The sequence below is a fragment of the Gammaproteobacteria bacterium genome, assembly GCA_030949385.1.
Taxonomy (GTDB): domain Bacteria; phylum Pseudomonadota; class Gammaproteobacteria; order JAUZRS01; family JAUZRS01; genus JAUZRS01.
Genome location: JAUZSP010000005.1, coordinates 1 through 103,145 on the forward strand (window position 1 = coordinate 1; position 103,145 = coordinate 103,145).

Here is a 103,145-nt window from a genome sequence, read left to right on the forward strand (position 1 = left end):
TCTCGAAAAACTAATTCAACCTATATGTAGCGAGCACGATATAATTCTCGATTTTTTTGCCGGTTCTGCTACAACAGCCCATGCAGTTATGCAACTCAACGCAGGCGATGGTAGAAATCGGAAATGTATTTCTGTGCAGCTTCCCGAAGAAACTGATAAGAAGTCCGAAGCGGACAAAGCTGGTTATAAAAATATCGCTGAAATATCAAAAGAGCGTATCCGTCGTGCTGGTAAAAAAATCAAAGAAGACAATGCAGATAAAGACGGCATAGAAAATCTTGATATAGGCTTCCGTGTTTTCAAAATTGATAGTTCCAACATGGTGGATGTCACGCTATCCCCTGATGAAGCACATCCAGACATGTTTGAGGAACAGGTTGGGAATATTAAAAAAGACAGGTCATCCGAAGACTTATTGTTCCAAGTATTGCTGGATTGGGGCGTGGATTTATCTCTCCCCATTCTTCAAGAAGATATTGAAGGGAAGAAAGTCTTCTTTGTTGATGGCAATGCTTTGGCGGCGTGTTTTGATGAAAATATCAATGAAAACTTTGTTAAAAAACTCGCTGAGAAACAACCCTTGCGCGTTGTTTTCCGTGATGATGGTTTTGCCAGCGATGCCGTTAAAATCAATGTTGAACAAATATTCAAACTTAAATCACCAACAACCGATATCAAGGTTATTTAAGAGGGACTCTAAAAATGAAGAACTTACAATTTAAACAACTTCCCTATCAAACCGAGGCCGTAGAGGCTGTGGTCGATTGCTTTGCTGGGCAACCTAAACTTTCTGCTTTGTCATACCGTATTGATCCGGGTAAAGAAGTTGATGAGTCTAGTCAAAGACGTGCTGATATTTTACAGGATGGGTTTAAAAATACTGATCTTATGCTCACTGCGGCACAGGTATTTACCAATATTCAAAATGTTCAACAGAAAAAAAACCTGCCTATTTCTGATGCGTTAGTGGAAACAAAATCCTGCAAAATAAATCTCGATACAGAGATGGAAACAGGGACAGGTAAAACCTATTGCTATATCAAAACCATGTTTGAGATGAACAAACGATATGGCTGGAATAAGTTTGTTGTAGTTGTGCCTAGTATTGCCATTCGTGAAGGGGTCTATCAATCCTTTGATGGCATGACGGATCATTTTTTAGAAGAGTACGGTAAACGCGCCAAGGCTTTTATCTATAATTCAAAATCGCTTCACGAGATTGAAAATTATTCATCCGATGCAGGTATTAATGTCATGGTTATCAATGTGCAAGCCTTTGCTGCACGAGGCAAAGATGCCCGCCGTATTTATATGGAGCTTGATGACTTCCAATCACGCCGTCCTATAGACGTGATTAAGAAGAATCGTCCTATATTAATTCTGGATGAGCCGCAAAAGATGGAAGGCAAGAAGACAATGGAGTCTCTGGCAGAGTTCGAACCATTGTTCACGTTGCGCTATTCTGCAACACATAAAAATGAACACAATAAAGTACACCGTTTAGATGCTTTGGATGCTTACAACCAGAAGCTTGTGAAGAAGATATCTGTACGTGGAATATCGATTAAAGGACTGAGCGGCACAAATGCTTATCTCTACCTGCAATCCATTGAGGTTACTTCAACGAAGCCACCCGTGGCACGTATTGAATTTGAGGTTAAACAAAACAATGGTATCAAGCGTGTAGTCAGAAAAATCGGTAAAGGCATTAACTTATTCGATGAATCCAATGGGTTAGCAGAGTATAAAGATTTTGTAGTTTCAGATATTGATGCTGTTAAGGATACACTGACATTTACTAACGGTGTTGAGCTTACGGTTGGGGATGCTATTGGTGATGTAAATGAAGAAGCTTTACGCCGCATTCAGATAAGAGAAACAATCAAAGCCCATTTTGATAAAGAACAGGTTCTTTATCATCAAGGATTAAAAGTCCTGTCCCTTTTCTTTATTGATGAAGTGGCTAAGTATCGAAATTACGAAACGCCCGAAGATATGCGTGGTGAGTACGCCAAAATATTTGAAGAAGAATACAATCAATATTTGAACGAAGTTCTGACACTAGAAGATACCGCTTACAATAAATATCTCACAAACATTGCTACAGAAAAAACACATGAGGGGTATTTTTCAAAAGACAAAAAGAAAAAGTTTGTAAATTCTACAGTCAAACGCGGAGCAGAAGCTTCTGATGATGTGGATGCATATGACCTGATATTAAAAGATAAGAAAAGACTACTTTCACTTGAAGAACCAGTACGCTTTATTTTCTCACACTCCGCATTGCGTGAGGGATGGGATAATCCAAATGTTTTCAATATTTGCCAGCTTAAAAATCTAAACTACGATAATACGATTACAAGGCGTCAGGAACTTGGTCGTGGACTACGGCTGGCTGTAAACCAAAACGGTGATCGTATGGATAATCCATTAAACGTTCACCAGATTAACGTGTTAACCGTTATTGCGAACGAAAGCTATAAGGATTTTGTAAAAGCACTTCTTAAAGAAACAGCAGATTCACTTTCCGCAAGACCTAAATCTGCCGATGAAGATTATTTCAAAGGAAAATCCATTAAAACAAAAGATGGTAGCGTAAAAATTGATGATCAAATGGCAAAACAAATTTATCGTTATCTTCTGAAAAGCGATTATACAGATGATGACGACATGATTGTGGAGGCATATCATGAGGCAAAGCGAGAGGGGACACTCTCGGAACTACCTGAAGACTTGAAACCCTATACAGAAGAAATACATCACCTGATAAGTGGTGTCTTTAGTGCCTCTTTATTGCCAGATATTGAGGATGGTCGTAAAGCAAAAGAAAACCCTCTCAATGATAATTTTTATAAAAAAGAGTTCCAGCTGCTTTGGGAAAAAATCAATCGTAAAGCCGTATACACAGTGGACTTTGATTCAAACGAACTGATCGAAAAATGCGTAAATACACTTAATGAAAAAGATGGTTTGAAAATATCCCCACTACAATATGTTATTGAATCAGGTGCGCAAACAGATACGTCCACCTATGACAATATCAAAGACGGAACAGCTTTTAAAGTATCTCAAACGTCTACGGAAACATATAAAGACTCTATCAAGTCATCCATAAAATACGATCTTATCGGGCAGATTGCAGAAAACACTCAACTGACCAGGCGGACTATTGGCAGTATATTAAAAGGCATAAATACAGCAGTGTTTGGATTATATAAAACCAATCCTGAGGATTTTATTTTCAAAGTTTCAGTACTTATTAACGAACAGAAAGCCACAACAATAATTGAACACTTATCCTACGACCCATTAGATGAAGTTTATGGTACTGAAATATTTACAGCCGATAAGCCAAAGGAAGATTTCAGTAAAGCAATTCCTGTAAATCAGCATATTTATGATTATGTATTCACCGATTCGAAAATTGAAACACAGTTTGTTAAAGAGCTAGATAAAAGTGCTGAGGTGGTTGTCTACGCAAAATTACCAAGAGGCTTTTCGATTCCAACGCCTGTTGGTAGCTATAACCCTGACTGGGCTATTTCCTTCAAAGAAGGCTCTGTAAAACACGTCTATTTTATTGCTGAGACCAAAGGCACAATGAACTCTTTACAGCTTAAAAAAATAGAAAATATGAAAATAAAATGTGCTAAGAAATTCTTCAAAAAAATTACATCAGATCAAGTCAAATACGATGTGGTAAATAGTTATGAAAATCTTATGAAGATTGTAGTCTAGAAGACCGCTGTGAAACACAGCTCACAGCGTCAACACGCGCAAAGCAACATCCACCGTCAAAGAGAGCTGTGTCAAATCAGCCACCGCCTGTTTGCCTTGCTTCGAAGCGCGATAAAGGTGCGGTGTCATGCTCAAAAGCTGCTGTAAAGGCTCCGCTGGCAAGGACTCCAACTCAAACTGCACCCGCTGATTTTGCTGCACCTGAAACCCCAATGAAATGGCCTGAGCAACGCTGGCCAGAGGGCTTTGGCGCACCTCTTCATAAATGATTCGCCGCAACTCAAGCAGATGATCCTCCCCCGCATCCATTAAGATAATTTTGCCATTGGGTTTTAACACCCGTTTAAACTGAGAGTAATCGGCAAAACCAAAACAAGAAAGAATCAGGTCCACCGAGTTATCTTGCAACGGCAGATGGCGGTTGCTGCCCACCAGCCACGTTGCCTGCTGGTTTTTTTTCGCAGCGGCCAACACCGCCCATTTGGAAATATCCAAACCAATCGCAGCCACCTTAGGCTCATGATCATCAAGGGGCAGACTGTGCAACCAACCGCGTAAATAATAACCCTCACCACAGCCCGCATCCAAAACCGTGATTAAACCCTGCTCAGCAAGATGGGGTTTAATAAACTCATTCAGCGCCAGCGAAAGCGGCTGATAAAAGCCCCGCTGCAAAAACGCACCCCGCGCCGCGATCATGCTTTTGCTGTCGCCAGGATCTTTGGATTTTTTAAACTGCACTGGCAAGAGATTAAGCTGACCTTGGCGCGCAAGGTCAAAACTGTGACCCTGAGGGCAACAATATTGCCTGCCCTGTTTCAACAACGGTGCGGCATCCAAAGGACAAGCGAGGTTATGTGCGGCTACTGTTTTCATAGGTTGTTCTTATGCTGAGTCATCGGATGGATCCATAGCGGAGTTGAAACAATTATAAATCATCACAACATCTGGATGATAAAAAGCCATTGACACACATCCAATCTGAAACTAAAGTCTTACTTTATTCTTACCTCTTAGGCGGATCACAATGAACATCACACGATTATCCAGCAAAGGCCAAGTGATCATACCAAAGCCATTGCGAATGGCTCATCACTGGGAAACCGGTCAAGAGCTTGTCGCCGTTGATGTCGGTGATGGAATTCTACTCAAACCCAAATCCCCTTTTGCAGAAACCCACATTAATGAGGTGGCTTCTTGCCTGAAAACCACCGAATCAGCAAAAACATTAGATGCAATGGAAGCAGCCATTGCCAAGGGAATTCGGGATACATTCAAATGATTGCAGTCGATACCAATCTCATCGTTCGATTCTTGACCCAAGATGATGAACAACAGTACAAAAAAGCATACTCACTTTTCAGCTCTGAAGAGATCTTTATCCCAGACACCGTGATTCTCGAAACCGAGTGGGTGCTGCGCTACGCCTACACGTTCTCTCCTGAAGAGATCTGCACCGCCTTTATTGCTCTGTTTGGCTTGAAGAACATTCAGCTTTCCAATCCCTTCTTTATTGCCCAAGCCATTGAATGGCACAAACAGGGCGTGGATTTCTCCGATGCGTTGCATCTGGCTCAATGCCAACAACACGAAAAACTGTACACGTTTGATAAAAATTTATCGCCAAGGCAAAAAATGTAACTCAGTGTGACGTTGCCTTGCCTTAAAAATTAGGCCGCAATCTCAACGTTATTCCAAAGTCCAAACCCTTGCCATTCCCTCACCGTTAGCATCTAATAACAGTACGGTTGCAATTCACAAAAAAAACCAAGGTAAGCGCATGAATCTACACGAATATCAGGCCAAACAGCTCTTCCAAGAGTACGGCATCGCCGTGCCAGAAAACCACACCGTCACCGATGCGGCTCAGGTTGCAGCGGTGCTGCAAAAACTCGGCGGCCAACGCTGGGTGGTCAAAGCCCAAGTTCATGCCGGTGGCCGTGGCAAAGCCGGTGGGGTTAAGTTATTGGATTCTGCGGCTGAAGTGCAGCACTTTGTCACTCAACTGCTCGGCAGCCAACTGGTCACGTTTCAGACCGATGCCCACGGCCAACCCGTCAATCGAGTGCTGATCGAAGCACCCTGCACCATCGAGCGGGAACTCTATCTCGGAGCAGTGATTGATCGTTCACGGCAACGCTTGGTGATGATGGCCTCCACCGAAGGCGGCATGGAGATCGAAAAGGTCGCCGCCGACACCCCTGAGAAAATTTTACAGGTGGTGATTGATCCCATGCTCGGCCTGCTGCCCTACCAGTGCCGTGAGCTGGCCTTTGCTCTGGGTCTGAAAGGCGCGGCCTTTAAACAGTTCGGCACACTGGCCAGCGGTTTGGCCAAACTGTTTGTGGAAAAAGACCTCAGTCTGCTGGAAGTCAACCCCTTGGTGGTCAGCAGCGACAACCAATTGATCTGTCTCGATGGCAAAATCAACCTCGACGACAACGCCCTCTATCGGCACCCCGATCTGCTGGCGATGCGCGACGAAAGCCAAGAAGACCGCCGCGAGATCGAAGCGCAAAAGTGGGATCTCAACTACATCGCCCTCGACGGCGAAATCGGCTGTCTGGTCAACGGTGCCGGTTTGGCCATGGCCACGATGGATCTGATCCAACTCTACGGCGGCACTCCGGCCAACTTCCTCGATGTGGGCGGCGGAGCCACAGCAGAACGGGTCGCCGAAGCCTTCAAAATTATTTTATCGGATCACAACGTCAAGGGCATTTTGGTGAATATTTTTGGCGGTATCGTGCGCTGTGACCTGATTGCCGAGGGCATTATTCAAGCGGTCAAAGAGGTCGGCATTACGGTGCCGGTGGTGGTGCGACTGGAGGGCAACAGCGCCGAACAGGGCAGCGCCCTTTTGGAACAGAGTGGCCTCAACATCATCGCCCCCCACAGCCTCACCGATGCCGCTGAAAAAATCGTCAGCGCCATCCAAGCCTAATTTAAGAGAGAAAGCATGAGCGTTCTAATCAACACCCACAGTAAAGTGATTTGCCAAGGTTTCACCGGCAAACAAGGCACCTTCCACTCCGAACAGGCCATCGCCTACGGCACGCAGATGGTGGGCGGGGTCACTCCCGGCAAGGGCGGCCAAAGGCACCTTGATCTGCCGGTTTTTAATACGGTGCGTGAAGCGGTGGATCAGACCCAAGCCGATGCCAGCGTCATCTACGTGCCTGCGCCCTTTTGCAAAGATTCCATTATCGAAGCCGCCAATGCGGGGATCAAACTGATCGTCTGCATCACCGAAGGCATCCCCACCCTCGACATGCTACAGGCAAAAAAATACGTCGATGAGATGGGTGCGCGCCTCATCGGCCCCAACTGCCCGGGCATCATCACCCCTGGTGAGTGCAAAATCGGCATTATGCCCGGCGCCATTCATCACGCAGGCAAGGTGGGCGTGGTGTCGCGTTCCGGCACCCTCACCTACGAGGCGGTCTACCAAACCACCGCCAAAGGCTACGGCCAAAGCACCTGCATCGGCATCGGCGGTGATCCCATTCCCGGCACCAACTTTATCGACTGTCTGGAACTGTTTGAAAACGACCCACAGACGGAAGCAATTTTAATGGTGGGTGAAATCGGCGGCACAGCAGAAGAGGAAGCGGCGGAATACATCCAAAGCAACGTCAGCAAACCGGTCACCGCCTACATTGCCGGGGTCACCGCACCGGCAGGCAAACGCATGGGACACGCCGGAGCCATTATTGCCGGTGGCAAAGGCACCGCTGAAGATAAATTCAGAGCCTTGGAAGCCGCAGGCGTGCATACGGTACGTTCACCTGCGATGTTGGGAGACGGGGTGGCTGAGGTTACGGGCCAACATCCACCGTCAAAGAGAGCTGTGTCAAATCAGCCACCGCCTGTTTGCCTTGCTTCGAAGCGCGATAAAGGTGCGGTGTCATGCTCAAAAGCTGCTGTAAAGGCTCCGCTGGCAAGGACTCCAACTCAAACTGCACCCGCTGATTTTGCTGCACCTGAAACCCCAATGAAATGGCCTGAGCAACGCTGGCCAGAGGGCTTTGGCGCACCTCTTCATAAATAATCCGCCGCAGTTCAAGCAGATGATCCTCACCCGCATCCATTAGGATAATTTTACCTTTGGGTTTTAACACCCGTTTAAACTGAGCGTAATCAGCAAAACCAAAACAAGAGAGAATCAGATCCACCGAGTTATCTTGCAACGGCAGATGGCGGTTGCTGCCCACCAACCAGGTGGCCTGTTGGCTTTTTTTCGCAGCGGCCAACACCGCCCATTTGGAAATATCCAAACCAATCGCAGCCACCTTAGGCTCATGATCATCAAGGGGCAGACTGTGCAACCAACCGCGTAAATAATAACCCTCACCACAGCCCGCATCCAAAACCGTGATTAAACCCTGCTCAGCAAGATGGGGTTTAATAAACTCATTCAGCGCCAGCGAAAGCGGCTGATAAAAGCCCCGCTGCAAAAACGCACCCCGCGCCGCGATCATGCTTTTGCTGTCGCCAGGATCTTTGGATTTTTTAAACTGCACTGGCAAGAGATTAAGCTGACCTTGGCGCGCAAGGTCAAAACTGTGACTCTGAGGGCAACAATATTGCCTGCCCTGTTTCAACAACGGTGCGGCATCCAAAGGACAAGCGAGGTTATGTGCGGCTACTGTTTTCATAGGTTGTTCTTATGCTGAGTCATCGGATGGATCCATAGCGGAGTTGAAACAATTATAAATCATCACAACATCTGGATGATAAAAAGCCATTGACACACATCCAATCTGAAACTAAAGTCTTACTTTATTCTTACCTCTTAGGCGGATCACAATGAACATCACACGATTATCCAGCAAAGGCCAAGTGATCATACCAAAGCCATTGCGAATGGCTCATCACTGGGAAACCGGTCAAGAGCTTGTCGCCGTTGATGTCGGTGATGGAATTCTACTCAAACCCAAATCCCCTTTTGCAGAAACCCACATTAATGAGGTGGCTTCTTGCCTGAAAACCACCGAATCAGCAAAAACATTAGATGCAATGGAAGCAGCCATTGCCAAGGGAATTCGGGATACATTCAAATGATTGCAGTCGATACCAATCTCATCGTTCGATTCTTGACCCAAGATGATGAACAACAGTACAAAAAAGCATACTCACTTTTCAGCTCTGAAGAGATCTTTATCCCAGACACCGTGATTCTCGAAACCGAGTGGGTGCTGCGCTACGCCTACACGTTCTCTCCTGAAGAGATCTGCACCGCCTTTATTGCTCTGTTTGGCTTGAAGAACATTCAGCTTTCCAATCCCTTCTTTATTGCCCAAGCCATTGAATGGCACAAACAGGGCGTGGATTTCTCCGATGCGTTGCATCTGGCTCAATGCCAACAACACGAAAAACTGTACACGTTTGATAAAAAATTTATCGCCAAGGCAAAAAATGTAACTCAGTGTGACGTTGCCTTGCCTTAAAGCAATAGGCCGCAATCTCAACGTTATTCCAAAGTCCAAACCCTTGCCATTCCCTCACCGTTAGCATCTAATAACCACACGGTTGCAATTCACAGAAAAAACCAAGGTAAACGCATGAATCTACACGAATATCAGGCCAAACAGCTCTTCCAAGAGTACGGCATCGCCGTGCCAGAAAACCACACCGTCACCGATGCGGCTCAGGTTGCAGCGGTGCTGCAAAAACTCGGCGGCCAACGCTGGGTGGTCAAAGCCCAAGTTCATGCCGGTGGCCGTGGCAAAGCCGGTGGGGTTAAGTTATTGGATTCTGCGGCTGAAGTGCAGCACTTTGTCACTCAACTGCTCGGCAGCCAACTGGTCACGTTTCAGACCGATGCCCACGGCCAACCCGTCAATCGAGTGCTGATCGAAGCACCCTGCACCATCGAGCGGGAACTCTATCTCGGAGCAGTGATTGATCGTTCACGGCAACGCTTGGTGATGATGGCCTCCACCGAAGGCGGCATGGAGATCGAAAAGGTCGCCGCCGACACCCCTGAGAAAATTTTACAGGTGGTGATTGATCCCATGCTCGGCCTGCTGCCCTACCAGTGCCGTGAGCTGGCCTTTGCTCTGGGTCTGAAAGGCGCGGCCTTTAAACAGTTCGGCACACTGGCCAGCGGTTTGGCCAAACTGTTTGTGGAAAAAGACCTCAGTCTGCTGGAAGTCAACCCCTTGGTGGTCAGCAGCGACAACCAATTGATCTGTCTCGATGGCAAAATCAACCTCGACGACAACGCCCTCTATCGGCACCCCGATCTGCTGGCGATGCGCGACGAAAGCCAAGAAGACCGCCGCGAGATCGAAGCGCAAAAGTGGGATCTCAACTACATCGCCCTCGACGGCGAAATCGGCTGTCTGGTCAACGGTGCCGGTTTGGCCATGGCCACGATGGATCTGATCCAACTCTACGGCGGCACTCCGGCCAACTTCCTCGATGTGGGCGGCGGAGCCACAGCAGAACGGGTCGCCGAAGCCTTCAAAATTATTTTATCGGATCACAACGTCAAGGGCATTTTGGTGAATATTTTTGGCGGTATCGTGCGCTGTGACCTGATTGCCGAGGGCATTATTCAAGCGGTCAAAGAGGTCGGCATTACGGTGCCGGTGGTGGTGCGACTGGAGGGCAACAGCGCCGAACAGGGCAGCGCCCTTTTGGAGCAGAGTGGCCTCAACATCATCGCCCCCCACAGCCTCACCGATGCCGCTGAAAAAATCGTCAGCGCCATCCAAGCCTAATTTAAGAGAGAGAGCATGAGCGTTCTAATCAACACCCACAGTAAAGTGATTTGCCAAGGTTTCACCGGCAAACAAGGCACCTTCCACTCCGAACAGGCCATCGCCTACGGCACGCAGATGGTGGGCGGGGTCACTCCCGGCAAGGGCGGCCAAAGGCACCTTGATCTGCCGGTTTTTAATACGGTGCGTGAAGCGGTGGATCAGACCCAAGCCGATGCCAGCGTCATCTACGTGCCTGCGCCCTTTTGCAAAGATTCCATTATCGAAGCCGCCAATGCGGGGATCAAACTGATCGTCTGCATCACCGAAGGCATTCCCACCCTCGACATGCTACAGGCAAAAAAATACGTCGATGAGATGGGTGCGCGCCTCATCGGCCCCAACTGCCCGGGCATCATCACCCCTGGTGAGTGCAAAATCGGCATTATGCCCGGCGCCATTCATCACGCAGGCAAGGTGGGCGTGGTGTCGCGTTCCGGCACCCTCACCTACGAGGCGGTCTACCAAACCACCGCCAAAGGCTACGGCCAAAGCACCTGCATCGGCATCGGCGGTGATCCCATTCCCGGCACCAACTTTATCGACTGTCTGGAGCTGTTTGAAAACGACCCACAGACGGAAGCGATTTTAATGGTGGGTGAAATCGGCGGCACAGCAGAAGAGGAAGCGGCGGAATTCATCCAGAGCAACGTCAGCAAACCGGTCACCGCCTACATTGCTGGGGTCACCGCACCGGCAGGCAAGCGCATGGGACACGCCGGAGCCATTATTGCCGGTGGCAAAGGCACCGCCGAAGATAAATTCAGAGCCTTGGAAGCGGCAGGCGTGCATACGGTGCGTTCACCTGCGATGTTGGGAGACGGGGTGGCTGAGATTACGGGCTGGGGTTAAACGGGTGTTTCACGGTGAACCGGGGCGGAACACAAACTCCGGTCTCACCACTGATTTGGGCGATGGACTGGGCGTTCGGTGGCATCATTTTCTGTACAATCTGCTCTTTGAAGTCTTCGGTGTATCTGGGCATTGCGGGGTCACTTTCCGCCCCCTGAGAGTTAAGTTTACTGATTCAACTCACCGGACAACTACCCTGACACAGAGGATAGGAAGCTAATGCTCACAAGATCATACACACTCAAATTCCTTCTGAATATTTTCACCACTTAAGCGCCACGCATGAAAGTCTTCACGCTGCTGCTTTCGTTCTTCAAGATCCACACCCAGACTATCCACTTCATTTTCAAGCTCAACGTACTTAGGGAAAAACTGCTCATTAAAACTGCCACTATTAATGAGACCTAAAATCTCTTCTCGCTGCTGATTAAAATCACTTACCATGTCCGTGACTGTTTTTCGAAAGGCTTCCTCTCGCTCATGTTGTTTGTAACTATCCCAGGCTTCCAGTGCGATTCCCACTACAACAAGCGCACCATTAACGCCTTTAGCAAGATTAACAGCGCCCCAAGGTTTAAAACTTAACATTTTACCTAGATCAACACCCACAAATTTAGCAACAGTTTTAACGCCATCTCGAGCGGCTAAGATAGAGGCATTATTAATCATATTGCTTTTAACAATATATTTCATTCCTTGCTTACCAAGACCTAACAAAGCATCATTAAAATGGTTTACTTCCTGCTCAAACCCTATTTTCATACTCTGAACTTGAAGGTTTGCAGATTTTAAATGCCGATCAAATTCATTTTGTAATTTAGACGTCATGACAGCGCCTTTATCACCGATTTCACGTTGAAAAAACTGATTAAATGTTTGTAGATCTGTTCCTTCAACTTGCATAATTAAATCTGTAAAGTAGCGAGTCACAAACTCACGCAAGGCGGTGCGTGCACTTGAAATTGAACCTTGCGTACTTTCAAGTTTATTTTTTGTAACATTAACAACATCTGCAAGCTTGGTGACTTCTTTACCTATTTTTTCATCCCTTTCAATTGAAGCTGGCAATTCTTTATTTAATACATCACGAATTATGCTGTTTTTTGCTTCTACTGCGATTTCCGCGATACCGCCATTGCTGTTAATTTTCTTATGAGTTGCTTTCTGCAGTAATGCAATATGCGATAGCTTTTTAAAATGCTCTATATTTTCTAGCCAATAATCGGATCCCATATCAAAAGGATTTGCAGCAACTGCAACAATCGATAGTTCCGCGACCTCTTCACTCGTCAAACCCACCATCTCTTGTAAGCGCTGAGTAATATTACCACTCTTTACTTTATAGTTTTCATTATATTCCCACTCATCTTCTACATCCGCCACCTCATCAAATCGGCTTAAAACAAAAACAGTACGCGGCAATATATTAAGGTCTCGCATCAACCAATTTAAATCATCTTTATGGCTTTCTTTTACTGGATTGGTTGAATTCATTACGTATAAAACCAAATGGGCTTCACTAACATACTTTTTAGTGATGTCTTTATATTTTTCTAGTTCGGCAGTGTCGGCACTGACCTTTTCTTTAAAACCAAATAGCCCCGGAGTATCAATGAGCTGAAGATCGTCTGAGACATTATAAATAGCCACCTCGCTGGACGATTCCTGCTGACTGATGCTCATTGATTGATCCAGACGCTCCATCCAGGCTGCCGCAATGGAAGTCTTTCCTTCCGAAAACCCGCCAATTAATGCCACCTTTAATTTACCATCTTGAGCATCACCAATGGCTGATTTAAGTTTATTAATTAATGAAACATCAATTTTAACACCCACCGCCTCTCCTTGTTGCAAGAAGTCTTGTAAGGCACTTAAAAGTTTAACAGTTTTGTTTTGTTGCTGTTTGAATGTATCGAGCGTATGTTCCATATTAAACTACCTTTTCAATTTCGTTTGATATTTTATGCAAGTTACCAATGGATTCACCCAGTACATCATTAATGGCTTTTGTATTGTCAACTGGTGTCTTAAGTACTTCTTTTAACACTTCTAATTGGCTTTCTATATTTGGAACGGCATCCTCGATATTTCTATCGACTGTACACTCAATCTCTTCAGCGACAACGCATATATTATCATCCGTTGACTTTCGTTGCTGCGACATTTTGTAATTGCTGCTAAAAAAGCTTCTAACTGACTTATAAAATGAAAAAACCAAACCAACAACGCCTATAGCTATTGCAGCCCAACCTACTGGTGTAAATACCAAACCAACCACACCAATAACTGTGCCAACAAGAGCCATTACATTTACGCCATTATCGATATTAACATCTAGACTGAACCCTTTTGAGAAGCCTGACGGATCAAAGGATGAGTACAGCTTCAATATTTCATCAGCATGTTGTTGAAAACGTTTAACAATGTTTTGTATATTCTCACCGAATGATTCGATTTTTGATTTTATAGCTATAGGAAATTTCTCATCAAACTCTTGCTGCGCATGCGAAATGGCGATTTCTAATTCATATTTAAAATCATCGTTATCGATATCTTTAGATATTTTTTTATACATAGTATTACGAACATTTGACCTAAATCCATCAACATAGCTCCCAGAAAGCGCTCTCAAATCGCTTTTAAGCGTATTTAATTCCTCATCTAATTGATAATTAGCTGCATCGGCTTCTTGCAGCAATTTTTCATATAATGGAATAAATCTATCTTGCCGCAAATGTTCTATTGAGCTGGATGCTACTTTTAATACCTCGTTCGCTTTATTGACGTTTGCACGTTTAATTTTTATTTTAAAGTTTCTAACAAACTTTTCAGACAGCATACGTTTGAAATCAGTCATACCACTGTATGACAATAAATATTGTTCATCATGCTTAGCCATAAATTTTTCTTTGCGTTTGCTGTTTTCTCGACCAGGCACCAAACAATCTGCTACCGCTAAGAAACCAACCAAGCCACACACTGAAAAACTACCTTGATAGTTTTCACCCAACTGCTCGCGCATTTTTTCATCTAAGGAACGCAGGCTTTCTTTTTCGCCACTGCTGATTAGCTGTGGTTTCTGTAACTGAAGTTGATTAGTAATTCGTTTATTAAAAATAGCCCAAACTTCTGTTTGATCTCCCAGATGTTCTTTGATTTTTTCTAACGTACCTTTAGTGTTCTCATCACCTGTTTGTGGTGCCGCAGCTTTACCCGTAACATAAAATACTGCATGCGCTTTCTGTACAGCTTGCCAAATACTTTCGCCTACTTTTTCTTCCTTACCCTCAATACCTGGCACATCCAGTAATGCAAATTTTTTTCCTTTCTGCTCCACTAAATAACTCTGGCTATTGAGCGTGTAATCTGATCGACCATCACCAATAATGCCACCATCCGCCAATGGTTCTAACTGATTCAGCTGTGCAAGCATTTCATCGTGTTTAGTGCACTGCACATTGTACTTGTCTTTATATTCACACAGCTCATGTTCAATACTTACCAAAGCTTCAGAAAAGCCAAGCTCTTTACTAATTATTTTTTCTCATGCGCAATCACTTCCATATTTTCTAGCTGCAGTATATTTTTTCGAACCTCATCAAACGATGATTGGTCTATATTTAGCTTCTGTTGTAATGCACGAAACTTTTCTTTCGTTTTTCTTTTTCCAGGCTCATCAAACATGATGCGCAAAGTTTCAATAATTGTAGACTTACCCGCATTGGTCTCACCATAGAAAGCCATGGTAAAAGTATTCCAATCTGCATTTTTTTCTAGCATTTCTAAATTTCTTACAACATCATTGCGTATCTCTAACAACAACTCATGCGCATTCTTTTTTGAAGAATTTAACTCTTCAACCGCACCTGAGGAGTTCTTACTTACATCACCCCTAACTTTTTCGAGTAAATTATCTATAGCTTGGATTATTTGGCAATAAATTGCGGAGGTTGCTTGTACAGTATTCATTGATTTTTTTATTTTAGTGTTCATACCCGCCCCAGTGCAGTGTCCTAAAGATACCGATAATTTATCTAATGCTGCTCTATCACGACCCACTTTTTCCAGAATATGCTCAGCACTTTTAGTCCGGACAAAAGATTTTGGTTTATTAAAATCTTCCCAAACTGTTTGATCATAATAAAATTATGTCGAGCAGGAGGCTACGTGGGAAAGAAGAAGAACTCTATAACTAAATTCACAACAATACCGGAACACTCTATTTTATAAGAAATTTATAGGATTTTAAAAAACTGAGGCCTCAGTTTTTGTCAACAAATTTGTCCGGTTTTCCTAACGCCTCTTTAGGCAATTTCTGCTCCTCAGCTCGCATCTCTTTCGGTGGGTTGAGCCACACCTCAGAGATCGGACTCCAATCTCTGATGTTGCCTGACCACCGTGTCGGATTTCGCTCTTTAGCAGCCTCATAAATCGCTTTTCGCTGCTCTAAAATATCGCTGTCCTTGACGTTATGACATTGACTTGGGGCGGTGTTTGTCAACAAGTCTGTGACATTGCGAGTAATCTTAAAGAGCAAGGCATCCGCTACCTTACCGCAGACGCTTACTACAGCAAGGTAAAGTTTGTGAATGCAGTCTGTTCAGTGTTGCTGCGATGGGAGCAAGGAATAAAAAGCGCTTCAATGCCTCGTTCATCGCGCTGAATTTATTGAAGCTGGAAGACCGTAAGGACAAGAACAACCCTGAGCCTTCGGTGATTTCGATTGCCTCGTGGCGACGCAAGAAATTCAATCAATATTTGATGAAAATACTTTTTGACAAGTTAGGTTTGGACAATACTTCGGACAGTTTTAGAGAGAAAAAGATAGGAACCACAGGCGGATTCTGAGAAAATAGAGTTCTCAAAAAACGACAATCAAAGAAGGCCGCCCGTGGAATCCATAGTAGAATCGGTTTTACTCTCCATGTCCAGTGTTAAAAAACCACAACGTCTTTTTCTCTCAGCTCTGTTTTCCGCATTGATGGTTTTTCAAGGGAAAGCCACTTTTCGTAATTTGAGTCGTTACAGTTCGTTGCATGAAAAACGTCTGTCGCGTTGGTTTCGACGTTCATTTGATTTTGCACAATTCAACAGACGCCTACTTCAAAAAGAGCTGCCACAAAAGCACGATCAAATTGCCGCCATTGATGCCAGCTTTATGAAAAAAGTGGTCAGAAAACAGCAGGGTTGGGTTGGTTTTACAACGGCGCTTTGGGGCAAGCCATGGTGGGATTGGAGTTGTCGTTGGTTTGCCGAATTGATCTTCAAAGTCGAACTGCTTACGCGCTGGAGGCTCGCCAAACGTTGGACTCGGAACAGAAAGAGGGTGAGAGCCGAGTGGACTGCTACGCGAAACAGGTTTGTGACCTTGCCTGTGATCTTCAAGCGCAAGGCATTCGCTACCTTACCGCAGACGCCTACTACAGCAAGGTGAAGTTTGTCGATGCGGTCTGTTCAGATGACTTACACCTGATTGGAAAGCTGCGTTCAGATGCCAACCTAAGCTGGTATTTTGAGGGCGAATACGGTGGCAAAGGACGTCCTAAAACGTACGATGGTAAAGTCAATTTCCAAACGGAGCTGTCCCGTTTTGATGCGTGTGGCGTAATGGATAAGGGGGTATCGATTTACAGCGCCGTGGTTCACTCGTGTTGCTTCAAACGGAAAATCCGTGTGGTGCTGCTGCGATGGGAGCAGAAGACAAAAGTCCGTTCGGCTCTGCTGTTTTCTACGGATTCGGAGTTGGCTCCAGAAAAGATTGTCGAATATTACACCGCTCGTTTTCAGATTGAATTTTTGTTTCGTGAAGCCAAGCAACATACGGGTTTAATGGATTGCCAAGCGCGTTGCCCAGAGGCCATTCAAACTCATATTAATGCCTCATTCACTGCACTGAATTTATTGAAGCTGGAAGACCGTAAGGACAAAAACAACCCTGAGCCTTCGGTGATTTCGATTGCCTCGTGGCGACGCAAGAAATTCAATCAATATTTGATGAAAATACTTTTTGACAAGTTAGGTTTGGAGAGATCTTGTCAAAAAGTCGAGGCGGTTTACCATGAGCTGAGTGAGTATGAGGCTATTCAGGTTTAAAACTGTCCGAAGTATTGGTTTGGAGAGATCTTGTCAAAAGTCGAAACGGTTTACCATGAGCTGAGTGAGTATGGGGCTATTCAGGTTTAAAACTGTCCGAAGTATTCAACCAACACAGCCATCAAGAACGATCTCTAATTTCATTAAGATCAATATCCAAATCAATTTTTCCACGATACTGCTTAAGGTCTGCGATCTTTGACTTTCGAACAAAATCTTCTAATGCTTTGATAATCAAAGCTGTTTTAGTACTCGTAGGAGCAAACTTCATTGCTTCATTCAGTAGATTTTCGGGTAAATCCAGTGTGGTTCTCATTATCATCTCCAAAGGGTATGCATAAAACCTTATAACTTTATGCATACAAAAACAAGTCACTCCTGAAGCTGCTTGAAAACACCCCACCCTTTAATCAGCAAGATTTTTCCGCATCACCAAAGCATCTTCCTTACCCTCAGCACTGGGGTAATAATTTTTCCGCACCGCCAATTCCAAAAAACCTTCGCTCTCGTACAATTTCACCGCCGCCAAATTGCTTGGCCGCACCTCCAAAAAACTGCACTCCGCGCCCAGTTTCTGCGCCATTTCCAGCAAACGAAGCAACAACTGCCTGCCGATGCCATTCCGCTGGCCATCCGCATCAACGCAGATGTTTAAAATATGCGACTCACCCGCCGCCACCGACATCACCCCATAGCCCATCACCTTATCTTGCCGTTGATAAACCAAACAGCAGTAACCTACATTGAGACAATCTCTGAAAATACCGCCGCTCCACGGGTAGTCGTAGGTTTTGTTCTCGATCTCCAACACCCGTTGCAGATCTGTAATCTGCATAAAACGCAGCGCATCCGCACCCATCAGATCACTCACCTTGCAGCCGCGACCGCAGCAGTTTTAGATCTTGCCAAGCGAGACGTTTAGCCGAAGGTTTACGCAACAGATAGGCAGGGTGGTAACTGACCAACAGAGGCGTGGCAGCAAACTCAAACCACTCACCGCGCAGCTGGGTGAGTGGTGTGTTCACTTGCAAGCAAGCGTGAGCCGCAATGCGCCCCAACAATAAAATAGCTTTGGGCTGCACTAACTCAATCTGCTGCAAGAGAAAACCCTGACAAGCAGACAGCTCTTCAGGGGTTGGATCACGGTGTTCTTCAAGATGACATTTAACAATATGGGTCAAATAAACCGCCTGCCGAGAGAGGCCGATGGCCTTTAACATCCCCTCCAACAACTGACCGGAAGCCGAAACAAAGGGCGTGGCCAAACGATCCTCATCGGCATTGGGCATCTCGCCCACAATCAACAGATCCGCCTGCTCACTGCCCGCCCCTAAAATGGGCTGCATCCGACCCTGACGTGCCGCACAGGTCGTGCAGTTGCTGACCCGCTGCTGTAAGTCAGGCCAATTTAAGACCGTAGGTGGTTCAACCACGGCTTCAGCGAGAGGCGATTCCACATCAGACTCACGCTCAGATTCGACCACAACCGCATCCGCTACGGGAAGATTTTGCAGCAAATGCGGTTGACGGACTTCCCACACAGGGATGCCCATCGCCTGCAGATAGAGACGCTGTTCTTCGGCGCTCTGAGTCACACCTCACCCAGTTGCGGGTGTCCCTTATCGCTCCCTTGATCGAGTTTATTCAGCGCGTTGACGTAGGCTTTCACCGAGGCCACCACAATGTCGGTGTCCGCTCCCTGACCGTTAATAATACGGCCTTCGTAAGTCAGACGTGTGGTCACCTCTCCCTGAGAATCCGTACCACTGGTGACATTATTGACCGAGTAGAGGGTCAATTCGGTGCCGCTGTTCACAATGGACTCAATCGCTTTAAAGGCCGCATCCACTGGTCCACCACCCGTGGCACTGGCGGAATGCTCCACCCCAGCCACCGACAAGGTCACGCTGGCGGTGGGGGTTTCACCGGTCTCGGAACAGGCTTTAACCGAAATCAACTGTACCGTTTCATTCTCAGCCACCAAATTGGCATCGGTCACCAAGGCTTGCAGATCGTCATCGTAGATCTCATGTTTTTTATCGGCCAGATCTTTAAAACGAGCAAAAGCCGCGTTCAACTCTTCCTCAGAGTCAAAGACAATATCCAGCTCTTCCAAGCGGGTGCGGAAGGCGTTACGCCCCGAATGTTTGCCCAGCACAATGCGGTTGTTGCTCCAGCCCACATCTTGAGCGCGCATGATTTCGTAGGTTTCGCGACTCTTCAAAATACCGTCTTGATGAATGCCCGACTCATGAGCAAAGGCATTCGCACCCACAATGGCTTTATTCGGCTGCACCGGAAAACCGGTGATGTTAGAGACCAAACGTGAACAGGGTACAATTTGCGTTGTGTCCAAAGTGGTGTTGCAGCTAAATACATCCTGGCGCGTTTGCAGTGCCATCACCACCTCTTCCAGAGCCGCGTTGCCCGCCCGTTCGCCTAAGCCATTGATGGTACATTCAACCTGCCGTGCGCCGTGCAACACCGCCGACAGAGAGTTCGCCACCGCCAAACCCAAATCATTATGGCAATGCACGGAAAAAATCGCTTTGTCGGCGTTGGGAACACGCTCCATCAAATTATGGATCAATTGACCAAATTGATGCGGCACGTTGTAACCCACCGTATCGGGAATATTGATGGTGGTCGCACCGGCATCAATCACCCGCTCAATTACACGACAGAGAAAATCCAACTCAGAACGCCCCGCATCTTCAGGCGAAAACTCGACGTTATCGGTGTAACGACGCGCCCGTTTAACCGCCTTAACCGCCTGTTCCACCACCGCATCGGGCTGCATGCGCAATTTATGTTGCATGTGAATCGGTGAGGTGGCGATAAAGGTATGAATCCGTGCCGAAGCGGCCGGAGCCAAGGCTTCACCGGCACCGTCAATATCACGGTCGATGGCACGCGCCAAAGCACAGATGGTGCTCTCTTTAATGGTTTTAGCGATGACGTTCACCGCCTCAAAATCACCCTTACTCGCCACCGGAAAACCGGCTTCGATCACATCCACCTGCATCTTTTCCAACGCTTTGGCAATGCGCAGCTTTTCATCTTTGGTCATCGAAGCGCCCGGGCTCTGTTCGCCGTCACGCAAGGTGGTATCAAAAATAATTAATTTTTCTTTGCTCATGAGACTCTTTCCATCAGACCGTTCGCAGAACGATCATAAAATATCAGGGGTAATGGGTAAGGTGACGTATTGACCCTCGTCAGGGTAACTTTAGACTGCCCAAGGCAGCAAAAAGCGTAGCTCAAGCAGAGCTGAAGGGAGAAGCTGAAAGGGGTGTTTCGTGCAGATGTTCATAGAAAAAAGACACTGTAAAAATCCGAATAAGTAAAGGCCACTATAGCCTTACCTTATTCGTTTTGCCAAGCCCTATTTGTCGCTTGATTCCGTGACGTCACGCCCGCGTTTTCGATACCAACGATAACCACTCCAAAGAGGGCCGGAAAGCGCGTAGGCCAGCATCACCAAAAAAATCACTTTGGGCGGATCAATGGAGGTCAAAACAAAGATCAAAACCACCGCCAACAAGGTCATAAACGGGATCTTCTGTTTGGCATTAAAATCTTTGAAACTGTAATAGGGAAAACGGCTCACCATTAACAGACCGCTAAACAGCGTCACCACCAGCGCCAAAGTTGACAACTCTTCGCCACTGTAACCCATGTCGTTTCCGACCCAAACCATACAGACCATAATCGCTGCCGCTGCTGGACTGGCCAAACCTTGGAAAAAGCGTTTGTCCGCCGTCCCCACCTGAGTATTAAAACGCGCCAAACGCAGCGCACCGCAGGCGGTGTAGAGAAAAGCCACCAACCAACCGATATTGGCCCAACTCCAACCTGGAATGTGTACCAAAGCCCACTCATAAACCACCAAAGCCGGAGCCAGACCAAAAGACACCATATCGGAGAGGCTGTCGTACTCCGCCCCAAAATCGCTCTGTGTATTGGTCATGCGTGCCACACGGCCATCCAGACCATCCAATATCATGGCAATTAAAATGGCCAGCGCAGCATTATTAAATTGGCCACTCATGGCGGCAATAATGGCGTAAAAACCGGCAAACAGAGCCGCAGTGGTAAAGAGATTGGGCAACAGATAGATGCCGCGATGGGGTTTTATTGGATCGCTCATGAGTTCAGCCTCTGTCAAAACAGCAGGTGGAGTCAACGGCAAATCAGCTTCACCACAGAAGGCAAAGCTGAATGTAGATCGGGACTAGTTTTTGCTTTTGTCCACAATCTGATTGGCCGTAATCCACGGCATCATGCTGCGCAGACGATCACCCACTTCTTCAATGGGATGATCACGACCGATGCGACGTTTCGCTTTCAGAGTCAACTGACCGGTTTGGTTCTCATTGATGAACTCACGGGCAAATTCGCCGTTTTGAATCTCGGTCAAGATTTTACGCATCTCGATTTTGGTTTGATCGGTGATGATGCGAGGGCCACGGGTCAAATCGCCGTACTCAGCGGTGTTAGAGATCGAGTAACGCATATTGGCAATACCGCCTTCAAACATCAGATCAACGATCAGTTTCAGCTCATGCAGACACTCAAAATAGGCCATCTCAGGCGCGTAACCCGCTTCGACTAAGGTCTCAAAACCCGCTTGCACCAGCGCCGTAGCACCGCCACACAACACCGCTTGCTCACCAAACAGATCGGTTTCGGTTTCGTCTTTAAAGGTGGTTTCAATCACACCGGTACGACCGCCACCAATGGCAGAAGCGTAAGAGAGGGAGATGGCTTTAGCGGTGCCAGAAGCGTCTTGCTCAATCGCGATCAGATCAGGAATACCACCGCCTTTAACAAATTCGCTGCGCACGGTGTGGCCAGGCGCTTTCGGTGCGATCATGATCACATCCAGATCAGCACGAGGTGTGATTGCACCGTAGTGAATGTTAAACCCGTGAGCAAAGGCCAGTGCAGCGCCCTGTTTCAGGTTCGGCTCCAATTGAGTTTCATACAACGCTTTTTGATGTTCATCAGGTGCCAACACCATCACCACATCCGCAGCCGCAGTGGCCTCTTCAATGGACTTCACCGTCAGACCGGCTTTTTCCGCTTTGGCCGTCGAGGCAGAACCGGCTCGCAGACCCACCAGCACCTTAACACCGGAATCTTGCAGATTATTGGCGTGCGCATGGCCTTGTGAACCGTAACCGATGATGGCCACCGTTTTGCCTTGGATAATGGAAAGGTCCGCGTCTTTGTCGTAATAAACTTTCATGTTTGCTCCGTAAGTCTCAAAATTTGTTTGGGTTATTAAATGTGTTTCGCGATTAAGCCCGCAGACCTTTTTCACCGCGTGAAATCCCGGTCACACCGGAACGCACCACTTCCAGCACCACCTCATCGCCGACCGCTTTGATAAAGGCATCTAATTTTTCACTGTTACCGATCATCTCAATAACATAACTGTTGTCAGTCACGTCAATGACGCTGCCTTGAAAGATGTCCGCCAAGCGTTTGAACTCTTCCCGCGCCGCACCCAGCGCGCGCAATTTGATCATCATAAACTCACGCTCGATGTAACTGGAGCTGCTGAGATCAATCAAACGCACCACGTCCACCAGCTTGTTGAGCTGCTTGGTGATCTGCTCAATGATCTCATCGCTGCCACGGGTGACCAAGGTCATCCGTGACAAAGAAGGGTCATCGGTGGCGGCCACGGTCAAAGATTCAATGTTGTAACCACGGGCAGAAAACAGTCCTGCTACCCGTGACAACGCACCGGCTTCGTTTTCCATCAACAGAGAGATAATGTGGCGCATTATGACAACTCCCGTGGGGGTGGCATGTGCATTTCGTGATGGCCTTTGCCGTTGGCGATCATGGGGTAGACGTTTTCGGTCTGATCGGTAATAAAGTCCAAGAAGACGGTACGGTCTTTCAGCGCAATCGCTTCACGAATCGCCCCTTCCACATCAGCAGGGTCTTCAATGCGAAAACCCACATGGCCGTAACTTTCGACCAATTTGACAAAGTCTGGCAACGCATCCATGTAAGAGTGCGAATAACGACGATCATAAAAGAACTCCTGCCACTGGCGCACCATGCCCATGTAGCGGTTGTTCAAACAGAGAATATTGATCGGCAAATCGTACTGCTTGCAGGTAGAAAGCTCCTGAATGCACATCTGAATGCTCGCCTCACCGGTCACACAGGCCACCGTCGCATCGGGATGTGCCAACTGCACGCCCATAGCAGAAGGCAGACCAAACCCCATCGTGCCCAAACCACCGGAGTTGATCCAGCGACGAGGCTTAGTGAAGGGGTAATATTGCGCCGCCCACATCTGATGCTGCCCCACATCGGAGGTCACAAAAGCATCACCCTCGGTGACTTTGTGCAAAGATTGAATCACCGATTGCGGCTTGATCACGCTGCTGCTGGTCGCATAGGCCATGCAATCTTTGTCTTGCCAAAGGGCAATCTGCTGCCACCACGCCGCCAACGCCTTAGCATCGGGTTTAATGTCGGTCTCTTCCAACAAAGTCAGCATGTCGTTCATGACCTCTTTCACATCACCCACAATCGGCACATCCACAGGCACCGTTTTGGAGATCGAAGAGGGATCGACGTCAATATGAATGATCTTAGCGTGTGGACAGAAATGCTCCAGATCACCGGTAACACGATCATCAAAACGCGCCCCAATGGCCAACAGCACATCGCACTCGTGCATGGCCAAATTGGCTTCATAGGTACCGTGCATCCCCAGCATGCCGACAAACTGCTTATCGGTGCCAGGATACGCACCCAAACCCATCAAGGTATTGGTGATCGGATAACCCAAGGTTTGAGTCAACTGAGTCAATTCATCGGCCGCATCACCCAACACCACGCCACCACCGCTGTACAGCATCGGTCTTTTCGCCGCCAGCAGCAGATCCACCGCCCGGCGAATCTGCCCAGGGTGACCTTTACTGGTGGGGTTGTAGGAACGCATACTCACCGTTTTAGGGTAATCAAACGGCACTTTGACATCTGGGGCGGTAATGTCTTTGGGAACATCAATAACCACCGGCCCTGGACGACCCGTTGTGGCAACGTAAAAGGCTTTCTTAATGGTCTCCGCCAAGTCTTTAACGTCCTTGACCAAAAAGTTGTGTTTTACACAAGGGCGAGTGATGCCAATGGAATCCACTTCTTGGAACGCATCACTGCCAATGACCTTTTTGGGCACTTGGCCGGTGATCACCACCATCGGAATGGAATCCAGATGCGCGGTAGCAATGCCCGTGACCGCATTGGTTGCACCAGGACCAGAGGTAACCAAAACCACCCCAGGTTTGCCTGTTGAACGTGCGTAACCGTCCGCTGCGTGGGTTGCCCCCTGCTCGTGACGCACCAGAATGTGCTTTATCCCTTCGCTACGATACAGCGCATCGTAAATGTGCAACACCGCACCACCTGGATAACCAAAAATGAACTCGACCCCTTCCTCTTTCAGGGCCTGGACGAGGATATCGCCACCTGATAATTCCACCCGCTACTCCCAAAACACTGTTTTCTTTGGGGGTTTATTCCCCACCGCAAAAAACTCAACCCCCCGCAAGCGGAGGGTTGAGTCGGATAAGAGCGCTATTCTAATACGATAAAATCAGGATTTCACTAATAATCGCTCTCAGCCGCCTTGACACCTGCAACGGCTTGCAACGCGCGCTCAATCGCAGGCGGACTCTCCATAATTTTCATGAAGCTGTTATCCCCCATCATGTTCAGATCAGGAAAGCTGATCGCAATACGAAAACGGGCGTGCAGAGCTTCTGCTTGTTTGCCGTTCACCAAAATTTCATAAGGCAGATGCGCAGCACTGCTGAGCTTTTCAAAGTCAACCACACTCATAATAAAAGCATCATCACTGTATTTATCTCCCTTTGCGCCCTTCTGCATTGCCACCCCAAACAGCACTTGATCACGACCAGGAATCTCAACTCGATACAGCATCGAAACACCCGCAGTCTTGGCTTTTAGCCCCTTATCAATCTGCGCCACAGCGGCCTCAAACGAAACAAACTCAGCCAGCTCATAAGGCTCGTCAAAATATTCCATACCAAAGGTGTAGTGATAGCCGCGCAGATCATCGGCAGTCAAACCCTTAGCACCAAAAGGCTCCCCCGCCCCCAGAGCATCAGCCAAAGCTTTTGAGACCCCCGCCAAATCGCTCTCCAATTGATAGGCGTTCGCCCAATAAACAGGATTGGTATACGCCACTTCAATCTTATCAGCACGCTTGACCAATGAGACCCGCTGCACCGCTGCATACGCACCTCGTTTCGTGGCAGCAGCCGCTTTTTTCAGTTCATCACTGCTGACCAAAACCAACTGCACACCATCATAAGATGCGTACGTTCCCACCACTTCAAAACCGGCACCCTGCAACGCTTTCTCAGTCGCAGCAGTAGCCTCTTGCAGAGAACCACCGGCGGCATTGGCCAAAATAAACGGTTTTAATTTTTCTGCCGCCAACACGGACTGTGCACCAACCAACATGAACAGGGCAAAAATAACCCGATAAAACGGCTGTATTCTCTTCATTTTAATTTTCTCTAAATTTGATTTTACCCATTTGAAAAGGGCTGACACAAAGGTCAGCCTCTACAAATAGACACTTGAACCCTTCTACAAACTGTGGCTGTACATAATCTGAAAATTGGCCTGCGCATGTTTGGAGGTCACACCACTGTCGCCCACTGCGGTCACATCCGGTGCAATGGCCATAGAAGCGCTCAAATCACTTGCCGGAGTCAAAGCCAGAGTAAAACCGGCGGTGTAATGATTCTCAACAATGGCTGGAAAAAGCGGATTCAAAGTTGAATTGGGCACAGGATTACTGGCAATATTCATCCCCGCACGAATGGTCAAGGCCGGCCCCATTTTAAACGCACCGCCCAATTGAATCACGGTCTGATCTTCCCATTTTTGGAACAGCTCTAGATCCATAACCTGACCGGCAAAACCCGCCGCCAATGGATTCGCTTGGTTTGCATCAGAGGTAAACTGCATACGGAAACTGTCCATCACACCAGACCAATAAATCTGTTTGATGTCTGCGGCCAACATCACCGCAGGACTTACTTTCAGGGCTGCACCCACACCCAAGGTAGCAGGCCACTGAAAATCAACAACACTGATTTTACCACTGACAGGCACGTTCACTGTTGAGTAGGTGCCAGCCAAAGTACCTATTCCCGTTTGCGGGTTAAAATTCCCATTCACAATAGCATCATTGAAATTAGCATCCATAGTCAAAGATGCGTTACTGGTTTCTAAATCACCCATATTGGTTTTAGTATGGAAGGTCGCGCCAAAGGTTAGGCCACTGCTGGCTTTAAAGGTCAGTCCCAGCTTGGCACCGAAACCGGTACCCATTGCTTCACCGCTAAAATCACTGTCATTGGAAAAATCAAAACGCACTTTTTGCACTGGGTTAGCAGGGTTTAAAACACTTGCACCAATGGAACCCACAAAGGAATTAACCAAACTACCTGAGGCAGTACCCGCATTATTGGCCTTACCTGGCATAAAGTCATCAAACTGCCGTCCATTCATGGCCATTTTCAGATCCATGCCCGCCCAGACAAAATCCAAGGAGCCACCCACGCTGAGCTGATGATTGACCTGAAAAGAGAGTGGGGCCATCAAACGACCCACACCCACTTCAGAACGCACCCCATCATCTAAAAGAGTAGTGTTTGCTGTAGCTAAGAAAGAATCTTTTGCATACTCAGTCCCCATTCCCCCTTGGCTGTACAGAGCCACACCGTAACTAAGCTGACCTTGCTTGGTGACCCAACCTGCCCCTGGCATTAGATAGGAGGTACCTGTTGAATCGGCCTGTGGTGCGCCAGCCGAAACCGTTGGGTTTAAAAAACCAAGCGTAACGTCCAGACGACTTTCACCATCACTCATCAAAGACAAAGTAGCAGGGTTATTCATTGAAGCAGCTGAACCGTTATCGTAGGCCATCGAAGCCCCACCCATTCCGGTCGCCTCAGGGCCATATCCTTCCAAGTTCATGCCATTGGTAGCTAACGCAGCCGTAGGGGCAACTAAAATGGCCAAAACAGCTGAAGAAAGTAACGAACGTCTGTATATCAAACTCATAATATCTACCCTGCGGTCTTTATAAAAATTGATTAGAACCCTTCCTTGTCTGTGTCTAATTGTTGCATTAAAACAACAAAAATGGCACTCCCATGCGGATAAGTTGACAAAAAAAAGCGACAGTGTCAAAACAATTGTCGTTTTTAACTGCAAATACACAATCAAGTCTTTGATACTGGGGTTTTCCATACCCTTCCTCCACATAAACAGAACAATTCCATACACAATGATTAGCCATAAAAAAACGCCAAGCTGCAGATGCAGGTTGGCGTTTTAAAGTGCAGAAAAATCCGCAGGGAAATTTTAGATATACAAACAGATGTCCGACTCACCGGCAAATTCAAAGAAGGTCGCTGCGCCACCGAACTCCAAGCCATCAACAAAATCAGCAGGGTTCATGTCAAACAGATCAACGGTCATCTGGCAAGCCACCATTCTCACTTCGGCTTCCTGACAGAGATCACGCAGCTCACCGACACTGGCGATGCCTTTGGCTTTCATTTTCTGCTTCATCAGGCCGGTCATAATGCTCTGCATACCAGGAATTGCGGTACCAATTACAGGGAACCATTTATCCATGCCCAAAGGCATTGGCATACCAGGATTACCCAAAGGGCTGACCTGCAATTTCAAATCTTTTTTCACCAACTGCAAACCGTAGAAGGTAAAGAAAATTTCAGTTTCATAACCCAAAGCCGCCGCGGTGGAAGCCAAGATGAAGGGAGGGTAAGCCCAATCGAGGGTGCCTTTTGTTGCAATAATCGCAAGCTTTTTTGCATCAGCCATAGTCGTTCCACCTTCTAAAAAAATAATTCAATACGGAAAAACAGCCGGTTAAATAACCGACTGCCTACAAAATGATTAAGACTTCTTAATCATAAAGATAAATTTGCCAGCCTCTTCACCAGAAGAGAGCAACTCATTACCTGTTTGTTTTGAAAATGCTTCAAAATCCTTAACCGAACCAGGATCGGTAGCAACAATGCGCAGCACTTGACCTGTAGACAGAGTACCCAACGCTTTCTTAGCACGCAAAATTGGCAGGGGACAGTTCAGTCCAGAGGCATCCAATTCTTGATCAAAATCAGCCATAATATTCATTCCCATTTATTTGTTATTAGCAAGCCGTGCTTGCATTTCATACCCAAAAAAAGCCCGACATTTATATGCGAATCGCTACCGAAACGCAAGTAGACCCCGTTTCGCCTAGGGATAACCCCTAGGAAGCAACGGGCAGACCACTTCGCACCCAAGCGATAATGCCGCCACGTAAATTATGTACATTATGATTACCATGATTCATCGTAAACGCACACGCTTGGGCAGAACGAGCACCGGTACGACAGTAAAACACTGTGGCAACCTCTTCATCTTTAAACTGATCAATCTGCAACGGCAGTAGATGCAGTGGCAGCTGTTCCGCATCAGGAAGCATGCCCTGAGCCATTTCAGCTGGGCTGCGCACATCTACTAAGCGCACCTGCTTGCCGCTTTGCAGCCACTCATTCAGTCCATTTGCATCAATTTCACTGATATTCAACCAAACCTCCATCTGCGCCATTGGCAATCAAAAAGTTAATCAGCATATTATTATATTCTATGCCGTTAAGGTCAACCCTTTTTATTACACCCCACCAATGGGGAACTTCGGGTAAACTGATAACGTCGGATAGCCACTTATAATCAGCTACGGAAAAACACCCCCTACCGTGATCAAACTGCACACCCTATTATTAAGCCTGCTCTGCTCTATCAGCCCGCCTCTTAACGCCGACAATCTACAACTGCCCCAGATGGGCGATCCCGTTGATCAAACCCTCTCACCACGGCAAGAACAGCTGCTTGGTGACGCTTTTATGAGTCAAATTCGCGCCAATAACGCCTTGATTGATGACCCCGAACTCAATTACTACTTACAAAACCTCGGCAACCGGCTTCTCAGCGCCAGTGCAAACGAAAACCGACCCTTCACCTTCTTTATAGTCAAAGCCTCTGCCATCAACGCCTTTGCCGCACCTGGGGGGTACATCGGTATTCACAGCGGATTAATGACCGAAACCCACAACGAAGCCCAATTGGCCGCCGTGCTGGCACATGAGATTGTCCATGTTCAGCAACGCCACATCGCACGCGCCCAAGCCGAGGCTTACAAATCCAGCCTCACCACCGCCGCCGCCTTTCTAGCCGCCCTCGTGCTTGGCAGCCAAGGCAAGACACAAGAGAGTCAAGCGGTGCTTTATGGCGGCTTGGCTGCCAGCCAACAACTGGCGATTAACTTCACCCGAGCCAATGAATACGAGGCAGATCGACTCGGCATTCACATATTGGTAAAAAGTAATTTTAACCCTAAAGCAATGGCGCAATTTTTTACAATCTTGCGACAAAAAAATGACCTCAGCAGCGACGAATTGCCCGAGTATCTGCGTACTCATCCGCTCAATAACGCCCGCATTGCCGAGGCCAAAAATCGCGCCGCAAACTACAGCAAATCACAACAGAAAACCGACAGTCTCAAGTTTCAACTGATGCGCATGCGATTACGGATCAAAACCAGCGAGGAACTGCCAACCTTAGTGGCCACCACTCGTCAAATGGCACTCTCCACAGCCGCCTCTCTAAATCAAGATGTCTGGAACTACGGCAGCGCCCTCGCCTTAGCACAACTGGACAAAGCAGAAGAGGGCTTGCTCTACCTGCAACCGCTACTGAAAAAAACACCAGAAAACATTCACTACCTGCTCGCCAGCGCGCAACTCGCCTCTGCCAGCAAGCAGATAAAACAGGCAGAGCAGCTCTTCTCGCAGCTGTTTGCCTTTTACCCTAATCACCATCCTGCGGTGATCGCTTACGCCCACCACTTGGAAAATAACGATCAGCCCAAAGCCGTGGTCGAGTTGTTACGCCGTCACCTCAGGGAGAGCTATCAATACACCTCCCAAGCTTACTCAATGTTGGCTCAAAACGAAAAAAAACTCGGCAACGACGTCGCCAGTAGAGCAGCACTGGCAGAATATTACGTCTACCAAGGCGAGCTAAAACAAGCCATAAAACAACTAAAGTGGGCCATTAAAGAATTGCCAAAAAACAGCCCTGATACACTTAGGATCAAGGTCAAAATCGAAACATTAGAGACAAAAAAAGCGGAGTTGGAACAAGAATAAGAAATAAAGAAATAAAGAAATAAAAAGCAGAGGGGAATGACATTTATCACTTGCACTTAACAATGCATTAAGTATGCTAGGGCGTCGTTAAGCATCAACTCAAAAAGTCGGCTTGATGTACCGTAAAGTTTATTAACAACCTCTAAAAACGCATTTCAACCCTTTTGGAGAGACAGAGACACCATGAACATAAAACGCAGAATCATGCTTAAAAAGACCCTTGCGGGCAGCGCCATCGCTGTTGCAGCCAGTGCCGGTTTATTGGCTCCACGTGCCGTATTGGCCTCCTTCCCAGTCGATGCTTTCAAAGCTAAGAGCGTTGAAGACGCCATGAAAGCCGCCTTTGGCAGCGACGACAGCAGCGAGTCCAGCGACATCACGCTTAAAGCGCCCGATATTGCAGAAAACGGTGCCGTGGTGCCCATCACCATCACCACCTCGCTGGAAAACATTGAGTCCATCAGCATCATCGCCGCCAAAAACAGCACCCCCCTGATCGCTTCACACCAAATGGGTGCCGGTACGAAAGGCTATGTTTCAACTCGAATCAAAATGGGCAAATCCTCAGATGTTATCGCAGTCGTAAAAGCAGGCGGTAAACTCTACACCAGCAAAAAAGAAGTCAAAGTCACCATCGGTGGTTGCGGCGGTTAATTGATCTAACATCTCAGGAGAAAACAGATGGCTTCTATTAAAATTCGCGCAAAAAACAAAGGCGGTGTCACCACAGTCAAGGCTCTCATGAGTCACCCTATGGAAACTGGCCTGCGCAAAAACAAAAAAACCGGTGAGATGATCCCCGCTCACCACATCACCGAAGTCGTTGCGGTCATCGAAGGCAAAACCGTCTTCACCGCCAACTGGAGTGGTGCTGTTTCCAAAAACCCTTACCTCTCTTTCAAAGTAGACGGCGCTAAGGGCGACAAAGTGAAACTGAGCTGGATAGACAACAAAGGTGGAAGCGATTCCATCGAAAAAACCGTGAAGTAAATACACCACTTCCGTGTTTAAAAAATAGCCAGCCTACGCTGGCTATTTTTTTGTCCGTCAACCGCCGCAAAAAATCGTACACTCAACAGACGTTAATCTTGAAAGATCACTAATGTCAAAAAAATTCCAACTTGCCGACACCTTTGCCCCTGCGGGAGATCAACCACAGGCCATTCGTAAACTGACCGAAGGGCTGGACGACGGTCTGCTCTGTCAAACTCTGCTCGGCGTGACCGGTTCGGGTAAAACCTTCACCATCGCCAATTTAATTCGAGATCGCCAGCGCCCCACCTTGATTCTCGCTCCTAATAAAACCTTGGCCGCACAACTCTACGGTGAAATGAAAGCCTTTTTCCCTCACAACGCCGTTGAATATTTTGTCTCCTATTACGATTATTACCAACCGGAAGCCTATCTGGCGGCCTCCGACACCTTTATTGAAAAAGACGCTTCCATCAACGAACACATCGAACAGATGCGCCTCAGCGCCACCAAAGCCCTAATGGAACGACGCGACACCATTATTATTGCCAGCGTCTCTGCCATTTACGGTTTGGGTGATCCTGAATCCTATCTAAAAATGCTGCTGCATCTGGTCAGAGGTGACCGCATTGATCAACGTGCCGTTTTGCGCCGCTTGGCTGAATTGCAGTACACCCGCAACGACATGGCCTTCAGTCGTGGCACCTATCGCGTGCGCGGTGAAGTGATCGACATCCATCCCGCCGACTCAGAAAAAGAGGCCGTGCGCATCGAGCTGTTTGATGACGAAGTGGAGCAGATTAGCCTGTTTGATCCGCTTACCGGCGAGATTTTACAACGTCTGCCCCGCATCACGGTCTACCCCAAAAGCCACTACGTAACCCCACGCGCGGTGTTGCTGGAAGCCATTAAACACATTCGCGTTGAGCTAAAAGAGCATTTAGAGCTGTTACGAGAGCAAGATAAATTGGTCGAAGCGCAGCGACTGCAACAGCGCACCGAATACGATCTGGAAATGATCCAAGAGCTGGGTTACTGCTCGGGGATCGAAAATTACTCCCGTTATCTCTCCGGTCGAACTCCTGGTGAACCACCGCCCTGTTTTTTTGATTATCTGCCTGAAGATGCCCTGTTGGTAATCGACGAGAGTCACGTCACCATTCCGCAACTGGGCGCGATGTACAAAGGCGACCGCTCACGCAAAGAAAACTTGGTCAATTACGGTTTTCGTCTGCCCTCAGCGCTAGACAATCGGCCGCTAAAATTCGAAGAATTTCAGCGCCAAATGCCACAAGCGATTTTTGTCTCCGCCACCCCAGGCAATTACGAAGCCGAACACAGCGACCAAGTGGTGCAACAAGTGGTGCGTCCCACAGGGTTGTTAGATCCGGTGGTCGAGGTACGTCCCGTCGAGACTCAAGTGGATGATGTTCTGTCAGAGATCAACAAACGCGCCGCGATCAACGAACGGGTCTTGATCACCACCCTAACCAAACGCATGTCGGAAGACCTGACGGATTATCTCAGCGAACACGGTGTGCGCGTACGTTACCTGCACTCGGACATCGAAACCGTCGAACGGGTGGAGATCATCCGCGACCTGCGGCTAGGCAAATTTGATGTCTTGGTCGGGATTAACTTGCTACGGGAAGGCCTGGATATGCCCGAGGTCTCACTGGTGGCGATTTTGGATGCGGACAAAGAAGGTTTTCTGCGTTCCGAACGCTCTCTGATTCAGACCATTGGCCGTGCCGCTCGCAACCTCAATGGCCGCGCCATTCTCTACGGCGACCGTATCACCAACTCAATGCAGAAAGCCATTTCCGAGACTGAACGACGACGCATCACCCAACAAGAGTTCAATACAAAACACAACATCACCCCACGAGGAATCAAAAAAGCCATCATTGATGTAATGGAAGGCGCACGCCCAGGCGGGCCTGATACACCGGAGCACTTCGCTAAAATAGCCGAGGATGTGGCCAAATACGCTAAGCTAACGCCCAAACAGTTGGCGGCACAGCTGAAAAAGCTGGAAAAACAGATGTTCAAACACGCTCAGGAGTTGGAATTTGAAGAGGCAGCCAAGGTGCGTGATGAGTTGGAATTGTTGCGCGAAAAAGCCTTGGTCTCCGTAGGTTGATGGCTCTCGAACATTTAGTCGCCTGCCACGAATGCGATCTGTTGCACCATCGGCGCACCTTGGCCAACGGCAGCACCGCACGTTGCCGCCGTTGTCGCGCCGTGCTTTATCGGCAAGTGGATGGCGTAAAAAATCTAGAGCAGCTTTTGGCCTTGACGGTGGCAGCATTGATACTTTATGTTGCCGCCAATGTGTTGCCTTTTTTGGCGCTTGACCTCAACGGTCAGCAGCAACACATTTCTCTGGTGTCAGGCGTACTGGCGCTCTTTTCTGGCGGCATGTGGATTTTGGCCTGTTTTGCTTTTGTGTTGATTTTGCTGGTGCCGCTGCTGCGTCTGCTCTCTCTTTTATCTCTGCTCTGGATGGTACGCCGTGGCCACCGCTTGAAAGGCCACCTGAAACTGTTTCATCTGCTGGAATGGCTGCGCCCATGGAGCATGATGGAAATCTATCTGCTCGGGGCGCTGGTGACGATGGTGAAACTCGCCTCTGTCGCCACCTTGCTGCTGGGGGCGGCTTTTTGGGCCTTTGCTGCTCTGATTGTCATCAGCAGTTGGATCTCGTCTCGTTACGATGGGGAGCACTTATGCCAAGCATTGAATCGAATTCGTTAACCGCTCGACAAGCGGGTCTGTTGCGCTGCCACTCCTGTGGTCAATTGCATCCAGTGGAGACCCAAAACCGCTGTAGCCGCTGTGAAGCACAACTGCATCAGCGCAAACCCAACAGTGTGCAACGTTCTTGGGCCTGGTTACTCGCAGCCATAATTCTTTATATTCCGGCTAATTTAATGCCGATGATGCAGAGCGAACTTCTGGGGCAAGTGCAACAGAGCACCATTATGAGCGGCGTTTTGGAGCTGGTGGCACACGGCTCGTTACTGGTTGCGACGGTGGTGTTTGTCGCCAGTATTTTGGTACCGGTGCTGAAATTTATGGCGCTGCTCTATCTGCTGCTCTCCATTCAGCGCCGTTCGCCTCGGCGCTTGCGCGAGAAGATGCGCCTCTATCGTTTGGTGGAGCTGGTGGGGCGCTGGTCAATGGTGGATGTGTTTGTGGTGGCGCTGTTGGCCGCCTTGGTACAGATGGGCGCAGTGGCGCAGATTGCCCCTGGCCCCGCCGCTTCTGCCTTTGCCGCCACGGTGGTGATGAGCATGTTATCGGCGTTGGCCTTAGACCCACGCCTTATTTGGGATCGAGTGGAAAAATATGAACCCTGAAGACATTGCAGAACCGATGATTGATTCAACCGCACACCATCAACGCCTCTCTCTGGTCTGGCTGGTTCCGATTGTGGCCGCGCTGCTGGGATTGTGGTTGGCGTATCAACACTTCACCCAGCTCGGCCCCAGAATCACCCTCACCTTTGAGAGTGCGCAAGGTTTGAAAGCGGGCAAAACCGAGATCAAATACCGTGATGTTTCCGTTGGTAAGGTAGAAAAGGTCTTTCTCGATAAAGGTCTGGAGCGAGTACGGGTGATCGCTCGAATGGTGGTCGGTTTTGATGAATACCTCACCGAAAACAGCCGCTTTTGGGTCAAACGCCCCAGAGTGGGCGCAGGCGGCATCTCAGGTTTAAGTACCCTTGTTTCGGGTGCCTATATTCAGGTTGATCCGGTACGTGAAGGCGACTATCGAGAATTTTTTCATGGCCTTGAAGAGCCGCCACTGCGACGCAACAACGCCGCCGGTCTGCGGCTGGCCGTCAGCGCTGAGCAGGCGGGATCGGTGCAGGTCGGCTCGCCGGTTTATTACCGTCAAGTTCAGGTGGGGCAAGTTGAAGCGCGCCGCTTTAGCGATGATTACCAACAAGTGGAGTTTGATCTTTTTATTGAAGCACCACACCACCGCTTAATTACCTCTAATAGCCGTTTTTGGAACGTCAGTGGCCTAGAGGTGACACTCGACAGCAGCGGTGTCAGCGTACAGATGGAGTCCCTTGAGTCGCTGGTTTATGGCGGCATCGCTTTCGCAGAGTTAGGCCAACAGGTAACGGATAAAAAAATCATTAACGGTGAGCGTTTCAGCCTTTTTTCCAATCGTGCTGCCGCCTCCGCAGCGGAACCAAGCGATAAAAAAGAAGAACCCAGCATGATCGACGGGCTGCAACAGCAGTTGGATAAATTGTTAAAAAAGTTTAATGATCTGCCTCTGGAACCGCTACTGAAAACCAGCACCGAGACCTTACGCACCTTGGGGGTCACGCTGAAAGAGATGCAGTTACCAAAATTAAGCAGCAGCGCAAATCACACCTTTAAAAATATGAATGTTTTGCTGCAAAGCTCGGAGGTACGGCGTCTACCTACCGATCTAAGAGCAATGATTAGACAACTCAATAAAACCTTGTTGAGCACAGAACACAGCATGAAAGAACTCTCTCCAGACTCCAATCTTTATCTGGAAATGAGCAATACGTTGGTGGAGCTGCAAGAAGCGTCACGCGCGGTACAGGATTTTGTTGATGGTTTAGAGCAAAAACCCAACTCGCTTATTTTTGGTCGTTAAGGATTTTTTATGTCTTTTTTTAGAAAAAAAATCCGCGTGATTTTTTTATTAAGTTCTGTTTTTTTCAACGGCTGCGCCATTGATCTTCATCAACACTATTTACTTTCGGCAATCACACCGACAAACACTCTTAAAAATAGAGCGACCCCATTATTACTGATATTAAAACCGTTGGAATTACCAAATTACGTTAAACAAGCGCAAATTTTAACCCGTGAACAAGGCAGCAGCGTGTCGCTATCCAAAAGCAACCTCTGGGCAGAGCCGATGATCAATGGCGTTGAGCGGGTTCTAATACAAGACTTAGCACAACGCATTGAAGGTGAGGTGTTGCCTTATGCACAACGTCTGCAAGCAAAAAAGATCGACTATTTTATCTTAGTCAGCATCAGCGATTTTATCGGCACACTCGGGCAAGAAGCGCTGCTGTCGGTGCAGTGGCAAATTTTGGATGGCAAACGCCAAAAGACATTGCGTTTTAAACGCCAAACCTATCGAGAAACCTTGTCTGATTACACCTATGAAACCTTGGTGATGGCACAGAGCCGTCTGTTGGCGAGTTTGAGCGACGATCTGGCGCAGGCGGTTGTTCGGCTTGCGGATGAATAGAGCAAAGATAAAAATATCGTAACACCCAGCACAAAAGAAATGTATTGACTCATGCTATATTAATCCGATGATGATTATCCTATGGATGCTGACGCTGATTGTACTGGGAATTTGGTTTGGAATCGGCTGCCTACTGGCCGGTATTTCAGGCGTGATTTCAGGCGCAGCGATTGGAGTTGTTCTGTGGTGGTTAACGCCATCACTGAAAAGCTTTGATGATTACAAAATCGACAACTCGTTAAATGCATTTCAACAGCCGTTATCAACGCGGTACAAAAAATAGTGCTGTCTCAAAAACACTCGTATTTAAAACTGCTACCAAAAATCACACCCAAAAAAGCCGGAGAAACTCCGGCTTTTTTACTTCATTTAAACAAACAAGCTCAGATCAATCAAAGCCATTATCTGTCACCCGATGCTCCCCAAAACGCTGCTTGAGAATCGTGCCGTTGGCGTTGTACTCATGACACGCACCACTGCAATCTCGTAACTCACTCACCGAGTACTTGGTGTTTGGCGTTTTTTGATGCTCGCTGGCATCGTAATCATTCGCATGACAGGCCGCACAATCAGGTTGATACGCTGGAAAACGCCACGGAATCTGCTCGCTGTTACTGATGTGACAATCTCGACACGCCAACCCGCCACGATGATCCCCAGGATAACTGGAAGTGGTGTGGCGGAAGGTCAAGCGAGATGACCAGCGTGTGGTGGTATGGCAACTGTCGCACTGCGCCGTGGTGACAAAATGACGACTGCCCTGCCCCGTGGCTGTCACGCCGTTGTGACAGGTTGAACAACGCCCCGCTGCGTTTTCATGGTTAAAGCCGCTGGTCTGCCAACTGCCTGGGCTGTGGCAGGTGTCGCACTGGGCGTTGGTGGGCAGATGATTGTTCGGTTTGCCGGTGGCATTTGTGCCGTTGTGACAGGTTGAACACGTACCGCTGACGTTGCTGTGATCAAAACGACCACTGCCCCAACCGCCACTGGGCGAATGACAGGTTTCACAACCGGCATTGGTAATAATATGATCTGCCGGTTTACCCTCAGCCACGGTACCGTTATGGCAATTAGCACAACTGCCCGTCACCTCATTATGATCCACTCGCGTCACCGGACTCCAGTTGCCTGGGGTATGGCACGCCTCACAACGATTGCTGCTGCTGATGTGTGAACGGCTTTTACCCGAAGTGGAAACGCCGTTATGACAACTGGAACAATTGTTGGTCACAGTGCTGTGATCGAAAGTACCCGTATCCCAACCGCCCGGTTTATGACAGGTTTCACAATCGTTACCGGCGGTAATGTGATTGGCCGACTTGCCCATCGCAATCACCCCATTATGGCAACTGAAACAGTTGCCCAACACGTCGTTATGATTGACCCGCGTCACGGGTGTCCAACGACCAGGGGTGTGGCATGACTCACAATTGTTACTGGTACTGGCATGAGCCTGATGTTTGCCTTGCGCATTAACCCCGTTGTGACAACTGAAACAATTGCCTGTGATGTTGGAGTGATCGACGCTGCCCGACGACCAACTGTCGGTCGTGTGGCAATCGCCGCAGTTGTTGCTACTGGCAATGTGGTTGGCTTTTTTGCCTTTCGCAATCACACCGTTATGGCACGTGGAGCAAGAACCGTTAATTTGGCTGTGATCCACTTTCGATACATTATCCCAACTGCCTGGCACATGGCAGGCTTCACAGACGTTGCTGCTGGCAATATGGCGGCTGTTTTTGCCCTCTGCCTGCGTACCGTTGTGGCAACTGCTGCAATTGCTGCTGACCGTGCTGTGATCAAACTGCCCCGCCGACCAATCGACGGTGTTATGGCAGGTCTGGCAGTCATTACCTGAGGTGATGTGGTTGGCTTTTTTGCCCATCGCAATGGTGCCGTTGTGGCAGGTAAAACAGCTGCCCATCACCGCAGCGTGATCCACTCGACTCACCTGCCCCCAACCGCTGGGGGTATGACAGCTCTCGCAACTGTTGCGACTGCTGATGTGATCCACCGATTTTCCGGTGGCGGTCACTCCGTTGTGGCAACTGGCGCAGTTGTCCACCACACCGCTGTGATTGAAGTTGGCCGTCGCCCAACTGCTGGGCGTATGGCAACTGTCACAGGCCTGATTGGTGACCAAATGGCTCCGTGTCTTGCCGCGCGCCGTGGTGCCGTTATGGCAACTGGCACAACTGCCCTGCACCTCGTTGTGATCGACGGTTTTGGCCGGTGACCAGATGCCTGCGGTATGGCAACTCTCACAGCGGTTGCTGCTGCTGATGTGACTGCGAGATTTTCCAGTGGCCTTATTGCCGTCGTGACAACTGACACAACTGCCGCTGACGTTGGCGTGATTGAAGCTGGTGGAAGACCAATTCACCGGCGTATGACAGCTTTCACAATCGTTGCCGGTGGTGATGTGCGAGGCCGATTTACCCGTCGCCGTGCTGCCGTTATGGCAACTGGCACAGCTGCCAATTACCTCGTTGTGATCCACGCCACTGACCGGCGCCCATTGCGCTCCCGCTCGATGGCAACTCTCACAACGGCTGCTTGTATTAATGTGTTTTGTCGATTTACCACTGGCGTTGCTGCCGTTGTGACAACTGGTGCAGTTGCTGGTGACGTTGTTGTGATTAAAGCTGCCCGAAGACCAACCGCTGGTGCTGTGGCAACTCTCACAATCGTTGCCACTGGTGATGTGTTGGGCGCTTTTTCCCGTTGCCTGAACGCCGTTATGACAGCTGGCACACGAGCCTCTTAAACCACGGTGATCAAAGGTGGTGCTCCAACTGCCGGTGTTGTGGCAACTCTCACAATCACTGCCACTGACAATATGTCGCGCCGATTTGCCATTGGCAATGCTGCCGTTATGACAACTGACACAAGAACCGGCAATCTGGGCGTGATCCATGGTGCGAATCGGCACCCAACCCACAGGCGTGTGGCACGATTCACAGCTGTTGCTGCTGCGCACATGACTGCTCGATTTACCGCTGGCGCGAGCACCGTTGTGGCAACTGGCACAGCTACCACTGATGCCAACGTGGTTAAAATTCGACAGCTTCCAGCTACTGGTACTATGACAAGTTTCACAATTATCACTGCTGACAATGTGATTGGAGCGCTTTCCTACGGCGGTGAAAGAGTTGTGGCACTGCACACAATCACCCACAACATCCGCATGGGTAAAGTTGGCCGCCCAACCGCTGGTGCTGTGGCAGCTCTCACAATTATTGCTGCTGGGAATGTGTAAGGAGCGTTTTCCGGTGGCCACAGTGCCGTTATGGCAGCTGGCACAGCTGCCTTTAACGTTGTCGTGATCAACCTTGCCGCGCACCCGCCAAGAGAGGGAGTTATGGCAGGATTCACAGTTTTCACTGCTGTTGATGTGTTGTTTTGACTTACCCGTCGCCTTCACATTGTTATGGCAACTGGAACAGGCCTCAGTAACGTTTTTATGGTTAAAGCGCACATCGGACATACGGGTGGTGGTGTGGCACTCTTCACAACTCGCATCCGTATCAATGTGGCGTGAATGTTTGCCCACGGCCAAAATACCGTTGTGACAACCCGCACATTGGGTTGGCGTACCTTTAAAGACCCCGCGCACATGACAGGTTTCGCAATCCACTGTCAGATGGGTTCCGCTAAGAGGAAAACTGGTGTTCCAGTGATCAAATTTCTCTTTGACTGCACCCTGCACCACCGCAGGAGAGAGCCATAAAAACAGCAGCAATAAGCTGCTAAACAGACCCGCACTTGCACGCACTCGATGATCTTGTTTCCACATAAAACCACGCTCCCAGCGACGGATCATCCTTATCCTGAGTTGTTCCCAATTCAATTTATTTTCCACTTTACATCCCTATCCATTTTAATTAAGTGATCGATTGTGCATTTTAATGGCACAACAATGGATCAACCGAAACAAACTGCCACTATTTTACAACTGCAATCAAAACACAACCCTTTTTAGACCGTTTTAGACAACCACAAGACCGATGGACGGCTTAATATGAAGGGGTAGTTCTATAGCAGCTAAAAATGAGTTTTTCAAACGCTGTCAGTGAACTGGCTCACAAAAACAGAATAAACCCGTTTTTATCCAGTCTGAAGATAAACAACGATGCGCTGCCGTAAAATAGGCCGTTGCTGCAAAAATTGTTGATTCAACTTCAGCAAAACAGTGCGCTGTTTTTCGGTTAACTGCGCCAATAAACGCACTCGTTTTTCACGCTCCTCTGCTGGTGAACCGTTATAAACAATCGTCACTGATTCTAGCAGTAATTCTTTGATTTTCAGCGCTCCAATCGTTTGCAGATCCTGAAAAATCTGCTCGATCAGATCTGGATCAGAGATCAATAGGTAGTGCTGGAACCCTCCCTTTAGCACCATTTTTTCAAACCACCAAACACTCTGCACAACTGCCTCTTGCGCTTGCATCTGCTCTAATGTTAACTCTGAATCTGTGCTTTCAGGTTGCAAAAAATCCAGTGACGATACGGGTTCACCTGCCATCGAAGGCATCACTCCGACCAACAGTATCACCCAGACCAGAAGTCGCAGTGTCAGTGTCGTTATAATGGCCACAATTGAAGCCCTAAGACAATCGACACAACACCCACCACGGCAGACAAACCGAGCACAATCGCCAATAAAAGATCCATACCACTGGATTTCATCCGCTTGATGCCGATAAAAACCGAAATCGCGCTGATAATAAAAGCAAACTCGTTCATCAACAACAACATCAGCAAAGGCAGCCGTGACTCACCGGTAACATCCAATTCACGACCGCCCATCACCATCAACAACAACGACACCCCCAACAACAACCCGATATACGGAAAATTCGACTGTTTCATCACACCACCCAAGTCATTAAGCACAATCAAAAACCCAGCAACACACCTTGCCAGACAATAAAAATACACATTTTTCTCATAAAACAGAGTTTAAAAACAAGCCGATCTGATCTGGCTCACAGACAACAGAATTATAAACCCGTATCGTACTAAGACTTATCTACGGAGAGATTCAGAATGAAGCGCCGACACTCACGATTACTGCTGATTTTACTGCCCCTGCTGCTGCTTATTAACACCAGTCAGGCCGAACAGAAAGTCACGAATAGAATCGTCGGCGGCACCCCCTCCGTAGCAGGAGCCTACCCTTGGATGGTGAGCTTACAGGATAATTTTGGCCACTTCTGCGGCGGTTCACTGATCGCAGATCGTTGGGTACTCACCGCTGCACACTGCACATTCGATAACAATAACACCCCCCTTCCAGCAAGCCAATTGCACGTCGCCATTGGCATTAACACGCTCGACTCTGTCACCCCAAACCAACTTATCACCGTAAAAACCATCCACATACACCCCGATTACACCCACAATAGCGGCAGCGACAGTGACATCGCTTTATTAGAACTGTCACAAACAAGCAATCAAACACCAACGCTCACCGCCACACCGTCTTTAATGAACCAAATCGCCGTTGCCAGCCCCTTAAGAGTCATGGGCTGGGGAGTACTGCAAGAAAATGGGCGAGCCTCAAATACATTGCAAGAAGTCGATCTGCCCTTGGTCAGCCAAAACAGTTGCAATCAATCTTACGGCGGTGGCATCACCGACAACATGCTCTGCGCCGGTTTTGCTGCGGGTGGCAAAGACAGTTGCCAAGGTGACAGCGGCGGCCCGCTGTTGTATCAAAACAACGGTGTCTGGCATCAAGTAGGGGTGGTCAGTTTTGGCAATGGCTGTGCTCAAGCTGGATTCCCTGGTGTTTACACCCGCGTCGCCAATTACGAATCTTGGATAAAAGAGTTTGTCCAAGGCGTGCAACTGGAAGGCAGCACCGCCTTTGGCGTTATTCCACAACAAAGTTCCCCCGCCAGCAGCAGCCTTACCCTCAGAAACAACAGCAACGACAGCCAACAGATACAGAGCATCGGCCTCGATAATACCAGCGTGTTCAGCATCAGTCAGGATCTCTGTAGCGGTATCACCCTAGCCTCCGCTCAGAGCTGCACCCTCGCCTTAAATATGGACACCACAGCAGCAGGGAGACACACCGCCCAGCTCAGCATCAGCCTAAGCAACCTACTGCCTCCCATCAGCCGCCAGCTAAGCGGCACCATTGCTACCCCGATCAACTTCAATCCAGCCATTGATAATCTGGGATTAAATTGGTACCAAGCAGACGATACTCCATGGAAAAACGACAGCAGCGGCTTAAATGGCAACGCAGCTCTACGCAGCGGTACCATCAGCGATCAGCAAAGCAGCACCGTTGTCACCCAAATCAGCGGCCAAACTTCTTTCTCTTTTAACTGGAAAGTTTCATCAGAAAGAAGCTACGACCAACTGAGCTTGTATATTGATAATATTTTGATGGAAAGCATCAGCGGCACTCAGAGCTGGGCCAGTAAAAGTTATCCTCTTGATCTAAGTGAGCATATTATTGTATGGCGCTATACAAAAGATGCATCCATCTCGACCGGCGAAGATGCTGGCTGGATCAATCAGGTGAGCAACCAAGTTATCAGCCAATCCCCGCCCGTACTTAGTTTAATCGGTGCCAACCCGATGAACTTAAACCTCGGTGATCGTTATTTTGAACACGGTGCCAGCGCCATTGACAATGAAGACGGCGATCTCAGTAACAAAATTATAATCAGTGGCAGTGTCAACACCCAACAAACTGGAACCTACCTACTCACCTACCGTGTTAACGATTCTGCCGGCAATCAAGTCAGCCTACAACGTCGTGTGATTGTCACCAATAACAGTACAGCCATTGATGGCAGCGGTCTGCTCACTTGGCCCATATTGCTGTTCGGCTTTATTGGCCTATTTCTTTTAAAACGGCATTAAGAAACAACCTCAGGGGAGAGTCACCAAAGCGTACTCCCCTGATGCATTCACACCCATCCCCATCTCGCAGCTGCCCATCTGTTTAAGCACAACCAATTGCTGCAAAAATTGCAACCGAATGGCGCAATTTTTCTTGGTATTTTTATACTGCCCCTGTTCACCATCAAGGGTAAAGTTAGCCTCCAAATCCCCAGTGCGCCCCCTTTCTGAAACCGTCAACAATGAAAATGACCAGATACCCTCAGAAAATCGAATCTCCAAGTCACTGCTTTCATTACCATATATTCCCGTTTTATCACAATGATCCGCATACGCGATGGCAATAAACCCCATCGAAAACAACACCAAAGCCCATTTTTTAATCACACTTACCTCCCACCCAAACCATAAAAATTCAGCTCTCGTTGAAACAGTTCACGCTCCAAGGGCAACAGTTCTTGATCTAAAACGCGGCCAAAATTCACCTCAGAGAGTTCACTCGGTTTGGCTGCTTTCCACGGTAAAAGATAGGTTACGGTGGGCAGTTCTTTATTGCCAATAATGGTGCTTTGCAGCTCGATGCGCTGTTCTGCCCAACTCAGCGGCGCAAACAAACACAATAGAATTAAGCCGATTTTCTGCATTATTTCCTCCGCTCCAAATCCAGAATCCAACCTGCTACCTGTTTGTCTTTAGCGCCACTTTGCTGTTGAAATTGTTTATACGCTTGCAAAGCGCAAACGGGACGATTCAGATAAAGATCGCATAAAACACCCAAATTCAATCGCGCCAAAGCGTATTTTGGTGCTATCTCAAGGGCTTTTTCATAGGCCAATTTTGCGGCCTCAAAATCCCCCCTGCGGCGCAGTAACAGCCCCTGTTGATTCAACCCCGCCACATGCTTGCCGTCCAGCGCCAATAACGTCTCCACGGCCACCATCGCCGCTGAGTCTTTACCTAAATGAGTCTGGACAATGGCCAAATTTAGATACGCCCCTGGCAATGTTTTATCCACTGAAACAACGCGTTTAAACAGACGCTCTGCGGCGCGATACTCTTTGGCTCGCATCCTCGCCAAACCCTGCTGAAACGGTATTTCCACCGCACTGGGAACCGACTTTTTTTGCTCTGAAGAGAAGTTAGGCATAGCAGCACACGCCGTAATAAAAAGTGGCAGCAACAGATTAATAAGCACTTTCATACGCCGCCTCCATACGCTCTTGTTTGTTGTAACGCACTGGCAACAACAACGCTAATTTTTTTATGCTCTGCTGCACCCAATGATCATAAATGCCCTTGGCAATTCGCCCCTGATTCAATTCGTGCAATTCAATCGCCTGCTCTTCAAAGGGAATCGCTCGCTCTTCCAATAAAATACCGTACTGCTCCAATGCCTCAGTATCCAAACCTCGTGGCCGTTGGGAGTTCATTAATGCTTGGCTAAAGTCAGTGTAGAGATCACCCAGTTGATAAGTCGCTTGCGTCGTCACCTGCGCCACGCCCAAGCTGGCAATGGAATCCAGTGCCTTAACCGCCTTTTGCATGGCTGATTTTTTCTTTTTCAAGTTTGTTTGCAACGGCTCACGCAACCGCACACGGCGATAATCTGCCAACAAAGGCTGTGCTAATTTAATCTGCGCCTGCGCCAACAAAAACAACATTCGCTCACTGCGCGCACGGCGAGGTGCGCTGCGATAACTCTCTTCAATCTGCCGCAACCAATAGCGCCTTTTTTTACTGTTACGCACGTTTTTATACAGGCTCGAAAGACGAAATTGCGCTTCCATTTTCAACTCAATGGGCGCAGGAAAACGATAGACATAAAATTTATTGATCTCGATCGCTGCTGCTGTTTTACCGCTGCGTAAATACAATTTAGCCGCTTGCATCGCCGCTTCTCTGGCCACAACCTCACTGCTGCTTTTTGAACGCGCCAAGGTTTCATACGTAGCGGCGGCTTTATCAAATTGTGACGATTTCAGATAGACAAAAGCCAGTTTTTGGCTCACCTCATCGGCCAATGTATGTCGAGGATAATTTCTCTGAAACGCCTGCAAACGCGCCGCCGCCTTGCGCCACTGCTGCAATGCCAACAACTCCGTAGCCGCATCGTAAACCGAAATCGCCTGTAATGTTTTATTCGGCGCGTGCAGTGCCGCACGACTAAACAACTCATAAGCCGTTTGATGCTGTTTTTCCGCTCGATACTCCAGCGCCAAATTATGCTCAGCCACGGTTAATCTTTTTTGCACCTCCAGACGCTGCCGCCGCTGTTTTCTGTTTTTAGCGTGTAAGTGTTGCAGCGCCTGTTCATACGCCAAAGCGGCATCAGAAAAATAACCTTGTTTAAAATTCACATCGGCCAACAGCGTCCAGATCACTTGCCGCTGCTGTTGATTCAGATTTTTCTGCCATAAAAGCCACTGCGCCAGTTGCCATGCCTGACCCCACTCCCCACGCTGAAAACGCTGCTCGGCGGCCTGCAACAGCACCGCCACTCCCTGCGGATGCTGTGGATAACAGTACACCAAACGCTCTGAGTTTATTAATACCTGAGTTTGCCAAAACGCTCGCTGCGATTTTTTTGCGCGCCGCTGCAGACGCTGATAGGTGGTGATGGTTTTATAGGCCGCCTCCAACGCCTCGGGATGCAGACCATATTCATAGGCACTCTGCTCATACGCCCGTGCTGCTTCACGATCACGACCCAAGACCACCAACACCTCCGCTTTACCAAACGAGGCGGTGGCACTGCTGGAAGAGTGCGGGAAAAAATTTAACGTGGTTTGATACCAACCCAACGCGTGCCGATAATCTCGTTTCTGTCTTGTTTTACGCCGCTGTTTTTGTCCCCGCGCATGATAATAACGCGCCAGATCATTCAAGTGTTCTTGCAACGCCTGTTGAATTTCAGGCCACGCCTCAAGCTGATGTTGTTGCCAAAAAGGCGCATCCAAACCGTAACGACGAATGTAATCGGTTTTGGCTTGAATCACCTGTCGATTGAAACCCGAACGCTGATAAATTTCGATCAGACGACTGTGAAACAACGGCGCTTGAACACTCAAAGGGCGACGATCAATAAAGGCTTGATAACTGGCCGCCGCATCGGAAAAACGCTCTTTTTTACGATAAAACAGCGCCAAACGAGTGTAAAACAGCGCCTCATAACGCGCCCCTTTTGGCATCTTTTTTAAAACAGCGTCAGCAAACTGAGTTAACACCAACACCCCACCTTGAGCAGAAAACCCCAAACTCATGACGCGCAGCAGATCATCAATCTGCTCTTGATCGGCACGGGAGAGCTGTTTAATCTGTTTCTGAGGAAATTCAGCAGCGCCCAATTGCTGTTGCAACAAAGTCATAAAATGATTACGACTGGCACTGTATTTTTGCTGTTTAAATTGACTCCAACCCAACATAAACAGAGCTTGACGATAAAAAACACCGCCGTCTCCTTGAGCCAAAACCGCTTGATAGGCTTTTTCTGCCAATGCATATTGACCCGCACTGAACCACAGTTGAGCCAAACGAAACTGACTTTCAACAAACAACTCAGACTGTGGATAATCAGCCAGCAAACGCTGCAAAGTAATGATAACTTGATCCGGCTGAGCTAAATAATCATAAGCCCGAGCCAGTTGATACAACACCTGATCAGTGCGGATAAAGTTAGAATGCTGGTTTAAAATACGTTGATAAAGCTGCGCCGCCTCACGCAACGCACGTTTGTCACCATCAGCATCGCTACCCTCATCCAGCCGCAGATCAGCCAAGCGCCGCAAAATTTCCGGGCGAGCGCTGGGGTTTTTTGATTCCGCTAACAGCTGGCGATAACTCGCAACGGCCAACTGCCGTGGCGCAGCAGACACGCTTACTGTTTTTTCTGGCTTGGGCAACGCCTGAGTGCTTGGCAAACTGGCCAAGGTTGCCGGACGCTGAGATGCACAGGAGAGCAAAAAAAACAGCGTCAGGCCAAGCAAAAAAGACCTCATGGCAAACTCTCACCCTTAACCCGCTCAAGACTCTCCGCTCGCGCCAATTTGGACTGCTGGATCAAACGCTGCAATCGCACCGCCTGTTTTTGCAGTTGCCGAGCCACCAACTGTTTTAAATGACTGCGCCACTTTGGTAAAAGACGCTGCAAACGATTTGAGATGCCAGACAAACGCCGTTGTAACCGTCGCAAAGACCGATCATCAGCAGGTTTTACCGTGAACTTTTTAATGCGATGATTTTTTGCCGCCACTGTTGAAGGTTATCTTCCAACTGACTTAATTCACGATAATCCCACAACGACTCTTGCAGGTCGTGACTGGCCAGCAATTGCGGCAATCCGTAATGACCTTGAGTCTCAGCCAATACGCTTAAATCCAACAACCATTCATCGTCACGCAATAACAGACGTGTCTGCTCTAACTGCTCAGAACTCTGGTGCAGATGAGCCACAGCCTGCTGATAATACTCTGCCGCTCGCGCCGGTTTTTGCCACTGCATCAACAACTCTGGAATCGCCAACCAGACCTCTTGCACCGCCAGATCATCAGCGGAACGCTCAGACAACTGCAACCACGGGCTAAGCGCCGCCGCATAACGATTTTGATGCAACCGGCTCCAACCCAACGCCAACAATGCACGGCTGCTGTGCAGACCCTTCAAGGAGACCTTAAGCAGTGCCGTCTCCGCCGCTGCGGGGCGTTTTTCTCGCAACGCAAACAAGCCCAACGTTAAATTGGTTCGATCTTGCAGTGCCACCTGTTCGCTGTTCTGCACCGACAAATCAGCCAAACTCTGCAACTGCTGCAACGCCTGTTGTTTATCCAGAGAAACAGCGATCATGGCGCGATTATAAACCGCGTACCTTGCGTACAACTCTGGCCAATGGGCATTCAAGGTCTGCAAGGCTTTTTCACGCTGGCCAGTTTGGCTCTGAATCTGCGCCAATAAAAGACGGCCTTTGGCTTGCCATTCGCTGCTTATTTTTTCTGAATCAGAGAAAAATTTTATCTGTTGTAAAGCCGCCTCTGCCGCCACGCGATAACCGCGTCGATAACTCATTTCAGCCAACAGATACCAAGCACGATTACGCACTGCGCGTGGCTCTCCTTGTAACAGACGCTGAAAAATAGGCTGGGCTTTTTTATGCAAACCGTAAGCGAGATACAACCCCGCCAATAACAGCTCCGCTTCGGTTTCATGATGAGAGAGTTGGCGCTGACGTTTAGCTGCCAGCAGTTTTACAATGGCGCTAAAATAATCCTGCTGATAGAAGTGGTAAAGCACTTCGCCGTAATGTGGGTCAAGCAGAGGCTTTAAATCTGTTTCCATCTCCGCCCGTGCAGAGAGAGAAAATAGAAAAGAAAGGAAAAAAATCGCAACCCTCACCATTGGCTGATGACAAATTCCGGTTGCTGTTTTAGCTCTTTATCGCGGATTAAGACCTTAACAAACTGTGATTTTTCTAATTTATGCAGTTTAAATGCTGCCGCCCGTTGATAGACTCGGTTATTAGGCCCAAGACCATAAAATATCACCCTTAATTCATACTCACCCGCCGCCAAATTAGCCGTGTAAAGCCGATGTACACCGCCCTTTTTAAGCGCCTCACGCTCCGACAAGCTGTAATCTGACGTTGTTACTGCCACTCCGTCTATTTTCAGCTGCAAGGAGTGCAGTTGAAAAAAAAAGCCAATATCCAGCGCCACAAACACCGTCACCCTCTGCTGCTGAGGGTAACGCAGCGCCTCGTCCAACTGCAGCAGCTCTTGGTTAAGCTGCAACACCTGCCATTTTAACGCCCGTGTTCGACTCTCCAGCTCTTTAAAACTCGGTTCTGCCAGTAAAGGAGCGGTGAGTAAAAAACTCAGTAGCAAAGCAAAACCTATTTGCCTCTTCATACCTCGTTAACTCAACCGCTCAATACCAAACGGAGAGATAAAGCTGCAAACTGTTAGCACCAAAACGGTAGGCATTGCCATCAAGATCGCTGTAATCGTCATAATCAAACTCCATCAACTCATAAGCCAGATTAAATGAGCCTTTATCCAACCCCCATTGACGCGGTGATGCCAAATCAAAACTGACTTTAGCCCCGAGGGTGTTGCTCTGATAACGGCTCAGCACTTTATCGCTGGCCATAAAATTAAAATTCTGCTCAAAACTGTCCTGATAAAAATTGGCTTGATCTTGAGCGTAATAACGATAGTAGAGATCCAATAACCAGTCACGCCGAAATTTTCTGCTAAAACCCAGCTCGACACTCTGTGCCGCCACCTGCCACGTATCCGCACGATAACGGTAATCAATCCGCCCGCTGCGACCTTCAGACCACGCTTTTTTAGCCCCAAAGGCAAAGATATTACTGCTGCGCGTCTCAGGATACAGCTCTACACCGCTGTTAATGCCTTGCAAACGACGATAAGGGTTGTTCAAATAACCGCTGTCATTGAGCGACTCGTAATCAAAACTCAAACGCAGATCATTGGTTAGCAACTGCGCCACCCCAACCTTATAATTAAAGTGCTCCGCTGACGCTTCAAAAGCCGAATCACTTAAATCCAAGACCTGATCCACCCCACGAGAAAAAGCCAAACTGACGGTGCGATCACCCGCCAAAGCATGTGAAACCCGCAGAGAGAAACGATTACTCTGGTAATCAGACTCTTCACTACGGCTGTAGGTCAAACTCATCAATGAGTTGGCAAACTGATAGTCAACCGCAAAATCCGTTGCATCGCGCTGCTCTTGGCTCGGGCTGGCCGTCGCAAGCAGATCCTCGGGTAGACCACGAATCGACTCGCGTTGATAGGCAAAAGAGAGCGCATAACGCTCCGCAAAATGCTTACGCAGCAGCAGACTGGGCGCATTCACCTCCACCCCATCACCTTGATAATAACGGTAGCTTAGATCCGAACGCTCTTCTGGTAACTCAGCCAATACCGCACAGCTTGCCAACAACAACACGCCTGTCCAGCGGCTCATCCTTGAAACCCTATTGTCTGTTTTGCAGCCTCTCATGACACGTCTCACATTAATCAATTAATTAAAAATAGAAGCTGGCTCCAACGCTCACTTCCAAATTATGGGTTAAGGTTTTAACCCCAAGTAAATCACTCTCAAACAGTTGGTCTCTGACATCCACACGCAGATTGAGGCGCTCCAGCGGCACGACTCGATAACCAAAACCCAAGCCGTAGCTGAAATGATCCTGCTCAATAAAGCGCACATTGCCCACCCCAGCGAGCAGGTAAAACGCGCTGTTCCAAGCACGGTTTTTACCTAAAAAAGCCTCACCAGGAAATAAATTATAGCCCAGTGCCAACTGATAAAAATCCAACGGCTCCTCTTCTTGCGGGAAAATCACCAAACCCAGTTGACGATACGCACTGTCTTGCAGTTGAGAAACACCATAACTTGCATCAAGAAAAAAATCTTCGCTGACATAAAACGCCAAACGCACCCCATACAGAGGCTGTGTAGAAAAATGTTCTATGCTGATCGCCCCACCAAACACCCCCAATTCAAAATCCAACGCATCAATATTGGCCTCGACAACTTTAGGCCGCAATAACTGCGGTTCAATAACCACCTCGCGCTCCTGCAACGGCTCGGCCATTAGGGATGTGGACAGCAGAAAAAATCCAGCTCCGGCAACGCCCAATATTATTCTGTTAAAAAAAGGCTGAAACACCCAATAACCACTCCGTATGTTCATCTGCTTGATTGTCATCCACCAGCAGCAGGTAATCTTTGAGATCCAAACGCAACAGGAAACGACGAGTAATATAGCGTCTCAGCCCGATACCGGCAGTGATGGCAGTCGCATCCACGTTACGCGCATCCACCAAGGTCGCACGGGGACGATTTTCAAACCGCCCCAGCCCCAAACTAAAATAGGGTGCCCACGTCAGTGACGGCATCGGACGCGAAACCAAAGCCAGTTGATACATATTCGAGCTAGAAAAAATCCCGCTCACATTCGACACCCCCACCTCCAGCAGCAAATTGGGGTTAAAACGATAACCGCCGCGCAGCATCGACACCGCATCCCCAGAAAATAGACCTCCGGCAAAACCCAGCTCCCACCGTCTGGCCAAATAATCCGCTTTGGCCACAGGGCGCAATTGCAAACTGGAACGATCTCGAAAGCGCAACTGCTCCAGTTGCGCCTGACTGATCCAACCCTCTTTGCCCTGAGCACGCACCTTAAACCAACTGGTTTTACGCCGCAGCAAACGCAGGCTCTGACCCTGCTCTACGGCATAAAAACGCGGATAAGCCTCTCCTGGCCCCGTACGCAGCTCCAAAAACGGCTGCACCACCCAGAGTGTCAGCGATTCAGCCTGCGCACCCGTGGCCAGCAAAAACAGCAATAACAACCTAAAAAGACGGCTAAAAACCACAGCGACTCAGCTCCACCGGCTGGCATTGACCGCAACGGGGGCTGTCCTGCTGCTCAACTCGAGTGGTGATCCAACTCAAAACCGCTTGATAACAGAGGTCGTTTTTGTTCGGGAAAATATCCCCACCCGTATGCGTACCACTGATGGCTGAAATGCCCTGCAACGGCTCCAGCAACAGCTTGCTGTTCACCGGCTGATCCAAATTAGCAAACGCTTGAGCTGCCACAAAATTACTCTCCATCTGCGTTGAAACCGCTGCTGGGCTGACAAACACTTTAAAACCACCGCCTGAACCACTGGCAGGATTATGACAGCCGCTGGCAGAACAGCTCAGGCCGTTGTTATTAATATCCGTATGCAAAATCGGATCAACACAGAGCTGATAATCGCTGCGACAGAGCGCCCGCCCCTGCTCTTGCAGTGGTTCAACAGTCACCTCTTGGCAACCAACCAACATCAACAAAACGGAGAGTAACAAAGATTTCTTATGGACAACCATTGGCTGCTCCTGCCGCCCCGATCCACGCCGAAATCGTCAAATAATCCAGCTCCGTCGGTGACAACACCGCCGCCCCGTTCACCGACAAATGGGGGGGACGATCCGTTTCAATGTTCAGCGCTCGTTTTAACAAGGCACTCTCCGCTGGCTGACAAACATCACTGATCATAGCCAGAGTCACATTAAAATCTCCCAAAAGATTGCCTGTGAGGACAAAATTACGCCCAACAAACGTACTGTTGGCCGCACCCAAGTCCGGCACACCTCCCACACTGCTGCCAAAGGGCTGATGGCAATTGGCACAGCGGTTGATCAAAATCGGCTGCACCTCTTGCTCAAATAGACGTTCATCCAACCCCACCACCGCTTGCACCAGCTCGGCCAAATCACGCCGACCGTTGCCATTGGCATCGGCTCCATAAGGATCATTACGGTACTGCGCACCGAGATCAATCCATTCTGCCAACAGGCGTTTTTCACTGCCATTGAGCATATTGCGATGATCAACGCTCATCACCGGCAACGCGGCGGTGGCCAACAGCTCCTGCTCGTTGAGTTTCTCCATCAAGGCGCTGGAGCGCGAGGTTCCCCGTGAATTACCCACACTGACCAGCGGCGTTTGACGCAACAAAACCACCTCACCGTCATCAATTTGCACCACGGGCAAACCGGCACTGTCCAGCTGCGGTTTACCGATCAACAACGATTCATAAGAGGTGGAACGTCCCAGCGCACTGAGGCCATCGCTGAGATCCAGATCCGCCACTAAATCCGTGCCGTTATGGCAACGCACACAGGTTTCCACACCCGCCACACCTCGGCTCACACTCCAAAGAGACTGAATGTGTTCGGCGTAATTAATCATGCCGTTTTGCGGTGCAGCCGTCGTTAAACCACGGTAATCAAGCAGCAGTTCGGTATCAATAACCCGCAGCGCCGGATCGGTCCAGAGATCAATAAAATGCGGATCGCTGCCCAGATTCAACGCCGTCGGATCAAGACGAGTACGGGTCTCGGCCATCGACTCACCGTTTTCCGCCAACAGCAGCGTATTGGGGTGATTGCCGCTAATGGGAGCGGTGTTAAGCGCACTGCCGCGCCGTGGCGAATGACAACCGTTGCAGGTGCGCGTTTCGCCCGGACGGGCTTGAATCCAATTGGTGTGCATCTGCAACGCTCGGCCTTCGGCATCCACCACCGACAGTGCCAGCGGGGTGTCGGCAGGCACTTTCAGCTTGAAGGAACCGTCCGGTTCGATGGCGGCGTACCCCAAAATCTGCTGCATCTCAAAACGCGATGCCCCGATAAACTCCCGCGAGATCCCCGGCGGCGTGGGCAGCGCACGACTGACGCGCAGAAACCGCGCCGGTCGTTGTGCGGCGCGGGTTTGCAGCGGGTCTTTCAGTTTTGCCAGATCGGCTTTGCCGTTCAGCATCGGCAACGATTCGCTGGCCAGCAGAACACTCTCTCCCATCAAATCCGATTGATCGGTGTCGTAGACACTTTTGACATTGAGAATGGCCTCACCTGCTGCCGCCAGCGCGGCGTTCAGCGGTTTGTCCGGCACCACAAAAGGCCGCTCACGAGGCATGATCGCAATGGGATCGGTTAATACCCAGCCCTCAGCGGCCAAGGCGATGGGGCGCTGGGTTTTTGTGTGCAGATCAAACATATAAATGCCATAACGGGGCAGCCCTTCAACCACCTCGCTCACCCCACTGAACGGGTTGGCCTGCTGCACCGGTTGATAAGGGCTCCAACTGAGCAGCACGCGGTTGCTGCCATCCCAGAGCGGATAAGGGGTGGTGTAACGGCCTTTGTCTGAAATCTCTCGTCCTAGCGGCAGTTCAAACAAAGTCGCCTGCTGCTGTCCCGTACCCGTGACACCCTCAAACGCCGCTTGATCAATGTCGGTAAAGTTATCTTTGTCGATGATCAGCAAGGCTCCTCCTTCGTGCGTCCCCAATAAGGGCATCACCGAAGTGATGATCCGACCGTCTTGCATCTCACGGGGGTGCAGATAGCTGTTACCTGGACTAAACGCCCCATAAAGCACAAACAGGTTGGTGCCATCAGGATTACTGAAAAAGAGCGGGAAGTGATTTTTATCCCCCACATGATCCCAACGGGCAAAGAGCAGTTCGCCACTTTTGAGCACAGTCGGGTTGCGGTCGTGACTCTGATTAAAGGAGATCTGCTGCACGTTGCTGCCATCGGCGTTTATGGTGTGCAAGACAATGCTCGCCTCACGTTCGTATTCATCTCGGCTGGCAAACGGCTCCATGCCCTCGGCCTGCATCAGTTGACGGCTCTTTTGCTGCCGATCCGATGAAAAAACAATCCGACCGTCTGGCAGGTAGGCCGGGTCAACATCGTTACCTGCATTGGCCAGCGCATCGTCGCTGATCAGTCGCGTAAGGCGCTTATCGACAATGCTGTATTGCCACATGTTCCAACTGCTGTCCTGCGGCCCTTTCATGGAGAAGATCACTTTACTGGCATCGTAAGAGACCTCTGGATCAGAGACATCGCCCTGACCTTGAGTGTGGCCACGGGTGAGGTTAATCGGCTCCACACTGGGCGAGGCCAAATCCTTCCAAAATAAGTCACCACCCGCCGCCCAACGAATGCCGTCCACAGGGCTGCCCATGGTGCTGGCGTGACGTTGCACATAAACAATGGGGAAATTACCCTCCACCACCACCGCGTTTTCCGGCTGCGAACAGCCGCTCAACAGCAGTGACAGCAACAACAACCAAACAACGTAACCTGCTCTAAAGGTGATCATCCTATCGTCCTTATTCCATTTCTTAATCTTAGCTTAAACACAATCAGAGCAAACTCCGGTGATCTCCCACACAGTTCCGCAAAAACCATTATCCGACAATATCCTTAATAAACGCCTAAAACCGCCCCTAACAACAATGGAACAGGGTTCACAACCTTTTACCACTGTTGGTATGCTTTGCAACAATAACCGATCAAAGGCCGCAAAATGGGTCACAAGGAGTGAATAAAAAATGAGTCAGAAAGCAATTTTAGTCAGCGGCGGAGCCGGTTACATTGGCAGCCATGTGGTACGTCAACTGGGCGAAGCGGGCGAACGCATCGTCGTTTTAGATAACCTCTCCACCGGCTTTGCCGAGGCGGTACTCTACGGCGAACTGATCGTGGGCGATACCGGTGACCAAGCCTTGGTACGCAAAATTCTCAAAGAGTACGATGTGGAATCGGTGATTCACTTTGCCGCCCACACCGTGGTACCGGAATCGGTCAGTAACCCGCTGAAATATTACGGCAACAATACCTGCTGCACTCGCAATTTGCTCGAATGCTGCGATGAAGCGGGGATCAAACATTTTATCTTCTCTTCCACCGCCGCCGTTTACGGGATGCCCGAGACCATGCCCGCCACCGAAGAAACCCCCAAAGCGCCCATCAATCCTTATGGCATGTCCAAATTGATGACCGAATACATGCTGCGCGACCTCTCAGCGGTCAGCGACTTGAGCAGCGTGGCGCTGCGTTATTTTAACGTCGCCGGTTGCGATCCTGAAGGACGCATCGGTCAAAGCACCCCCAACGCCACCCTGTTGATCAAGGTCGCCTGCGAAGTGGCGGTGGGCAAACGCGACAGCATTTCCATCTTTGGCACCGATTACCCGACCCCCGATGGCACCGGCATCCGCGATTACATCCATGTGGAAGATCTGGCCGACGCGCATCTAAAAGCCTTGGAATACCTGCGTGGCGGTGGCGAGAGCACGGCGCTGAACTGCGGTTACGGTCACGGTTACAGCGTCCGTGAAGTGCTGGAGATGGTGGGCAAAGTCAACGGCACGCCCCTCAACATCATCGAAGAGCCACGCCGTGCCGGTGATCCACCAGAGTTGATTGCTGGAGCCGATCTGATCCGCACCCAGCTGGGCTGGCAGCCGCAGCACGACGATCTGGAGGCGATTGTCAGCACCGCGCTGGCCTGGGAGAAAAAATTAGCTGCAAAATCCTAGGTAAGCGGTTAGGGTAAAATCACATGGATTCCCGCCTGCGCGGGAATGACGCTAAACCACAGTAGGCAAGCCGTATGAACGCTGATTATCTCCCTCTTTTGATTGCCGGTGTCTGCGCCCTACTTTTGTCCGCTTTGGTGTTGGCACTGATTCTGAACGCCAAATTCCGCAGCGATATTTTAGGTGGCGAAGGCGAAGCTAAAGTGCTCGGTTTTATCTCCGTCAAAGGGGTCGCCATCGTGCTGCTCTGCGGGCTGTTTCTCGGCGGCCTCATCTATCCCCTCAGTGTTGAGAGTAAAGCGCCTCGCAACCTCAACAACAGCGAACATCAGCAGAAAATTGATGACCTATTGGCGCAACTGCCCAATGAGTTCACCGCTCAAAAAACACCACAACAAAGCATCAATAAAATCCGTCAACGACTGCAAGAACATCAGCAGTTTCAAAATTTTTTCAATGATCTGCCCATCCCGCTTAACTTTGTGCGTTTTGATCAAGCAAACCTAAACCTGCAACAATTAAGCAAAACCCAGCAAAAAATTCGACAAGTGGCGACCCAAAACCGAGAGTTCAGCCAACAGCAAGAACTGCTCGATACCCAGCTCCAACGCGCTGAACAGCTCAGACAAAATTTACAAACCGAGAACCAACGCTTAAAACAGGCAACCAGCAGCACCGCCAAACAGATAAAAGAGCTGCAAACGCAACTTAATCAGCAACAAAACACCCCAAAAAGTTTTCTCTTTCAGGTGGACATCATTCGTCAAGATATGGTCAAATTTCACCCCGCCATCGACTTTGCTTGGAAGCCAGAGCAGAAACAGGAAGCCGCCAAACACGTTCTGGAAGTTCTCGGTAATTTGGGTTATCGTCCCAAACAAGCCAGCGACGATGCGGCCAAAACAGCACGCCTGATGTTGATTCAATATCAGAAAGCAAAAGGAATTTTACCTGAAGAGGTACAGAAACAGGGGTTATTAGGGCGCGGTACGTTTTTGCAGTTTATTAATGATTATGTGTTGTTGGAAGAACGAGGGTAAGGTCAATAATAATTCATATTCCAGAAAAACACGACACCCCTCTAAACGACAGATCACATTTTATTTTGCATCCCTCATTGCCATTTTAATACTGTCTGTATTAAAGGCTTCATAACCAACCCCTCTCTTCTTAGGAGTCTTCCATGACCACCGTCCTTTACGCTTCACTCGCCACCTTTTTAATCATCTGGCTCTCATTCAACGTCATCAAACTGCGCCGCAAACACCAAATCAGCATCGGTTATGGCGGTAAAAAAGACCTCAAACTGGCCACCACCGCCCACTCAAATGCCATTGAGTACCTGCCCATTTCGCTGCTGTTGTTGTTCGCACTGGAACTGAATCAGGCCAACCTGATCTTGCTGCACATTTTGGGAATATTGGTGTTTGCCAGCCGAGTGCTGCACGCCAACAGTATTTTGACAGAGAATTTAAAACGCAGAGTATTCGCCATGCAGACCACCTTTATCTGCATGACTGTTTTGGCACTGGCTAATTTAGCCTACTTACCTTTTGAGAAATTAAGCGTGGGGTAAACTCATTGCCGCCAAGGCATGATTGGCACAGTAGATATGGAATTCTGCGGGCTGCCGTCAATCAATTTATCGCTGTAGGCCAAATAAACAAACACATTGCGTTTTTTATCTAAAAAGCGCACCACATGCAATTTTTTAAACACCAGTGAGGTGCGTTTTGAAAAGACCTCCTCGCCTTTTTTAAGCTTTTCGGTAACTTCAATCGGCCCCACCTGACGACATGCGATAGAGGCATTCGACGGATCTTCTTCCAGACCAAAAACCGCTTTCATACCGCCCTTTTTTGCGCGGCTTAAATGGCAGGAAATGCCACTCACTTTTGGGTCATCAAAGGCTTCGATGACAATTTTATGATTCGCACCCAGCAGTTTAAAGACCGTATCCACACTGCCAATTTCCTCGGCAAACAGCGGACTCACACTCAACATCGACAGCACCACAAACCACAATTTCACTCTATTCCTACTCCCACTAAGGCTTCTTGGTAATGCTCAACGGTCTGCAACCACTGTGCTTGCCCATAGCCTTTTAGTAATTGAAAGATATTATCCTGCAAACGATAACAACGCTCACCGCTGGCCGCCTGACGGTACTCTAATAGCTCAGCAGAAAGCAACCTTTGTAATCCCAACCAATGTTCACTTTTCTGCTGCCACGGCACATAAGCTCGACCGTACACATCACGACAAAACGCCATCACCTGAGGCACCGTTAACCAAGAGAGCTGAGCCTCATTCCAAGGACGCTCTGGCTCCAGACTTGCCAAAGAGAGCAAACTCAGTGCCGCAACCTCCTGCGACCACGAATTAATCCCCAGATGATGCAAACAGTCTCGTGCCTCGTCCAAGCGTCGCCGTGCCTGAGTCGGATCACCGCTCACCAAGGCTCCCTGAGTGAGCAGATCTTCCTCCAACCACGCATCAATCTGCTGCTGTTGTGGAAACGCATCACCCAATTTTTGCCCCAAAACCTGCAACCGCGCTCGACTGGGGAAGGGCAACAAACGCAGATCCGTCGCATTAACTTGTGTGTGACCGTTGAACTGACGGAAATACATGTCCACCAAAGTGGAGTTAAGGTAGAGCATCAAGCCCTTGGCCAGCTTCAAATTCATCTCTTGGCGCTTGGCGTAAATAATATTAATGTGGTTTTCAAACCCCACCTGCTGATGATCAAACTGCTCTGGATCATACACCACCGCCATCACCCGCCGCCGCTCCTCCTTGGTGGAAAAACGCCGCACCAAAGTGTAATGCTCATTGGGGCGCAGCACCTTATCACTAAAAGCATCTTGAGCAATGGACTGTGCTTTGCGGCTCTCCGCCAACGGCCACACCACCGCCCCTTGAGAAAAATGAGCCGGATAAATCATCGGCACACAGCCATCCGCGTAAGGATCACTCTGCAACTGCTCCTTGAGACGAAACTCCACCACCGGCCCAGTAGAGACATCCAAACCCAGCTCCTGCAACGAATGCTCAATGCGCGCCATGCGCTCCATCACATGAGAATCCAGCTCACTGCTGGCCACATGGATAAAACTCTGTTCACTGTCAGCGCGCACCACCTGCGCATGAGGCAACAGACGCAGACTCAAATCATCCAGCTCCGGCCCACTGCTGGAAGAGAGCAGCACCGGCCTGCGACTGAGATCCTTAACCGCATGCAAAATAATGTTCTCTTGCAGCACATCGTCCTCAGCAAAAGCCTGATCTCGGCTCTCAAACAGATGCAGTTGACGCAGGCTCATCTGCTCCAGCAACAACTTACGAAACGATAAAAAATAAGGGCCATTACAAAAGCTGCGCGGCACCAGCGCCACCAATTCACCGCCCGGAGCCAAGAGGCGAATAGCCAGCGAGAGAAACGCACTGTAGAGATTGTTGCTCTCCAGACCGAGACGGTTGAGCAGTTGGCGATAATCAGAACGGCTGCTGATTTTTTTATAAGGCGGATTCAAAATCGCGTGGGTAAAGCCCTCATGCTGCAAACCCTCGCTGAAAAAATCCCCAGCCAAGCGTTCACCGGCATCAAAAACAAAATCCCGCTCCAATACCTCCGCCTGAAAAGGCAGATCCAGTGTTGCGCAATTGCTCGCCGCATCGTCCATCAAGGCTTGCAACGTCTCACACAACACCCCATCGAGTTCATAAGCCGTCACTCGTAGAGAATCGCTGCTCTGCTCACCACGATAGAGGCTCTCCACAAAGGCCGCTGACAGACAACCCACCCCCGCTCCCGCATCCAACAGGCGAACCTCACCATCCAGTGGCACGCTGAACAGAGAGGCCATGTAACGTGCCAAGGGGATCGGAGTCATAAACTGACCCAGCTCGGCGCGTCGTTTGGCCGTCAAACGTTGCAAGGCCATCTGGTGATAGGCCTCAGCGCGCGCCATTAAATCGGGACAAGCCGCAATTTTTTCGTCGTTATTGTTCATAAATCAGAAGGTTAAGCTTGATCAAGGGATCTTCAGTATACTCGATTTAGCGTTTTAATCCTCTAGCAACGCCAAAGCCTGAGACAGAGGCATCACCACACCAACATGCTCCCCTTGAGCGTACTCAATGTCTAAGGCTCGCACCTGCTCCAACAGAGTGGCATCCTTGACGTATTCGGCCACACACACCATCTGCATCGACTTGGCCATCGTCACAATCGAACGCACCATCGCCACCGCCACCTCATCATCTTGCATCGCCAACACCAGCTCACCGTCCAGCTTCAGGATGTCCACCGGCAAATTACGCAAATAAGAAAACGAACACGCACCAGAGCCGTAATCATCCAGCGCAAAACGGCAGCCCTGTTGACGCATCGCCTCAATAAACCGAATCGCTTGAGAAAAATCGCTCATCGCCGCACTTTCTGTGATCTCAAAACAGAGGCGTTGAGCACACCCCCGTACCGCTTCAGCAAATCCCCAAACAAGGTTACATTGACCGGATTGGCAAGGGTCTGAGCGGATAAATTAACCCCCAAACAGAACGGTATTTTGCCCTCTTGCATGGCCTGTAACGCGTTCTCTGTAACCCAAAAATCCAATTCCGACATGCGCCCAAAACGCTCTGCTGCGGGAATAAATTCATCGGGCAAAATCAACGAACCGTCCTCAGCGTGCATTCGAATCAACGCTTCATAACGTGGCGGCCCACCCCCTTCTTGCAAAGAGAGCAGCGGCTGACAATACAGCTCCAAATTTCCGGTTGTCAGTGCCGTAGCCAGATCTTGGCTGCGACGCATCAAGGTACTTCTGCCGCGATGTTTATCTTCAGCAGGGTCAAAAAAGTAAACTTGATTGCGTCCCTGTTGCTTGGCGATATAACAAGCTCTGTCTGCCTGTGAAAGCAAAGAGGTTTTGTCATTTGAATAGGCGTTAATCAGCACCAATCCCGCGCTGACACTGATATCAAAGATGTGACCTTGATAAGCAAAAGGCAGCTCCCGAATGCCTTGACACAGCTGTGCGGCTTGCTTCACTGCCAACGAAGCCGAACAATTCTGAAAAATAAGAGCAAACTCATCCCCACCCAAACGCGCCAAGGTATCCCCATCATGCTGCTCCTGCGACAAATGCTGCGCTAAAAATTTGAGCAGTTGGTCGCCTGCCGAGTGACCGGCTGTCTCATTGACCACCTTAAAACGATCCACCCCCACAACACAAAGTACACATTCACTTTTTTTAGCGTAAACCTCGCGCAAAGTCTGCTCTAAACGCCACTCCAACTCCCGACGATTCAACAGCTGAGTCAACGGGTCGTGAGCGGTCATAAAACTCAACTCAGCGGTGCGCGCTCTCACTCGCTGCTCAAGACGGCGGTGACTGTCAGCCAAACTCTGCTCCACCCCCAAACGCCGCCGCTCCTCCCGAGCCACCAACCACAATAGACCCAACACCGGCACGATCAGCAACAGCAAAGAACTCAGCACCAACCAAGCCCCACGCCAAATATTCTGCGCAATAAAATCATCATCCACCCGATCCAACAACTGCCAACGAGTGCCTGCCACCGCCAGTGGCATAGATGAGAAGGTGGAAAAATTCGAGTTCACTGTATCGGTAAGGCCCTCAGCATTCAGCTCTAATGTGCCATTATCACGCCGCTGCAACAGCAACTGATGGTGCAACGGCTGACTGCGCCTGAGAATATCCGTTAATGCACTCAAATTCAGACTGACAAAAAAATAACGTGTTATGGAATCCGCCAGTGGTGGCAAACGAGTCACCACATCCACATGATCGCCCTGCTGATTGTGATGCACAAAAATTTCATTGGGCATCTGATAACGGGCGTAATAACGAATGTCTCGCTGGCACGAAGCACCGACCACACCTTCTGGATCAGACAAACTCAACTGCCCCTGTCTATCGGCCAACGTAAAGTTTTTCACCCCTGGCATAATGCGCTGCAAATCAGGCCAAAAAGGCGCTTTTTTCGCCTGATTGCCCGACACTTTAGCCCAGCGGTGCAGATCGTCTTGCCACGCCTCGGCAAACAGAGCTGCCAACTGCCGTTCCCGCTGCAAATAGAGATCAATCTGTTCACTGCTGTTCTGCAACGCTCGGTGAGACATCTCCTGCTGATGCGCTAGAAAGATTTGGTGCTGTTGGTAGACCAGTGCGCTCAACAACAAACCACTCAACAGCAGCAACACCGCCATCAACAAACTCACAGAACGCGTAATGGGGAGTTTTTTCTGCTCAATAGAAGAATTATATTTATATGCCATTGCTAACGTAATGTACCAAAACAGGAAAAATAGACTTAAAGGCGATTTGCAGCAGACTACGCCCCTTACCAAAACAGATCAACCATCGCTCTGGTGCAAAAACAGAACCGTATTTTAAATACCTTGCCCCAATCTTGCTAATTCAACAACACTGTCTAGAGCGAGAAACAGACCTTATGTCCGATCCATTACAAAAAATGCACTGCCTGATCATCGACGACTTTGCTTTTATGCGCACCTCGCTCAAAGAGATGTTGCGCAAATCCTTCCAACATCCCATTGATATGGTTGCCAACGGCGCACAAGCTCTGGAGGCAATGGAAGAACGCAATTACGATGTCATTCTCTGTGATTACCACCTAGGTGACGATCTTGATGGTCAACAGCTACTGGAAGAAGCACGAGAACGCCAGCTGCTCAAAGCACAAAGCCTGTTTATCATTATCACCGCCGAAACCAGCCTGCCCTTGGTGATGTCTGCCCTTGAGCAGCGACCGGATGATTATATGGCCAAACCGGTCACCAAAGAGGTCTTGCTGCACCGGCTGAAAAACTGGCACTAAAAAAAGCCAAAACCGCTGACATTCAGCAACAGATCCAAACCAAAAATTATCCACATGCCTTAGAACTCTGCACTCAACAGATCGAACAAGAACCGTTTAAAAACGAAGAACTGCATAAACTGGAAGCGGAAATCCATCTTAAACTGGGAGATCTGGAAAAAGCCAGTGAACTCTATCAACTCGCGCTGGCAGAACGCCCCCTCAGCTGGGCGCGTTTTGGTTTGGCTAAAATTCATTACCAACAACAAAAATACCAACAAGCCTACGATCTCTTTACTGGCTTAATTAAAGAAAACCGTTTTTATGTAGAAGCAATCGAATGGCTCGCCAACTGTCAAATAGCCTTAGATCAAACCCTTGAAGCCCAGCAAACACTGGAAAAAGTCACCGCGTTGGCACCGAAAAACATTCAACGACAAAAGAAACTGGCGAAAATATGTCAGGAAAATCAGGATGAAGCCGGTACTATTTCAGCTTTAAAAGCATGTGTTCGTCACGGCAAACACTCTTTTTTCAGAAGCTCACAAGAGTACACCCAACTCGCCGAAATCTACTTTGGCAGAAAACAACAAAACAAAGCCATGCTGTTACTCAAAGAAGCGCGAAAAATTTTCAAAACCGATGCCAAACAACTATTAAACACCCTGCTACTGGAAGCGGAACTGCAACGGCAAGAGAAACATGTTTTAGATGCAAAACGGCTGCTAAATAACATGCTACGCATGATTAAAAAAACCGACACCTATTTTGAGCAACAAACCCTACTTGGCATCGCCACACTCTGCTATCACTTAAAAGAAAAAAAATACGGTTTAGAAACCCTGAAAAAAGTGATTGAAAACAATCACGACAACCGGCAGGTGTTAGAAACAATCAATGAGCTACTAGAGAGCCTCTCGGAACACCCCTCAAAACCGATTATTTTAGAACACTCGCAACACATTTCTCAGCGTAATGACGAAGGCGTTGCCTTGTTTGAATCCGGCAAACTGCTACAAGCGCAAACCTACTTTTTAAGCCTTTCGGAGCAGATCCCTTTTAATCGTTCCATCACCATCAATACCGTCAGAATCATGATTCTTGGCATGAAGAACAACTTAGTTAGCCGAGATGTAATGAAAAAAACCCAGCAACTGCTGGCACGACTCAACACCATCGCTCCCAATGAACCGCAATTGCCCATTTTACAAAACGCCCTCAACAACCTCTAACCTCAAAAGGACAACAAACAATGGATTTTCCAGAGATCAATATTGATGTCTCTCAAGTGTTGGCCACCTCAACCCACGACATCAAACACTCACTCGGTATTCTGCTCAATCAGATCACCTCTCTGAGCAACAACAATCAAGAGATTAACCCCGACACTCAGAGCCAACTGAAACACCTCGAATACGAGATCAAACGCATCGACAACAACGTGGTTAAATCACTCACCCTCTACAAGCTCAACCAAAAACAGTATCTATTGGACATCCAACAACACTCGGTGCGCGACTGTTTTGAAGAACTGGCCGCCGAATATCAGCAGCTGATGCAGAGCAAAAACATCACCATCGAGATTCAGTGTGACGACGACCTACTCTGGTATTTTGACCGTAATTTAATCATGGGTTCGCTCTCCACTTTACTCAATAACGCCTACCGCTACAGCAAAGATAAAATTGTCCTGCACGCAGAACGAGACACCAGCACCCTCTCCCTCTACATCAAAGACAACGGCTCCGGTTACCCCACAGAGATTCTGGTTAATCCCAACAAACCAACGCAAAAAGAGAGCGGTTTTAGCTCTCACAACACCGGCCTTGGCATCTATTTCACCACTAAAATTGCCAAACTGCACCGCTTAAACGACCGCCAAGGCCACATCAGCATCAGCAATCAAGGCATCGACAACGGCGGTCAGTTTGGCATTCACCTGCCCTGAGAGCAAAAACCAGCGGATAAGCGACTCCAAAGTGGTTAAAATCAGCGCCTTTAACCACCGCCCAGAGTCCGTTTTCATGCTGCCCACCGCCCTCACCAGCCCAGACAACTTTCGTCACTCCTTTAGCGACGGCCTATTAAAACTGCTCGATTACCCCGAATTGGGCAGTTTTATTCTGGTACTGGCCAACGCACACTTTGATCAACGCCTGCAAAACCGACTACAAAAACCGCTGCAACAACGCTACCAACAGCTGAAACAGGCCGATCACAGCAGTGCCGCAGCAGACGATCTGGTGGTCTTTTCACAACTGGTTGAAATGGGGTTGGAAAACATCGAAGCAGTTCAATTTAAACAACTTGATGATTGGCAACTGCAATTTAATCCGCTGCGTGCTCTGCGCCCACAACGTCTGAGCAACAGCGTTATTGATTCACTCCAGCGTCCGTTTAACGATCAGGGCTTTCACTTTGATAAAGCCTTTCTGAAAAAAGAGATTTTTTGGTCAGGCGAACTGCTCGGGCGCAGGGTAGACCTGTTTTACAACAAATTTCCCTTTGCCAATCTGCACAGCCTGTTGGTCATCGAGACCGAGCAGCATCACCCGCAATATCTGCAAAAATCAGAGTTTGATTATCTCTGGCAACTGACCCAACAACTGGAGCAGACCTTGTCTGGGGTCGGTTTTTCTTACAACGCTTACGGCGCTTATTCATCGGTCAATCATCTGCATTTTCAGATGTTTATTGCTAAACAAGAGCTGCCCCTAACAAGCCGCAAGTGGCAACACAACGGCGGTGCCACCCCTTATCCAAGCCACTGCTTTCGTTTTGATGATCCCGCAGAGGCGTGGCAGTCCCTTCAGAATCTGCACCAACAACAACAGAGCTATAACTTTGTCTGCTTAGCCAATGGCTTTTACCTGCTGCCGCGCCGCCTGCAAGGCAGCTACCAACATCAAAATTGGACGGCTGGGTTTGCTTGGGCTGAAATGAGCGGTGCCTTTATCACATTTGATAAACAGCGCTTTGAGCAACTCACAACCACCGACATTGAAGAAGAATTTAAAAAACTACGTCTGCCAATAAGCATGTGAGTCACCTTAGTCCGGCAACCAAGCACGGTTTCAGGCCTGAAAACAGCCTAATCCGCCCCTTAAGCGCAATAAGCTTGCTTTTCAGTGCTGAAAAAGTCTAATATAAGCAAATTCTTATAAACCCTAAGTCTCTTGGAGAAGATTATTATGACCATTGATCGCATTGTTTTAGCCGTTGCCGGTACCGTTGTTTTGGCCAGCTCAGCCCTGTCTCACTACCACGACGTTAACTGGTTGTTCCTGACCGCCTTTGTCGGTTTCAACTTGCTGCAATCAGCCTTCACCGGTTTCTGCCCACTGGCCATGATTCTGAAAAAATTAAACATAGGCTCATAAGCCAACACACAAAAACCGGTCAGGATAGTGAATATCTTGACCGGTTTTTTTGTGCCTGCGTTACACCTCTAAGCTGTTACGCTGAATTTTCCAACAGTAATGAATGCGCTCATTACGGCTGAAATCTTTCGGAATCGTCGCTCGACTGATCTCCTCAAAATGCAAATTATCCAACACACCACACTCCAGCTTAAACTTGCGGTAGTTGGTGGAAAAAATCAACGTACCGTTGGGTTTTAACAACTGCGCCGCTCGCCCGATCAGCGCCACATGATCCCGTTGCACATCAAACGTCTGCTCCATGCGTTTTGAATTAGAAAAGGTCGGTGGATCCAAAAAGATCAAATCGTACTGCTGCACCGCTGCGGCGCGAGTTTGGTTAATCAACCACTGCACACAGTCCGCTTGCACACATTTATGCCCATCCTCCTCGGTAAATCCGTTTAACTCCAAATTACGCTGCGCCCACTCCAGATAGGTATTGGACATATCCACCGTGGTGGTCTCAACCGCACCGCCCACCGCCGCGTGTACCGTCACACTGCCGGTGTAAGAAAACAGGTTCAAAACGGTTTTCCCCCTAGCCAACCCCTGCACCATTTCACGGGTCAGGCGGTGATCCAGAAACAAACCCGTATCCAGATAGTCATGGAAGTTAACCCAAAAACGACACGCCCCCTCAGCAACCTCGATAAACTGCTCGCGGTTGTTCTGCTTTTCGTACTGCGCCAAGCCCTTTTGCCGCTGACGGGTTTTAAAGATCAACTGCTGCGGCGGCAGTTCAAACAACAACTGCAACACCGACAACGCCTCATCACGGCGCTGCTGCGCTTTTTGCGCATCAACGCTTTTCGGCGGCGCGTACTCTTGGCAATGCACCCAAAGCTGCTTGCTCTGATAAAGATCAATCGCCAAGGCGTATTCCGGCAGATCGGCATCGTAAAGACGATAACAACTGACGCTGTTTTTCTTCGCCCAGCGTTTGAGGTTTTTCACATTTTTACGCAGCCGATTGAGCAACATCTGCGCTCCCGAGCTCAAGTTGCCCTCGGTGACGGCCATCGGTACGGCAGCTTGCTCTTCAACAGCCTGAGCCACCGGCTCAACCATCAAAGGCGCGTACTGCACCAACTTACACGGCAGCGCGCCGTTGTAAAAATCGCCACTGCTCTCAACGGGGCGGCGCAAGCGATACAGCAGCTCGGGACTGCCGGTGAAGAAACTCACTTGCCATGCCGGAAAGACCGTTTTCAGCACCTTACCCAACTGACCGTAGAGTTTCGCCACCCCCTCTTCGCTGCCCAGACGCTCACCGTAGGGCGGGTTAATGATCAGCAAACCCGGTTCTACGTCCGGCAATGGACGCGATTGATCCAATTCGCGGCGCTCAAACACAATCTGATCTTGCAAGCCGATGCGCTGCACGTTCTCACGAGCACTGGCAAGGGTGCGACCGTCTCGATCAAAACCGTAAATGGGTGGAATATGTTTAATTCCGGCTTCGCGGCGCTGCAAGGCTTCCTCGCGCAGTTCTTGCCAAAGAGCCTCATCGTGCTGCAACCAGCCCTTAAAACCAAAGTAGCTGCGCAACAGACCAGGAGCAATGTCCGCCGACATCATCGCCGCTTCAATAGGCAAAGTTCCCGAACCGCACATGGGGTCGATCAAACCCGCGTGTTTATTAAACTTCTCCGGCCAACCCGCTTGACGCAGCAGACCAGCAGCCAAATTCTCTTTCAGCGGCGCTTTGGCACCCGAGGCGCGATAGCCCCGGCGATGCAGGCTCTCTCCGGCAATGTCCAAACTCAAACGGGCTTTGTCGCGAAACACATAAACGTTAATACGAATATCGGGGCGCTCTCGATCCACCGAAGGACGCACATCAAAACGATCCCGAAACTGATCCACGATAGCGTCTTTAACTTTCAAGGCACCGTACAAGGTGTGAGTAATGGCGGAATTGCTGCTGTTGAACTGCACCGCCAAAGTGCCGGTCTCGCTCATGTGCTCCGCCCAATCGGTCTGCTGAATGCCGTCGTACAGCGCTTCGGGCGATGCGGCTTTGAACTGCGCCAGCGGCAGCAAGACGCGGTTGCCAAGCCGTGACCAGAGGCAAACTCGATAAGCGGTTTTCAGATCCGCACTGAAGTTAACCCCCGCTTGCCCAAGCTTGACCTCTTTGCCGCCCAGCTCTCGCACCTCATCGGCCAACAACGACTCAAGCCCTTTGGGGGTGGTAATAAAATAATTCCGTTCACTCTTCAACGTCTCTTCCTCTTAAAACAGCATCAATTTAGTATCGACTTTTAGCCGCGCAGCTTACGCCAAAGGGATTCTTTGATCCAATCCAGCCACGTTATTATTTGGCAAATAAACGAATGAAACGGTTAGAATGAGGCAAACGCGCGTACAGCGCACCACCCAAAGGAGTGAGTAAATGGATCTGCTCAACGCCCTGCTCTTGATTGTCGCCGCCAACGCCGCGCCGGTGGTTGCCCGCCTGCTGCTCGGACGGCGTTTTGAATCCCCAGTGGACGGTGGACAGCTCTGGTTTGATCAGCGCCCACTGTTTGGCAGCGCCAAAACCCTGCGGGGTCTGTTGGCCTCGCTGCTGGTCACGACACTGCTGGCGTTGCTGCTCGGTTACGGCGCTCTATTGGGGTTTATTGTTGGTGTTGCCACCATGTGTGGCGATCTGCTGACCAGCTTTGTCAAACGCCGTTTTGACCTCGCGGCGCACCATCAACTTTATGGTTTTGACCAATTTTTTGAGACCCTGCTGCCTCTGTTGGTTTTACAGCAACCCCTTGATCTCAGTGGCCGACATCTGTTACTGATCTATCTCGCCTTCACTCTGCTTAACGTGCTGCTCACCTACGCTTTACACCGTTCTGTTTGGCGCAAAAACCGTCAAGCAGAGCGCAGATGATGCAAGGTGATCTCCGCCGGACAATTGAGGCGCACATCCACCACCGAGACCCCCGACCCCGCTGAGGTGTAACCCTGCATCCCCTGATACGACCACGCGCCGTTGCACATGCGTCGTGGCGCATCGGCGTTGCACATCAGCGCAATGCCACCGGGCAAGCAAATTTGCCCACCGTGGGTGTGACCACACAACATCAGATCAAAATCTGCGTAAGCGGCATGACGATAGACCTCCGGCGAGTGCGCCAATAAAATACTCGCTTGGCGATGATCCCAACCCTCCGAGGCTTTGTGCAGATTGTCGGCGCGGTAGTAGTGTGGATCATCCACCCCCGCCAGATGCAGCACTTCACCCTCACGCTCCAAGGTCACCGATTCGTTCAGCAGCAGACGCATATCCAACGCCTCCAGCTCCGGCACCATTTTAATGCTGTCGTGGTTGCCCAAAATGGCGTAGGTGGGGGCGTGAATAAAAGGCCGCACCTCCGCCATCCCCGCAATGGCGTGATCGTAACGACCAAAGGTTTTAGCGCGAAAATCACCGGTCAATACACACACATCGTACCTCTCTTCAATGCGGTCTAAGGCCTCAATCAGCGCGGCAGGAATATCCGCTGCCATATCCAGATGCAGATCACTGATCTGCAACAGGGTGTAACCCTCAAAGGCCTTGGGCAGATGGGGAATCACCACCGTATTGTGTTTGATCCGAATGGCACGGGCGTTACGTTTGCCGCGCCGATGCAGCAGCGCAAGACGCAAGGTGGTGCGAATCAAAGCGTGAATCGAGTACCAGTTTTCAATGTGAAACAGGGTTCGACCTTGGCCAAACACCTGTGCTTCGTGTTCAATCTCAATACCCAAACGCTGCTGAAAATGCACACGCCCCAGCCGCTGTTGCAATTGCTGCAACGGATCGTTGTTCTGCTCGTTTTCTGCTACGTCAGTCCCTTTTTTGGGCTGTAACGCCACCACCTTGCCCATCATTCTGCTCCCTTTTACCTCTACCCACTAAAGCAAGGTAGATTTACCTCTGCACTGCGTTTAAAGTAAGCCTACATTTTACTGTAGGCCTAACAAGCAGAAGCCGCTGCACATTTTTGCTAAAATGAGGTCTAAGCCAGAAAATACACCCACGTTTCATCTACTTTGTGAGTCCATTATGAACGCATTCAATTCAACCATCAGCAATGAAATCGCCATCTCTCCTTCCGCTCACCAGCAACTGCTCGGCTTGGTGCAACAAGAGGACGATGTCCTCGGCCTGCGTATCTTTGTCTCTGGCGGCGGCTGTGGTGGTATGGGTTACAGCATGACCTTCGCCACTGAGCAGTACGACCACGACGCGGTGCTCAAACAAGACGACCTGAACGTCTACGTTGACTCCGTAGCGCTGCAATTCCTCAACGGCGTTGAAATCGACTACCAAGAACGCTCTATGGGCGGCGGCAGCTTCGTCTTTAAAAACGTCTTCAAAGCCGTGGGTGGCTCTGGTGGTTGTAATGCCTGTGGTTCTGCGGGCGGTTCGGGTGGTGGCTGTGGCTAGATGGCAGCTCGCCTCTTACTGATCACCCCACGCAACAGTTACCGCATTGCCCCTTACCTTCGAGCCGCCGAGCAACTCGGCATCGAGGTGCTGGTCGCCTCCGATGGCAAACACTCCTTAATCAGCGCCCTCAGCGAGGGGCTGCACATCAATGCCGACGACCTGAAAGGCTCTGTAATAAAACTGCAACACGCCGCTGGTCAACAGGGCTTTCAGGGCGTAGTGGGCAGCGATGACAGCGTCAGTGAACTGACCGGAGCCATCGCTGAACGGCTCAATTTGCCCGGAAACCCCCCTCACGCCGCCCGTTACAGCCATCGTAAAGATCTGGCACGACACTGTTTGCAACAGGCCAATGTTGCCATCCCCGACTTCCAAACCCTTACCTTTGAGCAAATCGCTGCCGGTCAACGACCTCATATAGCCTATCCTTTGGTACTCAAACCCCTCTCTCTCTCTGCCAGCCGAGGCGTGATTCGGGTTAATAACGAGACTCAGTTTCAAAGCGCCGCCAGCCGCATCAAAGTACTTCTTGATGAACAAAAAAATGCAGAGGAACGCAACACACTGCTTCTGGAGCAATTTCTACCTGGTCAAGAGGTCGCACTGGAAGGCATGTTGGATCACGGTCAACTGCAACTGCTGACCCTGTTCGACAAACCGGAGCCACTCAACGGCCCCTTTTTTGAGGAAAGTTATTACATCACTCCCTCCCGTCTGCCCGCAACGCTGCAAGCAAAAATCTTGGCTGTCACCGCCGATGCGTGTCGCGCTTACGGGCTGCGCCATGGGCCGATTCACGCCGAGCTGCGCGTCAATGCTGATCAGGTTTGGATTCTCGAAGTGGCGGCACGCACCATCGGTGGTCAATGTGGCCGTCTGCTCACCTTTGGCAGTGGCCACACCTTAGAAGAGTTGGTGATTGCTCAAGCGATGGGGACACCACTGGCGCTGAAAAAAGCGCCCGAAGCGGTGGGGGTGTTGATGATTCCGATTCCGAAAGCGGGTCTATTGCGCCGCGTAGAAGGAGTGATGGCCGCAGAGAAAGTGCCTTACATCACCTCGTTGGAGATCAGCCTCTACAGCGGTTACGAACTGGTGCCACTGCCTGAGGGCAGCAGTTATCTTGGTTTTATCTTTGCCAAAGCCCCCAGCCCCGAATTGGTCGAAGCGGCGCTACGTGAGGCACACGACTGTCTGAATATCGTTATTGCGCCGCTGTGGAAAATTGGCTAAATGCTCAAACCACGCCGTTACTTGCGTAATAAACGCCCCTGTTTTTCAACCCGCATCTTCTGCATTTTCTCCAAACCACGCGAACCAAAATAGAAACCGTACATCACCACCATCAAGATTTGGAAAAAGGGAACCCACTCTTCTAATGCCGACAATTGAGTCTCGGTAAGATCGCCGCTAAAGACCGTATAAAAGGCCAGCACTGAAACCACTGCGGTCATAAAAATCAACGCCATCGGGCGAATGTTTTTTGATAACCAAGAGTCACTTTTCATATCAAGCTCTAAACGTTCGGTCAGCTCACTTTCCATCTTCGCTTCATGATCAGCTGCTTGCTGATCCAATTCAATCATCAACTCCTGAATTTTGATGTCGTAGGCGGCTTTAATTTTCGCCTGCTGAATCTCGGTCAAGGCAATCTCTTCGTCGCTGGTAACCAGATCATCAACAACTTTACCCACGGATGAAATAAAATCCACACCAACGGAACTGAACAAACTACTAAACCACCCCATAACGTCTCTCCTCGATTTTGAATTATTTTCTGCTCAAGCGAGTTAAAAACAAGGGGGTTCGTACCTCACCCCAACCTACACTCACTCAAAAACCCGCTCAAAAGGCGGCAATCCCGCCAACAACAACGCTCCATAACGCTTGCTCACCAAACGCCGATCCAAAATGGTAATCGTGCCTTCATCATCTTCACTTCTCAGCAAACGACCACAGGCCTGCATCAGACGAATGCCCGCATCGGGTACCGAAATTTGCATAAAGGCATTGCCACCACAGCTCTCGACCCACTCAGCAGCCGCCTCTTCAACCGGCGAATTCGGCACACTGAACGGCAGCTTGGCGATCACCACATGGGTACACAGCTCCCCCGCCAGATCCAAACCCTCAGCAAAACTGGCCAAGCCAAACAGAATCGAACGCTCGCCTTTGCCACACGCGGTAACGTGCCGTTCCAACAACTGCTGTTTAGCGCCACTGCCCTGAATCAACAGCGCATCGCGCCACGCCAGTGGCAAACCGTCCGCCACCCGCTGCATCTGCCAACGAGACGAAAACAACACCAGCGCCGCCTTATCCTTCTCCAACAATTTGGGCAGAAGTTCAATCAACTCCTCCGTATGAGCATTGGCTTGAGTCGGTTCTGAGGCCATTTTTGGGATCACCAAACGCGCTCGATTGGGGTAATCAAAAGGCGAGAGCAGACGCACGTATTGTGTTCCATCTCCCTCATGCAAACCCACTTGCTGGCGAAAACGGCTGAAACTGCCCGTCGCCGTCAAGGTCGCCGAGGTCAACAACGCCCCCGCGCAACGCGACCACAACAACTCTTCATAAATGTGCGCCACATCAATGGGGGATGCAGCGATCAAATAATCGCTCTCGCGGCTTTGGGTCATGCGCTCCACCCAGCGAGACAGCGGCGCACGTCCCGCTTGATCCTCTTGCGCCATCAACATCCACAATTGGCTGAAATTTTCCAAACGCTGATTCAGCACCCCCAGCGAGGGCAACAGCGCATCCAGCTCCGCCGTGGAAACAGCACCGTCGTCTTGGGCTTTATTCAATCGCTCCTGCAACTTTTGAAAGGCTTTAAACAGCGCCTTGGCCAACATCGCCAACTCAGCGGAAAAGTCCAACCACTCCACTGGCAGCTTGCCATGGGGAAAACGGTGACAGTCATCATCCTCAGAAAACCAACCGCTCTCATCCAGCAGAAAATCGAGGCTCTTTAACAACTCACGGCTCTGGCGCACGTCCTCCTCAATCTGCTCCTGAATCAGATCATCAGAGGGGCTGTCCAGCAGGGAAAACAACGTATCTGCACTTTTCGGCGCGCCTTTGAGCCAATAACGGCTGCCGCGCACCTGCGCCTGCGCGCTGAAATGCGAAAGGGCTTTATTGGACAGATGGTGCGCCTCATCAAAGACATAAAAGGCCTCCTCCGGTTTGGGCAAAATCACCCCACCGCCCATCATCAAATCCACCAGCACCATGTCGTGATTGGCAATGATCACATCGGCGCTGCGCAGCCCCTCACGAGCCTGATAAAAGGGGCAATCATCATAATAATCACAACGCCGACCGGTGCATGTGTGGCGATCACTGGCCACCTTCTGCCAGAGGCTCTCCTCCAAAGGCTGATGCCAACTGTCTCGATCCCCCAACCAACTCATCTTGCGCCATGCTTTGAGCATCGCACTCAAACTCTCCAGCTCACGCTGTTGCGGCGGTCGATCCCACAGAGCCTCTTCACCCTCAAACAGCGTCCCCTGACCGTGTTCCGCCTCATCCGCACCGCTGTAACGCACCAGATCCCGCGTGCAGACGTAACGCCCTCGGCCTTTGGCCAGCACCGCAACAAAATCCAAGCCGCTCAAACGCGCCACATCGGGAATGTCCCGCAGCAGCAGCTGCTCTTGCAGCGCCACCGTTGCCGAGGCAATCACCAACTGCTTGTTCTGCGCCATCGCCACCGGAATCGCCGAGAGCAGATAGGCCAAGGTTTTGCCTGTACCCGTCGGCACCTCAACACAAATGATGCGCCGATCTGGCTCATACTCACCGGCAAAGGTTTTGGCGATTTCGGCAATCATCAATCGCTGTGGATAACGCGCCCGAAAACCAGGCAATTTCTCCCCCACCGAGGTCAAGGCATCACGAATGTGCTGTTTGACTTCGCCAGCCAGAGGTACGGGGTTTTCTATTACTTCAGCGTTCATACAGCCTCATATTTTTTCAGTCTGCGTTAAAACAAACATTGCAGTCACTTTATTCCCCAATCCACTTGCAGTTATTCGGCTTCAGCAATTTTTCTGTCCAGTTATAAAACTGGCGCTCGTAAATCGTGTTGGTCATCAACTCCACATCAAAGGGTTTGCTGATCTTTTTCAAGATAAACTCACGAATCAAGTGTTTCAGCGTCTCTTTGCGCCGCGACTGAAACAGTTCACGCACCGGACGGCCATGACAAAGAGAAAAGGAGTGGAAATTAATCACCATAAACTCCATCTGCTTCAAATACGTCTCAATCGCCTCGTACTCGAAAAAGTCCGGCGACAAGTTGATCGTATCTTCATTGCCTTTGACCGAGTTCAGAAACACCGAGGTAACGGGATACTCGGTAATGCCACCCTCCTTGAAAACCCCATGCTGCTTGTCTACTTTTTTATTCACCAGATCCATCGCCGGTTTCAGATCCTTACGCATGGTGCTGCTGTAGGTAAACCCCGCCTCCTCCAGTGATTCGTAATACGTTGGGCTGTTTTTAAAGCCACCCGGGCGAAAGCTGTCCACCTCAACACCGAGATCTTCCATAAAGTGTTTAGAAAACTTAAGCATTTCCACTTGCTGTTTGGGTTCGTAATCGAGGAAAAAATCACTCTGCTTAGCGTACTCAAACGGCAAATTCAGGCAATGCAGATGGGGCTGTAGGCGAATGTAGTCGCTGTAGACGCTCTGATTGATGCGAATGATCTGTTTCAGACAGCGCTGATAGTCATCCCAGCTGATGCCCAACGCTTTTGGGGCGATGCTCAAATAGAAGGTGGATTTGATCTCGTTTTGCGCCAAATACTCCGCTAACTTCACATAAGGCAGCAACAAATTAGTATCTAAATTTTCAGAATAGCTCAAACGATGGTCGGTGATCTCCACATCGACACTAAAAAATATATCCATATCCGCTTCTCCACATGGTCTTAGGGCAAATTTGCCCAAAATAGTACAGCAAAGTTGACGCACAAAGGGAGGCATTATAGCCTCCCGTTCCATACATCCACAGAAAAAGCCCAAGCATTCCAATGACAACCGCTTCCTCCAGCACAAATCAGCTCATGAAACCCCTCTTTGGCCTAGTAGCTCTATTGCTGTTGCTCTACCCCGCCACGGCTTTGGTGATCAAGAGTGCTCACAGCGGCGCGTTTTATTTATTGGCCTTACTCGGCTTGCTTTGGGCGACCTTTGGGCAGCAACGCGGACAGGCCACTCTGGATGAAAAACGGCTCTTTTTTGCCGTCTCTCTCTTTTTTGGCATCAACCTGCTTACCTACCTGCTAAGCGAAATGAACTACGACGGCTTTAAAACCCTCGGTAAATTTCTCAATCTGCTGCTCGCCATCCCCCTCTACTATTTACTGAAAAAACTCAAAGTAGGCCAAGGGCTGTTCTGGTACGGACTGGTGCTCGGTGCCACCGTCGCCGCTGGCATGGCCATTTACGAACTGATCAACGCCAGCGGCCCACTGGCACAGCGCCGCGCCCACGGCATCACTCACCCCATTCTGTTTGGCGATTTGGCTCTGAGCATGGGCATGATGGCGCTGGCCGGTTGGGGCTATTTTCGCGAGCGCAGTCACTGGTTGCTGCTGTTGCCTGTGGTGGCCGCCATCGGTGGGCTGAGCGCCAGCTTTTTAGCTGCCGCTCGTGGCGGCTGGCTCGCCATCCCTGTGTTGTTGCTGATCCTCGCGTGGCAAGCGCGAAAAAGCCTTAATCTACGTCACGTACTCACGGTGCTGGCCATCGTCATTCTGCTGCCCGTCGCCGCCTACTACAGCCCCAATTCAGCCGTTAAAACCAAAGTGGACAGCGCCATTTACAACCTCAGTCACTACGCCGATAGCCCAATGGATGCTGCCGTGCGTGGCACGTCCGTTGGCACTCGCTTGGAAATGTGGCAAGCCAGCTGGGCTATTTTCAAACAAAATCCGTGGCTCGGCATCGGTTGGGGGCACTATCAAAGTGAGGCACAAACATTGGTGGATGCCGGTCTGCGTCACCCCTCCGCCTCCCGCTGGAACAACCCACACAGTCAATATTTTTCCTCACTGGTCAACGCCGGTCTGCTGGGCTTCGGCGCACTGCTGCTGCTCTTCTTGATCCCCTTAGCGGTCTTTATCCGCACGCTCAAACACAGCCCCCCTAATCTGCGCCGCCTCGCTCTGGCTGGAACACTGCTAATGGTGCTCTACGCCAGTTTTGCCTTAAGTGAATCCATTTTACAACGGGCGCTGCCCACCACCTTTTTTGCCTTTTATCTCGCTTTTCTATTTGCCCTGCTTCGCCAACAACATCAAGCCACTCAACTCAAGAACGAGAGCAAAACCGAAACCTCACTGTCTGTGATCGTCATCTGTAAAAACGAAGCAGATCGTATCGGAGATTGCCTCCATTCCGTCAAAGATCTAGCCGATGAGATCCTCGTTTTAGACAGCGGTAGCAGCGACAACACCGTCGAAATTGCCAAACAGTTCAGCAATCAGGTCTTTAGCACTGACTGGCCAGGTTATGGCGCACAAAAACAGCGTGCATTAGATAAAGCCAGCTCTGATTGGGTGCTTTCTATTGATGCCGATGAACGAGTCACGCCAGAGCTGTACAACGAAATCAAAACCCTATTGGCAGCATCGCCTCAGTGCAGCGGCTACCGTATTCCAATGGCAACAGTGGTCTTTGGTAAACGCCTTGATTACGGCGTCACTGGACGCGCACCGCTGCGCCTGTTTCACCGCGACGGCGCACGTTTCAGAGAGGCGAAGGTACATGAGGGAATCGAGTTGCAAGGCGAAGTACGCACATTGACAGGGCGACTGCTGCACCACACCTTCCGCGACTTTTATCACGCCGTGGAAAAGAATAATCAATACGCTTGGTTGTGGGCGCAACAACGCCAAAAACAGAAAAAACGCACCGGTCTGCTGCTCGCCTTTCTGCACAGTCTGTGGGCCTTTTTCTCCATCAGCCTGTTTCGCCTCGGTATCTTAGACGGTCGGCGTGGTTTAATCATGGCCACTCTCTACAGTCATTACACCTTCAATAAATACACAGCGTTGTGGACATTAAGAATAAACAAACACGCACCCTCAGCAACAGACAAGCAGGAGTAAGGTATGTCAATGCCAATCGCGGTGATTTTATTAGCAGGCATGGGCAGTCGCTTAGGGCGACCTCACCCTAAATGCCTTACGCCGCTGGGCACCGGCGAAAGCATTCTCGCCCGCCAACTGCGTATTTTAAAACAGTTTAAGCTGCCCATTATCGCTGTCGTTGGCTTTAAAAAAGAGCTGATTATGGAAGCGGCTGCTGACCTGCTGTTTGCCTACAACCCCAATTATGACACCACCAATACCTCCAAAAGCCTGCTCTGTGGCTTGGAGAACACACAGGATCGGGATGTGTTGTGGCTCAACGGCGATGTGGTGTTTGATGAACAGATTATCGAATCCATTTTAAACGCACCTTGCTCCACCGTCGCGGTCAACAATGCCCGCGTCGCCGAGGAAGAGATCAAATACACCGTCGATGAAAACGGGTTTATTGATGAAATATCCAAGCAGGTCAAACAGCCTTTGGGTGAAGCGCTGGGGATTAATTTAATCAAAGCCGAACAGGTCGCCGCCTTTAAACAGAAACTACAAGACGTGGATGATCAAGATTATTTTGAACGGGCAATGGAGTTGCTCACCCACGACAACCCCACCTTTAAGCCGATGAACATTGGTGCTGCGCGCTGCATTGAGGTGGATTTTCAAGAAGATCTGCAAGCAGCGCAGGATATGTTGGCTCAAAAGGATTAAGCTAAAATTATTTTTCACCCATAATTGGGGTTATCACCCCAATCTACAAATCGAATCATTGAAGATGATTCAAGAGATAATCCACAATGCGTTCCGAAGCTTTGCCATCCAGAGGCCCTAACAGACGCTCGGAGTATTCCAAGCGTTTTTCTGAAAACTGGTCGGGCTGCCCAATCTGCTCGTCAATCACCCGCTTTAAGTCTGTGTATTTTTCCGCATGAGCCGCAATGTCTCGATACGGTAAAATACGTTGATCCATACGCCGTTTAAATCGGTAGGAAAAAATACCTCGGTAAGTCCAGCGTAACTTCAAAAAATCACACCAAACCACCGGTTTATTCAGCGCGGCAAATTCAAACAAAGTAGAAGAAGCTTCGCTGATCAACAGATCCGCCAGACCCAAATAAGGCAAAATGGAATTCTCATCCGCCGAAACCAAAAAAACATTCTCAGCTTCCGCCCAAGACTGCGCCAAAACCAACTGTTTTTGATACTTCTTTTTATGATATGAAAAATGATGCAATTTGATGATCAGATTATAATCCGCTAAATCATGAGGCAGATCATGAGCCATCATCTCAATCGAGCTGGGATAAAACGTCGGCGCATAGAGCAAGGTCTTTTTAGACTCATCCAACCCCATCTGTTCCAAGCTTGGCAATGACAATTTCTGATTGATTAACGGGTCTAGTTTTGAAAAACCAGTCAAGCAAAAATTGCCTTTTGGATGCAGGTTTGACAGTGCCTCAAAATGGTGACTTCCCTCCACAAAACGCACATCGACCTGATTTAACAACTCAGAATAACCAGAGGTTTTTACTCCCGCGCCATGATAAATCACTGCGGTAGAAATGCCCGCTTGTTTGATTTTATCTACATTTTTAAACCCTGTACCCAAAACCAACCACTGTGGTTTTGTGCTCAAATAGAGTTGAGTGGCCTTCTCGCTCTCCGCCACCCATTCGGTTTTAACTCCTTTAGGCAGTGTTCCTTGTATGACATTAGCATCACAATTGGAACGATAAAAAACAAACGTACACGCCATCCCACGCGCCAGCAACAGTTGACAAACAGGAAAATATTGCGGTAAATAATAGGGCTGCTCTACATCAAAAAATATCATGTTTTTTCTTTCTTCTGAAAACGCTTAAACAAACCGTAGCGCCAAGGGCGCATCGCCAAAACCACCGTAACCCCAAAACGCGCTTTAAAAGAGAGTTTAGCATCGTCGTTATTCAACTGATCAAACTCTTGCGCCAACTGTTCTAATTTATCCTGAAAGCGTTGATTGGATGCCGCCGACAACATGCCATTGAGCACCAGCAACTGCTCCTTCGGCTGATCAAAGCGGGAGTTAAAAAACTCTTCTTGCAATTTATCCATAAAAAAGCCTTGAATCGGACCGTTTTCACGCCACTTAAAATTGGCTGAAACCCGCAAACGTACTCGATTATTGGCCTGTAGATCAATCACCTTAAGACGATCCAGTTTGGCCAAATGGCGAATGCAGCGTAGCTCATCAATGGCAAAAAAATTCAATATCTGCTCAAATTCCCACCGATTCAGCACACACACCGTCACCAACAACAACTCCAAATCAGCCACAATCTCTCGCTCTTGCTCTGCACTTAAAGCGGAAATACGTGTTTCATCTTGCCCCATCTGCTGCACCAGATCAGAAATTTCCATGCCCAGCAATTGGCAAATTTGATCCAACCTTTTTAACGAGACGTTCTGTTGAGCAAACAGACGTTTCACGCTCGCCTCTGACAACTGCACCCCCAACGCAACATCAGCGTAGGTTTTACCCTGAGCTTTCAAGGCTTTTTTAAGCGTCTGAATAAGGCGAGAGGTTTGTGACATACAGCCAACACTCACAAAAAAGAATTAAGCTACAAGGTATCATATAACGATACCTTGTAGCTTAAAAACTGCAACAATGAATTTAAAAGTAGCGCTTTAAACCCAAAGCCACCACACTCTCCATATACCAACCAAATCCAACAGGAAACCGTTCACTATGTTCTCTCTGTTCCGATTGCCCAGCTTCACCCCCTACATCTTGATCGTCCTGCTGAACGCCTTTGTGGATCTTGGCCACAAGATCATGGTGCAGAACACCGTTTTTAAAATATACGACGACCAGACGCAAATCATTCTCACCGCCATCGTCAATGGCCTGATCCTGCTGCCCTTCATTTTACTCTTCACCCCCTCGGGCTTTCTTGCTGACCGTCACCCCAAACCCAAAGTGATGAAAATCAGCGCCGCCCTTGCGATCTTAATCACCCTCGGCATCACCCTCTGTTATTACCAAGGTTGGTTCCAAATCGCCTTTGCCATGACCTTTCTGCTGGCGGTGCAGAGCACCTTCTACTCACCGGCCAAATACGGTTACATCAAGGAGATGGTGGGCGACAAACAACTCAGCAGCGCCAACGCCATTGTTCAATCCGTCACCATCATCGCTATTTTGGGCGGCATCTTTCTCTTCTCCATTCTGTTTGAACAGCAACTCAGAAGCGTGAACTACCAAAATGAGAGCGATATTTTATTGGCCATCGCACCGCTGGGCTGGATTTTGGTGCTCTGCTCCGTCGCTGAATTTCTGCTGGCACTGCGACTGCCCAACGGCGAAGCCAAAAACCCCAATCAGCCTTTTCCCTGGGCAGAATATCGCCAAGGCCAAGCGCTGAAACATAATTTAAAAAGTCTCTTTAGCAACCCGATGATCTGGCTTGCCATCCTCGGCCTCTCCCTCTTTTGGGGCATCTCGCAGGTGCTGCTGGCCGCGTTCCCCGCCTTCGCCAAACAGAGCATGGGCGAGATGAATACGGTGGTGATTCAAGGCTTAATGGCCTGCTCCGGCATCGGCATCATTGTCGGCTCCATCTTGGCCGGTCGTGCCTCCAAACATCAGATTGAACTGGCACTGATCCCCCTCGGCGCACTCTCTTTAGTCGTCAGTTTGCTGCTGTTGCCACAACTGCACGACACCCCTCTGCTGGCACTTAACTTCATTCTCTTCGGCATCGGCGGTGGTCTGTTAATCGTACCGCTCAACGCCCTGATTCAACACCACGCCAAAGAAACAGAATTAGGCATTATCTTGGCAGGCAACAACTGGGTGCAGAACATCACCATGATCTGCTTTTTAGCCTTGACGGTGTTGTTTGCCCTCAACGGCTACGACAGCCATCACCTGTTTTATTTCCTCACCACCGTTGCCCTTCTTGGTACCTTCTACACCTTATACAAATTGCCTAAACCCTTGGTGCGCTTTTTGGTCGAAAAACTCTTTACGCTACGCTATCGCTTATCCATTCTAGGTCTGGACAACATGCCTCGCCAAGGCGCGGTTTTAATGCTCGGCAACCACATCAGTTGGTTGGATTGGGCCTTTATTCAGATCGCCTCACCCCGTCCGGTGCATTTTGTGATGGATAAAAAGATCTATAATAAATGGTACCTGACCCGTGTTCTAAATTTCTTCGGTGTCATCCCCATCTCCGCTGGCGGCAGTCAAAGCGCCCTAAGCAAGGTCAATCAACAGCTGAAAAACGGCGAAGTGGTCTGCCTGTTTCCCGAAGGCAGCATCAGCCGCAACGGGCATTTAAACGAATTTAAACGCGGCTTTGAAAAAAACCGTGAACGAAGTCAATGGCGTGATTCTGCCCTTCTATCTGCACGGCTTGTGGGGCAGCCGTTTCTCCCGCTCCGGAAAAGGGATGCAGAGCCAAAGCCGCCAAGGCCTGCGCCGCAACCTGCAGCTCTGTTTTGGTAAGCCACTCTCCATCAACAGCAAACGCTCAGCAGTCAAACAAGCGGTAATGGCCTGCTCCATTGATGCTTGGCAACCGTACATTACCCAACTGCCCAGCATCAGCCAGCGTTTTATTCAGAGCAGCAAACGCTTGGGCAGTAACCTTGCCATCGCCGATCTGGCGCTGAAAAGCGAGCTCTCCGGCTACAAACTGCTCACAGCGGTATTGGCCTTTTCCGGTCTGATTGCCAAACGCAGTCCCGAACAAAACATCGGCCTGTTGCTGCCCACCAGCAGCGCCGGATTGATCACCAATATGGCCGCCCTGCTGCGCGCTAAAACCGTGGTCAACCTTAACTACACCGCCAGTGAAAGCGCCCTTCTATCTGCACTGAAACAAGCGGACATTCACTCCATCTACACCTCAAAACGCTTTGTGGAAAAACTAAAACAGCGCGGCATGGATCCCAGCGCGCTGTTTGAACAAACTCAAGTCTTCTATCTGGAAGAGCTGAAAAATGAGATCAGTAGCCTGAAAAAACTCGGCTTGCTGATCTGTACCGTACTGCTGCCCGCCACTTGGATTCAAGCTCTGTTCGGGAAAAAACGCGCCACCGATCAGGTCAGTGCGATTCTTTTTTCCAGTGGCAGCGAAGGCGCACCTAAAGGGGTCATGTTGAGCCAACAGAACATCTTGGCCAATATGAAACAGATTGCCACCTTGCTTGATCCCGTTAAAGAAGAGCGCATGCTCTCTTGTCTGCCGCTGTTTCACGCCTTTGGCTTGAGTGTCACCGGTCTGATGCCGCTGGCAGAAGGCATTCCCGTTGTTTGTCACCCCGACCCCACCGATGTCGTCGGCATTGCCAAAGGCATTCAAACATACCAAACCACGGTGTTTTGCAGCACCTCCACCTTTTTGCGCCTCTTTAATCGCAACAAACGAGTGCAACCGGCCATGCTCGACTCTCTGCGCCTGATCATTACCGGCGCAGAAAAACTCAACGCAGAGGTACGCAGCGGGTTTTTACAAAAATTCAATAAAACCCTCTACGAAGGTTACGGCACCACCGAAACCGCACCGGCGGCCAGCGCCAACTTTGCCGACCGAGAACGCCGCACCGGTTTGGCCAGCCAAATCGCCCATAAAGAGGGCAGCGTCGGCCTGCCGTTACCAGGCGGCTGTTTTTGCATTGTCGATCCCAACACCTTGACCCCACTGCCCATCGGTGAAGCCGGTCTGGTGCTGTTTTCTGGGGTGCAGCTGATGCTGGGCTACCTCAACAACCGTGACAAAACCGCCGAAGCCCTCCTCGAAATGAACGGCCAGCGCTGGTACAAAACCGGTGACAAAGGCCGATTGGACGACGACGGTTTCCTCACCTTGCTGGATCGTTACTCTCGCTTTGCCAAAATCGGCGGCGAAATGGTCGGCCTCACCGCCCTCGAAGCGGCCATCAGCGCACACCTGCCGGAAGAGATTGAGCTGCTCAGCTGCGCCTTGCCTGACGGCAAAAAAGGTGAAAAAGTGGTGCTCTTAGTGGCCGGTAGCGACGATCTTGAGCCGGTCAAACATGCCATCGAGCGCAGTGACTTAACCCCCTTGATGAAACCCAGCAAGCTGCTGCTGGTCGCAGAAATACCCAAGCTGGGCAGCGGTAAAAGTGATTTTGGTCAAGCGAAAAAAATCGCCTTGGAGCACCTCTCATGAGGGTTTTTCAGATCACCCTCACCGCAGCTAAAACCACCCTACCCAGTGGTTTCAGTAAGCTCAATGCTCACTTTAAAAAAACAGTTCTTAATACTTTGACAAAGCATCAGCATGTCCTAATATTTAGATAGAGACCAACCAAAAGGAGTGTCATCATGACCTTCATGAGCCTACTTACCGCACTGCCCGCCGTTGTCGCCATAGCCTTAGTAGCCGCTCTGCTCTACTACGGCTACGAAACGTTACATGACAACTATCCCCACTGGCACAACCATCACCATCATCATTGATCTTCTGGGCGTTCACTCGAACGCCCAATACGTTTTATGACTTCAGTCACATTTCAACTCTATTTACGCTTAAAAACATTGACAGAATATTATTATATTCTAATATATAGGCAACTTAAGCAACCTATTAGAGCATGAAACATGATTATTGAAAGCATTTTAACCCTTGTCCCCGCTGTGGTTCTGGTCGCCCTTGGTGTTGTTCTCGCTTACAGTGCAGCGCACGCTCTGCGCTGTGTTGTGGCACGTTTACAGAACACCCCCTGCCCACAGTAACCCACACACACGGGCATCTTTCCTTGATGCCCAAACCAACGTAAAAACAGCACACCATCAGCACCCACTTTCTGCGTATAATTTGCTCCCATTTTTTAGGATCAAAATACTCATGGAAACCGAATCTGCCGTCTCATGGCAACGGCGTTTTATCGCTATTCGAGAAAACAAGCTGTTTGAAAGCTTTGTCATCGCCATCATTGTGCTCTCGGCACTGGTGATCGGTGCCAAAACCTACGAAACCTCGCCCACCATACTGGCGCTGTTTCACTACCTTGACTTGACCATCACCGTGATTTTTTTGGTTGAGCTGGTCATTCGCATGATTGCCGAAACCAACCTAAAACGATTTTTTAGCAAAGGCTGGAACGTCTTTGATTTTATCATTGTGGTCACCAGCTTGATCCCCGTTGACGACAGCGAGGCCGCCATGTTGGGGCGCTTATTACGCATCTTCCGTGTGCTGCGCCTGATCTCCATCATTCCTGAGCTGCGCGTCCTGCTCAACGCCTTTGTCACTGCCATCCCCCGCATGGGTTACGTCAGCTTGCTGATGTTTATTATTTTTTACATCTACGCCGCCATCGGCAGCATGTTTTTCCACACCATCAACCCCGACCTGTGGAGCAACATCACCATCGCCCTACTGACCATGTTTCGAGTCGCTACTTTTGAAGATTGGACCGACGTGATGTACGAAACCATGGAGGTCTACCCCCTCAGCTGGATCTATTACCTGAGTTTTATCTTTATCGTCGCCTTTGTGTTTCTGAATATGATGATCGGCATCGTCTTGGAAACACTGCACAAAGAGCATGAAAAAATGGATCAAGCCAGTGGTGAAGGCGAAGCGGGCGAGGTGCATAAAATTGATCGGCGCACAGAAGAGATGGAGCAGCGCCTGATTCGCATGGAAAAACTGCTGCAAGAGCGCCTACCCAAATCGCCTCAACAGCCGTAACTAAGCTTCTGGAGCCAGCAAAATTTTGCCTGCGTCCACTTTTACCGCATAAACCCGCAACGATTCCGTAGCGGGTTCTTCCATCGGCTCACCGGTACGCACACTGAAGCGACTGCCGTGCAACGTGCAGTGAATCAACTCACCTTTCAAACACCCCAGAGACAACGATGAATCTTCGTGAGTACAGGTATCATCCACCGCGTGCAAAACACCCTCTACATTAGCGATCAAAATTTTTCGCCCCTGACACTCAACCCGCATGGTTTTTCCAACAGACAAACGATCCACATCCGCCACAGCAACAAAACTACTCATGAATTTAATTCCAAATCAACCAAAACGGTTATTGTAACACCGCCAAAACAGCCTCAGAAAAAAACGAACAAAAAGTAGAAATAGCACTTGATTATATTAAAATCTTCTAATAAACTTCGCGCCATCGTTGCCGATAAGAGAATCAACGAAACAACATCCGTTTCAATTTTACTCACCATATTTTGGAGATAACCCGATGAAAGCTTTGAAAATTATCGCTGTTGCTGCCTTGTTAACCGCCTCTGCTGCTTCTCAAGCATGGTGGGGTCCTTTCAACAACAACAACAACGGTTATAACAACGGCTACAACAACAGCAACGGTTCTGCTAATGGCGCTGGTAACGGTTCTGCTGACTTTGGTTTCAGCATGAACGCCTCCGCCAAAGGCAACGGCAACTTCGACGGCAACAACAACTACAATGGTGCTAACAACGGCAACGGCTACAACAATGGTAACGGTTCTGCCAATGGCGCAGGCAATGGTTCTGCTGATTTCGGTTTCAGCATGAACGCCTCTGCTAAAGGCAACGGCAACTTCGATGGCAACAACGGCTACAACAACGGTTACGGCTACGCGCCTACCGCTGAGCAAGTTGCTGCACAGCAAAAAGCCGCTGCTGACTACGCAAAACACATGCAAGCCCAGCACAAAGCCATGATGGACGCACGCATCGCACATCAGAAAGCCTACCAAGAACGTGTTTCTGCAATGAACACAGCACCTGTCGCAGCCGCTCCTGCTAAAACCGCTGCAACCGCTCCTGTGGCAAAATAAGTTTTACCTTGCTGCACAAAAAACCCTGATTGAGCTAAGCTCTCGCAGGGTTTTTTTGTGCCTTAAATTAATTGCATTCTACGGCTCGAAACGTTCTCTTCCCGTCGGCTCAAAACGCGCCACCCCGTTCTGCATCAGGCGCAGATCAGAAATATCTTTCATCACCACTTTTCGCGCCCGATTAATGCCCCCAATCGGCTCATGGGCCGTCAATGAATGACCCGGATTAAACGAGATGTTTTCACAAAACACCTTCTGTTCATCAGAGGTAAAGTTTTGCTTTGGAATGCGAATTTGCGCCAGCTTAATCAACGGTGAGATACTCTGATCCCACGCCACCAAGGCGTTCTCCACCGGCATTTTGACCGGATCAATCTGTTCTTGAATAAAGAAGTTCAAACACGCCGTGCCTTTTGAAAGCTGCGCTTGCATGTTCTCTTCTAAATAATCAGCAGTTAAAGGCTTAGGAACATCACCTTCATTTTCGGCACAGGTTTGCAAGGCGTAACGCACCGTGGTTTTAAACGCACCATTCACTCGCTCACCTAAACCGTACGCCGTGACACTGTTCCAATTTACGTTCAAGGGATTTGCATAGGCTTTACTGCCCTGCATGATATTGAAAAACCCTTTTGGATGTGTCAATAAAAACCAAAAAGATCGGCCACTAAAAGTAGCATCAAAAAAATCGAAGAACTGTTCTGGATTAGCAGCAAAAAAGGCATCGTGACCTAAAAAAAGGAAATCTTGCGTGCTCTGTTCGTCTCCAGGAAAGGCAACACGCTCACCCGTAACACCGCTCAACTTCATCCCAAGCCCACGAAAATCATCTTCATGGTCATCAGTTAGCTCTTCGACTGAATTAGAAAATCGCATCCAAACAGGATAACTCGCGTTGGGTCTGAAAATACCCTGTTGATATTTTTTATTCAGATTAGCATTAACAACAAAATCAGCGTGCAAACACCCATTGGACTTAGGATGAGTGTCACGCAAAAACATCTCATGTTCATATTGCTCTTTTAGATGACCTGCTAACAACTGGCTGATATCCTTAATGGTCTGCTCTTCCCCCGCCTCCATTTTCTCTTGGCCTAATAATAAAACCGGTGTTTCTGTACATGCCGAAAGCGGCAAAAAAACCACCGCTACAATAGAAAAATATTTCAATAAACGTTTCATAAACACATACCCTCGTCTACCTATTTTTTTGTTTTAACTCCCTAACAGCTTAGTTCTAACACGACTTGATTTCACATGCCAGAGTAAAAAAGGCTCAAATAAACGCGGAACAGAGCCAAAAATCTTGCTCATCATTCCCGCGAACACTGAAATCATCTTGCTCGTCATTCCCGCGAACGCGGGAATCCATAGGGTTATGCCGCTCGATAAACCAACACCCCATCCTCAAGCGCCACCACAATCACATCCCCCTTGCCAAACTCACCCGCCAAAATCTTCTGCGCCAGCCCGTTTTCCAACTGCTGCTGAATGGCGCGTTTCAATGGCCGTGCGCCATAAACCGGATCAAAGCCCACCTCCGCCAAACGATCTAATGCCGCTGCGCTGACCTCTAGGCTCATCTCCCGCTCTTTGAGACGCTCGGACAACTCATCCAATTGAATCCGCGCAATGGCACGAATCTGCTCACGACCCAGTGGTTTAAAGACCACGCTCTCATCAAGACGGTTGATAAATTCAGGGCGAAAATGCTGTCCAACCACCGCCATTACCGCTGTTTTCATTTCTGACTCTCGCCCCTCTTCAGTCAGACTTTGAATCAACTCCGAGCCAAGATTAGAGGTCATGACGATCACCGTATTACGAAAGTCCACCGTGCGCCCTTGACCGTCGGTCAAACGGCCGTCATCCAGCACCTGCAACAGAATATTAAACACATCGGGATGGGCTTTTTCAACTTCATCCAAAAGCAGTACCGAATAGGGACGACGACGCACCGCCTCGGTCAAATAACCGCCCTCTTCATAACCGACGTATCCGGGAGGCGCACCGATGAGACGCGCCACGGAGTGTTTCTCCATAAACTCCGACATATCAATGCGCACCATCGCCTCGTCGCTGTCAAACAAAAAATCCGCCAAGGCTTTGCTCAGCTCCGTTTTGCCCACCCCCGTTGGCCCCAAAAAGAGAAACGAACCATTAGGACGTTTTGGATCTGACAGACCGGCACGAGAGCGACGAATGGCGTTGGAGATCGCCGTGACTGCCTCCGTCTGTCCCACCACGCGCTGCTCCAATTCCGATTCCATACGCAGCAATTTATCCCGTTCGCCTTCGAGCATTTTGCTCATCGGGATGCCGGTCCATTTGGCGACGATTTCCGCAATCTCCTCCTCGCCCACACGGTTGCGCAGCAACTGCATTTCACTTTGATCCTGATCCGTCTGCGAAGCCTGTTGCAGCCGTTTTTCCAGCTCAGGAATACGGCCGTATTGCAGCTCTGACATGCGGCTCAGATCACCGGCACGACCGGCCACTTCCAGCTCCAAACGCACCTGTTCCAACTCTTCTTTAATGTGCTGCGCACCGTGTAATAACAATTTTTCCCGCTTCCAGATCGTCTCCAGTTCAGCGTATTCGGCACTCAAACGATGAATGTCTTCATTAAGTTTTTGCAGGCGTTTTTTAGAGGCCTTATCCGACTCTTTTTTCATCGCTTCGCGTTCGATTTTAAGCTGGATTAATTTGCGATCCAGCCGATCCATCGCTTCCGGTTTAGAGTCAATCTCCATACGAATACGGCTGGCCGCTTCGTCCATTAAATCAATGGCTTTATCGGGCAATTGACGATCCGTGATGTAACGCTGTGACAAGGTAGCCGCCGCAACGAGGGCCGGATCGGTGATGTCCACGCCGTGATGCACTTCGTAACGCTCTTTTAAGCCACGCAAAATGGCGATGGTGTCTTCCACATTGGGTTCTTCCACCAGCACTTTTTGAAAACGCCGTTCCAGCGCCGCGTCTTTTTCGATGTATTGGCGGTATTCATCCAAGGTGGTCGCGCCAATGCAGTGCAGCTCGCCCCGCGCCAGAGCCGGTTTGAGCATGTTGCCCGCATCCATAGCCCCCTCGCCGCCACCGGCACCCACCATCGTATGCAGCTCGTCGATAAAGAGGATCACCTGCCCCTCTTGTTTGGCCAAATCCTTCAAGACCCCTTTGAGACGCTCCTCAAACTCACCACGAAACTTAGCGCCCGCAATCAAGGCTCCCATATCCAACGACAACAACCGTTTGCCCTTCAGACCTTCCGGCACTTCGCCATTAATAATGCGCTGCGCCAACCCTTCAGCGATGGCGGTTTTCCCCACTCCAGGTTCACCGATCAACACCGGATTGTTTTTCGTCCGCCGCTGCAACACCTGAATGGCGCGGCGTATCTCCTCATCGCGGCCAATCACCGGATCGAGTTTGCCCTGCTCTGCGCGTTCGGTTAGATCAAGGGTGAATTTTTGCAACGCTTGGCGCTGCTCTTCGGCATTGGCATCCTTAACCGGTTCGCCACCACGCAACGCCTCAACGCCCTTCTCCAGCGCTGTTTTATCCGCTCCGGCTTTTTTCAGCAGCGCCGCCAACGCACCGCCCTCCAGCACCGCCAACAGAAACAGCTCACTGGAGATAAAATCATCCCCGCGCCGCTGCGCCAATTTGTCCATCACGTTAAACAGACGGCTCAGATCATTGGAAATGTGCAAATCACCCGCCGCTCCAGAGACCTGTGGCAGCCGCTGTAAGGCTTGATTTAACTGCGTTTTCAGTAACACCAGATCCACCCCAGCACTGCGCAGCAGCGGCAACAGCGTGCCATTTTGCTGCTCCAGCAGCGCCTGCAACAGATGCAGGGGTTCGATAAATTGATGATCTTGTCCCACCGCCAACGACTGCGCGTCGCTCAGAGCCAGTTGGAAATTATTGGTGAATTTGTCCGCTCTCATAATGACATCCTCTTAAATTTTTTTAGTCTTGTCTTAAGAGGTGGGGGGATTGATCAATATTTCAAGACGTAGGTTGGGGTTACCACCCCAACCTACGGCACATCACAACATCGCAGCAGGTGCCAACAACATCAAAAACAACACAACACCTGCGCCTAAAACCATATCGGTATTCATCATCATCTCTCCGCGACTGCATTTGATTTTATAAGTATCTTGACACCCCTTAAGGGTGGTGACGGATGCAGTATGGCAGTCCACCTTCAAAAAAAACTTAAAAGCCCAATAATCACCCTAACCGCATACCTTCCCAAGCCTCAAAATTCCGGTAGAATCCCCCCCAATTTCCTTTTAAGACAGCAGCGAAGGTCCGCCCTATGAGCAACTCCTCCACCCTCTTCCAAAACGCCACCCGTGTCATCCCTGGCGGGGTTAACTCCCCTGTACGCGCCTTTAAAGGTGTGGGCGGCGACCCAGTCTATGTGCAACGTGCCGAAGGCGCTTATCTCTACGATGTCGATGGCAAACAGTACATTGATTACGTCGGCTCTTGGGGGCCAATGGTCGCTGGACACGCTCATCCTCAGGTAATCGACGCGGTGCAAAAAGCAGCGGTCAATGGCCTCAGCTTTGGCGCACCCACCGCCATCGAAACCGAGATGGCGGAGAAGGTCTGCGAGTTGATACCCTCGATGGAATTGGTGCGCATGGTCAGCTCCGGCACCGAAGCCACCATGAGCGCCATCCGCTTGGCACGCGGTTACACCGGACGCGATAAGATCGTCAAATTTGAAGGCTGCTACCACGGCCATGCCGATTCGCTGCTGGTTAAAGCCGGTTCTGGCGCACTCACCTTAGGCGTACCCAGCTCTCCCGGTGTGCCTGCGGCGCTGGCCAATTTGACTCTAACACTGGAGTACAACAACCTCGAACAGGTCAAAGATTTACTGGCCGCCGAAGGCGACGAGATCGCCTGTATTATCGTCGAACCCGTTGCAGGCAACATGAACTGCATCCCACCTGTACCCGGTTTTTTACAGGGGCTGCGTGAGGCCTGTGATCAGCACGGCGTGGTGCTGATTTTTGATGAAGTCATGACCGGTTTTCGCACCGCACTGGGCGGCGCACAGAGCGTCTACGGCATCAAACCCGATCTGACCACCCTCGGCAAAGTCATCGGTGGCGGAATGCCCGTCGGTGCTTTTGGTGGCAAACGCGAGATCATGGAGCAGATCGCGCCTCTCGGCCCTGTTTATCAAGCAGGCACCTTGTCGGGCAATCCGCTGGCGATGGCCGCCGGTCTGGCCACCTTGGAGATCATCTCTGCACCCACCTTCTTCACCGACCTGAGCGCCAAAACCAGCCAACTGCTCGACGGCATTCTGGCTGCGGCCAAAAGCGCCAACATCCCCATGACCTGCAACCAAGTGGGCGGCATGTTCGGCCTCTTTTTCAGCGACGAAACGCAGGTTAGCCGCTTTTCTCACGTCTGTGCCTGCGATGCAGAACGCTTTAAACGCTTCTTCCACGGCATGTTAGCCGAAGGCATCTATCTGGCTCCCTCCTCTTTTGAAGCCGGTTTTGTCTCCGCCGCTCATTCAGAAGCGGACATTGAAGCCACCGTCACCGCTGCTGCTAAAGTATTCGCCACCCTATGAAAGAAGAGACCAAAGCGGCGCTGATCGAGCAGCACAAATGGCAGCGATTTATGTACATGATCGCCTTTGCTTTTGTGCTGCAAACCGGCGGGCTGATTTTAATGGGAATCGTGATTTTTCAATTCATTAAATACCTGCTCAATGGCGAGCCACACACCCGCCTGAGCCAATTTAGTGAATCACTGGCAATTTACGTCTACCAAGTGGTGCGTTTTTTGACCTTTGCCAGTGATGACAAACCGTTTCCCTTTGCCTCATGGCCAAGCCAAACATCTGCACCGCAGAGCCTAAATATAAATAAGGAAAACTCATGAGTAAATTAAAAGCATTGATTTTTGATGTGGATGGCACCTTAGCCGACACCGAACGAGACGGCCACCGTGTCGCTTTTAATCTGGCCTTTAAAGAATTAGGCTTAGATTGGTACTGGTCAGAAGAACTCTACGGCCAACTGCTGGCGGTCACGGGCGGCAAGGAGCGGATGCACCACTATCTGCAAAATTTTAACACCGACTTTCAACACAACGACGTTGATAACCTCATCATCGAAGCCCATAAGGTCAAGACCCGCCACTACACCGAACTGCTGGCCAAGGGCGGCCTGCCCATGCGCCCTGGAGTAAAACGGCTCATCAACGAGGCACGCGCCGCCGGTCTGCGCTTGGCCATCTCCACCACCACCACGCCCGCCAACGTCACCGCGCTGCTGACCCACAGCTTAGCAGCGGACTCGATGGATTGGTTTGAGGTCATCGCTGCTGGCGACATCGTTCCGGCGAAAAAACCCGCCGCCGACATCTACCTCTACGCACTGGAAAAAATGGGGCTGGAAGCAAAAGAGTGTTTGGCCTTTGAGGATTCGGAAAACGGGATTAAATCCTCGCTGGGAGCCGATCTGAAAACCATCATCACCACCAACGATTACACCCTTGATCACGATTTCAGCGGTGCGGCTTTGATTCTCGATGGTTTTGGTGAGGCCGACAGCCCCTTCAGCGTTACCAGTGGTGACGTCGGTGATAAAACCTATGTGGATCTTGAGCTGCTGAAAACACTGCACGGCCAATCTTAACTCTGGCCTTTTTTGCCTATCTGGTTTTGGGCAGCGTTGCCGGTCTGCTGGCAGGGCTGCTCGGGGTCGGCGGCGGCCTGATCATTGTGCCGATGCTGCTGTGGTTGTTTCAGTGGCAAGGTTTGGAAAGCCCCTATCTGATGCAGTTGGCCGTCGGCACCTCTTTGGCCAGCATTGTGTTTACCTCTCTCGCCTCCGTTTACGCCCATCATCAACACCGAGCCGTTCTCTGGCCGCAGGTGTTCTCGTTGACTCCGGGGATTTTAGCGGGCGCGCTGCTCGGTGCGCTGCTGGCCGATCAACTGGCCTCGGCGCGGCTCACCACGCTGTTTGCGCTGTTTGAACTGCTGGTGGCGGTGCAGATGTTTTGGGGCATGAGCACAACGCAACAACAGCGCCATCTCTCCCGCACGGCGGTGCATCTGGCAGGGCTGCTGATCGGGGCTTTTTCGGCGTTGATTGGCATCGGCGGTGGTACCTTGACCGTGCCGTTTTTAAGCGCCATCAATACCCCGATTCGCCATGCGGTGGCCACCTCGGCGGCCTGTGGATTGCCCATTGCGCTCGCGGGCAGTATTGGTTTTGTTGTCATCGGCTGGGGTAAAAACCTGCCTGAGTCGAGTTGGGGGTATCTCTACCCACCGGCTCTGCTGGGCATTGTTCTATGCAGTGTGCTGTTTGCCCCTCTGGGCGCGAGGCTGGCTCACCGACTGCCGACACGGGTGTTGAAACGGTTTTTTGCTGGGTTTTTGTTGGTTTTGGGTTTGGGGTTGTTATGGTTTTGAGTGTTTAAAAAACACCCCTTGAGTCCTGAAAATTTGACATTTGCCACGATGTAGCTCTTAAGCTACAATAACCTTCATGCAATACAAAGTTCAGCGCACAGAAATTTTTGACAAATGGCTTAAAAAATTAAGAGACCGTCAAGCTGTCTTAGCCATTATTAACCGAATCAACCGTGCTACTGCGGGTAATTTGGGTGATGTTGAACCCGTCGGTGAAGGCATTAGTGAAATGCATATTTTTATCGGAAAAGGCTACCGGCTGTATTTTTGCACACAAAATAATGAACTCATCATTCTGCTTTGTGGCGGTGATAAATCAACACAACCCAAAGACATTCAAAAAGCAAAAATACTGGCCAAAGACCTTTAGGAGCTAAGCATGACAACGAAAGTATCTGAGTTTAATCCAATGGATTATCTTGAGACAGATGAAGAAATTGCACAATATCTTAATGATGCCTATCAAGATGACAATCCAGAGGTTTTTGTGATTGCTCTTGGGCACGTTGCCAAAGCAAGAGGTGTTGCTGATATTGCTAAAAAATCTGGCCTCAATAGAGAAAGCTTATATAAAGTTTTTTCTGGTAAAGCCAAACCTCAGTGGGCAACCATTCAGGGTGTGATGAAAGCATTGAATATTAATATCCGCGCTGTTTCTTGATAAAATTCAAACGCATCCATTCACATTATAAATCTCAATCCCCACTCGCTCGATATGATCAAGCAAATTCGGTCTGATAGAAGTCTTCTATGACATTCCAAGCCAGTTCGTAGTTGTATTCAAACGCCTGAATTACACCCTGTCTTTCCAGCTCCGACAGCTCTCGCTCTGCCATCAATGCCACGGCACGATCAAGTTGTTTTATCGTGTTTTGAAAAATACCAAAGCAATGAATCCAACGAACGATTTCTTTCATAAAGACCTCTAAATTTTAGCGCCCTTTATTAAAACCCCACTACGTCTCACCTCATCAACTAACGAATTTATGTCTTCAACAGCTTTATCAATCACCTCCCCCATCACCTTACTATCAACAAGCATCTCTTCATCGTTTTCACCAAAATCTTTAAAATCAACACGATCATTACCTTCAACCCCTCTAACACCACCATCGCTAGTCAACCATAAACAACCTTTTTTGTCGGCATCGTAAGAAATTTCTTTTGGAAAAATGTCACTAAAATTTTTTCCTTTTGATCGACAAACAAATGTTTCATTTACACTCCCTTCAACCCTCTTTCCATCACTACTTTCAGACAAACACAGCCCATAGTATACTTTATCCCAAATCTCCACATGCAATCTCATATGCAATGAACCACTTGCACCATCAACTTCTCCCAAGTCACAAAATACTCCAAACACTTTGTTTCTATATTTATAGTAACCTTCAACACTATCATCAAAACTTTTCCTACACTTAGGTGAATGTGACTCTATAAAATAGTGATCAAATTTAACACTATTTTTTCCATTAAGCTTCTTTAGAAGAGAAGACCAAAACTTTTTTTGAACAGCAACCTTAGCTTCATTCAAAACTTTACCTATCTCAATAGCAGCTTTCAAAGCTTCACTACCTTTAGAAATCTTTTTCAGCACTTTCACATCCAGCCCTCCATTTATCCCAACGAGTTTTTCAACTAAGATTTTATACTGAATCAACGCCTCTCTAAGCACACTTTTTTCAGCTGAAATTTGGATACACTTTGAGATCCAATTTAAAATATTTTCGGAAAAGCAAATTTGCTCATAATCAACTTTTTTCTCGCCCTTAACATAGCTGTTTTCACTAGCCTCTTTTCCATCAAGCGTCAAATAAAACAACTTTGGCTTTTGACTTCTTCCCGCTCTACTCTCCAATGTCTGGTAATAATCATACAACTGACGATTTTGGTCTTTCGCATCAATCTTAAGCTCAATACCAATCACTGCGCTATCCGTCTCAAGAGTGAAGTCTATTCTCCTATCTTTCACTGAGTTTTCAGTGCGATCTTCTCTCTTCGGGTTTCGTGCCGTTTCATAGTCCTTACAATCAAGAACAATTCTTGCAAACTCAGTTAAAAACACATTACCTTGACCATGCCTTCCTCTAGGGTTAAGCAGCTCATAGATAAACCGAGAGTGTGTTCTAACCTCATCACGCCCCACCTTCAAAATAGAGAAAATATTGAAATTCTCACCTTGCTTGTTGGCATGTTCTTCATGACATTGAATTACCTGTGTTACCTGATCCAATAAAGACTGACAAGCGTGAATATCATCACTCATATTTTTCCCTTATAAAATACTACACATCATAACAAGGCAACAAAATTTTGTTGCCCTCCATAATTCATACAAAACAAGCAAAAAAACTCCCCGACAAAGCGAGGAGTTAATTACATTCGATTTACACCAGAAGCCCTAAACCTCCTTATAAATCTCCGCGCCCTGCTTTTTAAACTCAGCCGCTTTCTCTTTCATCCCCACCTCAACCGCCACCCCAATGTCTTTCAAGCCGTTCTTTTTTGCGTAATCACGCACGTCTTGTGAGATCTTCATGGAGCAGAAATTCGGCCCACACATGGAGCAGAAATGCGCCACCTTGTGCGCCTGTGCGGGCATGGTTTCATCATGAAACTCTTGCGCCCGCTCGGGATCGAGACTCAGAGCGAATTGATCCACCCAACGGAATTCAAAACGCGCTTTAGAAAGTGCGTTGTCACGCAACTGCACCCCAGGGAATCCCTTGGCCAAATCCGCCGCGTGAGCTGCGATGCGGTAAGTAATAATGCCTTCACGCACATCGGCCTTATTCGGCAGCCCCAAATGCTCTTTCGGGGTCACATAACAGAGCATCGCGGTACCGTACCAACCGATCTGTGCCGCACCAATCCCAGAGCTGAAGTGATCGTAACCAGGCGAGATGTCCGTCACCAACGGGCCGAGTGTGTAGAAAGGCGCTTCGAAACAATCTTTCAGCTCCTTATCCATGTTCTCTTTGATCATCTGCATCGGCACATGGCCAGGGCCTTCGATCATCACCTGAACATCATGTTCCCACGCGATTTTGGTCAACTCACCCAAGGTCTCCAGCTCAGCAAACTGCGCCGCATCGTTGGCATCCGCCAGACAACCGGGACGCAAACCATCACCCAGAGAGAAGGAAACGTCATAGGCTTTCATGATCGCGCAGATGTCTTCGAAATGGGTGTAGAGGAAATTCTCTTCGTGATGCGCCAAACACCACTTCGCCATGATCGAACCGCCACGAGAGACAATGCCCGTCACCCGTTCGGCGGTCATCGGCACATAAGCCAGACGCACACCCGCATGGATGGTGAAATAATCCACCCCCTGCTCGGCCTGCTCGATCAAGGTGTCACGGAAAATTTCCCAAGTCAGATCTTCCGATTTGCCCTTCACCTTCTCCAAGGCCTGATAAATCGGCACCGTACCGATGGGAACCGGTGAGTTACGCAGAATCCACTCACGGGTTTCATCATTCGATTTACACCAGAAGCCCTAAACCTCCTTATAAATCTCCGCGCCCTGCTTTTTAAACTCAGCCGCTTTCTCTTTCATCCCCACCTCAACCGCCACCCCAATGTCTTTCAAGCCGTTCTTTTTGCGTAATCACGCACGTCTTGTGAGATCTTCATGGAGCAGAAATTCGGCCCACACATGGAGCAGAAATGCGCCACCTTGTGCGCCTGTGCGGGCATGGTTTCATCATGAAACTCTTGCGCCCGCTCGGGATCGAGACTCAGAGCGAATTGATCCACCCAACGGAATTCAAAACGCGCTTTAGAAAGTGCGTTGTCACGCAACTGCACCCCAGGGAATCCCTTGGCCAAATCCGCCGCGTGAGCTGCGATGCGGTAAGTAATAATGCCTTCACGCACATCGGCCTTATTCGGCAGCCCCAAATGCTCTTTCGGGGTCACATAACAGAGCATCGCGGTACCGTACCAACCGATCTGTGCCGCACCGATACCCGAGCTGAAATGATCGTAACCAGGCGAGATGTCCGTCACCAACGGGCCGAGTGTGTAGAAAGGCGCTTCGAAACAATCTTTCAGCTCCTTATCCATGTTCTCTTTGATCATCTGCATCGGCACATGGCCAGGGCCTTCGATCATCACCTGAACATCATGTTCCCACGCGATTTTGGTCAACTCACCCAAGGTCTCCAGCTCAGCAAACTGCGCCGCATCGTTGGCATCCGCCAGACAACCGGGACGCAAACCATCACCCAGAGAGAAGGAAACGTCATAGGCTTTCATGATCGCGCAGATGTCTTCGAAATGGGTGTAGAGGAAATTCTCTTCGTGATGCGCCAAACACCACTTCGCCATGATCGAACCGCCACGAGAGACAATGCCCGTCACCCGTTCGGCGGTCATCGGCACATAAGCCAGACGCACACCCGCATGGATGGTGAAATAATCCACCCCCTGCTCGGCCTGCTCGATCAAGGTGTCACGGAAAATTTCCCAAGTCAGATCTTCCGATTTGCCCTTCACCTTCTCCAAGGCCTGATAAATCGGCACCGTACCGATGGGAACCGGTGAGTTACGCAGAATCCACTCACGGGTTTCATGAATGTTTTTGCCCGTACAATACTTCGGACAGTTTTAAACCTGAATAGCCCCATACTCACTCAGCTCATGGTAAACCGCCTCGACTTTTTGACAAGATCTCTCCAAACCTAACTTGTCAAAAAGTATTTTCATCAAATATTGATTGAATTTCTTGCGTCGCCACGAGGCAATCGAAATCACCGAAGGCTCAGGGTTGTTTTTGTCCTTACGGTCTTCCAGCTTCAATAAATTCAGTGCGGTGAACGAGGCATTAATATGAGTTTGAATGGCCTCTGGGCAACGCGCTTGGCAATCCATTAAACCCGTATGTTGCTTGGCTTCACGAAACAAAAATTCAATCTGAAAACGAGCGGTATAATATTCGACAATCTTTTCTGGAGCCAACTCCGAATCCGTAGAAAACAGCAGAGCCGAACGGACTTTTGTCTTCTGCTCCCATCGCAGCAGCACCACACGGATTTTCCGTTTGAAACAACACGAGTGAACCACGGCGCTGTAAATCGATACCCCCTTATCCATTACGCCACACGCATCAAAACGGGACAGCTCCGTTTGGAAATTGACTTTACCATCGTACGTTTTAGGACGTCCTTTGCCACCGTATTCGCCCTCAAAATACCAGCTTAGGTTGGCATCTGAACGCAGCTTTCCAATCAGGTGTAAGTCATCTGAACAGACCGCATCGACAAACTTCACCTTGCTGTAGTAGGCGTCTGCGGTAAGGTAGCGAATGCCTTGCGCTTGAAGATCACCGGCAAGGTCACAAACCTGTTTCGCGTAGCAGTCCACTCGGCTCTCACCCTCTTTCTGTTCCGAGTCCAACGTTTGGCGAGCCTCCAGCGCGTAAGCGGTTCGACTTTGAAGATCAATTCGGCAAACCAACGACAACTCCAATCCCACCATGGCTTGCCCCAAAGCGCCGTTGTAAAACCAACCCAACCCTGCTGTTTTCTGACCACTTTTTTTCATAAAGCTGGCATCAATGGCGGCAATTTGATCGTGCTTTTGTGGCAGCTCTTTTTGAAGTAGGCGTCTGTTGAATTGTGCAAAATCAAATGAACGTCGAAACCAACGCGACAGACGTTTTTCATGCAACGAACTGTAACGACTCAAATTACGAAAAGTGGCTTTCCCTTGAAAAACCATCAATGCGGAAAACAGAGCTGAGAGAAAAAGACGTTGTGGTTTTTTAACACTGGACATGGAGAGTAAAACCGATTCTACTATGGATTCCACGGGCGGCCTTCTTTGATTGTCGTTTTTTGAGAACTCTATTTTCTCAGAATCCGCCTGTGGTTCCTATCTTTTTCTCTCTAAAACTGTCCGAAGTATTGAAGATATAAAACACCCGCTAAATTAATAGCAGAACACAGAGCTGCAATTTCAGCTTAAGCGATTATGCACTTATTGGTTGAATCCAAGCCTGAATTTCTCTGCCCACCTTTGCTGATGCTGCTCTTCAACAAAGGTGAGCCAGATTTTTTAGGTCGGGGCAAGGCAGCTCTGTCATGGGAAATAAGCTTATATCAGAATCAGGTGATTATTCAACCCATTCCTGAATGGGGAGGGCTGAGTCGCTACATTCAATCAAACAATCTCAACTGCCCAGAACCCGCACTCACTTTCTCAAGACTGTTTAATAACGCAATCAATCGCCGTCCCATTGCATGAGCCAAATTAACCGGCACCGCATTGCCGATTTGTTTGTACTGACTGCTCACCGAACCAGCAAACTGCCACTCATCTGGAAAAGTCTGAATCCGTGCATACTCTCGCACAGTTAAAGGCCGCGTCTCTTCGGGGTGGCAGCGTTCGGTCTGTTTTTGCGCGGGTGAGCAAGTCAAGGTAAGGCTGGGAGAATCGTAAGAGAGTCTTCTCGCCATGCCCGTTTTACCTCCCCCCATAAAATAACTCTTCTGCATATACTCGCGTTGTATTTCATCGGGTAAATCAACCCAACAACCACCAGGAGGCACCAAGGAGAGTACGGCTTTTTTTCGCTCAGGATAAAGTTGTCCTTCAGATTTCGGACAATCTTGATCGTATAATTCACCCTTTTTTAAAGCCTCTTTCAGCGTTAGCACATGCCTGTAAGGTTCCGGCCAACTGAATTCAGCGTCCTGCAGAAGATCATTGCGGATGCAGACTAAAAAGAGCCGCTCCCGCTTCTGTGGAACACGGTAAAAAATCGCTTTCAGAACTTTGGGTTCAATCAGTGTGTAACCCAACTCTTGAATGGTGGATTTAATCACCGCCAAGGTCTTACCACCGTCGTGAGTTAACAAACCTCGAACGTTTTCGCCTAAAAAAACCTTTGGCCTAATCTCGTTAATGGCTCTAGCAAACTGAAAAAATAGGGTTCCACGAGTGTCATTAAAGCCGCGCTTATCACCCGCATAAGAAAATGCCTGACAAGGAAAGCCACCCGAAATAAAATCAATATTCTGATACCGAGTGAAGTCAATATCAACCACATCACCTTCAATCACATTCCAATCGGGTCTGTTTTTTCTTAAGGTGGCACACGCATGTTTGTCTATTTCATTAAGGACAACGGCCTGAAAACCTGCTTTTTCCAACCCAATGGCCAAGCCGCCTGCACCCGCAAACAGCTCAATGGAACGATAAGCCCGCAGTGGTGCAACCTTCTCCTCTTGCTGCTATTTTGATTCAAGCATGGCTTTAATTTGAGGGAAATGTGATAATTTTTTTAAAGAGTATGTTCCATTTTTAAGTGGCTTTATTTTTCCTGCCACTTTCCAACTATCTACTGTTCTTTTAGAAACAGAGAGAATATCAGCCAACAGATTATCTGTAACAGCAGCCCTAGACATTGAAATCACCAAATCCAGCATCCAACTCATCAAGCTTTTTATTAGTTATAGCTAATAAACTAGAGCTAATCCGTCTCTTTTCTGTCACAGGAAAATCACCCACAAGTTTTTATTATAGATCCTAGAAGCGCTTTATTTCTTGCCTTTCTACCAGCTCGATAATTTGGGTGGTATGTACGAAACCCACATATATCAGGGAAATCATTAAAAATGATTTTAGTAAGTTGTCTTTTGGTATAACCACTATGAATTTTCGAGAAATCACAGCCACCCATCCTCTCTTTTATCAATCTATCTCTAGTCGGTCCTGAGCTAAAAATAATAATATTAGGCCTTAATATCTCAACTTCTTTTCTAAAAACATCGAAATAAGATTCTTCCATAGCTTCAATTTCATCAGTATGCCGCCCTCTATGAATCTGACCTATTTTTGACACATTATTCCAAATACAAGAAACTTTTTTACCCTTTCCTCCAAAATGAGACTTCAATTCAGAACTAAAAAAATTAAAATTAGACTTATTCCAGAATGGTCTTCTATACTTTTTCTTCATCCGCCCAACATAATGATAAGGGTATTTAAAATCATCATAAAAATATGCAAAATAATCATCCATCAAAAAGTCCACTGATTTAGAAGAGCTGCTATCAAAATCACCATTCCAGCCATCAGTCTCTTGACCAACAATCATCACTTTTACATCTGCTTTTTCATAATCACCCCTTACTTTAATTAAAAGTGGGTGAGCTGGCGTTACTCCGACAATCTTACTTGCTTCCACCTTTAAGTCAGGCCATTTATCTTCATAAAGTTTTGCCAATTTTTTATTCACATTCACCCCTAAAAAATTAAAAAAACGCACTCAAAAAAGTGCGCCTCTAAGAAAGACCTACA

98 protein-coding genes and 5 pseudogenes are annotated in these 103,145 nt (G+C 49.1%); 47 read left to right on the forward strand and 56 right to left on the reverse strand.

Annotation, left to right across the window (positions count from 1 at the left end):
- On the forward strand, positions 1-688 hold a 688-nt coding region (locus Q9O24_06825; protein ID MDQ7074859.1), incomplete at its 5' end, for a DNA methyltransferase.
- Positions 689-702: 14 nt separating this feature from the next.
- The gene (locus Q9O24_06830; GenBank protein ID MDQ7074860.1) at positions 703-3,738 is read left to right on the forward strand and encodes a DEAD/DEAH box helicase family protein; all 3,036 of its coding nucleotides are present in this window, start codon (positions 703-705) and stop codon (positions 3,736-3,738) included.
- A 21-nt stretch (positions 3,739-3,759) separates the two neighbouring features.
- Here Q9O24_06830 and Q9O24_06835 read toward each other — a convergent pair whose 3' ends face one another.
- Entirely contained in the window at positions 3,760-4,614 is an 855-nt protein-coding gene (locus tag Q9O24_06835; GenBank protein ID MDQ7074861.1) for a methyltransferase domain-containing protein, read from the reverse strand.
- A 151-nt stretch (positions 4,615-4,765) separates the two neighbouring features.
- On the opposite strand from Q9O24_06835, the gene Q9O24_06840 reads away from it, so the two are divergent.
- The 4 genes and pseudogenes from Q9O24_06840 (at position 4,766) to sucD (Q9O24_06855) (ending at position 7,564) form a co-directional block, all read left to right on the forward strand.
- A complete protein-coding gene (locus Q9O24_06840) occupies positions 4,766-5,020 on the forward strand; it encodes an AbrB/MazE/SpoVT family DNA-binding domain-containing protein (protein ID MDQ7074862.1) in 255 nt (84 codons plus the stop codon).
- A pseudogene (locus Q9O24_06845) lies at positions 5,017-5,405 on the forward strand (type II toxin-antitoxin system VapC family toxin). The gene Q9O24_06840 and the pseudogene Q9O24_06845 overlap by 4 nt, the downstream one beginning before the upstream one ends.
- A gap of 113 nt (positions 5,406-5,518) precedes the next feature.
- The gene (gene sucC, locus Q9O24_06850) at positions 5,519-6,682 is read left to right on the forward strand and encodes an ADP-forming succinate--CoA ligase subunit beta (protein ID MDQ7074863.1); all 1,164 of its coding nucleotides are present in this window, start codon (positions 5,519-5,521) and stop codon (positions 6,680-6,682) included.
- Positions 6,683-6,697: 15 nt separating this feature from the next.
- A pseudogene (gene sucD / locus Q9O24_06855) lies at positions 6,698-7,564 on the forward strand (succinate--CoA ligase subunit alpha).
- Here the strand turns inward: sucD (Q9O24_06855) and Q9O24_06860 are convergent.
- A complete protein-coding gene (locus Q9O24_06860) occupies positions 7,557-8,396 on the reverse strand; it encodes a methyltransferase domain-containing protein (protein ID MDQ7074864.1) in 840 nt (279 codons plus the stop codon). The pseudogene sucD (Q9O24_06855) and the gene Q9O24_06860 overlap by 8 nt on opposite strands.
- A gap of 151 nt (positions 8,397-8,547) precedes the next feature.
- Here Q9O24_06860 and Q9O24_06865 point away from each other — a divergent pair, with 151 nt between their 5' ends.
- From Q9O24_06865 to sucD (Q9O24_06880), 4 genes are all read left to right on the forward strand, one after another.
- Positions 8,548-8,802 (forward strand): AbrB/MazE/SpoVT family DNA-binding domain-containing protein, encoded by a 255-nt coding sequence (locus Q9O24_06865; protein MDQ7074865.1) that lies wholly within the window; start codon positions 8,548-8,550, stop codon positions 8,800-8,802.
- Positions 8,799-9,188, forward strand: coding sequence for a type II toxin-antitoxin system VapC family toxin (locus Q9O24_06870; GenBank protein ID MDQ7074866.1), 390 nt, complete (start codon positions 8,799-8,801; stop codon positions 9,186-9,188). The genes Q9O24_06865 and Q9O24_06870 overlap by 4 nt, the downstream gene beginning before the upstream one ends.
- A 114-nt stretch (positions 9,189-9,302) precedes the next feature.
- Positions 9,303-10,466: an ADP-forming succinate--CoA ligase subunit beta gene (gene sucC, locus Q9O24_06875; GenBank protein MDQ7074867.1), complete on the forward strand. Its 1,164-nt coding sequence runs from the start codon at positions 9,303-9,305 to the stop codon at positions 10,464-10,466.
- 15 nt (positions 10,467-10,481) lie between these two features.
- Entirely contained in the window at positions 10,482-11,357 is an 876-nt protein-coding gene (sucD, locus tag Q9O24_06880) for a succinate--CoA ligase subunit alpha (GenBank protein MDQ7074868.1), read from the forward strand.
- Between the two features lie 231 nt (positions 11,358-11,588).
- On the opposite strand, the gene Q9O24_06885 is transcribed toward sucD (Q9O24_06880), so the two are convergent.
- The 4 genes from Q9O24_06885 to Q9O24_06900 all read right to left on the reverse strand — a co-directional run bounded on the left by Q9O24_06885 (position 11,589) and on the right by Q9O24_06900 (position 15,894).
- Positions 11,589-13,286, reverse strand: a complete 1,698-nt coding sequence (locus tag Q9O24_06885; protein ID MDQ7074869.1) for a LeoA/HP0731 family dynamin-like GTPase — start codon at positions 13,284-13,286, stop codon at positions 11,589-11,591.
- A gap of 1 nt (position 13,287) precedes the next feature.
- Entirely contained in the window at positions 13,288-14,790 is a 1,503-nt protein-coding gene (locus Q9O24_06890) for a hypothetical protein (GenBank protein ID MDQ7074870.1), read from the reverse strand.
- Positions 14,791-14,891: 101 nt separating this feature from the next.
- A complete protein-coding gene (locus Q9O24_06895) occupies positions 14,892-15,416 on the reverse strand; it encodes a hypothetical protein (protein MDQ7074871.1) in 525 nt (174 codons plus the stop codon).
- 202 nt (positions 15,417-15,618) lie between these two features.
- Positions 15,619-15,894 carry a hypothetical protein gene (locus Q9O24_06900; GenBank protein MDQ7074872.1) on the reverse strand — a complete coding sequence of 92 codons (276 nt, stop codon included), beginning with the start codon at positions 15,892-15,894 and terminating at the stop codon, positions 15,619-15,621.
- Positions 15,895-15,971: 77 nt separating this feature from the next.
- Between Q9O24_06900 and Q9O24_06905 the strand changes: the two genes are divergently transcribed.
- From Q9O24_06905 to Q9O24_06915, 3 genes are read left to right on the forward strand one after another with little or no spacing between them, the layout of a single operon-like run.
- Positions 15,972-16,205: a hypothetical protein gene (locus Q9O24_06905; protein ID MDQ7074873.1), complete on the forward strand. Its 234-nt coding sequence runs from the start codon at positions 15,972-15,974 to the stop codon at positions 16,203-16,205.
- Positions 16,206-16,248: 43 nt separating this feature from the next.
- Positions 16,249-16,791 (forward strand): hypothetical protein, encoded by a 543-nt coding sequence (locus Q9O24_06910; GenBank protein ID MDQ7074874.1) that lies wholly within the window; start codon positions 16,249-16,251, stop codon positions 16,789-16,791.
- Positions 16,788-17,450 (forward strand): transposase, encoded by a 663-nt coding sequence (locus Q9O24_06915; GenBank protein MDQ7074875.1) that lies wholly within the window; start codon positions 16,788-16,790, stop codon positions 17,448-17,450. Before Q9O24_06910 ends, Q9O24_06915 begins: the two co-directional genes overlap by 4 nt.
- 121 nt (positions 17,451-17,571) lie before the next feature.
- On the opposite strand, the gene Q9O24_06920 is transcribed toward Q9O24_06915, so the two are convergent.
- The 13 genes from Q9O24_06920 to Q9O24_06980 form a co-directional block, all read right to left on the reverse strand.
- Positions 17,572-17,766, reverse strand: coding sequence for a type II toxin-antitoxin system VapB family antitoxin (locus Q9O24_06920; protein MDQ7074876.1), 195 nt, complete (start codon positions 17,764-17,766; stop codon positions 17,572-17,574).
- Between the two features lie 90 nt (positions 17,767-17,856).
- Entirely contained in the window at positions 17,857-18,309 is a 453-nt protein-coding gene (rimI, locus tag Q9O24_06925) for a ribosomal protein S18-alanine N-acetyltransferase (GenBank protein MDQ7074877.1), read from the reverse strand.
- Between the two features lie 4 nt (positions 18,310-18,313).
- A complete protein-coding gene (locus Q9O24_06930; GenBank protein ID MDQ7074878.1) occupies positions 18,314-19,045 on the reverse strand; it encodes a uracil-DNA glycosylase in 732 nt (243 codons plus the stop codon).
- Positions 19,042-20,589: a 2-isopropylmalate synthase gene (locus tag Q9O24_06935; protein ID MDQ7074879.1), complete on the reverse strand. Its 1,548-nt coding sequence runs from the start codon at positions 20,587-20,589 to the stop codon at positions 19,042-19,044. The genes Q9O24_06930 and Q9O24_06935 overlap by 4 nt, the downstream gene beginning before the upstream one ends.
- A gap of 246 nt (positions 20,590-20,835) precedes the next feature.
- Positions 20,836-21,600 (reverse strand): CDP-diacylglycerol--serine O-phosphatidyltransferase, encoded by a 765-nt coding sequence (gene pssA / locus Q9O24_06940; protein ID MDQ7074880.1) that lies wholly within the window; start codon positions 21,598-21,600, stop codon positions 20,836-20,838.
- Between the two features lie 84 nt (positions 21,601-21,684).
- Positions 21,685-22,701: a ketol-acid reductoisomerase gene (ilvC, locus tag Q9O24_06945; GenBank protein ID MDQ7074881.1), complete on the reverse strand. Its 1,017-nt coding sequence runs from the start codon at positions 22,699-22,701 to the stop codon at positions 21,685-21,687.
- A gap of 52 nt (positions 22,702-22,753) precedes the next feature.
- Entirely contained in the window at positions 22,754-23,245 is a 492-nt protein-coding gene (ilvN, locus tag Q9O24_06950; GenBank protein MDQ7074882.1) for an acetolactate synthase small subunit, read from the reverse strand.
- Entirely contained in the window at positions 23,245-24,963 is a 1,719-nt protein-coding gene (locus tag Q9O24_06955; GenBank protein MDQ7074883.1) for an acetolactate synthase 3 large subunit, read from the reverse strand. Before Q9O24_06955 ends, ilvN begins: the two co-directional genes overlap by 1 nt.
- Positions 24,964-25,088: 125 nt before the next feature.
- A complete protein-coding gene (locus Q9O24_06960; GenBank protein ID MDQ7074884.1) occupies positions 25,089-26,015 on the reverse strand; it encodes a hypothetical protein in 927 nt (308 codons plus the stop codon).
- An 84-nt stretch (positions 26,016-26,099) separates the two neighbouring features.
- Positions 26,100-27,584, reverse strand: coding sequence for an outer membrane protein transport protein (locus Q9O24_06965; GenBank protein ID MDQ7074885.1), 1,485 nt, complete (start codon positions 27,582-27,584; stop codon positions 26,100-26,102).
- Between the two features lie 303 nt (positions 27,585-27,887).
- Entirely contained in the window at positions 27,888-28,370 is a 483-nt protein-coding gene (locus Q9O24_06970; GenBank protein ID MDQ7074886.1) for a DsrE/DsrF/DrsH-like family protein, read from the reverse strand.
- Between the two features lie 75 nt (positions 28,371-28,445).
- Positions 28,446-28,676: a sulfurtransferase TusA family protein gene (locus Q9O24_06975; protein ID MDQ7074887.1), complete on the reverse strand. Its 231-nt coding sequence runs from the start codon at positions 28,674-28,676 to the stop codon at positions 28,446-28,448.
- 127 nt (positions 28,677-28,803) lie between these two features.
- Positions 28,804-29,124, reverse strand: coding sequence for a rhodanese-like domain-containing protein (locus Q9O24_06980; GenBank protein ID MDQ7074888.1), 321 nt, complete (start codon positions 29,122-29,124; stop codon positions 28,804-28,806).
- 169 nt (positions 29,125-29,293) lie between these two features.
- Here Q9O24_06980 and Q9O24_06985 point away from each other — a divergent pair, with 169 nt between their 5' ends.
- From Q9O24_06985 to Q9O24_07025, 9 genes are all read left to right on the forward strand, one after another.
- The gene (locus Q9O24_06985; GenBank protein ID MDQ7074889.1) at positions 29,294-30,745 is read left to right on the forward strand and encodes a M48 family metalloprotease; all 1,452 of its coding nucleotides are present in this window, start codon (positions 29,294-29,296) and stop codon (positions 30,743-30,745) included.
- A gap of 183 nt (positions 30,746-30,928) precedes the next feature.
- Entirely contained in the window at positions 30,929-31,399 is a 471-nt protein-coding gene (gene soxY / locus Q9O24_06990; protein ID MDQ7074890.1) for a thiosulfate oxidation carrier protein SoxY, read from the forward strand.
- Between the two features lie 27 nt (positions 31,400-31,426).
- Positions 31,427-31,735 (forward strand): thiosulfate oxidation carrier complex protein SoxZ, encoded by a 309-nt coding sequence (soxZ, locus tag Q9O24_06995; protein MDQ7074891.1) that lies wholly within the window; start codon positions 31,427-31,429, stop codon positions 31,733-31,735.
- 112 nt (positions 31,736-31,847) lie between these two features.
- Entirely contained in the window at positions 31,848-33,860 is a 2,013-nt protein-coding gene (gene uvrB, locus Q9O24_07000) for an excinuclease ABC subunit UvrB (protein MDQ7074892.1), read from the forward strand.
- On the forward strand, positions 33,860-34,474 hold the full coding sequence (locus Q9O24_07005; protein MDQ7074893.1) for a paraquat-inducible protein A: 615 nt from the start codon (positions 33,860-33,862) through the stop codon (positions 34,472-34,474). The genes uvrB and Q9O24_07005 overlap by 1 nt, the downstream gene beginning before the upstream one ends.
- Positions 34,447-35,079 (forward strand): paraquat-inducible protein A, encoded by a 633-nt coding sequence (locus tag Q9O24_07010; GenBank protein ID MDQ7074894.1) that lies wholly within the window; start codon positions 34,447-34,449, stop codon positions 35,077-35,079. The genes Q9O24_07005 and Q9O24_07010 overlap by 28 nt, the downstream gene beginning before the upstream one ends.
- Positions 35,069-36,364, forward strand: coding sequence for an MlaD family protein (locus Q9O24_07015; GenBank protein ID MDQ7074895.1), 1,296 nt, complete (start codon positions 35,069-35,071; stop codon positions 36,362-36,364). The genes Q9O24_07010 and Q9O24_07015 overlap by 11 nt, the downstream gene beginning before the upstream one ends.
- A gap of 9 nt (positions 36,365-36,373) precedes the next feature.
- On the forward strand, positions 36,374-36,973 hold the full coding sequence (locus Q9O24_07020) for a PqiC family protein (protein MDQ7074896.1): 600 nt from the start codon (positions 36,374-36,376) through the stop codon (positions 36,971-36,973).
- Positions 36,974-37,058: 85 nt separating this feature from the next.
- Positions 37,059-37,256, forward strand: a complete 198-nt coding sequence (locus Q9O24_07025) for a hypothetical protein (GenBank protein MDQ7074897.1) — start codon at positions 37,059-37,061, stop codon at positions 37,254-37,256.
- Between the two features lie 105 nt (positions 37,257-37,361).
- On the opposite strand, the gene Q9O24_07030 is transcribed toward Q9O24_07025, so the two are convergent.
- The 3 genes from Q9O24_07030 to Q9O24_07040 form a co-directional block, all read right to left on the reverse strand.
- Positions 37,362-40,769, reverse strand: coding sequence for a cytochrome c3 family protein (locus Q9O24_07030; protein ID MDQ7074898.1), 3,408 nt, complete (start codon positions 40,767-40,769; stop codon positions 37,362-37,364).
- Between the two features lie 311 nt (positions 40,770-41,080).
- Positions 41,081-41,569, reverse strand: a complete 489-nt coding sequence (locus Q9O24_07035) for a DUF4375 domain-containing protein (protein MDQ7074899.1) — start codon at positions 41,567-41,569, stop codon at positions 41,081-41,083.
- The gene (locus tag Q9O24_07040; GenBank protein MDQ7074900.1) at positions 41,557-41,868 is read right to left on the reverse strand and encodes a hypothetical protein; all 312 of its coding nucleotides are present in this window, start codon (positions 41,866-41,868) and stop codon (positions 41,557-41,559) included. The genes Q9O24_07035 and Q9O24_07040 overlap by 13 nt, the downstream gene beginning before the upstream one ends.
- Positions 41,869-42,021: 153 nt before the next feature.
- On the opposite strand from Q9O24_07040, the gene Q9O24_07045 reads away from it, so the two are divergent.
- Positions 42,022-43,857, forward strand: coding sequence for a trypsin-like serine protease (locus Q9O24_07045; GenBank protein MDQ7074901.1), 1,836 nt, complete (start codon positions 42,022-42,024; stop codon positions 43,855-43,857).
- A gap of 9 nt (positions 43,858-43,866) precedes the next feature.
- On the opposite strand, the gene Q9O24_07050 is transcribed toward Q9O24_07045, so the two are convergent.
- The 12 genes from Q9O24_07050 to Q9O24_07105 form a co-directional block, all read right to left on the reverse strand.
- The gene (locus tag Q9O24_07050; GenBank protein MDQ7074902.1) at positions 43,867-44,223 is read right to left on the reverse strand and encodes a hypothetical protein; all 357 of its coding nucleotides are present in this window, start codon (positions 44,221-44,223) and stop codon (positions 43,867-43,869) included.
- Between the two features lie 2 nt (positions 44,224-44,225).
- Entirely contained in the window at positions 44,226-44,480 is a 255-nt protein-coding gene (locus Q9O24_07055; protein ID MDQ7074903.1) for a hypothetical protein, read from the reverse strand.
- Complete coding sequence (locus Q9O24_07060) at positions 44,480-45,037, reverse strand: tetratricopeptide repeat protein (protein MDQ7074904.1); 558 nt, start codon at positions 45,035-45,037, stop codon at positions 44,480-44,482. Before Q9O24_07060 ends, Q9O24_07055 begins: the two co-directional genes overlap by 1 nt.
- Positions 45,021-47,831 carry a tetratricopeptide repeat protein gene (locus Q9O24_07065; protein ID MDQ7074905.1) on the reverse strand — a complete coding sequence of 937 codons (2,811 nt, stop codon included), beginning with the start codon at positions 47,829-47,831 and terminating at the stop codon, positions 45,021-45,023. The genes Q9O24_07060 and Q9O24_07065 overlap by 17 nt, the downstream gene beginning before the upstream one ends.
- Positions 47,828-48,025 (reverse strand): hypothetical protein, encoded by a 198-nt coding sequence (locus Q9O24_07070; protein MDQ7074906.1) that lies wholly within the window; start codon positions 48,023-48,025, stop codon positions 47,828-47,830. Before Q9O24_07070 ends, Q9O24_07065 begins: the two co-directional genes overlap by 4 nt.
- Before the next feature lie 20 nt (positions 48,026-48,045).
- A complete protein-coding gene (locus Q9O24_07075) occupies positions 48,046-49,164 on the reverse strand; it encodes a hypothetical protein (protein ID MDQ7074907.1) in 1,119 nt (372 codons plus the stop codon).
- A gap of 53 nt (positions 49,165-49,217) precedes the next feature.
- Positions 49,218-49,733, reverse strand: a complete 516-nt coding sequence (locus Q9O24_07080; GenBank protein ID MDQ7074908.1) for an AraC family transcriptional regulator — start codon at positions 49,731-49,733, stop codon at positions 49,218-49,220.
- A 19-nt stretch (positions 49,734-49,752) separates the two neighbouring features.
- A complete protein-coding gene (locus Q9O24_07085; GenBank protein ID MDQ7074909.1) occupies positions 49,753-50,817 on the reverse strand; it encodes a DUF3570 domain-containing protein in 1,065 nt (354 codons plus the stop codon).
- 61 nt (positions 50,818-50,878) lie between these two features.
- Positions 50,879-51,526, reverse strand: coding sequence for an outer membrane beta-barrel domain-containing protein (locus tag Q9O24_07090; GenBank protein MDQ7074910.1), 648 nt, complete (start codon positions 51,524-51,526; stop codon positions 50,879-50,881).
- Positions 51,507-52,238 (reverse strand): SH3 domain-containing protein, encoded by a 732-nt coding sequence (locus Q9O24_07095; protein ID MDQ7074911.1) that lies wholly within the window; start codon positions 52,236-52,238, stop codon positions 51,507-51,509. The genes Q9O24_07090 and Q9O24_07095 overlap by 20 nt, the downstream gene beginning before the upstream one ends.
- Positions 52,228-52,737, reverse strand: coding sequence for a hypothetical protein (locus Q9O24_07100; protein MDQ7074912.1), 510 nt, complete (start codon positions 52,735-52,737; stop codon positions 52,228-52,230). Before Q9O24_07100 ends, Q9O24_07095 begins: the two co-directional genes overlap by 11 nt.
- Positions 52,724-55,525, reverse strand: a complete 2,802-nt coding sequence (locus Q9O24_07105; protein ID MDQ7074913.1) for a hypothetical protein — start codon at positions 55,523-55,525, stop codon at positions 52,724-52,726. Before Q9O24_07105 ends, Q9O24_07100 begins: the two co-directional genes overlap by 14 nt.
- Positions 55,526-55,757: 232 nt before the next feature.
- Here Q9O24_07105 and galE point away from each other — a divergent pair, with 232 nt between their 5' ends.
- The 3 genes from galE to Q9O24_07120 all read left to right on the forward strand — a co-directional run bounded on the left by galE (position 55,758) and on the right by Q9O24_07120 (position 58,323).
- On the forward strand, positions 55,758-56,747 hold the full coding sequence (galE, locus tag Q9O24_07110; protein MDQ7074914.1) for a UDP-glucose 4-epimerase GalE: 990 nt from the start codon (positions 55,758-55,760) through the stop codon (positions 56,745-56,747).
- 74 nt (positions 56,748-56,821) lie between these two features.
- Positions 56,822-57,787: a hypothetical protein gene (locus tag Q9O24_07115; protein MDQ7074915.1), complete on the forward strand. Its 966-nt coding sequence runs from the start codon at positions 56,822-56,824 to the stop codon at positions 57,785-57,787.
- 143 nt (positions 57,788-57,930) lie between these two features.
- The gene (locus tag Q9O24_07120) at positions 57,931-58,323 is read left to right on the forward strand and encodes an MAPEG family protein (protein MDQ7074916.1); all 393 of its coding nucleotides are present in this window, start codon (positions 57,931-57,933) and stop codon (positions 58,321-58,323) included.
- 2 nt (positions 58,324-58,325) lie between these two features.
- Here the strand turns inward: Q9O24_07120 and Q9O24_07125 are convergent, their stop codons facing one another.
- From Q9O24_07125 to Q9O24_07140, 4 genes are read right to left on the reverse strand one after another with little or no spacing between them, the layout of a single operon-like run.
- On the reverse strand, positions 58,326-58,751 hold the full coding sequence (locus Q9O24_07125) for a CreA family protein (GenBank protein MDQ7074917.1): 426 nt from the start codon (positions 58,749-58,751) through the stop codon (positions 58,326-58,328).
- Between the two features lie 23 nt (positions 58,752-58,774).
- Entirely contained in the window at positions 58,775-60,763 is a 1,989-nt protein-coding gene (locus Q9O24_07130; GenBank protein ID MDQ7074918.1) for an Eco57I restriction-modification methylase domain-containing protein, read from the reverse strand.
- A gap of 54 nt (positions 60,764-60,817) precedes the next feature.
- The gene (locus Q9O24_07135) at positions 60,818-61,180 is read right to left on the reverse strand and encodes an EAL domain-containing protein (protein MDQ7074919.1); all 363 of its coding nucleotides are present in this window, start codon (positions 61,178-61,180) and stop codon (positions 60,818-60,820) included.
- On the reverse strand, positions 61,177-63,054 hold the full coding sequence (locus tag Q9O24_07140; GenBank protein MDQ7074920.1) for a diguanylate cyclase: 1,878 nt from the start codon (positions 63,052-63,054) through the stop codon (positions 61,177-61,179). The genes Q9O24_07135 and Q9O24_07140 overlap by 4 nt, the downstream gene beginning before the upstream one ends.
- A 176-nt stretch (positions 63,055-63,230) precedes the next feature.
- Between Q9O24_07140 and Q9O24_07145 the strand changes: the two genes are divergently transcribed.
- The 5 genes from Q9O24_07145 to Q9O24_07165 all read left to right on the forward strand — a co-directional run bounded on the left by Q9O24_07145 (position 63,231) and on the right by Q9O24_07165 (position 66,976).
- Positions 63,231-63,617: a response regulator gene (locus Q9O24_07145; protein ID MDQ7074921.1), complete on the forward strand. Its 387-nt coding sequence runs from the start codon at positions 63,231-63,233 to the stop codon at positions 63,615-63,617.
- A 221-nt stretch (positions 63,618-63,838) separates the two neighbouring features.
- Entirely contained in the window at positions 63,839-64,828 is a 990-nt protein-coding gene (locus tag Q9O24_07150) for a tetratricopeptide repeat protein (GenBank protein ID MDQ7074922.1), read from the forward strand.
- A gap of 20 nt (positions 64,829-64,848) precedes the next feature.
- A complete protein-coding gene (locus Q9O24_07155) occupies positions 64,849-65,544 on the forward strand; it encodes a HAMP domain-containing sensor histidine kinase (GenBank protein ID MDQ7074923.1) in 696 nt (231 codons plus the stop codon).
- Positions 65,545-65,575: 31 nt separating this feature from the next.
- Positions 65,576-66,640, forward strand: coding sequence for a hypothetical protein (locus Q9O24_07160; protein ID MDQ7074924.1), 1,065 nt, complete (start codon positions 65,576-65,578; stop codon positions 66,638-66,640).
- Between the two features lie 147 nt (positions 66,641-66,787).
- Positions 66,788-66,976, forward strand: coding sequence for a DUF2892 domain-containing protein (locus Q9O24_07165; GenBank protein ID MDQ7074925.1), 189 nt, complete (start codon positions 66,788-66,790; stop codon positions 66,974-66,976).
- A 60-nt stretch (positions 66,977-67,036) separates the two neighbouring features.
- Here Q9O24_07165 and rlmKL read toward each other — a convergent pair whose 3' ends face one another.
- Entirely contained in the window at positions 67,037-69,241 is a 2,205-nt protein-coding gene (gene rlmKL, locus Q9O24_07170; GenBank protein MDQ7074926.1) for a bifunctional 23S rRNA (guanine(2069)-N(7))-methyltransferase RlmK/23S rRNA (guanine(2445)-N(2))-methyltransferase RlmL, read from the reverse strand.
- A 172-nt stretch (positions 69,242-69,413) separates the two neighbouring features.
- Between rlmKL and Q9O24_07175 the strand changes: the two genes are divergently transcribed.
- Positions 69,414-69,905 carry a CDP-archaeol synthase gene (locus tag Q9O24_07175; GenBank protein MDQ7074927.1) on the forward strand — a complete coding sequence of 164 codons (492 nt, stop codon included), beginning with the start codon at positions 69,414-69,416 and terminating at the stop codon, positions 69,903-69,905.
- Here Q9O24_07175 and Q9O24_07180 read toward each other — a convergent pair.
- Complete coding sequence (locus tag Q9O24_07180; protein MDQ7074928.1) at positions 69,887-70,888, reverse strand: metallophosphoesterase; 1,002 nt, start codon at positions 70,886-70,888, stop codon at positions 69,887-69,889. The two genes, Q9O24_07175 and Q9O24_07180, sit on opposite strands and share 19 nt — an antisense overlap.
- A gap of 178 nt (positions 70,889-71,066) precedes the next feature.
- On the opposite strand from Q9O24_07180, the gene Q9O24_07185 reads away from it, so the two are divergent.
- Positions 71,067-71,450: an iron-sulfur cluster assembly accessory protein gene (locus Q9O24_07185; protein ID MDQ7074929.1), complete on the forward strand. Its 384-nt coding sequence runs from the start codon at positions 71,067-71,069 to the stop codon at positions 71,448-71,450.
- The gene (locus Q9O24_07190) at positions 71,451-72,686 is read left to right on the forward strand and encodes an ATP-grasp domain-containing protein (GenBank protein MDQ7074930.1); all 1,236 of its coding nucleotides are present in this window, start codon (positions 71,451-71,453) and stop codon (positions 72,684-72,686) included.
- 17 nt (positions 72,687-72,703) lie between these two features.
- Here the strand turns inward: Q9O24_07190 and Q9O24_07195 are convergent, their stop codons facing one another.
- The 3 genes from Q9O24_07195 to Q9O24_07205 all read right to left on the reverse strand — a co-directional run bounded on the left by Q9O24_07195 (position 72,704) and on the right by Q9O24_07205 (position 76,376).
- Complete coding sequence (locus Q9O24_07195; protein MDQ7074931.1) at positions 72,704-73,201, reverse strand: 3TM-type holin; 498 nt, start codon at positions 73,199-73,201, stop codon at positions 72,704-72,706.
- A gap of 81 nt (positions 73,202-73,282) precedes the next feature.
- Positions 73,283-75,418 (reverse strand): ATP-dependent DNA helicase DinG, encoded by a 2,136-nt coding sequence (gene dinG / locus Q9O24_07200; GenBank protein ID MDQ7074932.1) that lies wholly within the window; start codon positions 75,416-75,418, stop codon positions 73,283-73,285.
- Between the two features lie 49 nt (positions 75,419-75,467).
- The gene (locus Q9O24_07205) at positions 75,468-76,376 is read right to left on the reverse strand and encodes a hypothetical protein (GenBank protein MDQ7074933.1); all 909 of its coding nucleotides are present in this window, start codon (positions 76,374-76,376) and stop codon (positions 75,468-75,470) included.
- Positions 76,377-76,531: 155 nt separating this feature from the next.
- Here Q9O24_07205 and Q9O24_07210 point away from each other — a divergent pair, with 155 nt between their 5' ends.
- Together Q9O24_07210 and Q9O24_07215 are read left to right on the forward strand one after the other, a co-directional pair.
- The gene (locus Q9O24_07210; GenBank protein ID MDQ7074934.1) at positions 76,532-78,580 is read left to right on the forward strand and encodes an O-antigen ligase family protein; all 2,049 of its coding nucleotides are present in this window, start codon (positions 76,532-76,534) and stop codon (positions 78,578-78,580) included.
- A gap of 3 nt (positions 78,581-78,583) precedes the next feature.
- Positions 78,584-79,270 carry a phosphocholine cytidylyltransferase family protein gene (locus Q9O24_07215; GenBank protein ID MDQ7074935.1) on the forward strand — a complete coding sequence of 229 codons (687 nt, stop codon included), beginning with the start codon at positions 78,584-78,586 and terminating at the stop codon, positions 79,268-79,270.
- A gap of 55 nt (positions 79,271-79,325) precedes the next feature.
- On the opposite strand, the gene Q9O24_07220 is transcribed toward Q9O24_07215, so the two are convergent.
- Both Q9O24_07220 and Q9O24_07225 read right to left on the reverse strand, forming a co-directional pair.
- On the reverse strand, positions 79,326-80,393 hold the full coding sequence (locus Q9O24_07220; GenBank protein MDQ7074936.1) for a CDP-glycerol glycerophosphotransferase family protein: 1,068 nt from the start codon (positions 80,391-80,393) through the stop codon (positions 79,326-79,328).
- Positions 80,390-81,133, reverse strand: coding sequence for a helix-turn-helix transcriptional regulator (locus Q9O24_07225; GenBank protein MDQ7074937.1), 744 nt, complete (start codon positions 81,131-81,133; stop codon positions 80,390-80,392). The genes Q9O24_07220 and Q9O24_07225 overlap by 4 nt, the downstream gene beginning before the upstream one ends.
- Positions 81,134-81,290: 157 nt before the next feature.
- Here Q9O24_07225 and Q9O24_07230 point away from each other — a divergent pair.
- The 4 genes and pseudogenes from Q9O24_07230 to Q9O24_07245 all read left to right on the forward strand — a co-directional run bounded on the left by Q9O24_07230 (position 81,291) and on the right by Q9O24_07245 (position 86,271).
- Positions 81,291-84,744, forward strand: a pseudogene (locus Q9O24_07230) (acyl-[ACP]--phospholipid O-acyltransferase).
- Between the two features lie 164 nt (positions 84,745-84,908).
- Complete coding sequence (locus Q9O24_07235; protein MDQ7074938.1) at positions 84,909-85,034, forward strand: hypothetical protein; 126 nt, start codon at positions 84,909-84,911, stop codon at positions 85,032-85,034.
- A gap of 141 nt (positions 85,035-85,175) precedes the next feature.
- Positions 85,176-85,310: a hypothetical protein gene (locus Q9O24_07240; GenBank protein MDQ7074939.1), complete on the forward strand. Its 135-nt coding sequence runs from the start codon at positions 85,176-85,178 to the stop codon at positions 85,308-85,310.
- 112 nt (positions 85,311-85,422) lie between these two features.
- Entirely contained in the window at positions 85,423-86,271 is an 849-nt protein-coding gene (locus tag Q9O24_07245) for an ion transporter (protein MDQ7074940.1), read from the forward strand.
- Here Q9O24_07245 and Q9O24_07250 read toward each other — a convergent pair whose 3' ends face one another.
- Positions 86,272-86,586: a non-heme iron oxygenase ferredoxin subunit gene (locus tag Q9O24_07250; GenBank protein MDQ7074941.1), complete on the reverse strand. Its 315-nt coding sequence runs from the start codon at positions 86,584-86,586 to the stop codon at positions 86,272-86,274.
- Positions 86,587-86,782: 196 nt separating this feature from the next.
- Here Q9O24_07250 and Q9O24_07255 point away from each other — a divergent pair, with 196 nt between their 5' ends.
- The gene (locus Q9O24_07255) at positions 86,783-87,361 is read left to right on the forward strand and encodes a hypothetical protein (protein ID MDQ7074942.1); all 579 of its coding nucleotides are present in this window, start codon (positions 86,783-86,785) and stop codon (positions 87,359-87,361) included.
- Positions 87,362-87,439: 78 nt separating this feature from the next.
- Here Q9O24_07255 and Q9O24_07260 read toward each other — a convergent pair whose 3' ends face one another.
- Both Q9O24_07260 and clpB read right to left on the reverse strand, forming a co-directional pair.
- Entirely contained in the window at positions 87,440-88,543 is a 1,104-nt protein-coding gene (locus Q9O24_07260) for a hypothetical protein (GenBank protein ID MDQ7074943.1), read from the reverse strand.
- 194 nt (positions 88,544-88,737) lie between these two features.
- Positions 88,738-91,317: an ATP-dependent chaperone ClpB gene (gene clpB, locus Q9O24_07265; protein ID MDQ7074944.1), complete on the reverse strand. Its 2,580-nt coding sequence runs from the start codon at positions 91,315-91,317 to the stop codon at positions 88,738-88,740.
- Between the two features lie 377 nt (positions 91,318-91,694).
- On the opposite strand from clpB, the gene hemL reads away from it, so the two are divergent.
- The 6 genes from hemL to Q9O24_07295 all read left to right on the forward strand — a co-directional run bounded on the left by hemL (position 91,695) and on the right by Q9O24_07295 (position 95,493).
- Positions 91,695-92,975, forward strand: a complete 1,281-nt coding sequence (gene hemL, locus Q9O24_07270) for a glutamate-1-semialdehyde 2,1-aminomutase (GenBank protein MDQ7074945.1) — start codon at positions 91,695-91,697, stop codon at positions 92,973-92,975.
- Positions 92,972-93,289: a DUF4389 domain-containing protein gene (locus tag Q9O24_07275; protein MDQ7074946.1), complete on the forward strand. Its 318-nt coding sequence runs from the start codon at positions 92,972-92,974 to the stop codon at positions 93,287-93,289. Before hemL ends, Q9O24_07275 begins: the two co-directional genes overlap by 4 nt.
- Positions 93,286-94,047 (forward strand): HAD family hydrolase, encoded by a 762-nt coding sequence (locus Q9O24_07280; protein ID MDQ7074947.1) that lies wholly within the window; start codon positions 93,286-93,288, stop codon positions 94,045-94,047. The genes Q9O24_07275 and Q9O24_07280 overlap by 4 nt, the downstream gene beginning before the upstream one ends.
- Before the next feature lie 26 nt (positions 94,048-94,073).
- The gene (locus Q9O24_07285; GenBank protein MDQ7074948.1) at positions 94,074-94,832 is read left to right on the forward strand and encodes a sulfite exporter TauE/SafE family protein; all 759 of its coding nucleotides are present in this window, start codon (positions 94,074-94,076) and stop codon (positions 94,830-94,832) included.
- Positions 94,833-94,908: 76 nt separating this feature from the next.
- Positions 94,909-95,202, forward strand: coding sequence for a type II toxin-antitoxin system RelE/ParE family toxin (locus tag Q9O24_07290; GenBank protein MDQ7074949.1), 294 nt, complete (start codon positions 94,909-94,911; stop codon positions 95,200-95,202).
- A 9-nt stretch (positions 95,203-95,211) separates the two neighbouring features.
- Entirely contained in the window at positions 95,212-95,493 is a 282-nt protein-coding gene (locus Q9O24_07295) for a putative addiction module antidote protein (protein MDQ7074950.1), read from the forward strand.
- 58 nt (positions 95,494-95,551) lie between these two features.
- On the opposite strand, the gene Q9O24_07300 is transcribed toward Q9O24_07295, so the two are convergent.
- The 8 genes and pseudogenes from Q9O24_07300 to Q9O24_07335 form a co-directional block, all read right to left on the reverse strand.
- Positions 95,552-95,749 (reverse strand): nucleotidyltransferase substrate binding protein, encoded by a 198-nt coding sequence (locus Q9O24_07300; GenBank protein ID MDQ7074951.1) that lies wholly within the window; start codon positions 95,747-95,749, stop codon positions 95,552-95,554.
- An 8-nt stretch (positions 95,750-95,757) separates the two neighbouring features.
- A complete protein-coding gene (locus tag Q9O24_07305; GenBank protein ID MDQ7074952.1) occupies positions 95,758-97,101 on the reverse strand; it encodes a PD-(D/E)XK nuclease family protein in 1,344 nt (447 codons plus the stop codon).
- A gap of 135 nt (positions 97,102-97,236) precedes the next feature.
- Positions 97,237-98,313: pseudogene (gene thiC / locus Q9O24_07310) on the reverse strand (phosphomethylpyrimidine synthase ThiC).
- Between the two features lie 24 nt (positions 98,314-98,337).
- Positions 98,338-99,431 (reverse strand): annotated as a pseudogene (thiC, locus tag Q9O24_07315) (phosphomethylpyrimidine synthase ThiC).
- Between the two features lie 18 nt (positions 99,432-99,449).
- A complete protein-coding gene (locus Q9O24_07320) occupies positions 99,450-100,652 on the reverse strand; it encodes a transposase (GenBank protein MDQ7074953.1) in 1,203 nt (400 codons plus the stop codon).
- A gap of 347 nt (positions 100,653-100,999) precedes the next feature.
- On the reverse strand, positions 101,000-102,052 hold the full coding sequence (gene dcm / locus Q9O24_07325; protein MDQ7074954.1) for a DNA (cytosine-5-)-methyltransferase: 1,053 nt from the start codon (positions 102,050-102,052) through the stop codon (positions 101,000-101,002).
- Between the two features lie 24 nt (positions 102,053-102,076).
- Positions 102,077-102,271: a hypothetical protein gene (locus Q9O24_07330; GenBank protein MDQ7074955.1), complete on the reverse strand. Its 195-nt coding sequence runs from the start codon at positions 102,269-102,271 to the stop codon at positions 102,077-102,079.
- Between the two features lie 74 nt (positions 102,272-102,345).
- On the reverse strand, positions 102,346-103,083 hold the full coding sequence (locus Q9O24_07335; protein ID MDQ7074956.1) for a hypothetical protein: 738 nt from the start codon (positions 103,081-103,083) through the stop codon (positions 102,346-102,348).
- Positions 103,084-103,145 lie beyond the last annotated feature (62 nt).

Bases quoted from the DNA above. Each gene is read 5' to 3' on its own strand.
- Q9O24_06830 (MDQ7074860.1), top strand. From the start codon at position 703: ATGAAGAACTTACAATTTAAACAACTTCCCTATCAAACCGAGGCCGTA.
- Q9O24_06835 (MDQ7074861.1), bottom strand. From the start codon at position 4,614: ATGAAAACAGTAGCCGCACATAACCTCGCTTGTCCTTTGGATGCCGCA.
- Q9O24_06840 (MDQ7074862.1), top strand. From the start codon at position 4,766: ATGAACATCACACGATTATCCAGCAAAGGCCAAGTGATCATACCAAAG.
- sucC (MDQ7074863.1), top strand. From the start codon at position 5,519: ATGAATCTACACGAATATCAGGCCAAACAGCTCTTCCAAGAGTACGGC.
- Q9O24_06860 (MDQ7074864.1), bottom strand. From the start codon at position 8,396: ATGAAAACAGTAGCCGCACATAACCTCGCTTGTCCTTTGGATGCCGCA.
- Q9O24_06865 (MDQ7074865.1), top strand. From the start codon at position 8,548: ATGAACATCACACGATTATCCAGCAAAGGCCAAGTGATCATACCAAAG.
- Q9O24_06870 (MDQ7074866.1), top strand. From the start codon at position 8,799: ATGATTGCAGTCGATACCAATCTCATCGTTCGATTCTTGACCCAAGAT.
- sucC (MDQ7074867.1), top strand. From the start codon at position 9,303: ATGAATCTACACGAATATCAGGCCAAACAGCTCTTCCAAGAGTACGGC.
- sucD (MDQ7074868.1), top strand. From the start codon at position 10,482: ATGAGCGTTCTAATCAACACCCACAGTAAAGTGATTTGCCAAGGTTTC.
- Q9O24_06885 (MDQ7074869.1), bottom strand. From the start codon at position 13,286: ATGGAACATACGCTCGATACATTCAAACAGCAACAAAACAAAACTGTT.
- Q9O24_06890 (MDQ7074870.1), bottom strand. From the start codon at position 14,790: ATGCTTGCACAGCTGAATCAGTTAGAACCATTGGCGGATGGTGGCATT.
- Q9O24_06905 (MDQ7074873.1), top strand. From the start codon at position 15,972: ATGGGAGCAAGGAATAAAAAGCGCTTCAATGCCTCGTTCATCGCGCTG.
- Q9O24_06920 (MDQ7074876.1), bottom strand. From the start codon at position 17,766: ATGAGAACCACACTGGATTTACCCGAAAATCTACTGAATGAAGCAATG.
- rimI (MDQ7074877.1), bottom strand. From the start codon at position 18,309: ATGGGTGCGGATGCGCTGCGTTTTATGCAGATTACAGATCTGCAACGG.
- Q9O24_06935 (MDQ7074879.1), bottom strand. From the start codon at position 20,589: ATGAGCAAAGAAAAATTAATTATTTTTGATACCACCTTGCGTGACGGC.
- pssA (MDQ7074880.1), bottom strand. From the start codon at position 21,600: ATGAGCGATCCAATAAAACCCCATCGCGGCATCTATCTGTTGCCCAAT.
- ilvC (MDQ7074881.1), bottom strand. From the start codon at position 22,701: ATGAAAGTTTATTACGACAAAGACGCGGACCTTTCCATTATCCAAGGC.
- ilvN (MDQ7074882.1), bottom strand. From the start codon at position 23,245: ATGCGCCACATTATCTCTCTGTTGATGGAAAACGAAGCCGGTGCGTTG.
- Q9O24_06960 (MDQ7074884.1), bottom strand. From the start codon at position 26,015: ATGAAGAGAATACAGCCGTTTTATCGGGTTATTTTTGCCCTGTTCATG.
- Q9O24_06965 (MDQ7074885.1), bottom strand. From the start codon at position 27,584: ATGAGTTTGATATACAGACGTTCGTTACTTTCTTCAGCTGTTTTGGCC.
- Q9O24_06970 (MDQ7074886.1), bottom strand. From the start codon at position 28,370: ATGGCTGATGCAAAAAAGCTTGCGATTATTGCAACAAAAGGCACCCTC.
- Q9O24_06975 (MDQ7074887.1), bottom strand. From the start codon at position 28,676: ATGGCTGATTTTGATCAAGAATTGGATGCCTCTGGACTGAACTGTCCC.
- soxY (MDQ7074890.1), top strand. From the start codon at position 30,929: ATGAACATAAAACGCAGAATCATGCTTAAAAAGACCCTTGCGGGCAGC.
- soxZ (MDQ7074891.1), top strand. From the start codon at position 31,427: ATGGCTTCTATTAAAATTCGCGCAAAAAACAAAGGCGGTGTCACCACA.
- uvrB (MDQ7074892.1), top strand. From the start codon at position 31,848: ATGTCAAAAAAATTCCAACTTGCCGACACCTTTGCCCCTGCGGGAGAT.
- Q9O24_07005 (MDQ7074893.1), top strand. From the start codon at position 33,860: ATGGCTCTCGAACATTTAGTCGCCTGCCACGAATGCGATCTGTTGCAC.
- Q9O24_07010 (MDQ7074894.1), top strand. From the start codon at position 34,447: ATGCCAAGCATTGAATCGAATTCGTTAACCGCTCGACAAGCGGGTCTG.
- Q9O24_07015 (MDQ7074895.1), top strand. From the start codon at position 35,069: ATGAACCCTGAAGACATTGCAGAACCGATGATTGATTCAACCGCACAC.
- Q9O24_07020 (MDQ7074896.1), top strand. From the start codon at position 36,374: ATGTCTTTTTTTAGAAAAAAAATCCGCGTGATTTTTTTATTAAGTTCT.
- Q9O24_07025 (MDQ7074897.1), top strand. From the start codon at position 37,059: ATGCTGACGCTGATTGTACTGGGAATTTGGTTTGGAATCGGCTGCCTA.
- Q9O24_07030 (MDQ7074898.1), bottom strand. From the start codon at position 40,769: ATGTGGAAACAAGATCATCGAGTGCGTGCAAGTGCGGGTCTGTTTAGC.
- Q9O24_07045 (MDQ7074901.1), top strand. From the start codon at position 42,022: ATGAAGCGCCGACACTCACGATTACTGCTGATTTTACTGCCCCTGCTG.
- Q9O24_07055 (MDQ7074903.1), bottom strand. From the start codon at position 44,480: ATGCAGAAAATCGGCTTAATTCTATTGTGTTTGTTTGCGCCGCTGAGT.
- Q9O24_07060 (MDQ7074904.1), bottom strand. From the start codon at position 45,037: ATGAAAGTGCTTATTAATCTGTTGCTGCCACTTTTTATTACGGCGTGT.
- Q9O24_07065 (MDQ7074905.1), bottom strand. From the start codon at position 47,831: ATGAGGTCTTTTTTGCTTGGCCTGACGCTGTTTTTTTTGCTCTCCTGT.
- Q9O24_07075 (MDQ7074907.1), bottom strand. From the start codon at position 49,164: ATGGAAACAGATTTAAAGCCTCTGCTTGACCCACATTACGGCGAAGTG.
- Q9O24_07080 (MDQ7074908.1), bottom strand. From the start codon at position 49,733: ATGAAGAGGCAAATAGGTTTTGCTTTGCTACTGAGTTTTTTACTCACC.
- Q9O24_07085 (MDQ7074909.1), bottom strand. From the start codon at position 50,817: ATGAGCCGCTGGACAGGCGTGTTGTTGTTGGCAAGCTGTGCGGTATTG.
- Q9O24_07100 (MDQ7074912.1), bottom strand. From the start codon at position 52,737: ATGGTTGTCCATAAGAAATCTTTGTTACTCTCCGTTTTGTTGATGTTG.
- Q9O24_07105 (MDQ7074913.1), bottom strand. From the start codon at position 55,525: ATGATCACCTTTAGAGCAGGTTACGTTGTTTGGTTGTTGTTGCTGTCA.
- galE (MDQ7074914.1), top strand. From the start codon at position 55,758: ATGAGTCAGAAAGCAATTTTAGTCAGCGGCGGAGCCGGTTACATTGGC.
- Q9O24_07115 (MDQ7074915.1), top strand. From the start codon at position 56,822: ATGAACGCTGATTATCTCCCTCTTTTGATTGCCGGTGTCTGCGCCCTA.
- Q9O24_07120 (MDQ7074916.1), top strand. From the start codon at position 57,931: ATGACCACCGTCCTTTACGCTTCACTCGCCACCTTTTTAATCATCTGG.
- Q9O24_07125 (MDQ7074917.1), bottom strand. From the start codon at position 58,751: ATGTTGAGTGTGAGTCCGCTGTTTGCCGAGGAAATTGGCAGTGTGGAT.
- Q9O24_07130 (MDQ7074918.1), bottom strand. From the start codon at position 60,763: ATGAACAATAACGACGAAAAAATTGCGGCTTGTCCCGATTTAATGGCG.
- Q9O24_07135 (MDQ7074919.1), bottom strand. From the start codon at position 61,180: ATGAGCGATTTTTCTCAAGCGATTCGGTTTATTGAGGCGATGCGTCAA.
- Q9O24_07140 (MDQ7074920.1), bottom strand. From the start codon at position 63,054: ATGGCATATAAATATAATTCTTCTATTGAGCAGAAAAAACTCCCCATT.
- Q9O24_07145 (MDQ7074921.1), top strand. From the start codon at position 63,231: ATGTCCGATCCATTACAAAAAATGCACTGCCTGATCATCGACGACTTT.
- Q9O24_07155 (MDQ7074923.1), top strand. From the start codon at position 64,849: ATGGATTTTCCAGAGATCAATATTGATGTCTCTCAAGTGTTGGCCACC.
- Q9O24_07165 (MDQ7074925.1), top strand. From the start codon at position 66,788: ATGACCATTGATCGCATTGTTTTAGCCGTTGCCGGTACCGTTGTTTTG.
- Q9O24_07175 (MDQ7074927.1), top strand. From the start codon at position 69,414: ATGGATCTGCTCAACGCCCTGCTCTTGATTGTCGCCGCCAACGCCGCG.
- Q9O24_07180 (MDQ7074928.1), bottom strand. From the start codon at position 70,888: ATGGGCAAGGTGGTGGCGTTACAGCCCAAAAAAGGGACTGACGTAGCA.
- Q9O24_07185 (MDQ7074929.1), top strand. From the start codon at position 71,067: ATGAACGCATTCAATTCAACCATCAGCAATGAAATCGCCATCTCTCCT.
- Q9O24_07190 (MDQ7074930.1), top strand. From the start codon at position 71,451: ATGGCAGCTCGCCTCTTACTGATCACCCCACGCAACAGTTACCGCATT.
- Q9O24_07195 (MDQ7074931.1), bottom strand. From the start codon at position 73,201: ATGGGGTGGTTTAGTAGTTTGTTCAGTTCCGTTGGTGTGGATTTTATT.
- dinG (MDQ7074932.1), bottom strand. From the start codon at position 75,418: ATGAACGCTGAAGTAATAGAAAACCCCGTACCTCTGGCTGGCGAAGTC.
- Q9O24_07205 (MDQ7074933.1), bottom strand. From the start codon at position 76,376: ATGGATATATTTTTTAGTGTCGATGTGGAGATCACCGACCATCGTTTG.
- Q9O24_07210 (MDQ7074934.1), top strand. From the start codon at position 76,532: ATGAAACCCCTCTTTGGCCTAGTAGCTCTATTGCTGTTGCTCTACCCC.
- Q9O24_07215 (MDQ7074935.1), top strand. From the start codon at position 78,584: ATGTCAATGCCAATCGCGGTGATTTTATTAGCAGGCATGGGCAGTCGC.
- Q9O24_07220 (MDQ7074936.1), bottom strand. From the start codon at position 80,393: ATGATATTTTTTGATGTAGAGCAGCCCTATTATTTACCGCAATATTTT.
- Q9O24_07225 (MDQ7074937.1), bottom strand. From the start codon at position 81,133: ATGTCACAAACCTCTCGCCTTATTCAGACGCTTAAAAAAGCCTTGAAA.
- Q9O24_07235 (MDQ7074938.1), top strand. From the start codon at position 84,909: ATGAGCCTACTTACCGCACTGCCCGCCGTTGTCGCCATAGCCTTAGTA.
- Q9O24_07240 (MDQ7074939.1), top strand. From the start codon at position 85,176: ATGATTATTGAAAGCATTTTAACCCTTGTCCCCGCTGTGGTTCTGGTC.
- Q9O24_07245 (MDQ7074940.1), top strand. From the start codon at position 85,423: ATGGAAACCGAATCTGCCGTCTCATGGCAACGGCGTTTTATCGCTATT.
- Q9O24_07250 (MDQ7074941.1), bottom strand. From the start codon at position 86,586: ATGAGTAGTTTTGTTGCTGTGGCGGATGTGGATCGTTTGTCTGTTGGA.
- Q9O24_07255 (MDQ7074942.1), top strand. From the start codon at position 86,783: ATGAAAGCTTTGAAAATTATCGCTGTTGCTGCCTTGTTAACCGCCTCT.
- Q9O24_07260 (MDQ7074943.1), bottom strand. From the start codon at position 88,543: ATGAAACGTTTATTGAAATATTTTTCTATTGTAGCGGTGGTTTTTTTG.
- clpB (MDQ7074944.1), bottom strand. From the start codon at position 91,317: ATGAGAGCGGACAAATTCACCAATAATTTCCAACTGGCTCTGAGCGAC.
- hemL (MDQ7074945.1), top strand. From the start codon at position 91,695: ATGAGCAACTCCTCCACCCTCTTCCAAAACGCCACCCGTGTCATCCCT.
- Q9O24_07275 (MDQ7074946.1), top strand. From the start codon at position 92,972: ATGAAAGAAGAGACCAAAGCGGCGCTGATCGAGCAGCACAAATGGCAG.
- Q9O24_07280 (MDQ7074947.1), top strand. From the start codon at position 93,286: ATGAGTAAATTAAAAGCATTGATTTTTGATGTGGATGGCACCTTAGCC.
- Q9O24_07290 (MDQ7074949.1), top strand. From the start codon at position 94,909: ATGCAATACAAAGTTCAGCGCACAGAAATTTTTGACAAATGGCTTAAA.
- Q9O24_07295 (MDQ7074950.1), top strand. From the start codon at position 95,212: ATGACAACGAAAGTATCTGAGTTTAATCCAATGGATTATCTTGAGACA.
- Q9O24_07300 (MDQ7074951.1), bottom strand. From the start codon at position 95,749: ATGAAAGAAATCGTTCGTTGGATTCATTGCTTTGGTATTTTTCAAAAC.
- Q9O24_07305 (MDQ7074952.1), bottom strand. From the start codon at position 97,101: ATGAGTGATGATATTCACGCTTGTCAGTCTTTATTGGATCAGGTAACA.
- Q9O24_07330 (MDQ7074955.1), bottom strand. From the start codon at position 102,271: ATGCTGGATTTGGTGATTTCAATGTCTAGGGCTGCTGTTACAGATAAT.